We start from the raw sequence: 115,343 nt of genomic DNA, 5'->3' as shown, positions 1-115,343 counted from the left end.
ATTACTGAACTACAAGTAAAAATCGAATTGCTACCCGTAACGCAAGAATTGCAAAATGAGTGGCACGGGTTACTGGAACAAGCGAACGCACACGATTTAGAGGAAATCCGCAAGCTATATGTAAAGCATGCAAATGTCATTGGTACAACCTGCGTAGCATCTGCGAATAAAGCGTTTATGGACAACTATCCAACCTTTGATGTTGTGATTATTGATGAAGTTTCAAAGGCTACACCGCCAGAACTTTTACTACCGATGTTAAAAGGTGCGAAAATTATTTTAGTAGGGGATCATCATCAATTACCACCACTTGTTGGTGATGCGACATTTGAGGAAACACTTGAGCAAGTCGTAAAAGAAAGCACAACGTTCGAACAAAAACGTGAGCTTGAAAAGTTACTCGAAGAATCACTGTTTGAACGTCTCTATAAAAACTTACCGAAACAAAACAAAACAATGCTTGCCTTGCAATATCGCATGCATAAAAATATTATGTCAACTATCACACCGTTTTACGAAAATGAAACAGAAGGCTTACAATGTGGTCTAGAGGATTCAGATGCCGTACGAGATCACTATCTAGAAACATCTAAAATTTCGCGTAAGCATCATCTACTATGGCTTGATATTCCGAACAAAAAGCCTTTCTTTGAAGAACGCATGAAGGAAGGCTCAAGTTTATTTAATACAGCAGAGCTGGAACAAATTAAATCACAACTTATCGAATTAAATGAAGCTACCCTCCGCGCCAAAGAGCAAGGACTTATCCCACAAGATGCTTTAAAATCCGTTGGGGTAATCTCGTTTTATGCAGAGCAGGTTAAGCGTATTAACCGATTGATAGAACAAGAAATTTCAGTGCCACATTTGCATATTCGTACAGGTTCAGTCGATAAGTTCCAAGGGATGGAGATGGACGTTATTATCGTCAGCATGGTGCGTAATCATGATAATGAGCGCGGTGAAATTGGTTTTGCGAAAGATTATCGCCGTTTAAACGTAGCATTATCACGTGCGCGTGAATTATTAATCATGATAGGTAGTACTGACATGTTTACAAAACGACCAAAACAAGCTCAAACGAAAGCAATGTATGCGCATGTATTAAATACAGTTAAAGAACAAAACGGTTATTTTACAACTTAATGAAGGGAGCACATCATGGATTTACAAAGCCTTGAACAAAAATTAGTAAAAGAACTACAGCAAAATCCTAATATAGAAGTTAAGCAGCAAATGCATTATGCCATTCCAATCCATACGTTAGAAGTAAGCTATCATCCAGTGATGCGTAATGCGATGGACATCTTAATGAAAATGATGTTGCTATCCTTTCAAAAGGCTAAGCTAAAAAATGCTGAGTTATTGGCGGACATTTTACTTGTAGAACCGTTATTTATCCACGATTTAACGAGCAAAATGCTACGACTCGGGATGATTGCAAAAGATGATTATTATGCTTTAACTGCTAAAGGACAAGCTCAGCTACAATCGGGGATTTTTGAAGAAGAGCTTGAATTAACGTCAAGTTATATCCAATATAGCCCGATCCATCAATCGATTTTAGATGGGGATTTAGAAGCTTTTATGGATTTAGAGGAGTTTCCTGAAGTATTTCCTTATATTGAATCTGAAGAAATTGATGCCATTGAAGAAGCAATGCTTGTCGATTATTTGCAGCAAGATCTTTCAAAACAAGAAGTAGCTGAAGATGAAATACCTACATTTATTACGAATGTAACGTCTACAGAATCGATACAAATCAATGATATTCCTGTACTTTGCTTTGTCTTATATGATAAAAAGGATGAACGTTTTATTGCCCGTGTGTTTAACACATTAACTGGTGCATGGGATGAAACGATTGAAGCTTTACTATTTGCGAATGAAAAAGAAAAATGGCTAGCATAAACAATTATTTTTAGTGGACAAGTACGTATTCGTTTCAAGTAAGCTCTCATAAGAAAAGGCATGGTTACACGCTATTCTATAAAAGTTTGTTTATTAAGAATTATTGCAAAATTACCTGTGACATGTTACTATTAATAACAATTAAATATGACTTATCACGAGAAGCAGAGGGACGGGCCCTGTGAAGCTTCAGCAACCTCTAATCCAATTAGAAAGGTGCTAATTCCAGCAAGGACTCAGATTCCTTGAAAGATAAGAGCGAGCGTTAACCTCTCATTCTTTTGCTGGAATGGGAGGTTTTTTGTGGTTAAGACGATTATAGGGGGAACCGTGCTATGCCAATTAATATTCCGAAACAATTGCCAGCTGGTGAATTATTGAAAAAAGAAAAGATTTTCGTGATGGAAGAGGACCGAGCAAAAACACAACAAATTCGTCCATTAAATATTTTAGTATTCAACTTAATGCCTGAAAAAGAAAAAACAGAGCTCCAAATTTTACGACTTTTAGGGAATACGCCGTTGCAAGTAGATGTGACGTTTTTAAATACAGCAACCTATGAATCTAAAAATGTGTCCAAATCGCATTTAGATACGTTTTATCAAACCTTTGAAGAAATCAAGCATCGTCGTTATGATGGCATGATTTTTACCGGTGCACCAGTCGAGAAAATGGCTTTTGAAGAGGTTGGTTACTGGCAAGAAATCACGAAGGTTATGGATTGGGCGGATAAAAATGTAACGTCGATTATGTATATTTGTTGGGGCGCACAAGCTGCACTATATCATCATTTCGGCATAGGAAAGTTCGAATTACCAAAGAAATGCTCGGGTGTGTATTCACATGTTATTACTGATTTAACTACGGATTTAGTGCGCGGATTTAGTGATGAATACGTCGCGCCACATTCACGTCATACGTCGGTTTCTATTGACGAAGTGCGAGCAAACCCTAACTTACGTTTACTTAGCTATTCTGATGAAGCAGGTGTCTTTATCGTACAATCTAAAAACAATAAGCATATTATGATTACGGGCCATTTAGAGTACGATGCTACCACGCTTTCTGATGAATATTTCCGGGATATTGAAAAGGATCCTGAACATACAGAGATTCCGGTGAATTATTTTCCAAATAATGACCCACTACAAACACCGAAAAATAGCTGGCGTGCGCATTCACATTTATTGTTCTATAACTGGTTGAACTATTACGTATACCAAGAGACACCTTACGTTTGGCATTATGTCGACGAAAATTTGGACTATCATATTTAAAATGAAAACGCGAAGAAAACAGTCAATGTTTTCCTCGCGTTATTTTATTTTATTTCAATGCAACCCAAGCGCGGTCGCGTTCAATTTGTAAGCTTACCGATCGACCGAAAAATTCACCTAACGTTTCTTCAGTTACAATTAATTCCCGTTTCCCAGTTACCATGTTTTTCCCGTCTTTCATTAACAATACATGGGTGAAACAAGGTAGGATTTCTTCTACATGATGTGTCACATAAATGAGTGTTGGACCATCTTCATCTTCAGCAATTTGTTCAATTGTTCGTAGTAAATTTTCCCGTTCAATTAAATCTAAGCCACCACATGGTTCATCTAATATTAAAATTTCAGGCTCTGCCATTAATGCCCGAGCTATTTGTACTCGTTGCTTTTCACCTTGAGAAAGTTGTTCAAATGGCTTATTGGCTAAATGCTGACAGTTAAAATGTTTCATAATAGAGACTGCCTGTTCGATTTCTTCGTCTGTAACTTTTTCAAATAGACGAAGTGCACCAAATTTCCCACTTAATACAATTTCAATCGCAAAATCATGCCAGTTAAAGTTATCAATCATGGCATTACTTACCCAACCGATGCGTGTACGAAGCTTTGGAATATATGTTTGACCATACGTTTCACCAAGTACTTGCACCGTCCCGTCATTTGGCCAAATATAGCCGTTAATTACTTTTAATAATGTCGTTTTACCTGAGCCATTCAAACCAAGAATTGCCCAATGCTGACCTTTTTCAACATGCCAAGATAAATTATCTAAAATGACTTTTTCATTTCGATATAAATGGATATTTTCAATATGTATCATAAGAGACACCTCCACCTATAACTATGCACCTTTTCAAAAAATTCAGAAAGTTATTTTTGAACATAAGCTTAATTCTTTGTATAAAAAAAGAAAACGAACAAAATGCTCGCTTTCTAGCTAAACTGATTCTATTAAATTACCGCGCTTTCTACACCCGTTGCACGATAAAAAAGCTTTTCATTTAATTTGAGAGCCCATTGAACGATTGGTCCGAGTCCAAATGCCATAAATACTGTGCCAATACCAACGGGACCGCCTAATGCGAAACCGATAATTGCAACACTTACTTCCATTGTTGTACGTGCGCGTGTGACTGACCAGCCAACACGGTGTACAAGAAGTAACATTAATGTATCGCGAGGACCGATACCGATATTTGCTACCATATACATTCCGCAGCCTAAGCCTAATAGAATGACACCCATTATAAATGCAATACTTTGCTCTAGCCAGCCATGTGCATCAGGCAAGAATAACAGAAAAATATCCATGAAAATACCAGTTAAAAACATATCTAAGTATGTCCCTACTTTTGGTAAGCGTTTTGAAAACATCGCGTCAATCGCTAAAATAATTAACCCTAATATAATAGACCATGTCCCAACGGTTAAGCCCAATTTGTTGGATAGTCCAATGTGAAGCACATCCCATGAGCCCACACCGAGCATTTGTCCCTTAATAGTAAGCGCAATACCTAAAGATAATACAATGATCCCTGCTAAGAAAAAAGTACATCGCCAATATAATGCTTGATTCGATTTCAATTGTTATCCCTCATTGTTCAAAAAGTCTAAGTCGTCTTAAGACATTATAACGATTTCTTATAAAAAAAGGGGATAACAATCTATTCGAAAAATTTAAATTATTCTTCGTAAGAATAGCTTAATTCATCATTCACAGCATCGACATCGACAACTAAATGATGCTCGTTAAAAAACCATTCATCTGCCTTTTCAATATAGAAGTGAATGTCATTAATCACTGTTTCAATGCCAATTTCATGTGGCTGTTCGCGATTCATTCCTAAAGAAAAACCTTCGTGAAATGGGGAAGAACCTCCGTAACGTGCATAAAAACGAATCGTATCACCTTTTTCAACTTCCATTTCACGATGGAACCATTCAATTGCTTCTTTTGATAGTTTGATTTCCATATGCTCACCTCTAAAATCATTATGCCTTAAAAGCGTGAATCTTTCAAAAACAAAAAACTCTCTCGTAATGAGAGAGTTAGAAACCTTTAATTTTAGGTTCTGTACCGTTTTTAATACGCTTAATATTTTCACGATGACGATAGAAAATAAATCCAGCTAAAAAGGCTACTAATATAAGTAATGCTACTTCACCTTCAACAAACCAATAAACAATAACGTAGATAATCGCTGCTGAAGAAGCAGTCAATGATGCGAAACTAACCATCTTCGTTAATTTTAATGCAATTAAAAATACAACTAGTAGTATTAAAAATAGCGGTAATTGATAGCCTAAAATAATACCAGCGCTTGTTGCAACGGCTTTACCTCCGCGGAAACTAGCGAAAATCGGGAACATATGACCGACAGCGGCCACAATGCCTAAAATAAGAGGGTGAATTGTACTGTTATCAAATATAGGTAAGAGCGGAAGAAGAACTGCTGCTGTCCCTTTTAAAATATCCATCAACAGCACGGCAATGCCTGGTTTTTTTCCTAACACACGGAATGTGTTGGTCGTTCCTAAATTGCCGCTACCTTGTTGGCGAATATCTGTTTTGTAAAAGATTTTACCAATCCATAAAGCAGAAGGAATGGAACCTAATAAATAAGCACAAATGAAAATTACTGCATTGATCAAGAGTTGTGCTCCTTTCAATTTTAAGAATTACTACTTGGTACTAATAGTATGTAATGAATAGTTTACACCGTTTTTATATAGAAGGAAAGAGGTATTATTTAAATCCCGCGTTATCCAAAAAGTATGACATCTAGCTCAAGGCTTAAACAAATAGAAAGGATAGGAGGGAGGTTATGAGCCTGTAAAATCCCGATTGATTCATTCATCTAACAATACGTTAAGGAAGAGAAAAAAACGAATAATTAATGTTTCGTTTTATCAAAATATTTTGCATTTGCAGGAAAATAGTTACATTTAAGCGAAATGAGCTAGAGGATATGCTTTAAAAGCGTGGTTGTTGATGATACAATTAGTCTTTGCAAAGCCTAATTTGTTACGTCGATCATTGACACTTCTCATTTTTGGCAGTACGATTAGGATGATAACAGAACGTTTGTTTGTATTTTTGGAGGGGATTACAATTGGTAAAAAACCAGACCGGTATTTCTTATAATGAAGATGCCATTCAAGTATTAGAAGGTTTAGAAGCCGTACGAAAAAGACCGGGGATGTATATTGGTTCTACTGATAGCCGAGGTCTTCACCACTTAGTGTATGAGATTGTAGACAATGCAGTGGATGAAGCACTTGCTGGATTTGGGAATCATATCATCGTTAAAATTCATGGAGATAATAGTATAAGTGTTCGAGATTTTGGTCGTGGGATGCCTACAGGTATGCATAAAATGGGCAAGCCTACACCAGAAGTCATTTTCACTGTGCTCCATGCTGGTGGTAAATTTGGACAAGGTGGTTACAAAACAAGTGGCGGTTTACACGGTGTTGGTTCATCGGTTGTAAACGCTTTATCGGTATTTTTAGAAGTTACGATTCACCGCGAGGGTCAAATATATCGTCAACGCTTTGAAAATGGCGGAAAACCTGTAACCTCACTTGATACTTTAGGAAAATCAAAAGAAGTAGGTACACTAGTTCATTTCTTACCAGATCCATCGATTTTCTCTGTCACGAAATATAATTACGATACTTTGGCTGAACGTCTACGTGAGTCAGCATTTTTATTAAAAGGGCTAAAAATTGAGTTAATTGATGAACGTGGCGAAGGTCAACAGGATGTTTTCCATTATGAAAATGGTATTGAAGCGTTTGTTACATATTTAAATGAAGAAAAAGACGTACTACATCCAGTGAAATATGTGGAAGGTATACTACAGGAAATCGAAGTTGAATTTGCTTTCCAATTCAATGATGCATACTCAGAAACAATTCTTTCATTTGTAAACAATGTCCGTACGCGAGATGGTGGTACACATGAAACGGGTGCGAAATCTGCATTAACACGTGCGTTTAACGAATATGCCCGTAAAGTAGGCTTATTAAAAGAAAAAGATAAAAATTTAGATGGCTCGGATATTCGTGAAGGATTAACGGCTATTATTTCCGTTCGTATTCCAGAAAATATACTTCAATTTGAAGGGCAAACGAAGGGCAAATTAGGTACGTCTGAAGCACGTGCTGCTGTTGATACGGTTGTATCTGAACAACTAATGTACGTATTAGAAGAAAATGCTGAATTATCATCATCACTTGTTCGTAAAGCTATTCGTGCACAGCAAGTTCGTGAAGCTGCACGTAAAGCGCGTGATGATGCACGTAATGGCAAAAAGAAAAAGTCTAGCACACTTCTTTCAGGTAAACTAACGCCCGCACAATCAAAAAATGCGGCGCGTAATGAACTTTACTTAGTAGAGGGTGACTCTGCTGGTGGTTCAGCAAAGCAAGGGCGCGACCGTACGTTCCAAGCCATTTTGCCACTGCGTGGTAAAGTCATTAATACTGAAAAAGCAAAACTTCAAGATATTATGAAGAACGAAGAAATTTCTACGATTATTCATACAATTGGAGCAGGTGTTGGCGCGGACTTCACTGTAGCGGATGCTGCTTACGATAAAGTGGTTATTATGACCGATGCCGATACAGATGGTGCACATATCCAAGTGCTACTATTAACATTCTTCTATCGTTACATGCGACCACTAATTGAGGCGGGCAAAGTATACATCGCCTTGCCGCCACTTTATAAAGTGTCAAAAGGATCTGGGAAAAAGCAAATTCAAGAATATGCTTGGACAGAAAACGAACTAGCAGCAGCGATTAACAAAATCGGTAAAGGCTATATCCTACAGCGTTATAAAGGGCTTGGAGAAATGAATGCTGACCAATTATGGGATACGACAATGAATCCTGAAACACGTACGTTAATTCGCGTAAAAATCGAAGACGGTGCACGTGCAGAACGTCGTGTAACGACATTAATGGGCGATAAAGTAGAACCGCGCCGTAAATGGATTGAATCAAATGTCAACTTCGGCATGGAAGAGGATGCAAGCATTTTAGAAAATGAATTCATCCAGCATGAGGAGGTTAACGAATAATGAGCTTTGTTGAAAAATTTCAAGATTTACCTTTAGAAGAAGTCATGGGCGATCGTTTTGGTCGTTATTCAAAATATATTATACAAGACCGTGCATTACCAGATACACGAGACGGTCTAAAACCAGTACAACGTCGTATTTTATTTGCGATGTTCAATGAAGGCAATACAAATGAAAAGCCATTCCGTAAATCAGCTAAAACAGTTGGTAACGTAATCGGTAACTACCATCCACACGGTGATTCTTCTGTGTATGAAGCAATGGTCCGTATGAGTCAAGACTGGAAAAGCCGTCATATGTTAATCGAAATGCATGGTAACAATGGTTCAGTTGATGGGGATCCACCAGCTGCGATGCGTTACACAGAAGCAAGACTTTCTTCAATTGCTGCAGAAATGCTACGTGATTTAAATAAAAATACGGTTGAATTTGTTCCAAACTTTGATGATCAAGATATGGAACCGACCGTATTACCTTCACGTTTCCCAAATTTACTCGTTAACGGGGCTACAGGGATATCTGCAGGCTATGCAACGGATATTCCACCCCATAACCTGCAAGAGATCTTAGACGCGGTTTTAATGCGTTTAGACAACAAAGATTGTACGGTTGACGAACTAATGACCATCGTTAAAGGTCCTGATTTCCCAACTGGTGGGATTATACAAGGAATTGATGGTATTAAAAAAGCGTATGAGACTGGTAAAGGGAAAATAATCGTTCGTTCTCGTACAGAAATTGAAGCATTAAAAGGCAATAAAGAGCAAATCGTGATTTCAGAAATTCCATTCGAAGTAAATAAAGCGAATATGATTCGTAAAATGGATGAGCTACGTGTCAATGACCGCCGTTTAGATGGCATCTCTGAAATTCGTGATGAATCCGACCGTGATGGTCTACGTATAGTTATTGAGTTGAAGAAGGACGTTCCAGCCCAAGGTATTTTGCATTTCTTATTTAAATCTACAGATTTACAAGTGTCTTACAACTTTAATATGATTGCGATTCATAACCGTCGTCCAACGATGATGACATTGCCATTAATGCTTGACGCGTATATCGGTCACCAAAAGGAAATTATCCTTCGTCGTTCAAAATTCGATTTGAAACGTGCCCAGGACCGACTTCACATCGTTGAAGGTTTAATGAAAATGATATCGATTTTAGATGAAGTGATCGAAACGATTCGTGGATCTAAAGATAAACGTGATGCGAAAAATAATATTATCGAAAAGTTTAGCTTTACAGAAGTTCAAGCTGAAGCAATTGTCAGCTTACAACTGTATCGTTTAACTAATACCGATATTACAGAGCTTCAAAATGAACAAGCTGAATTAGATGAGCTTGTTGTGAAATTAACTGCTATTTTAGATGACGAAAAGAAATTGATTCGTGTCATTAAATCTGAGTTATTAGATATTAAAAAACGTTTTGCTTTACCACGTATGTCTACAATTGAAGCAGAAATTGAAGAGATTAAAATAAATCGTGACGTTTTAGTTCCAAGTGAGGAAGTTGTTGTTACTGTGACGAAGGATGGATATGTGAAACGTACAAGTCTTCGCTCACATAATGCATCGAACGGCAAAGACTTCGCGATGAAAGAATCAGACTTCTTATTATATGAAGCAAACTTAAACACGCAACATCATTTACTATTATTCACAAGTAAAGGAAATTATATTTATCAACCAGTCCATGAACTGCCTGACATTCGTTGGAAAGACTTAGGTCAGCATATTTCAAGTATTGTACCAATTGATACAGCAGAGGAAATTATTCAGGTTATCGGTATTGAAACGTTTGAACAGCCAGACAAGTATATATTCACTGCAACAAAAGAAGGCCAAATTAAGCGTTCTGCACTTGCTGATTATGTCGTAACACGTTATTCAAAACCAATTAAAACCATGAATGTTAAAGGCGAAGACGAAATGATTTTCGCTGCACTGGTAACAGAGCAAGAAGAAGTATTACTTTCAACAAATACAAGCTATACAATCCGTTTCCCAATGAATGATCTACCAGTTACGGGTGCAAAAACTGCTGGGGTTAAAGGAATTATTATAAAAGATGGCGAGCACTTAGCGGCCATTGCCATTTTAAATCCAAGTTCAGATGAGGAATTAATTATTGTGACACAGCGCGGTGCTGTCAAACGAATGCTTCTGAATGAAGTAGAGTTAGGAAACCGTGCAAAACGCGGGGTTGTCATATTAAAAGAGTTAAAATCAAATCCACACCGGATTTTTACCATTTTAGTTGTAAACTTTAGAAATTCAATCACAGTTGAAACTGAAAAAGGTGTACAAGAAACCATACAAGTAACAAACTTAACACGAGCGGATCGCTATTCTAACGGTTCCCTACGTATTGATACAGAGGGCGATGGTGCGTTAATTCGCGCTTATGTGGTGCATAAAGAATAAAAAGTATTAAAGCGATTGGTGCGATGCCCCAATCGCTTTTTTGCTTAAATATACATAGAAGCATGTTATAATAAGACAAAAATTTAAATTTGTAGATAGGTGGTTCCAATGAATATTCATCAGTTTGAAAAAAGTGTATCGAAAGTGATTTTATCAAGGGGTAAAAACTACTTTAAAGATGGTGCGATTCATTCATTTGAACAAATTGCTGTGAATGCATGGCGTGCAAAAGTAATCGGTACAGATGATTATTTTGTCTATGTGGAACTTAATGGGGATACTATTACTGAATCTGTTTGTACATGTCCTTTTAATGGAACATGCAAACATGAAATTGCGATGTATTTTACAATTCGTGGAGAAATAAATGCGTTAAAAGAGAATAATTTCACTCCGTTTTTTCAAGATAAAACAAAAGAAGAATTGCTCGTAATTATTTCAGATATTTTACATGAAAATCCCTTGCTTCTAAAGAAATGGCTCCCACAACAAAACAAACAATCTAAAATTTTAACAATTGATGAAGCGGAAATACGTATTTTAAGACGATTAAATCCATTTATTCGTAAACAATATTTAGATGAGTCTCAAGTTGGAACTGCCTTTGAAGGATTATATGAAGTGTTGGATGAAATAGAAACAATAGTGAATGAGAATCCACTTCACGCACTCGACCTCGTACTTCATTGTGTAGAAACATTATGGCCAATAGAAGACTATTGTGAAATGTGGATTTATGACATGATCACAGAAGCGATGTATGCAACATTTGACGTAGTAATCGAATCGATTGATACGAAAGAAGATGCAATCAAACTAACACAGCATTTACTATCAAAATTTAATCTGTATGCATTAATGAATAAACCAAATGTCTTTTTATTTGAAGGGGCCGTTGCAATTAGTAAATTAGCGGATTCAAAGGATTATTTGCTTGAAACATTACATAAGCGTTACGAGACATCGAATAACCCTGATTTACTCAAGTTACTCGAACTTCATGTTGTTAAGGAAGTAGGGACAGAAGAAGAGCTTGAGGCTTACTATACGATGAGTTCGCTACCTGAAGAAGTTCGTACAGAAGTTATCCAGGCTGCTGTGGAGCGAAATAAATTGGATGAAGCACTTTCCCTATGTGCAGATGGCATTGAAAGCGCGGAAACAAGCAAAGACTATAAAAATCAGTGGTTGTTCACGGCGTTTAACATTCACGGGATATTAGGAAATCCAATTGCCCAGCGTACAATCGCATTTGAATTGATGGCAAATGGTCGTATGGAAGAATATCAGATGATGAAGGACATTTATCAAAAGGATGTAACTGCATGGCAAGAAATTATGGATGAATTGTTTTTGGTATTTGAAGAACAAGAGGAAAGACCCTACCATTATGTATATATTTTAGAAGCGGAAGGGCGCTTTGAAAAATTATTAAGCTATTGTGAGGAAAACAAGCAACGGATTTTACGCTTTGGTCAAGCCTTACAACCTCATTTTCCAACTGAAGTGGAAACCCTTCATACGCTTTTGTTACTCGAAACGGCAGAAGTTGCGAATAATCGTGAAACGTATCGTACGTTAGCGGTTATTTTAAGTCGAATGCGTGATATAGGCTATGATGAACGCGCGGAAGAGTTAAAGGTATACTTAATAAAAAGCTATCCACGTAAAAAGGCAATGCATGAGGAATTGAATGGCTATATATTTTATTAAAGGTATAAATTGAGCAATCATAGCATATTATAAAATCAATTCATTGACATGGGAGAAATACTTTCATACAATGAAGTTAGTAAGATTCATGCGTGATGGATCTACAGTAGTACAAAGGCGATTGGGTGGCCCCCAGTCGCTTTTTATTTTTCACAAAAAACACCACTAAGATGGCTAGTCAAAGTGGTGAAACAAACTATGTTTTTTACAGCATCATTCGGAAAAGACGATAAATTGTATCGACAAGACGAAAAAAGTCTGTCACATAACGAAAAATGGCGAGTTTTTCGTTACGTTTCTTTTTCGAAACAGCCTTAGCCCTATGTTTGCGTGATGGATAAGACACAGTAGTACACCTCCTTTACATAAAGGAGTCAGCTGGATGCTGCGTCAATATTGTATCATGAATAGTCTACTAAAAATTACAGATTCTTATAAAACCATATAAAAATCAGCCTCTAACTAATGTTAGAAGCTGATTTTTTTGTCCCTTAATTGTGAATTAGGGGAAGTCCATATTAGTGAGAAGCGTCTTGTACAGAAATACCAGTTTGAGCTTTAACTTCAACTTCACGGTATTTCGCTTCGTCTTTTTCTTTAGATAATAATGTACCAACGAAACCACCGATGAAACCAAGTGGAACAGAGATAATCGCTGGGTTTGTTAGCATAATTAGTGGCTCACCAACAAAGATGGCTTTGCCTTCAACTGCGTTCCAAACGTTTGGAGACACGGCTACTAATACTAATGCTGAGATTAAACCTGTTAACATTGCTGAAACCGCACCAGTTGTGTTGAAACGTTTCCAGTAAATTGTGAAAATAATTACTGGTAAGTTAGATGAAGCGGCAATACAGAATGCTAATGATACTAAGAATGCTACGTTAAGTGTTTGAGCACCTAAAGCTAATAAAATAGAAACGATTGAGATAATGATTGAACCGATACGAGCAGCTTTCACTTGCTCTTTTTCAGTAACCTTACCTTTTTTAATAATTTGCCCATAAATATCATGTGATAGGGCAGATGCACCTGAAAGTACTAAACCTGCTACTACCGCTAAGATTGTTGCGAATGCTACTGCACATACGAATGAGAATAAAATGTCGCCACCTAGCGCTTTTGCTAATAGTGGAGCCGCCATGTTACCGGCTGGGTTTGCCGCTATGATTGCATCTTTACCTACGAATGCTGCTGCACCGAAGCCTAAGAAAATTGTTAATACATAGAATAAACCTACGATCCAAGTAGCCCAAATTACTGAAGAACGAGCTGTTTTTGCATCTTTTACAGTGAAGAAACGCATTAAGATGTGTGGAAGACCCGCTGTACCAAGTACTAAAGCGATTAACATCGAAATCGTATCAATACCATCTGTATAACGTAGACCTGGGTTTAAGTATGCTTCACCATGTTCAGTTACTGTTGCCATTTGTGAGAACATCGTCGCAATACTGAAGTCAAATTTAGCTAATACTAAGAATGAAATAATGACAGTACCTAACATTAATAAACAAGCTTTAATAATTTGAACCCAAGAAGTTGCTGTCATACCACCGAATAATACATAGACAGTCATCATGACACCTACTAGAAGTACGGCCATCCAGTAATCAATACCAAGTAGTAATTGAATTAAGGCACCAGCACCTACAAGTTGTGCGATCATGTAGAATAATACGATTGTAATCGTAGATAATGCAGCCGTACCACGAACTTTAGCTTTGTCGAAACGAGCAGTGATCATATCTGCTAATGTGAAACGACCTAAGTTACGTAATGGCTCTGCTACGATGTAAAGTACCACTAAGTATGCTACTAAGTATCCTAGAGAGAAGAAGAATCCGTCGAAGCCGAATAGGGCAATCGAACCGGCAATCCCTAAGAATGATGCAGCTGATAAATAGTCACCTGAGATGGCTAAACCATTTTGCCAACCAGTTAAACCACCACCTGCAGTATAGAAGTCACTTGCACTAGATGTACGTTTAGAAGCCCACCAAGTAATGACTAATGTTAAACCTACAATCGCTACGAAGAAGAATATCGCTGTGTAACTCATTTTGCTTGTCCTCCTTCATATTCAGCAATGATTGCTTTTGCCTCTTTATCGTATTTAGTTGCTTTTGATACATAGAAATGAGCTAAACTCCAAGTCATTACAAATAACCCAGCAGCGTATACCCATACCCATGTAATATCACCAAATGCTTTTTGGTGAAGAATATCTGTGTATGACGTTAAAATTGGTAATAACATATAAAGTCCTAAGAAGATTACCGTCATTGACCACAGAAATGAATTTTTTCGTTTTGCTAACTTTCTAAACGAATCTTGTGATGCGATTTTGTCATAATCAATTGTTGCTTTTTGATTATTCCCCATAAACATACCCCCTGTTTTGTTTATATTTACTGCTCTATGGTTGAAAAATACTACTTGAAGTATTTTACAATTTTTATTCTATTTTAGCGGTCACAAAATTGCAATACTTTTCGAAAAAATTATTCGAAAAAAATTTTAATAAAAATAAGTTTAATAGAGAGAAAAACGAACATTTCGTACAAAAAATAAGATATTCCAATATAACTTAACTACTTGAATCCTTGATATACCAACACTTTTGAAGCTAAATTCGATTTAGAAAAAATGATTAAACGAGAGAATAGCGGACATAAAATAGTATGAAATTATTATTGAAAATGAAATATTATTAAGATGAATTATTTTTATAATTTGTTGTTTACAGTAGAATAGGTAATAGAAGATACGCTAATTTCGAACGTATAAAAGGGAAGCATAAATAACAACAGAGGTGATTTTCTTGATAAAATAGAGGAAATCATATAAAGAGCTAAAATGATAAAAATTTGATATAAGTTTTGTAAAAACCCGTAATTTTTTACACACAACATCAAATTAATAATAAAAGGGTGGCGCATATGTTAAAACTATCAACGAAAAGATTACGATTTGAACGCTATGATATGAGTGATTTACAGAATGTCATTCAACTTGTAACTAATCCAGAAATAATGAAGTATATTGGAGACGGTAACGTGAAGGATGAGACTTATGCTGTTCAATTGATAGAAAGAATGCAACAACAGTATAAGAACTTTGATGACTATGGATTACATAAGCTAATCCATAAAGATACGGGAGCATTTATCGGCCATGCAGGGATTGTTGCACAAATTATAGATGATGCTTTTGAATTGGAACTGGGGTATTGGATTGAGCAAGAATTTTGGGGTAATGGCTATGCGTTTGAAGCGGCTCAGGCTTTAGCAAACTATGCAAATAAGGAGATGTGGCTAGAACGTTATGTATCTGCTATTCAAGTAGGAAATGAGGCATCTAAAGCAATTGCGTTGAAAAATGGTATGGCTATAGAGAAAATCATTAAGATGGAAGGTAAGCAAGTCGAAATTTATGTGAAGTTAAATGAATTTGAAGAAGATGAGTAAACAAATATACAATAATAGTGGATTGGTTACACATAAGGAGAAACTCGCATCATGAAAACCTATTTTCAAACATTAAAAGATTTTAAAGCGAGCGGGGGTTCAATTAAATCGTCAACGATTACACCGCAGCAAGTATTACCAGCTATCGTTACACATATGGAACGCATGGATAAACAATTTACATTACATGTGAATGGTCATTTGCAAAAATCAATCGATGAACTACTAACTGAAGCATTTGAGCAATCACATTTACAACAACCATTTTATACGCAGCATTGTGAGCATCGAAGTTATCAATATCGTAATCAATCAAAAAAACGTGTGAAAATCGACTTTACAATACGTTATCGAATGAATCGGGAGCAAGAAAAATGGATGCTTGAAGAAATTCATCAAACATTCGCAGAAATCATTCATCCGAAAATGGATACGCTCGAAAAAATTTTAGCTGTTCATGATTATATAATTCGTACGTATAACTATGATAAACATACAGAAGGATCGCCATATGCAGTTTATACCTTTATGAAAGAAAAACACGGTGTATGTATGGCGTATGCGTTGTTATTTGAAAAAATGATGAAGCAACTACAAATTCCTTGTTATTACGTTATAGGGAAGGCAGATGGGGAAGGAGATAGTGGACATGCTTGGAATATGGTCGAGCTAGATGGGCAGTGGTATCATATTGATGCGACATGGGATGATATCGGTTCGAAACATCATGCAAGACAAATTCGCTATCGTTATTTTTTACGTAATGATGAGGATATGAAAAAAGATCATCAGTGGAATTTTCATCATTATCCACCATGTACGAGTAATCGTTTCACTGCGTTACATGCATTGTATGATGTTGCAATTGCTGATAAAATGCTCTATTTTCCACATCCCACAAATGCGCGGCTATATGAGATAAATTTAGCAAAGGAACCCTTTAAACTAAAAAAACGACGAGAAGAGCGCATTCAATTTTGTACATATCAGGATGGTGCCTTGTATTTTAGTAATTATTCGCATGGAGGCTATTTGTATCGAATTGATTTAGAAACACAGGAGCTTTGTAAAATATGTGAAACTCAAGTATCTAAAATTAAGAAAATAGATTCTGGACTTGAAATTACGTATTTAAATCAAGATAAAGAAATTATTGAAAAAACTGATAATTATCAAAATAATGAAGAAACGAAGCTAAATAAAACGGTAGACTTAAAAGTTTTATTTGAAAATACGATAGACGTTCCATTCATTCGATTTGATCAAAGTTGGATGGCATCTTATGAGCAAACAAATGATTCAAAGCCTTTAAGATTCATATGCGCGGATGAACTTGAATTACTACTAGCGGATGAATTAAAACAGGTCACAATCGATATTTATATCGATAAAGGCTTACATGTACGAATTACAAGCAACCGAAAAACAGTCATATTAACAAAACCTGCACAATTAAAAATTGCTAAGAATCTGTTGCCGAATAATTTAGTTCAAGTATTAGAACGATTGCCATCTGGTGAATTAATTGCTGCAGATTGTTTAATTAATCAAGAAACTGTGATGATCAATTTAACTAAAAGTACGAGTTTTATTTTTTAATTTAATGAGTGTCTATAGATTATGGCAAACTTTATAAGACACTCATATATTTAATGAAATTAATAAGTTAAACAAAAAAATCCGTTTCGTCTCACTATTATAAGTATACTTTTGAAACGAGATGTAACTTCCTATAATATATATTATGACCGTGTCCCTAAAATGAAAAAAGAATAAAGGGCATTAATTATTCTTTACTGCCCTATTGAGTAAATATTTGCAGCAAATCGTGCTAGCACATCTGATTTTGGAGGAAAATATTGCATCTACACAAATCCTAGAAAAATCGCTCGAACAAGTTTTACTGAAGTAGTTTTCAACTTTAATATCGTTTGAAATATATCAGTCTGGAAAATTTATAACGGGTATTAGTAAAGCAACACTATATCGGTATTTAGAATCGATTGAATCCTAAGTAAAAGTATTGAGAACGCGTCTGTTCTTCAATGATGCGTTCTCTATTTGTATTAGAAATCCTTCCTTCTTTCTAGTAACATATTGTCTTTCCAAACCCCATCTAATTGTGCAATCTTTTCTCGAATCCCAACAACACGAAAACCATTGTTTAAATGTAAATTGAGACTAGCAACATTTTCTTTAAAAATTTTGGATTCCAGTGTCCAGAAAGCTTCCTTTTCAGAAGTTACGATTAATTGCTTTAATAATAAATCACCAATTCCCTTGCCTCTAGCATCTGAAGCTATATAAATACTGACTTCACCTACTCCTTTATACACACTTCGTTTGGAAACAGGTGTTAACTTGCACCAACCTAAAATTTGTTTGCCTTCATAGGCCACTAATGAACAATGAGGATTTGCTTCTCCAAACCATTCATCATAAGATTCTGGTGCCTTGGTTTCAAATGTAGCCATTTTTGTTTCTAATCCTTCTATATAAATTCGCTTTACATCTTGCCAATCTTCACATACTACAGAACGAACACTAATTGCCATAGATTAACCTCCGCATAAATTGATTGATTATTAAAATAATAAACTTAATAGTTGCATTTTACAAGTATTTTTGTTTTAATTTAATTTGAGGTGATTGAATGGAAAACAACCGCGAAATTTTTCACATACTAACACGAAGATTTGGCTTATTAAACAAAAATTGTTGCTCTGTTGGATCGTTTGAAATATCAACAATCCAAAGTCATATTCTTTATGAAATCGATAAACAACAAACACCTTCTATGCAACAAATCGCAGAAACACTTTCAATGGATATTACGACCTTCAGCCGACAAATTCAAACACTTATTAAATTGGAATTGGTGAAAAAAACACCTTCTCCACAAGATAAACGTGTATCGATTTTATCGTTAACAACGCAAGGGAAATTTGTCGCAACAACGATCGATGAATCCATGAATGCTTATTTAGAAGAAGTCTTTTCACATATGAATGATTTTGAAAGAGAAACGGTACTTCGGTCCATTCAATTACTAAATGAAGCCATGGCCAAATCAAAAGTATGTTGTACACCTATTTACTAAGCAGGAGCAATCTTGCTTTTCATTTTCAATGAATAGTTGCACTTTGCAAATAAATATATTTTATGGAGGATTTTCAAATGGAAATTAAACTAACGGTTAAATCACAAGCTTCAAATTGTTGTTCAACAACTTCTGAACCAGTTACAACATGCTGTGGACCTGCTGAGCAACCTAATAAAGAAACAACAAGTAATGAAACAGCATTTCGTTTAAATAAACAATACCCTGTGGCAATACTTGGTGCTGGACCAGTAGGATTAGCTGCAGCCGCGCATTTAGGATTAGCTGGTGAATCTTTTATTGTGTTAGAAAAAGGTGCTAACGTTGCTGAAAATATTAAGTCTTGGCAACACGTACGCCTATTCTCCCCATGGCAGTACAATGTCGACAAAGCTGCAAAAACGTTATTATTGAAATATGGATGGGAAATGCCGAAAGAAGATTCGCTTCCAACAGGAAAAGAAATTCGAGAACGTTATTTACAACCATTAGCAAATGTTCCTGAAATCAAGCCATACATTTCATTTAATACAACTGTGATCAACATAAGTAAAAAAAATCATGATAAAATGAAATCTCAAAACCGCGCCTCTTCCCCATTTGTTATCTATATCGAACAGAACGGCTGCACCAAGCGCCTATTAGCGAGTGCGGTAATAGATGCTACCGGTACTTGGAATCAACCAAATTCAGTCCAATCTGATGGTGTATGGACAAATACCGAAAAAGAATTAGCAGATGTGATTTTTTACGGTATTCCAAACATAGACGAATTAAAAAGTCGTTACGCAGGCAAACGTGTAGCTGTTATAGGTGGTGGACACTCTGCAATTAATACAATTTTAGAGTTAGAAAAACTTGAAGATGTTGAAATTACATGGGTTTTACGTAAAAAACATGTAGAAGATGCATATGGAGGTCAAGAAAAAGATGCACTTGCCGCTCGTGGCGAATTAGGAAGTCGAATTCACTCGTTAGTAGATGTAGGAAAAGTAACGGTATATACGCCTTTTTATATTCAAGAACTTGAACAAACAGAAAGTGGCCTAATCATTAAAGGTGAAGGTACAAATGGTGAACATCAACTTCCTGAAGTTGATGAAATCATTGCTAATACAGGTAGTCGTCCGGATTTCTCCTTCTTAAAAGAAGTTCGATTATCGATTGACGCTGCTGTTGAAAGCGTAGAGGCGCTTGCACCACTTATTGATCCAAACGAGCATAGCTGTGGTACCGTACGTCCACATGGCGAGCTAGAGTTACGTCAACCGGAAGTTGGCTTCTATATTGCTGGTATGAAGAGTTACGGACGCGCACCAACGTTTTTAATGGCAACAGGTTACGAGCAAGTTCGTTCAATTGTTGCTTATTTAACAGGTGATGTGGTAGCTGCGCGTAAAGTAGAGTTAGATTTACCTGAAACAGGTGTTTGTAGCTTGGATTTAAATTCATCTAGTACTACGACAAAATGTTGTTAATTCCAGAATTAATGAAACACACTAGATTTAAGTTTATCAAGACTATTAAATAAAAGGGCATAACATATTTTATATGACTAATATGATATGTCCTTTTATCTGGAATCTTGCCAGAAATAATAGTAAATGCAAGCTACCACAAACAAGGGCCGCGCAACATAACACGTTGCGCGGCCCGATTTATTTTCCTAGCGGCAATGTTACTTTAAACACACTGCCCTTACCTAATTCACTTTTCACTTCAATACGACCACCATGTAGCTCAATAATTTCCCGACAAATAGCAAGCCCTAGACCAGTACCGTCCTTTTTACGTGCTTGGTCAACACGGTAAAAACGTTCAAAAACTTGTTTAGCTTGCTCAGAGCTTAAACCAACACCCGTATCTCTACAAACAATGACAGCAGAATCTCCAACTCGTTTACAGTTTAAATGGATTTGACCACCAAGTGTTGTATATTTTAATGCATTCGATAAAATATTGTCCCACACGTTCATAAGTAGCTCTGGGTCTACAACTGCTGTTACTTCCTCTAGCTTATACGATAGGTCGATATCACAGTCGCTAATACGCCAGCGATATTTACGAATCATATCGCGTAATTGTTCATCGAGACGAACAAATTGTTTTTGTAATGGGTAAGAAGACTGATCGAGCGACGTAAGTATAAGAAGTTGCTTCGTCAAGTTCGATAGACGCTTTGATTCACGGTCGATAATGCCGCTATATTCAATGCGTTCTTCCTCTGATACACCATTTTGCAGCAATTCTGCGTATCCTTGAATATTCATAAGCGGTGATTGGAAATCATGTGACACGTTACTAATAAACGCTCGCGTCGCCTCGTGATTATGGCCAAGTTGCTGCTGCATCGTCCGGAAACTATCAGCGAGCTGTCCAATTTCATCGTTACGTGAAATATCAAGTGTGTAATTGTAGTTTTCACTGGCAATTGCTTTCGTCGCTTCTTTAAGTTGTGTAATCGGCTTAATAATTTTACGTGTCATGAAAAACACACCTGCCAAGCTAACAACAGCTGCTGTTATAATGAAACCGATTAAAATCGCATGCATGTCCGAAAATATGCTTTGGCGATTAGGACGTAAAAACAGGCCGTACTGCTCCTCATTCATTGTAAACGGCACACCGACTGTATTTTCAGCATCATTTGAAAAATGTCCCATCATTAAAAAGCTACCAGAAAAATTTCCCATTCCGTGATAAACATCGCCACTAAATACAACATCTAACGCTGATTCTGGCAATTGACTTTGAGAGAATGGCTTTCCATACGTCGTTTGCTTCCCATCTGTATCGACAATCATTAATTGATAGCCTATGTCTGCCATCGATTTCAATACATCATCATAATGATCATAAAACAGCATGTTGGCGATTCCTTTGGCTGTTTCTACGTTTTGCGCGTCAATTTTATCTTTAGCAATTGTAAAATAAATTAAATTTGCCAATGCAAAACCAATGCACATGCTTGCAAACAATATGAATAATGTCGCACCACTAAACTTTCGATACAAAGTGTTCATTGGCAAACCTCAAGTTTATAGCCAATGCCACGAATCGTCTGAATTTCGATATTAGCTTCGTATTTTTTTAATCGTTCGCGTACACGATTCATGTGAGTATTAAGTGTTAATTCGTTACCCATATAATCTGAACCCCACGTTTGTTCAAACAAAAGCGAGCGTAGGGTTACTTTTCCCGCGCGCGCCATTAACATACATAGTAGCTCGAATTCCTTTAACGGGAATACGAGCGTCTGCTGATTAATTGTTACTTCAAAGTTTTGACGGTCAATTTTAACGTTGCCTAGCTCCATTTGTGAATCCATCGAACGTTCATAACGTCTTAAAACAACAGCTACTCGAAACAGTAGCTCTTTTGGTTCGAATGGCTTAACAATATAATCTTCAGAGCCAGCTAAAAATCCTTTTTCCTTATCTGCTAGCAAGCTTTTTGCAGTGAGTATTATGACCGGTATGTCTAAATCCTTTGTTAAAACTTCTGTTAACTCGAAGCCGTTCATATTGGGCATCATGACGTCAACAATTGCAAGGTCGACGTCGATATGCTCCAGTAACGACAAGGCTTCGGCTGCACTGTTTGCTTGCTCAACTTTATAGCCCTCTCGTTTTAAATGAATGGACACAAGCTGTAAAATATCTAAATCGTCATCTACAACTAATATTCTCATATATTACACCTCACACTGTTGTATGGGCTTATTTTTTATCCTTTTCAAAGAATAAGATTAAAGCTGGTAACAGCATACCACGAACTAAGAACGTATCAATTAAAATACCTATAGCAACCATAAATCCGAATACGAATAAATCAGAAATTGGCATTGTTGTTAGGGCTGCAAATGTTGCGGCTAAAATAACACCTGCTGAAGAAATAACTCCGCCTGTATTGCGAATCGCAATTTCAAGCGCATCTTTTACTGTCGTACGTTTACGCTCTTCAAGGAAGCGTGACACTAATATGATGTTGTAATCGATACCAAGAGCCACTAAGAAGATAAACGCATAAACTGGTACACGTGTACTAATGGCATCATAGCCGAATAATACATCCACTAAGAAAATACCTAAGCCAAGTGCTGATAGATAGGATACTAATATCGTAGCCATCATGTAAATTGGCATTTTCCAAGAGCGTGTTAGTAATAGTAGTAATAATAAAATTAAAATTGTTTCTAGAATTACAATTTTCACGATGTCGCTGTTGTTCACATCTCGCTCGTCTACTAATTTTGCTGTTATACCTGCTACATGTGCTTCACCAGAAACATCAGCATCCGCTAAAATATTTTCTAAATCACCGCGTAATGAAGACATTAGGTCAAGTGCTTCTACCGAATATGGATTCAAGTTTAGTGCAACGCTATATTTTACCGCTAAAGAATTATCTGTTACACCTTGCATTCGCACATTTGCTACACCGTTTTGTGCTTCAATTGCTGATTTAATGTCTGCAATTTTTTGCTCTGTTAACGCTTCATCTGCTTCAACTAAAACAGTAGATGGCGCTAATTCACCTTTGTCGAAGTTGCTTTCTACGATTTCATAGCCGACACGTGATGGTAAATCTTCTGGGAACGATTTTACCGTATCGAACTCATAATTTAAGTTAAAAACATTTAAAGATGTAATGACCATTAGTAGTGCAACGATACCGCCAGAGACACCTGGACGATTCACAACGAATTTCGCAATTGGCCCCCAAATGCCATGTTTCACTTCTTTTGCTTCACCATATTTCGGTACTTTCGGCCAAAATGCCTTCCGCCCAAATAATGTGAATAATGCTGGCACTAATGTAATCGATGCTAACATGATAATGAATACAGCTAAACCGAATATTGGTGCAAAGTTTTGATAGTCACGGAAATCCGCGAAGAATAATACTAACATCGCTGCTAATACTGTACCAGCCGCGAAGAATACTGGTTCACCCGTTGCACGCATTGCATGTTTCATCGCCATGTACTTGTCTTCGTAATGGTTTAATTCTTCACGGTAGCGTGAGAATACGAATAATGAATAGTCAATAACTGCTGCAAATAGAAGGATACTCATAATCGATGTTGTAGAGTTATTAATTTCTAAGCCTGCTGCACCTAGTAAAGCAATCGATTGATTTGCTACTTGGTACACAATAATTGTCGCTAGTAGCGGAATGAATGCTAATAATGGCGAACGATATATTGCGATTAATAATACTAAAATAATTACGATTGTTACTAATAACAATTTGACGTCAGCGGATTCGAATAACTTCGTTGTATCACCCGCGATACCAGCTGGACCTGTTATATAAAACGCCATGTTTTCTTGCGTTTTGGCTACTTCTGTTCCAATTTTAGTCGCTTTGTCGTTAATGTGAGCGTAATCTTTACTACCAAGACCTGCTTCAAGATTCATTGGCACAATCATTGTCGAACCATTTTCAGATATAAAGCCTTGTAATGCTTGCGGTGGTAATTGATTAATATCAATTAATTGGTCGATGCCATCAATGTTTTCAGAACGGATTGTATCTAAAATTTCTTTGACGCCTTCTACGTCGACATTCCCGTTTTCATTATGGAATACAAGTATCCCGGGTGTTCCTTGATCATTCGGGAATAGTTCATCTACTTTTTGTTGGGCAATTATTGACTGTGCATCATCTGGTAGCGACTGGAAGTTCGTTACTTTATAGTCGCCAAGCTGGGGACCTGCACTTAAGCCGATCATGAGCACTAACCAAATGATGATCGTAATCCACATTCCCCGTTTAGTTGATACCCAATCGGTTATAGGGTTTAATATTTTGTTCACAAGTTTTCCTCCTTATACTTACTAAAAATCCTACTATAACCAATCAATGTAAACTCAATATAAACTAACAGAAAATAAAGCAGTTCAAATTTAACTTATCGTAAAATTTGAACTGCTTTATTTTGGGAGAGGGAAGGGTTTTGTCCCAACCTCTTTATATAATTTAAAATATTTTTTAAGTGTTCTATTGGCTTGTAAAAACTGCTTTGTTACCTCAGTAGACATTTGACAACTATTTATGGCAAGTGTGCCTAACTTAAGAAGTAACAGCAGTTAATGTACTCGAATGATGCAATCACAATTTAGCAGCTTGATTGTTCATAGCCAAGCAGTACTAAGCCTAGCTGACCATTTTCTTCCTCTGCATGAATCGTTACGTCTGTTAACTGCTCTGCAATTTGTGGGTCTACTGCAATTTCAATACCTTCAATGGTTTGCACCGAATCTTCTTCTTTAGCTTGAGCGATTTCTGCACCTAAATTCATACCGCAACATCCAGCTACACCATAAAAGCGTAGTGTTGCTCCTTCAACTTGTTCTATTACTTGCTCAACAAATTGTTTACCTTCTGGACTCATTTTCATTTTACTGTCTCTCCTTTTAATCTTTGTAACCCGTCTTTGCCGATAGGTGCTTCCTTTACCCAAGGAATCATGACAAAACGCCCCTTACTAATGTGACTTACTTCCTCTAACCATTTTATTTCAGCTTGTTGCTTTTGTAGAAGTAAGGGACTTGTTAGTTGCAGTTTAGCAAATGATTGATTGACAATCCACCAATCTACATGTAATCCTGCACGTTCTAAATCCTCTTGTAGTCGTGCTGCTTCATATACCGGTGTTGCTTCTGGTAACGTTACAATTGCAACACTTGTATATTCTTTATCACGTAAACGTGGTAATAAATTTGCAACAGCTACTGGCACTTCCCCTTCAGAACGGGAAATTTCCTTATGATAACTCTGCGTTGCATCAAGTAAAAGTAACGTATGCCCTGTTGGTGCTGTATCAATAATAATCACTTCATCTTGATAGGTTTCAACTAAGTTTGCAAATGCTCGAAAGACCGCGATTTCCTCTGTACAAGGAGAAGCTAAATCTTCTTTTACGAAAGCTAGCCCTTCTTCATTCATTGTCTCACTTGCCTTTGAAAGCACCTCTGCTTCATAGTTTGCAATTTCGACTTTTGGATCAATACGACTAACCGTTACACCGTCTTGCTTCTCTTGACCGAATGTCCAGTTTAGATGAGCAGCAGGATCAGTTGTTGTTAAATGAACACGCATTCCCTCTTCTGCTAATCGAAGTGCAATATACGATGCAACTGTTGTCTTCCCTACACCGCCTTTGCCCATAGTGAAAATAATTTTGGGCTTACGCTTCACATAATCTGAAACCATTTCTTCTAGTTCAGGTGTGTTCAACATATTAGTGCTTATTGAATTTGATTTAATCTCAGTGTCTGTCATCCAAGCTTCCATACGCACGATACTTGATAAAGAGTACGGAACAAACGGTAGATAATAGAGGTCAAATGTCTTTAAGGTTTCGGGCATCCTATCTAAAGCTTTGTTTTGTCGTTCGTGAAATGCCAATTCTACCGGATCGTTACTATTCGACCGCAAATAACCGTTGATAATTAATTTCTGATTCTGAATGCCGATCTCAAACAATTCCTCAGATGCACGAGCTGCTTCCTTTAGAGGATTGGTTTCTGGACGTGTCACCAGCATTAATGTTGTTTGACTAGGATTCGTTAACTGAGCAACTGCTTCTTTATAAATTTCACGCTGTGGTTCAAGCCCTTTTAATGGACCCAAGCAGGAAGTACCTGTTGTATTTTCATCTAAAAATGTTGACCATGCTGAAGGTAATTGTAGTAAACGTAGTGTATGTCCTGTTGGTGCTGTATCAAAAACAATCGTATCGTACTGCTTTGTATACGCTTCATTCGTTAACAGCATCGCAAATTCATTGAATGCTGCAATTTCAACTGTACATGCACCAGATAATTGCTCTTCCATATTTTGAATCACTACTTCTGGTAACTTTCCACGATATGGCCCCACCATTTGCTCTTTATAGCTCGCTGCTGCTTGCTCTGGATCAAGATTTAATGCAAACAAGTTGTTCATCCCATCGATTTTTGTTGGTTCATTTTTTAACGTTTGACCAAATATATCTTGTAAATTGGAAGCAGGGTCCGTGCTAATTAGCAGCACTTTTTTTCCTTCAGCTGCTAATGCAATTGAAAGACTACTTGCAACTGAAGTCTTCCCTACGCCACCTTTTCCTGTAAAGAATAGAAAAGGGGTTGTTGGAAAATGGTCACGTGTAAATCGTTCCATTACTTTTTCACTCCAATAGATAGACGTACTTTTGGTTTTTTCAAAAGTTCTTCTTCTGATAAACCAGTCCACTCAGCAAATTGAGCAGTTGTTGGATAGCTACCCTTTAATACTAATTCGTCTTCAATAAACGTTGCAGGTAAACACTCCATACCTTCAGCCATTAATAAATCATTCACCTGTTTATTTTCAACAAACACTTGTGGTTCATTTGTTAAATTGAAGCGTATTGCATCTACCTCTGCATTTTTTATATTATTCATAATAAAAGACAGACGTAATAGCTCTGGATCAATAGATGGTCCACAAAGACCTGTAGGACAACACATCGCAGGTTCATAAATAGAGATTTTTTTCATTTTGACCCCTCCAATAAATTAACTTCTTAATGTAGTTCTTCTTTAACAAACTTCCCAATACGCGCTCCAATTGCATCACGTACTTGTTGGAATGCGGTCCATTTCTCTTCATCTGTCCCGACAGCTTTTGCTGGATCTTCAAAGCCCCAATGCTCACGGCGTACTTCAGGTGGTGTCATTGGGCATTTATCTGCAGCATCCCCGCACAATGTCACAACCAAAGTCGCCTTATTTAAAATGTCTTGGTCTATTAAATCAGAAGTATGATGAGAAATATCAATTTCCACCTCATGCATTGCTTTAATTGCATTTGGGTTAACACCATGTGTTTCGATGCCAGCTGAATATACTTCCCAGTCTTCTGGAAGTAGTTTTTTCGCCCATCCATCTGCCATTTGTGAACGGCATGAATTACCTGTACATAAGAAGTAAAGAATGTTTTTCGTCATTTAAATTAACTCCCATAATCAAAAAATTAATAATGTAATGAATAATCCAATTAACGTAAATAAAAGGATTGGAATCGTTAGGACAATACCCGTTTTAAAGTAAGTTCCCCATGAAATTTTCACATCTTTTTGTGACAGTACATATAACCAAACTAACGTTGCCAATGAGCCGATTGGTGTAATCTTAGGTCCTAAATCTGAACCAATGACATTTGCATAAATTAAAGCCTCACGCACAATACCTGTTGTATGGGTTTCTTGAATGGCCAATGCATTGACCATGACGGTTGGCATATTGTTCATCACAGACGATAAGAATGCAGCGATAAAACCCATGCCGACTGTAGCGAAGAATAAACCTTGCTCTGCTGTCCATTCAATAACGGTAGCCAAGACTGGTGTCAGTCCTGCATTTCCAAGGCCATAAACGACAACATACATTCCAATTGAGAAAAATACGATATTCCAAGGAGCACCTTTTACCACGGCTTTTGTATCGACAACTGCACTATTTCGTGCCATCAATAAGAAGGAAATCGCTATAAGACCAGCTACGAGTGATACCGGTACACCGATAAACTCACTTAAAAAGTAACCAATGACTAAAATCGCTAGTACAAACCAAGACAACTTGAACATTTTCATATCCTTAATGGCTTGCTTTGGTACTTTCAACATCGATTCATCGTATTCTCTCGGAATCGACTTATTGAAGTAAATTAGCAGGACAACAATCGTCGCTGTTAACGAGAATAAATTTGGAATAATCATTCGCGAAGCATATTCCACAAAACCGATATTAAAGAAATCTGCGGATACGATGTTCACTAAGTTACTTACGATAAAAGGTAAGCTTGTTGTATCTGCAATAAAACCACTTGCCATAATAAACGGGAAAATCATTTTCTCGCTAAACTTCAAATTCCGAACCATTGCAAGTACGATAGGCGTTAAAATTAATGCTGCCCCGTCATTTGCGAATAATGCAGCAACAACTGCACCTAGTAAGCTAACATAAACAAACATTTTGATACCGCTACCCTTTGCAGCACGTGCCATATGTAAAGCTGCCCATTCAAACAATCCGATTTCATCTAACACAAGTGAAATTAAAATTATCGCAATAAACGATAACGTAGCATTCCACGTAATATCGATTACTGTACCGACATCTCCAAAATCTACAACACCTACTAATAGCGCTATCACAGCTCCTGCCATTGCAGACCAACCAATATTAAGACCCTTTGGTTGCCAAATAACAAAGATCAGTGTCACGATGAAAATGAGTGCCGCAATAACAAACATATTCAATTTTTAACCCTCCACACATTCACAGTCGTTTTTACAGTCACACGTCCATTCTTCCACGATGGAAGAGAGTATACTTTGCATTAACGTAGTCTGATTCTCATGAATACGATAATGCTTCCACGTCCCTACCTTACGCTCTGTAATAATGCCTGCCTCTTTTAATTTTCGTAAATGTTGACTTACTGCAGGCTGTGAAATATTTAAAACGTCCGTAAAATCACACACACATACTTCGCCTTTTTTTAGACAAGCTAAAATTCGCAAGCGATTCGCATCTGCAACAGCTTTCAACTGTTTTTCCATTAATTCTATTTCCATTATCAAACCTCCATAATTATATAACGATATACTTATATTATGTGTTGATAATAACTTTTGCAATATGTTCAAAATAAATATTTTGTTATCCATATTTCTTTGGGCAATTTCCATGATGGATGGAATTAGATATTTATAAAATAACATCCATCAGGAATTACCCCCTGTCCAGTTGTTGTACTACCCTATTCCTATGTTGTTCTTATAACTCTACCCGATAACGCCAACTCGCATTTTTTACTTCTTCGGCATTAATAAATGAAATACTCACTTCTATACAATCATTTAAATTTAAGTGATGCTGCTCTGCAAAATCCTTCATTGCTTGTAGCAATTCTTTATCACATGTCGTACGAAATTCAATACGGTCTTTTGGTCTCGTTTTTTTATTGTATGTAATTGTCGCATTTTGCAGTAATTTGCTATAGCCGTTTTCAAGTAAATAACCGATAAAGGTATCATTTTCAGCTGCAAGAACTTTTAATTGCTCTACCATTGCCGCGCTAATTCGTGTTTTATAACGAATTCGTGTATCGTCGGTCGTCTGGATGAGCTTTCCGTTAACTATCTTCCACATATTAAAACTCCAATCCATTTCATGATAAAAATAGTATAACAAGTTTTATGCAATTAAAAACACTCCTTATGGGATAAGGAGTGTATAGTGTAAAGTTACAGTCGGTAATTCATATTTAGTTGTGAAAAACTTGTACGATAGTTTAACGTCATATTACGTTTGAGCTTACTCTTTCAATGGATATACTATTTCGTGTATGCATTGGGCTCGCCAAATGGATGGCATCTTTCGAAAAGCTTCGTTAAAGCATTTTGTTCATCTATTACCTAATTGATGGTTAACACGTTTTCATATCATAAAAAAACGCATACAACGAAGATAGTTGAAATCACAATATTAACTACTTAAGACTAACGGATTACACTTTTGCTAACTAAAACTTACTGATAAAACTTTAATGACTGTAACTTTACTACTTATAACATACCACCATTTAAAAAAGCTTAAACATTTTTTGAAAAAATTTTTTCTTACGATGCGAGATTTCTGATAAAAGTTTATAATAAAGCTACTGGAGGTGTTTTGATGTTAAAAATTAAAAAAATTGAATTTATAAAAGTTCTTTATGACGATTCACTTACACAAAATATATTTTCAATCGCAAATATTACGTTTTCTAATTACGCTCCAGTCTATGGCGCTTTACTTTATTGGCAGAAAAACATGTCGGAAGAACCTTATACAAAAGAAGGCGATTACAAATTTTTCTACGATATGGCCAGCGCTCAGTACTTCGCTGCGGTGAAATTCCCGAAAGAATGCAAGTTAACGCGTGACCAACGTCAAGAGCTTGCTTATATCTTATTAGAAGAACGTGGTGCAATTGGTACGTATAGCTTTGTTACCAAAAAACCAAAGCACACATTTCATTTAAAAAATGAACTGAAAAAAATCGTGTTTCCCGAACACTTTGATGTGAATGACTTTAATCATTTTTCAGTTTTTCAACAATTTGACGCAATGGATGAAGAGCTATATAAAAAATTACCCTATGACCGCGCATTTGTAGATCAATATCTTGAATGGTGCCAATTCGCGGTAAAAGAACATCCAAGCAAGCTCATTCATTACTTTGATTACCTACCGTTTCGCTATATTTGCTATGCAAATCCCTTATTATCGGAACAATTTTTAATCGATCATTTAGAGCAATTAGATTTAGTGGCCCTGCAATACAATAAAACCGTGCTAGCGCGTCTGTCAGCATCCTTTAAACGTTATCTAGTAGAATCCTTGAAAGCTCAGGAAAAAACAATTCACAGCGATTTTGTTGACCAATTAGACGACTTTATTGAAAGCTATGCCTTTTATAGTTCATTTGATGTTACGTACTTACCTGAAAGTGATGAAATGGTTGAAATGTACTTACAATTTTATGAGTATGACCGCGGATCGAATAAATGGCCAGGAAGTGAGCATCTCGTAAAGGGAATTCCTTCGTTAATGAGTCAAAAATACGATCGATTCGGGGATAAGCGTCTAACCAATGCCGAAATGGATAAAAAATTCACGTCCTACTCTGATCAGCAAAAGCAATTATTTAGTGCGAATGCTGAGCAACATTGGATTAACCGCTATCGCAATGAACTCGATTGGTCTTATGTCTGTCGCTATAATGAGCAGTTAACAGAAGACTTTTTAACTGCTCATTTAAAATATTTAGATTTCTCAGCTCTTGGATTAAATACCTATATAGAACTGGATACAGACTTTTTAGTTAAGTATTTCAAGCGCTTTGATCATCGCCAAGCAGTTCCTCTTCTTATTTGCCATTTGACGGAGCAATTTTATTTGCAACATAAAGATGTAATGAAAGTGGATTTAGATGTTTTATATAAATATATGGATAATATCGATATAGATGAGTTTGAACGGATTGAACATTATTTAATAGACTAAAAAAAAGGTGTTTCGAAAGTTTTTATGCTTTCAAAACACCTTTTTATTATTTTTTATTCGCTATATACTTCACTAGTTCTTCAGCTTTTAATGGCTCATTTAAATAGAAGCCCTGCACATACTGACAATTTAACTCTTTTAAGATGGCTAGGTCTTCCCCATTTTCTACTTTTTCCGCAATAACCTGTAAATTTAGTGCATTTGCTAACGAAACGATTGCCGCAACCATTTTAGCATTTGCAGGTACTAAATTTAATTCTTTTGTAAAGGTATTGTCAATCTTAAGTGATGTAATGGGAATTTCACGTAAGTAGTTAAGTGATGAATACCCTACACCGAAATCATCAATTGAAATATTAATACCTAATTCATGAATTTGTTTAATTTTGTCGATAAGCTGAATATCTGTATCAAGCATTGATAGTTCTGAAATTTCAATTTCAATTTGACTAGGTGCCACATTAGTAGAATCTAAAATAGTCATTAAATCGACGATGAAATTCATTTCCTTAATATAATCAACAGACATATTTACGGCCATTTTAAAATCAGGGCTAACGATAGCTTGCATAGAAGCTAGTTGTTTTGTTGCATTTTCTAACACCCATTTATCAATATCCTTAATTAACCCACATTGTGAGGCAAATGGGATGAACTCTTCAGGCTGCATGACACCATATTCCTCATCTGACCAGCGAATCAATGCTTCCACGCCAACAACTTCACCTGTCTGTAAGTTGTATTTTGGTTGATAGTTTAGTTCTAAAATGTCTTCGCGAAGTGCTTTATGTAATTTAGTTTCTAATAACAAGAAACGATCATTCGTACCGCGCATTTCCTTTTTGTAAATACTGTAGCTATTCCCTTTTTTCGCTTTAGCGGCATACATTGCAACGTCTGCCGTTTTTAATAGTTTTGATACACTCTCCCCATGCTCTGGAAATAGACTGATACCAAGACTAATACTTGCATAAAATTCGTATTCATTAAATACAAAGCTATCTTTAAATACATCTAAAATACGATCTGCCATGTCTTCTACTAAGTTGACATCATCTAATATATAAACAAACTCATCACCATTTAAACGATAAAATGACTCCGTTTGAATATCTACCTGGCGTAAGCGATTAGCTAATTCTTTTAAGAATAAATCCCCAATTTTATGACCTAAACTATCATTAATATTTTTGAATCGATTCACATCAAAGAAAAATAAAGCAAATTCTTTTTTATTACGCAATCCAATTGAGATGTCATTTTCAATACGTTTCGATAAGCTTCGGCGATTTGGTAAGCCTGTTAAATCATCATGATAAGCAATATGCGCGATTTTCTTAATATTTTTTTGTGCTGTAATATCTGTACGAATTGAAATATACTGCTGTGGTTTATTGTTTTCATCTAAAAATGGTACTATTGTTGTTTTTACCCAATAAAGTGAGCCGTCTTTCGCACGGTTACATACTTCACCGTGCCATGTTTCCCCCGTACCGATTGTGCGCCACATTTCTTTAAAAAACGCTTTTGGGTGAAAACCTGAGTTTAAAATACGGTGATCTTGTCCAATTAATTCTTCTCTAGTATATTTAGAAATCTCACAAAATTGGTCATTTACTTTCAAGATTTTACCTGTTTTATCAGTGACAGCTACAATAGATGTTTTATCCAAAGCTGCTTTTAAGTCAATCAGTTGCTCAAACGTGAAATCCATAGTTTCTAGCACTTTTGATTCATTAATCCCCTGCATATCACTCTCTCCATTTCTTTGATTTATTACAATAAACTGAATCTTCTTTATCTATAAAATTATAAATCTAAAGTACTTAGATATCCAACAATTTATGGAGATTCCTATAACTAATTCATGGAATGACAAATAACTTTCACATTTCCATAATCTTTATGTAGGAGTATATACACTTTGGCAATAAAAAAACTATCTCAAAAGATACACTTTTAAGATAGTTAAAAAATTACTTACGAAAAAATATTAAAAAGAATTAAATTTATCAAATAATTAATGAGATTTACATGTGAGAGTTAGTATCTACTGTCAAGTTCATTTCATTTTGTCTGTTAATTGTTTCATATGTTGTGTGACGGTATTTAAATCAACGATAATTTGTTCCAAACCTTCTGTTGCAAGATGTTGTTGTTTTGCAGCATCTGTAATAATACTTACGGTACCAACAGATTGTTCATTCATTTCTGCAATAGCATTAAATAATGTGGCAGAACGATCGGTTTGTCTGACAACATCATGAGTTGCCTGTGCAATTTGGATGATATCATTTTCTAATATAGAAATATTGTTATATATCGTTTCAAACGAATGCTCGCTTTTTTCAATAACGGAATTCCCTTTGTAAATTTCGCTCATACCATCTTCCATTTTAGTCGCCACATTTTTTATTTGTGTTTGAATGCCATTTAATACGTTATCCATATTGGAAACAGATTGCTGTGTGCCTGTCGCTAAATTTCGTATTTCACTAGCAACAATAGAAAACCCTTTTCCAGCTTCTCCTGCACGTGCAGCTTCAATTGAAGCATTTAACGCAAGTAATTTTGTTTGTTCTGAAATCGTATGAACGACCGTTAGTGAACTTGAAATATCTTGAGAATGTGAATTTAATATTTCAACGAGCTGTTTAATTGATGAAATTGTTTCTGTTATAACGTTCATTTGATTGGAAACAACTTGAACTGTTTCTTTCCCATGTGCCGCTTCAAGTAGGCTCTGTTTCGCTTGTTGTGATACATTTTCAGTTCGATCGTGAATGAATGAAAGTTGCGCCATACTTTCCTTGTTTTCGAGAATACTCTCTTTTAACGATTGCGCCTCTTGTTCTGCATTTACTTGGAAGTTTGAAAGTGCATTTGTAATATTCAAGCTCGAGTTAGCGGATTCGTTAGAGCCTTGCGCAATTTGATTAGAAAGTTCACTTAAACGGATGCTTTCCTTATTGATTTGCATAAATAACTCATGTAGGTGATGTTCAGCAAGTTCGGTTTCTTTTTCAAGATTTGATTCGGTTTTACGATTGTATGCAATTAATATACTTGTAGAAACAGCTGTCATGACTAAGAAAATTGCATGAATCATTAATAATGAAAAGCTATAATCCTCAGTTCCACATAGTAATTGTGGGAATAAAAAGTAACCCGCTAAATGATGAATAGCAAAAATAATCGTACTGATGATAACGTATTTTACTTTTTGGAAGTTGGCAATCATTGCTACGACCATAAAAATGGAGAAATGATATTCTGTTAAGCCGTCGCCACCAGCAATAATGGAAATACTACCAAATGTTAAAGTGAGGGTCATCAATAGATCTTGAGCACGATGATTCTTTTTATAAAGCCAAATCGTAATAGCGAACAATACAATGGGTATATATGTAAGGATATTCATTATTACATACATACTACCTGTGACATTTGTTATCCCTCTTACGATTAAATAGCTATCCAGAAAGTGAAATTGCCGATGTAATATATGTACAATAACCGAAAGAACTACGACAAATGCCGTATTAAACAACATAATTGTGGATTTTCCAATAGATTTATTCAAACATTCCGCCTCTTTTTCATGATTTTTTGGAAATCTAACTATGTAATCCTTCATTTACCGAGGTTTTATAGTAATTATTACATAGATATTTCCATCTTAATCAACTTTTAGAGAAAAGTAAACTAATATTACTGGGTAATATTGTTTATTTACGTGAAATAAAAAAATCCCCCTTTAAATATAGGAAGATTGTTTCATAATAATAGATTTGATTGAGCTTTCATGTCGACCTCTTTTCATTTTCATTTGGTCGTAAAATACATTTAGTGCGTCTTTTTGTTTCCTATCGTATTCAATAATCCATACACTCTTGTGCAGCATGCGTGTTGTATGCGTCTAATTGTGCTTTTGATAATTGAATAATATAATAGCGAAAATTAATTGGCTCTAATCCAAACTGTTCACACTTTTTAACATAAACTTCATAACCTTGGCGATAATTCGTCATATTGCAACCCCCTTTGTACTATAACAGAATTTATTTATTGAAATTAATATACAACAGTTACGATTTGCTGTCAATAAATTATGTGAATTTAATATTTAAAAACCGCGCATCGAATTGAGTGCGCGGTTAGGAAAGAAATTTAGTTTACATAATACTATTATGCGAGATTGTTGAATGGATTGTTTTTTAGTACTTCTTGAATTTGTTCATCTTCAATATGCGTATAAATTTGTGTTGTTGCTACGCTTGAATGCCCCAGTATATGTTGCAGGCTTCGAATATCCGCACCCGCTTTATACATCATGGTCGCTGACGTATGACGCAACTTATGTGGTGTCAGTTTATCTTTTGGAATTGAACTATTTAAATTAATTTGCTTGACGATTTTTGCAATCGTTTGTCGAGCAAATCGTGTTCCTTTTTGAGAAACGAACAACGGCTGTGGACCTTCCCCTTTATATATGTTTCGTTCCAACAAATAACTTTCCATTGCTTTCATACATGAATCATTCAAATACACTTGTCGCTCTTTATTCCCTTTCCCAATAACGGTCATTTTCCGATCGTGAATCGAGGCCAAATCTAACGAACAAAGTTCTGAGACGCGGATACCTAAATTCAAGAAGAATACCATCATACAATAATCACGGTGGCTATAATGTTGTGATTCCACTGCATGAATAAATATCTTTGCTTCTTCCATATTTAAATAAACTGGCTGCCGCTTCCCGATTTTCGGAGTTTCTAATGCTTCTGCTGGATTTTCATCTATTAAACGGCGCTTCGCTTTTAAGTATTTAAAAAAAGCTTTTAACGTCGCAACTTTTCTGGCACGCGAAGTCGCAGAATTACCGCGCTGTACTTCACAATATTCCATAAATAAATATAGGTCTTCTAAAGTCATTTCTTTAATGTTCTCAATCGTTACATCTGAAATGTCGATTGTATGTAAATTGGTTAAAGGCATATCCTGCTCCATAGCTTTTGTGAATCGCAAAAATAATAATAAATCATATTCATATTCTTTACGCGTTCGAGGAGATTTCCCAGTAATAGTTGTTAAGTATATTAAAAAATCACGCAAAAATTTTGGTAGCTTAACTTGTGACATTTGATCAACTCCTAGGGCCAATTATAGCATAAAAAACGTTCCCAAATTTATATTTGGGAACGTTTTTCTGATTTTGGGTGTTTTTAACCGAAAAATCGAAGAAAAATGGCCAATAAAGGAACGTATGTTCTCGTTATTTAATTTCGCTCTCAGACGAAGTGAAAATTACTTTTATGGGTAGTTACCCATCTCAATTCGTTTGAGAGCTGTTTCTAAAATGCTTATTTTTAAGTTAGAGATTTCCTATTTAAGGGAATAATTGTGCAGGAGGTGTATGCAATGAATCCACAAGCGACGCATTTGATTTTTTATTATCCTTTCAGTTTTCGTCAGTATCATTTCGAAAAGTTACAGCGAACATTAAAGCAACATCAATACTTTCATTTTCAAATTGAACAAAGTGAATTTCATGAATCATTGTATGGATCTGATGTTGTCATTTCACATGATTTACTAACGCAATTTTTTTATCCATTTATTGAGGAAAAATTATTAAATGCCGAAACATCACTCGTACACTTTAATCGGTATTCAAAAAGTTTTTCACTTTTAGGCGAAATGAAAACGAAGATCGAAACAATCCCCTTTACCATTCATAGTGCGGATATTAACCTTTGTCCATTTGGTATTGGAATAGTAGCAATACGAGTTCAGCTACATGAACTAACCGATATAACAAGTGCCCTCTCTTTTGCTCATTATTTTCGAGTGCTTCAACCGAAAATCGATGAAGAGCTTGGGGCAACCTATACTGTCGATGGAATCCCGTTTGAAAATTCAGAGCAAATTTTAATGAAGAAACTAGCACCATTTTTAGATAAGTTTTTTGTCGATTATTCATATTTAGAGAAAACCATTGATAAAATGCCGTTTTTTGAAGATGAACGCATGTATGTGAGTGCCTTTATGCAAGTGGACCAACAAGTTGAAATTGATGAGGAATTGTTATACCGCGCAGGTCAATTAAATGGTCGTGATGAAGATGGAAAACCATATATATCTAGCACAAATGAACAATTTATTAAAGACTTTGTAACAGAACATTGTTATGATCGGTGGGCAGACCAATTTTATATGATGACCACGCTACAGGGTCATATTCATTTAACGAATTATAAAGAAAAAAAATTGGCGAAGTGTATCTCGAACTTTCATTCAACTACTTACTATACGGTGCTCATCCATTACTTTTACAAGCTAATGCTTTTAAAATTGGCGTTTGAACATAGTGAACTGAAATTTAGCAAAGATAAAGATATTGTGGAAGAATTAATCGAACAAATCACGAAATTCGCTTCACGTTATTACTTTTCAGAAGTGTCTGTACGGTCAGAGGGTAAAGAGATAACTCAGTTTTTCCGGAAGGTATTTCAGTTAGACGAAAAATACAAAGAAATCAAAGAGACATTGGATGAGTTATACCGAGTACAAGAGGATCGGTCGGCGGATCGCTTAAACCAATTACTCTTTATCTTAACGGTATTTAGTATGATTTCAGGAATTTATGGCATGAATTTAGTCATTGAAAAGCTTGGGGAACCAATCAGTTTGTCGAGTATACAAGGTTTTACCTTATTTGAATGGATTGCATTTATCTTAATGGTAGGTGGATTAACTATTTCGATATTCCTTATATTCAATCAAATGTATAACTTATTGAGCAGCTATTTTAATAGGAGACGACGAAAACAACAGCAATGATAGAAAAAAGGATGTGAGCCATTTATCTCACATCCTTTTTCTATACACCGGTAAAATATTTATAAAGTACAAATAATATAACGATAATAACGGTAAACTTTATTAACTTGCTAACAACTTTAATCGCAATCGGAACTAAAATCACTAACAATACTATAAATAATAGGATGTTCATCGTTTACCTCTATACATAAAACGTAACGAATTCACCATTACGCTTTACTTTCCAGTTATTTGATAAAATCGTGCTAATAGCTCGTTCTGTCTGTTCGTCAATCGCAAGTTTTTCAATGCCATTCCCTTGTGCGAGTAGTTCATATTGATCTTCAATAAGCTTAAAACGCATACGTAAAATGTTTTTAAACCCATTTAAAGTCATAAATTTTACTTTATAATCCCCTTCATAAATGCACTTGAACTGTTCTGGTGATTGATCATATAAATGCTTTAACGGGGTTAGATCCATATCTGCTACTTTCGACAAATCGTGATACTGATTTTGATGTAAGCATAATTGTACATCGTCATATGTATAGCGATGTGTTTTTAATACTTCGATCATATATGCTTCCATTAATGAAATTTCCAACTGAAATTCCCCCTATACTTTTGAATTTTCATTTAAATCTTTGTTGCCGTTCTGTTAACACGCCTTTACGTGCATAGCCGAATTGCTCGTATAATTCATTGGTTTCATCTGTGTCATTCAATTCACGATGTATCGCGTAATAACGTATATTCGTTGCCGTTACTTTAAACTCAAGTTGCATAGACATCGCTTTAAAAATTCGCTCGATTGTTTTTACTGTAATTGGCTCGCCTTTTTTGTTACCAACACCAAGCCATATGTGTGATGCTTCTAAAACGAGTGGCATAAATTTTTGTGTACCTTCTTTATAACGTTTAAGTAATTCAATTAGTTTCGTAGACACCTTTAATATTCGGAAGGTTTTTGTCGAAACTATGGTTACCTCGTTCTCATCTATATGTAAATGTCTCCATTCCATACGTACAAGCTCTGCTGGTTTTATGCCAAGTTCTGCAATAACAAAGACAATTGTTGTATTACGAAGTGCTAGCCATTCGTCTTCTTCATTCAGTGCAGTTTCATATTTCTTTGGCCAAAATGAAATGGTTTGGAACAATTGTTTTTCTGTAAGTACGGGGAGCTTTTTTTCTTCTTTTGGAAGGGGCTGTAATATTTCGGTATGATACGTGTGAATGACTCCTCGTAATTGCAAGAAACCCAAAAAATGTCGAACTGAGGCGAATTTCCGATTGATAGAGTTTGAAGGAGTATACGTTTCTTTTATTATTTTTACATAATGTTGCAATGCCACATCAAGAGTCTGTTGTTCTTCGATAATGCTGGCAAATTGTTTCGCATCCAAAGTATATTGTTTGATTGTATAATGTGATTTATTCAATGATTGCAAATAAGTTCCAAATGCTTTTACATAGTTGTTTAACGGATCCATATTCCCACGCTCCTTCTCGTATAATTGTACCATGTTCATTCCATTAAAATAATAAATGTGTCGTGTAAAATGCTCACCATTGCGAAATTTTACTCACTAATTCTTAATTGCATGCCATTTCTAGGATTATGGGCTATAATAGGCGCAAGTATAGGATTAGTTGAGGGGGAAATAATACATGCAAGTACGTACAACAAGGTTAGAGGCGGAAGAAGCAAAAATTATTTATCAAGAAACTGCTGGTTTGGCAATTATTACGATTCATCGTCCACAATTAAAAAATGCACTAACAGCAAATATGTGGGATCAATTAGCAAAAATCGCGCTACGTACATTAGAAAATCCAAAAAATAAGGTGTTATTATTACGTGGTTCAGGTGAAAATTTCACAGCGGGCTCTGATATTAAAGAGTTTAATGCGATTTCTCTTGAAAAGGCAGAAGAAGCATTCGTACATATGGAAAAAACAATTTCAACAATCGAAAACTTACCAATTCCTGTGATCGGCGTTATTAATGGTCCGGCAATGGGTGCTGGTTTAGAATTAGCGCTAGCATGTGATATTCGAATTGGGTCTGAAAAAGCTAAAATGGGTATTCCAGTTGGTAAATTAGGAATTACTTTAAACAATAAGTTTGCTAAACGCTTAGTCGATTTAGTTGGACCCTCTGCTACAAAAGATTTCGTCTTTACAGGTCGCATGTATAAAGCAGAGGAAGCATTTAAAGCAGGTATGTTGAACTATTTAGTTGCTGAAAAAGACTTAAATCGTTTTGCAATTCGAATGGGGAAACTTGTAGCTGGTATGTCACCTGATTCTTTAATTGCGGTAAAACGTTCTGTGAAAGAATGCCTCGATTCTACACCTACACTATGGGAAGGTACAACACCTTTTGTATCTCAAACGGACTTTTCTGAAGGTGTCCGCGCTTTTGTTGAAAAGCGTCAACCGCAATTTACACGTCAATTAAATAAATAAAAAAAACTGCCCAAAAGTTTATCGCATGAAACTTCTTGGGCAGTTTTTTATATGGATAATTCTGATAATTCTTGACGAATCGTGCGTATGTGATTTTCCATTAAAATCTTTGCTTGCTCACTTTCTCCACGACTAATCACAATATAAATCTCCTTATGCTCTTCAAATGTACGGGTAATATTATTTTTCTTTGCAAGGCGATGTTTGCGCGTCGCCTCAATTGTATTCCACATATGTGGTTCGAGTGATGCAATTAATTGTACGAGCACATGATTATGTGTCGCCTCTGCAATGGCTATATGAAAAGCAAGATCTGCTTGTAAGCCTAATTCTTCATCATCATATGCGTCTTTCATAATATCAAGTGCGCGTGCCATTTTTTCAAGATCTGATGCAGTTGCACGTGATGCTGCAAGATAGGCACATTGAGATTCTAATATGAAACGTAATTCCAGCATTTCATATAAAACCGTCTTATCTGTTTTTAACAAAACATTGGCCAATTTATCTTGTGCTTGATGCAATGTAATACTTTTAATGAATGTTCCGTCTCCATGCTTTATTTCAACGAGATTTCCTAATTCGAGTAGACGTATCGCTTCTCGTATAGAATTTCGACTCACTTGATACTGCGCTGCTAATTCACGTTCAGACGGTAGTTTATCTCCAACATTATATTGACCTGCTAAAATTGCATTTTGAATTTTTTGAAAAACAATTTCATACACTTTTTGTTTCACCGATGTAGCCATCGCACTCCCACCTTTTTATTTAACTAAAAATAAGCTAAGTGATGGAACGAATGAAATGATGAGGACGCAGACAATCATTACGAAAACGGCTAATTCAAACGGATGATCTGCCGCGAGCGAGTGCCCAGCGTATAAGACATATTCTGCTTTTTCATTTGAACTTGTACAGGCTGTTAGCAGCATGATGCTAAAAATGAGCCCGATAATGCGAACAATTCTATTCATCACCATTTCCCCTAATCAATAAAAATTTTTCCTGGATTTAAAATATTGTTCGGATCAAGCGCCTTTTTAATTTCTTTCATCCACTTATACGCTAAGCCATGCTCGAGACGCTGATATTTTGCTTTCCCAACGCCAACCCCATGCTCCCCTGTACACGTACCTCCGTGTGATAAGGCATATTCAACGACATGTTCATTTAATTCTTTAGCCCGTGCAATTTCATCTTGATTACTCATATCTACCATCAGTAAAATATGATAATTTCCATCCCCAACATGTCCAACGATCCCTGCATTAATATTCATACTTTCAATTTTTGCACGTGAATTTTCAATCGCATCTGGTAGCGAATTAATCGGCACAACTACATCCGTCGTCATTAATCGTTTTTTAGGTGCTGCGTGAATGTATGTGTAGGCTAAATTGTGACGAAGTTCCCAAAGCTTATTGCGGTCACGTTCATCCTTTTCGAACTTAATTTCAAGACAACTATTATCGTTTAATAACTCCGTTGCAAATTCAATATCTGCCGTAAGACCTGCTTCATTGCCATGAAATTCTAAAAATAATGTTGGTGCTTCCGCAAAGGTAGTTCCGCTTGCAGAATTTACTTGCTCAATACTATGTTGATCGACAAGTTCGATGCGTGCCATTGGAATGCCCGCTTGCTTTAATGCAACGACTGAATCAACGGCTAGTTGAACGGAATTAAATGTTGCACGGCCCGCTACAATTTTTTCTGGAATACCATAAACGCGTAATGTTAACTCTGTAATAACACCTAATGTGCCTTCAGAACCGACAAGTAGACTATTGAGATGATAACCAGAAGATGATTTCGCTGCTAAACCTCCTGTATGTATAATGTCTCCATTTGCTAAAACAACTTCTAAATCACGAACTTGATCGCGCATGATACCATATCGAACGGAAGTTGTTCCGCTAGCATTTGTTGCTGCCATTCCACCAAGCGTTGCATCTGCACCAGGATCTACTGAGAAAAACAAACCGTATTTCTTTAATTCTTTATTGAGTTGACTTCGTGTTAAACCTGGTTGGACCTTTACTAAAAAATCATCTGGACGTACTTCAAGAACAGCATTCATAAGTGATAGATCGAGTGAAATCCCCCCATTATAAGGAATGACATGCCCTTCTAAACTTGTACCAAGTCCAAATGGTACGACTGGTATTTGATGTTCATTTGCAAATGCAACAACTTGACTTACTTCCTCTGTCGATTTTGGAAAAATAACTACATCAGGTAAATGTGATTCGTGGTAAGATTCATCTTTACTATGTTGTTCAAGTAGTACATCGTTTGTCGTGACTTGTTCCGATGACAGCATTTTCTGTAATTGTTCGATATAATTCATGTTCATCCCCCATATTTCTATTGGTTGGACCTCTAACGTTATTGGTTCAACCACCAATTGATATATAGAATATAATTATTTTTCATAAAATACAATTCATTTTTTGAAAATTTTAAAAATTCCTTTTATTTAAATGTAGAAAGAATACAAATAATAAGAAGAAGTGCCAATATAATTTTAACCAAACAAAAAACACCATTTTTCATCACAGAAAGATGGTGTTTTATCTCAAATTTTACCTCTGTTATTTTATTCCTCTCACTTGTAAATGAATAAATTCTGGTTCAATGCCAAAGTGAAGTAAAAATTGATGAGAAATTTCTTTTTGCAATAGCGTTAGATGCATGATTACATCATATGAAATTGGTGCGTGCAAATAAACAGCAATTTGCATTTGGGGAATGGCTTCAGTAGCTAAATGCATGATTTCAAATTTCGCTACAATATCACTTTCCGATAAAATTTGATGTAATACAGCGACATAAACTGCGCGTGCAATTTCGATGCGCTCTTTATGAAAGTCAGGTTGCACAATCGTCGTCTCGCCTATTTTTTTCTTATTTAAAAAGATATCTCGTCCTTTTTGAATAATACGTTTAAAAAAATTTTGCTCTACTTGGGCATGTGGAATGGGCATGACATGTTTTCCTTGGGTTTGGCGAATAAACTGTGCCTGGCGAATCTCTTTTTGTGTTCTTACGTCCTCTACATAGATAAATGTATCAATCGTACCAACATCTAATCTAGCTGCAATTTTTTTTGTCATTTTGTCGCTCGTACCGATGATTAGTAATGAATGAATATTACTTTGTTCGATTGCACTTTTCACTTCATTCCGATGTGCATCTTCTAGAAATATGGCACGACGTACAGCAGTGAACGCATTTTTTTCGAATTTCGCACTTGTCCCTGCACATTTTTCGCCATGAATGATTAATATGCCATCATCGATTATTCCTTCGATGTTATGTAAATACGCTAATTCAAGTGCCGACGTACTTTTACCGGTCCCACTTGCACCACTTAATGAATAAATTTTCATAGGAATCCCCTTTGCTTGCGTAGAAATTTGCTCTTACATTTCATTATCCCGCTTTAATAGAATGAATTAACTCTATTTTCTGATATCCTCCCCATTATACGTGATGAGTATGATAAAATGGGGCTACATTTGAAAAGTATTAAGGAGTGTTACAAATTGAATATCCAACCATCAAAAAAAATGTCGTTATTTACTCCATCTATTTTTGGAGATTTAAAACAACACGCAATAAACCAACAACAAAAAGGGATGGAATTAATCGATCTTAGCTTAGGTAGCCCGGATATTCCACCTGCTGAAAATTTACGAAGTGAAATGTCAGAATTAACTGCACTTTCTTCTTCATATGGTTATACATTAACGGGTATTCAAACATTTAACGACGCAGTATGTCGCTATTATAAACGTGTCAATGGCGTAGAATTAGATCCATCTTGTGAAGTAGTTCAAACAATCGGCTCTCAAGAAGGATTAGTTCATCTTCCTGTCGCCTTTTGTGACCCTGGTGATGTTGTATTAACAACAAACCCAGCCTATGTCGCTTATGATGCAGGGATTCACTTAGCTGGCGCGGTACCATACTACATGCCACTTACAAAAGAAAATAATTATTTGCCCGATTTAAAAGCAGTTCCAGAAGAAGTTTTACAAAAGGCGAAATTGCTGATTTTAAACTTACCAGGAAATCCAGTACCAGCAATGCCTTCATTAGAATACTTTGAAGAAGTGGTTGCTTTTGCTAAACAATACAATATTATTGTTTTACATGATGCTGCTTACTCAGAGTTTTACTTTAAAGGAGATGCCCCAATTAGCTTCCTAGCTACTCCTGGTGCGAAAGAAGTTGGTTTAGAAATAAACTCGCTATCAAAAAGCTTCAGCTTAGCAGGAACTCGTATTGCTTATATCGTAGGGAATGCGGAATTGATCGGTATTATGAAACAATTAAAATCAAACCTAGATTTCGGTATTTTCGAACCGATTCAACTAGTAGCTGCTATGGCACTTGATAATGCAGAAGTTGTAACTGCTGAACTTCGTAAAACATTCTCTGTTCGTCATAAAACATTAATGGATGGGTTAACGTCAATAGGATGGGAAGTTGCACCAAGTGATGGTGGCATGTTCGTTTGGGCGAAATACCCTTCAACAATGAACTGTATAGACTTTGCGTTTAAAGCCATTGAAGAAACGGGCGTTGTTATGGTACCGGGTACAACATTTGGTACCGCGGGTGAAGGCTATTTGCGTTTAGCTTTAGTACAACCAGTTGAAACATTAATAAAAGCAGTAGAACGATTAAAAACATTAGCATAAACAATTAAAAAAGGAGCATTCGAATTCAATCGAATGCTCTTTTTACATAGTTAGATTACTCCATATAATATGAAATAATTCCAACCTCTTCAATTTCAGTTCCGTCTAAAAACAATACGGATGTTTTAAAAATCAGCTGATTGTCATCTGTATCATTATTCCAGCGGTCATCAGGTATCAATTCAAACGGTACCATTTCGGCTTCTTTCGAATGAATACTTCCTACAAGTTGGAATGAATGTTTGGCAATCAAGTGCAATTCACCTGTTGGTTCATTACTTAGTACCTTCAATGAGATACAATCTATTTTTTCTTCTTCATTTTCTGACGTAATATACACAGTACCATTTAGTGAATCCCCTTCAACTAACTCTGTCTTTTCAATGACAGTTTCAACTTTAACCCCATTTTTTTCGACTATTGTTAACCATTTACTCATCATGTTAAATCCCCCGCTTTTTTGTAACTACCTTAATATGATTTTAAAAAAAATCGGCAGCGATTGCTACCGATTTAAATTACTTACTTTTGGTATCTTCATATAAATTACTATTATCTGGTTGAAAACGATTATACCGCTCTTTGAATAAACGATATACATGGGTTACTATGACTTTAATTAAAGCATAACCTGGAAGTCCTAATACAACTCCAGCAACACCAAATAACGAACCAGCTGTTAATAAGACAAATATAATAGAGATTGGGTGAATACTCAATGATTTACCCATAATTTGAGGGGAAATAAACTTCCCTTCTATTAATTGAACGATTGTCCAGACAATAATCAGTTTTACAAGGAGCCATGGTGAATGTACGATGGCAATAATAGCAGCTGGTGTTGCAGCAATTACAGGTCCTAAATACGGAACAACACTTGTAATCATTGCTAAAAAGCCAATTAATAACGCATAGGGCATACGTATAATTAAAAAACCGATTGTCATCATAATTCCGATACAAAACGATACTAAAATTTGCCCTTGTACGTAAGAACTAATTTGTTTGTCCATATCGTGTAAAACAGCGCCAATTTCTTTACGCATACGTGGAGGAAATAAGCGTAGAATAAAGCCCGGCATTTTATGACCTTCATACAATAAATAAAATGTGATGAAAGGTACAATAACTAATGATAATAGGATTCCTGTTAATGCAGAAACAAAGCCTGTAATCCCCGAAGCAACACTTGATGCAACACTGGACATTGTATCTTTAACTGTATTCACTAAATCATCGGTAAAGTCTGTTAAAACTCGATTGTAATCGACATTAACCGTTTGGAGAAACTCATCAAATTGTGAATTATTTATAAAACTTAAAACTTGATCCGCAAAGGACATAAAAACAACAGGAAATTCCTGTGCTAAATTTGTTAACTGGTCTCGTAAAAACGGATAGACTAGTAATACAACTAATGTAATAAGCGCAACGACAATAATGTACAAAATCAGTATGCCTAATGGTCTAGGCACTTTCCATTTTACAAGTAAATTTAAAGGTGGTCGTAGTAAGTAGTATAATATGACGCCCAGAACCCCAGGTAAAATGATGACCTCAAATAACACACTAAGTGGTTCAAATATAAATGCAATCTTGTCGTACACAAAAATGGTACAACCAAGCATTAAAATAATAATTAATAGGAATAAAATATTTTTACCACCTAAAAATTGAATGAAGCGCGAAGAAAAAACACTGGTTTTTACTCCTTCTTCAGGTAAAGGCTTGTTTTTGTTTATTCCTTTTTCTTTTTCCAAAAAACCACCCCGACAAATCGACAAATTTTTATATACACTCTATTTTATCATTGTTTTTTCATATTGATATAATGCTTACTCTGTTAATTGTAAAAAATCATGTAAAATTTGTTTATTTTTTTCTTTATCGATTTGAAGTACCGAGCCCGCGTGTCTGTATTCTTTAAATTCGTACGTTCCTTCTGCAGGAATGGTCAATTTTTCAACACCCATGCCTCCACCTGTAACGGCTTTAAGGACCGTAGCAAGTTGATCTCTACTTGAAATATCAGTTGTAATGTATCCTTGTGCTGCCCCGATAAATTTCGGGATATTTTTCATGTTTTTAGGAGAAACAAGTTCATCTTTCAATGCTTCAATTACTTTCTGCTGACGTGCCACACGTCCGAAGTCCCCTTCTGAATCTGAACGGAACCTTGCATAGCCTAATAATTCTTTACCATCTAATTTTTGTAGACCTTTTGTTAATTCAACTTTAATATCACCACTCATGTTCTTTTCAACATCCATTTCAATCCCATTTGGTGCCAGTATATCAATTAATGTCTCAAAGCTTTTAAAATCAATAAGCGCATAGTGATCAACTGTAATATCAAACATATTATTTAATGTTGTTTGTAACAGCGATACACCACCTAAGTAATAGGCAGTATTTAATTTATATGATTGATACTCAGGAATATCTGCATATATGTCACGCATAAAGGACACGAGTTTCATTTTGTTTGTATCTTGGTTCCAAGACAAGAGCATCATTGTATCTGAACGAGACTGTTCTTCACCGCGGCTATCTACACCGATAATTAATATATTCTCAATAATTTCATCATCGTCGTCAGGTGTAAAATCCTCTGCCGGCATATTGGTTTCATCAGCAAGTTTTAATCCATTTTGATATTGCATATAGCTAAAAATTAGTAACCCAGCAATGATTAGAAAAAGAATGGCAAACAGTGTTCGTCCTTTTCTTAACTTCTTCTTTTTTTTAAAGCGTACTGGACGTGAATTTTCTTCCATTTTAAAACTTCCCTTCTATACGTGAAAGTAAGACGTCTAAAGTGTATATGAAGTTGCAATATATACCTACTACTATACCATTTTCCATAATTTATCGATCTTACACATTTATTTTACCATTGAAGAACAAATATTTACGTGTTAGAATACAGCATATTTAAATTGGCAATTTGAGGAGTGAAACAACATGGAAAAAGCAACATTTGCTGGCGGCTGTTTTTGGTGCATGGTAAAGCCATTTGATCAATGGGATGGTATTAAAAAGGTAACAAGTGGTTATATGGGCGGGCATATTGATAATCCTACATATGAAGATGTAAAGCGCGGCGATTCCGGACACGTAGAAGTCGTACAAATTGAATTTGATCCAACCATTTTTAGTTATGAACGCTTATTAGAAATTTACTGGATGCAAATCGACCCAACAGATGCAGGTGGACAGTTCCACGATCGTGGTGAATCTTATAAAACGGTAATATTTACACATAACGAACAACAAAAATTAGTAGCTGAACAATCAAAAGTACAACTTGCTCATAGTGGTCGCTTTAAAAAGCCTATTGTAACGGAAATTGCTGATGCACAAATATTTTGGCCTGCAGAAGATTATCATCAAGATTATTATAAAAAAGAACAGGGTCACTATAAAGAAGATCGCGCAAAGTCAGGCAGAGATGAATTTATTAATACGCATTGGGATAAATAACAAAAGGGTTTAGGCGTTAGCCTAAACCCTTTTTAAGTGTAAGAACACAAGAAAGACAACCATTCGTGCTGTTTTATACGAATGATATTTTTCTAATCAAAAAATATTACGTTATATGCATCTAAAACAAATTGCTTATAAATTGTATTTGAGAAATCTTCTACCCCATTTTTAGCATAAATGATGTCTCGCTTTGCTGCGTCAAAATCTTTCATATGGTAATAAGCCATTGCACGAACTGCAAAGTAGCGATAATATCGAGCTAAATCAATCGGATGGTGAATAAAATTTGGAATGGATAAGTTCTGCCCATACTCAATGGTACGCTCATAATTTTTTAACATAAATTGTGCATACATTTGTTCACAAATAAATTTGGGATTTTGTGAAAAATATTGTGAATCTCTATACTCTCCCATTAATAGGTCGACTTTTTCGTATTGATGCTCTACATTATTTATATAATGTAAATTACAAAATGCTGAAGCCATCTTAATGGAGTTATCATCTGCAAAATCTGAAAGTAATAATAATTTGTTTATATACACTTCACTTTTATCATGCTCTTTATTTGCAATGGAAAGCACAAATAATAGTTCATAAAAACTATCCATTCGATAAAAAATCTGCTTTCTCTTCGCAAATTCCATCGCCTTCTGTAAATAATATTCTGCCATTTCCACATTATCTACCGCTGAATAGGCTACTGTTAAATTATAGTAAAAGTCTAACTTAGCGATTGGGTCAATTAACAATTCATAAGGGGCGATTCGTTGTTCCCCTTTTTTCAAAATATCTAAAGTACCTTCGTAATTACGTTGTTCCATTGCCGCAAACGCTAAATAGAAGTAACATCGCAACATGCGGCTATACGCATGGATTGCTTCATATTGGTTAATGAATTTCCAATACTCATCCAAAGATTTCGCTTTATTGATAGTACGATTCATTAAAAAATAGACTTCACGTATACGAATTTGTTCATAGTTAATTCCTTGAATTTGGGCTAAATAAGGCTCTATTTTTTCGATGATTTTTATTGTTAACGATAATACTTCTTCTGGATCAATCATTAAACTTCTTTTTTCAATGTCTTCTTCAATATTCGTATATAAATTTCGTAGTTGAGCCAGGGTCCCATCGTCCAATAATTCACTGACTTCAACATCTAATTGCTTCGCTAAAAAACGCAAACTTTCCATTGATGGCTGTGCTTTTCCGTTCTCAATTAAACTAAGCATACCCTTTGTCAGACGGTTTCCAGCAAGTTCAGTTTGTGTATACTTTTTTGCTTTGCGCAGCTTTTTAATACGCTCGCCTAAAGAATCCATTCTTTCACCTACAATTCCAAATTAGATAGTTTAATTAAACTATGGATGTAACTTTTTTACAATAACTTAACAAAAAGTTTAGTGAATTTAAACTTCAAAGGGAAAAATAATGGCGTTAATATACAGAAAAAAGGAAAGCCCATTATTGTTAACGGGTTCGGTTGACAGGGAGAAAAATAGTAAAATCGGTGCAATTAACAACACTATTAGCATATATTTAAACAGAAAATCAACAATATAATTGACAAGTAAAAACGCTCAGCATTTTAAACTGAGCGTTTTTCGCATGAATTATTTTCTATAATTATAATTCTTTTCTTAAATGAAGTTTAGTCATTCGAAAAACTGTTCTATTGATTTTAATATAGAATCATCCTCTAATAAATAATCTTTATTGTTTTTGCTATTTCCATTGTAGTCATATGGTGAAAAAGCAAGGGTGTTATCAATTCTAATTCCTAAAGCTCTTTTTTCATTATCTCTAATGATTATATAGAATGATTCAGTGAATTCCCCATCTACATTTTCTACTTTACTTAATTTTGTATTTAGAAATTGATTAAACAGCTCTTTTGCTTGCCCATCATAGAGATTTATCTTTTTTTCATCAGAACCACTAACTCTACTTATCTCTATTTCGCTTACTTTTTCAATTCCCCCTCCAAAACCTTCCTCTTTCAATGTTGTTTCTTTATTAAAAAGTAAAAGGAATACTACAATTAATAAAACAATCAAAGCCAAAATTGAACTAACTATTTTTTTCATTAAAATGTTCCCCCTAAGTCATTGCTGTTACCCAGAAAATCTGAATCTTGTACAAATAAACCAAAATAGAAAAATGCTCGATGTTCTTCGTTGAACGAAGCGTCTTTCACTTTTATTTGTAAAAAAGGTAAAAATGCAGGAAAGTACATGCTTAAAAACTTTATAGCGATTTCTTCACATTGCGCAAATGTTAACATAAGATTGCCTGTACGCTCTTTAAACCAAACGAAGCCCGCAGTTCGCCCGGCTGTTTATACGCTTGATCTCGCCACACAATGCCGATATAACCCTCTTCCATTTCAGATTGACGAATACGCTCCATAGAGGGCGTGATGCCAATAATGTCTTCAATTGGTTTGGGGACATTCTTTCTACATTTATTATATTTTCATAGAAACCATTTAAACCTTTGGAAACAACAACTTCATTGTAAAACCATGCATATATTCTGACTCAACGTCCATTTCAATTTGCAAATCGTCACATAGTTTTTTCACTAAAAATAAGCCCATTCCTGTAGACTGCTTTTGATTGTTAGTGTCTCCAGTAAAGCCTTTATCAAATATAAATGGTAAGTCTGATTGCAAGACACCTAGCCCATTGTCAGCTACTTTTATATAATAGCTGTCTTTTGCATGTTCAAAGCCTGTTTCTATCCTAATGAAGCTCTCACTATCTACGTTTCGATATTTAATGGCATTCACAAGTAACTGGATCAAAATAAAATGAAGCGCTCTTTCATCAGATACAACAGGGATGTCCTTGATTTCCGTATGAACACCTACCTGCTGCTCTTCCAATAATGATTGAAGCTCTAGTAAGACATCTTCAAAGCATTCAAAAATTGATACTTTTTTCAAGCTATAATCTACATGCACTGCTTGGAGCTTGGCAAAAAATAATATACGTTCTACATAATCATGAATTGTTATATTTGCATGATCTAGCCTTTGATAAACTAACGAAGACATTTCGTCTTTTCGATTTTGTAACACAAAATGAAGCAGTGAAAGTGGTGTTTTAATTTCATGCACCCAGCTTTCAATAAACGTCTTGTACTCTAATGATTGATGCTTTGCCTCTTGTGCTTCATCTTGTAAGCGACGTAATTCATTTGCTAAAGCGTGTACTACTTCTATATATGCGTTTCCTAAAGTTTGTGATAATTGTGCTTCCTTCTCAAGAGAGGGGTCCTTTAAAAATTGATAAAAAATATGTTGGTTTTTTCGCTGTTTTTTCCATGTAACAACTACCCCAATCAATATCGTAACTATTGTAAAAATGAGCATCGCTAGTACTAATGCTTTAAATTCTTTTGGATAAGCAACCCACGCTAAAAATATAAATAAAGCGCTATTCACACAAAGCAGTATAATCCAGTAATAGGCGTGCTGAGGGAGATGTAGCCAATTTACTTTTTTCATGAAGTTTCGCCCCCTACTAATTGATAGCCAACACCTCTGACCGTTTTAATTGACTGCGACATGCCCACTTTTTCTAACGTTTTTCGGAGTCTCGTCATATTCACCTGTAAAATGTTCTCGTCTACAAATTCACTGCTTCCCCATAGCGCCGTAAAAAGTTGCTCCTTTGTTACAATTGCTGGTGCATTGTTTATAAATAGTTTCATCATAATCGCTTCATTTTCTGAGAGTGCAACAGACTGCTGAGCAGCATATAAAATATTGGCTCTTTCATCTAATGTAAGTTCCGCCCATTTCAATAGTGCAGGCATTGTAGCGTACAGTTGCTGTAACTTTTCGATTCGGGCGATTAGTCGTTTCGGGTGACACGGTTTATTTAAAAAATCATCCGCCCCAAGCTCTAATGCATGCAACTCGTCCCGTAACTGGTTGCGTGCTGTTAACACTAATATTGGCCCAACACCCTTCGCCTTTAACGTTCGGCAAATTTGAAAGCCGGACATATTCGGTAAGTTTAAATCGAGTAGTACGAGTGACGGATCGGCTTGTATTACCGCCTCTACCGGTGTATCAAAAGTAGAGATACTCACAACTGAGTACCCCCCTTTTGTAAAATATGTTGTAATTCTTCGCGTAGGAATGGATCATCCTCTACGATGACAATATTCGCCATCCAAACACCTCTAGTCTATATCGTTTAGCTTTTGAATTTCTGCGTCGCTTTTTCGTTGAATCATACGAATGTACAACACTTCGATTACTATAAATAGTAGCACAACAAGTCCCATAACGACGATATTGCGCACATTAAACTCCGTCGCTGGTAGTGCCGTGACTAAAGTCCAAATCCCAAAAACGCCGCTAACTAATGCCACTGAGATCGCTAAAATGAAATATAACCAAATTTGTTTACGTGCAGACTGACAAATCGACAATACACTCGCACCGAGCATCATTAGCGTTTCGTAACGACTACGCGTGCTTCGTTGTTGCATTAAAAAGTTTAAGCCTAAGACCGTATTGGCGATTAGTAAAAACATCACCCCTAAGTAAAACGTTGTGTACGTTGCTGCTACTGTATAAAACAACTGTCTGCCCATACTTGCAAGGTAGCTTTCAAACGGCACGCCCTTTGTCTGAAGTACTTGATCGACTTCAAGCATTGCCTGCATAAGTCCTTTTTCCTGAATGAAATCATCTTTTAACGTCATGTTCCATAGCCACGTATCAGCATCAGCAAAATATTCATCAAACAGCGTATCCGGTACGATTAGTGCATACATTAACGTTATTTCTCTGTCCGCTACAATATTATCTGCATATAAATTCGGTGCTAACGAATAATCTCGATCAGCAATTTCAATCGTCGGTTTATTTTTTAATAGCTCTTTTAACAAATCATAAGAAGTCCCGGAAACATCACTTGAGTACATCGCCACTTCACCATCAGCAAACGCAATTGGCTTCTTCCCTGCTGCTTGTAGCATTTCGTTATAGCTCGATAATGAAATGAAATACATGCTGCTTGCCTGTGAGAAATTATTCATTAAAATATCTTTTGACTCAGAAGGTGCTGCCTTTGAGATTTCATCCATTAATCCTGTCCAAGCAAAATGATAGTTTAATGTCGATGTCTCATCCGCTTCATAAAAGCTATGTAACGCCATACCGTAAAACTCATCAACATATGGTGCCACTTCCTCTGATTGCACAACTGCTTCAACGTCTTTCTTGTCACCATTAAATGTATAGTCTATAGTACGCGTTGCTGCTTTATCCTGCGTTAAAGCATTCGAGGTTCCGAACGCAAAGCATACTACTGCCATTAAAATAAGCAACGACGAAATTGCTAGTGAGCTCCATTGATGCAGCACATTTTCCTGAAGCTGTCTTGCTGTAAACATCGACAAGCCCGTTGCCGACTTCCCTTTTTTCTTCACATAAACGCCAATTAAACTACCTAGACCGCGGAATAAAATAAACGTTCCTAGTAGACCCACTAGTATAATTAGTGCAAATATGCGGTAATCAAAATCTCTAAAATATAAAATCGCTAACGCGTAGGCGGTACTTAAAAAGATTGTCCCGAACAGTAACGCCGTACCGGATATAAGGCTCACTGCACCCCATTTCGGTGTCATCGTAGCCTGTGATTTTTCCTTATTCTCATGAAGTAATTCAAGCGGCTCTTTTCTGCTCATCGTAAAGCTTAACTTCAGCATCGCTACAAGCTGTACGAGGAAGAAGCCACAAACCGTTAAAATTAGCCCCGTCCATGAAATACGAAAGGCATGACCGATAATGCCCATTCCGACTAATCGAGAAGTCGTTAAATTAATAAGCTCTGTTAAAAACAAGGCAATCGGTAAGCCGATACAAAGCGCCACCAGACTATTCCAAACGACCTCACCCATCATCATAAAAAATAGCTTACTTTGTTTCATGCCCATCATCATATATAAGCCCAGCTCATGACTACGCTGCTTTAACTGATAGCGATTCGCAAAATAGACGAGAAAGAACACAAATATAAGTGACACGCCGTACAATACTGGAATTAGTAGCATTAACCGCGACACAGCATTGCTTTCAATCGTCTGTAAATATTGCATCACATCTTGCTCACCTAACGATAAAATCACGTAAAATGCGATAATCGATACAACGAGCGAGGCAAAATAAACGCCATTTTCTTTTCGCGTTTTACGACTATTGCGACGAATGAAATTAAAGAACATTACTACTACCTCCAGCAAGCTGCGCCATCACCATCACGATACGCTCGTAAAATTGCGCTTGCGATTCAGTCGGTATATTTCGTCGTAATTCATGGAATATCACACCATCTTGAATGAATAAAATACGTGAGCAGTAGCTAGCTGCATTGGCATCATGCGTCACCATTAAAATCGTCGAGCCTTGCTGTTGATTATGCTCCGACAATTTTTCCATTAGCACCTTTGCATTTTTCGTATCTAACGCACCCGTTGGCTCATCTGCTAGTACGATACTTGGATTTGAAATGAGCGCCCTTGCTGCAGCAACGCGTTGTTTTTGCCCACCAGACAGTTGGGATGGAAATTTCGTTAATAACTGTTCAATATCAAAGATTTCCGCTAGCTGTTGTAGCTCTTGCTCCTGCGTTTGTAAATGCACACCGTGAATCGCTAGCGGTAGCATAATATTTTCTCTTGCCGTTAAATTATCAATCAGTTCAAATTGCTGAAATAAATAGCCAATTTGATCCCCTCTGTAAGCAGCTAGCTGTGAACCTTTAAAGGATGAAATATTTTCACCTTCTAATAAAATTTCACCAGCTGTTGGCTTTAACATCGTAGCGATTACATTTAGTAAAGTTGTTTTTCCTGAACCACTCGCCCCCATAATGCCAAGAAACTCCTCTGGTAAAACGTCAAAAGTTACGCCTTTTAATGCCATTGTTTCATTTTGCCCTTCACCAAAAACTTTACACACGTCTTTCACTTCGAGTAATTTATTTGATACATTCATATGTGCAACCTCCTGTTTTGTTTGCTTAGCAATACCTTACTACAAAAAATAGTAAAATTACTCTTACAGTTGGTGTAAGGTTTAAATCAGAAGAAACTAATTTACAATACAAACCCGTTCTCTTATTCATTCAAATTACAATTTCAATACACTCCACCAATTGAAATGATTTAAGTTGCACAAATGTTACCAAACACTGGTTTGGGAATGTTTTTAGAGGGGATAACTATGTTTTTATAGAATATTGAATACAACAACTACCTTACAGGAGGTACATAGTGAAAATTATAAAAATATCTTTTCTTTTAATATTCATTGGTTTAATTTTAGGTTCTCACGCTACACCTGAAATGGCAATTCGCACGCATGTATTTTTGATGGGCTATCCAATTTCGGCGATTAAAGCTGAAATTGTGGAATATGAATATCTTAGTAGTACTCATTCTAAAATTGAAAATTCGCAAGGCTTTAAAATTATTAATCCACCAGTCGAACGAGCAACTCAAGGTGAATTAGATACTTATCTCGTTTCGAAAAAATGGATATTTTACTTTGCCAAATTTGAACACGATGTTTAAATTAAGCGATTTTTAAATACACCTCTATACAAATAACGTTCCCAAATGAAACTTAGGGAATGAATGTCTTATAAACGTCTATATATAGTACCGTATCGTTAAAAGTTTTATTCAATCAAAAGGCAGTTAAAGTGAGGTTGAGGTAATGAGAAGATATTTAAGTCTGATTTCATTGGTATTGTTGGTTATGTTTATTGTTTTAGGTTTTATTTTCCCGCAAGTTTTGAACCCCTTACCTGACTCATGGGATATAGTGTTAATAATCATATTATTACTTGGTTCATTTTTTACGGCACTATTTAGCATGAAAGGGCCTTTAAAAGTAATCACTTTAGTTGCCTCATCAGTCGGTATTTTAGGATTAGGAGTCGTTATTATATTCAGTATTGCTATGATGATATTTGGTAACTTTGGGTCATAACCAACAGAATTTTTATTAGGGTCTCTATTTTCATTAAATTCAAGATTACCTTATATCATTAAAGATTTATAAAGTATACAAAATAAACCTAATAAACGTTCCCAAATGACACTTAGGGAGCGTTCAGCCCAGCAGCTAGTACATTTCGTTGTATTAGCTGTTTTTGATTCTCAAACAGCTCTTTGCAAGTGTTTCGTTATTCTAAAAATGCTATCAAGGTTTCAAATTCAGAAAATTGAAACTTTTTACATTATTTTCCGTATAACTAATAAGCTCTATAAAATTGATTAATTAATTTTATAAATAGGGAGGGGAATTTATGAAAAAAATTCTTTCGTTAGCAATGCTTATTGCCTGTGCTTTAATGCTATTTGGATGCGACCAACTATTCTCTCCAAAAGAACCTGAAAAAGTTGCCAAAGTTGAAGATTTTAAAACTTATTATTATGTAAGTGACCGATATACTGTGTACTTGCACGAAGACAAACTTCTAGTTTATGGAATATATTTAAGGGATACTAAGAGCAGCTTAGACGAGTTTGTTTTAACTAAAGAAATGGATGGACCGTTTGTTAATACAGAATTCACCAATGCCAAAGTTAAAGTAAAAGATGATAAATATTTCATTACAGCTGATGATGATCTATCATTAGAATTCACTATATTTATGGACCATATCATCATTGATTCTTTTGGAACGGAATACATTCGCAATAAAAAATAAAAATTAACGTTCCCAAACAAAAATTTGGGAAACCACGAAAAAAGCACAAAACGTTATTAAATCACCGTTTCGTGCTTTTTCTTTTGAGCATTGTTTATGCAGTATTTTATGCAGAGAGGTCAAATCGCTGATGTAGCGGTGATTGTGGCTGCTCCGTGTATTCTCCATATTGTATAAAATCGTGTATATTTCACGTCTCTTACCGTAACAATTAAAGATTAATCCTGTACGTTATAAATTTTCTTTATTCGTAAATTCTTTGATCACATCAATAAATGTTTTCCCGTATTTTTCAAGCTTGCTTTCCCCTACACCACTTACTTCTAAGAATTGTGCGCTATTTTTTGGACGTCTTGTACACATATCTTTTAAAGATTTATCCGAGAATACAACGAATGGCGGTACTTTTTCACGGTCAGCAATTCCCTTACGAATTCTACGTAACTCCTCGAATAACGGGTCATTTGGCTCAACAGTAGACTGAATAATACGTGCTTCTTTTCGGTAAATCGTATGTTTGCCTAGTAAAACTTCTTTTCCTAAATCAGAAATCGCTAATATAGGAAATTGGCCATTCCCCACGACAATGAGCTTTTCTGCAATTAAAAATTCGATAAAGTTGGCAATTTCTTTTGCATTCATGGTACGTAAAATACCGTATGTCGGTAATTTATGAAAGTTAAAATCTAATACCTTTTTACTACGAGAACCTGCTAAAACAGATGCAGTTAATTGTTTCCCAAATTTTTGACCCATACGCACGATGCAAGACAATACTTTCTGAGCATCAGTGGTCACGTCTTGCTGTGGACGTTCATCTGTACAGTTCGCACATTTTCCACAATCCGTGCTTTCTAAATCCCCGAAATACTCGACGATATAGCTCTGTAAGCAGCGTTCTGTATGGCAATAATCAATCATCGTATGAAGCTTCGTTAGTTCAAGAGGAATACGCGAGCGGTCTTGTGCTTGATCGATTAAAAAACGTTGTGTTTGCTCATCGGAAGAACTATAAAGTAAAATACATTCACTTTCTAACCCATCTCGTCCCGCACGCCCCGCTTCTTGATAATAGCTCTCCATATTGCGAGGCATATTGTAATGGATAACGAAATGCACATTTGTTTTATTAATGCCCATCCCAAATGCATTGGTTGCGACCATGATTTGAACTTCATCGTTTAAAAAGCGGTTTTGCTCGTATGTACGGTCTTCCTCATACATCCCCCCATGATACTTCGCCACAGCAACGCCTGCTTTTTGTAGCATATCATGTACAGCTTCAACCGATTTACGCGTTGAAGCATAAATAATGCCTGCTTCATTGGCTTTGGCTTTAACATATTTTTTTAGATAAGCTTCTTTATTTTCCCCGAGTAAGACAGAAAATGTTAGATTTTCTCGTGCGAAACCAGTTACAAACGTATCGTCTTTATCGATTGATAGTAATCCTTGAATATCCGCGCTTACTTCTTCAGTTGCCGTTGCTGTTAACGCGATGACGGTAGGCTTCACTTCCCATAAATGGACCAATTGCTGAATCGAACGGTAACTTGGACGGAAATCATGGCCCCACTGGGAAATACAGTGTGCTTCGTCAATCGCAAGAAGCGGCACATGAATTTGCGCGAGCTCCATACAAAAACGTTCATTTTCTAAACGCTCTGGAGCGATATATAATAATTTAATTTGTCCACTACGAACGCGATACATCACGTCTTGTACTTCTTCAAAGCTTAACGAACTGTTAATATAAGCAGCCTGTATCCCACTTGAAACGAGCATATCAACTTGATCTTTCATCAATGAAATAAGAGGTGAAATGACAAGTGTCGTTCCTTCCAGACAAAGCGCCGGGATTTGATAACACAGTGACTTACCTCCACCTGTAGGCATAATAACGAGTGTATCTTTATGTTGTAGGACATTTTCAATGACTTGTGATTGGCCAGTTCGAAATGTATCGTAGCCAAAATAGTTTTTTAAATGTTGTAATGCGGTGTTTAACATAGTACCTCCAGAAAAATTCAATAGTTTTATTATACTATGGCAAATAATAAATGGGTGCATAAAAATTATAATAGTAATTTTAGTTTACATAACATAATTATGTAAACTACCTTTAATAAGTTTCTTTTAAAAGAAATTTCATTTGAATCCTAATAGTAACCGCTTTTGGTTATTTCAGCGACCGATTCCAATCCATATAAACTAAGTATTTTAAGTCATTTTCATGATCAAAGTGTTTTTTTAATGTAACTTTATTAAATAAAATTAATTTTCCCTTCTAAATAGTTGGCAATTTTTTAGCCTGTATGTTATTTGCTTAGTAGCCTTTCTTTTAATTCAAATCTACAATATAGTGTCGTATAATATGTAATTGATTCTAATAAAAAACATGTACGAGGAATTCTCGCACATGTTTTTTATTTTATATAACCCATTGTAACTGCTTTTTCGCTTTCTTTTGAACAGCCAATTAACTGAACTGCATTCTTGGCACTGTTCTTCTCAATTTCGATAGCGTCACAACTATATTTCATTTTTTCCTTACCTTTTTTTTCAAATTGCACATTCACTTTTTTATCTACTATTTCAAGCTTCCATATCTCATTTTCTTTTGAAGTAATGTCTATTTGTTTTATCTTCCGAAGAATAAACATTTGAAGTGCTGGAACTTCTGATAATTCTGGTTCATTGATTAAATTTACTTGCGCTATTTTTTGTTCCTTTAATTCTTCAGAATCGATTAAACTCGTGCCAATTACTTTATAATGACCCTTTTCATTAATCAATGTTAAGCGCACTTCATTTTTCTCATCATCTATTCCATTTACAAAATAAAAAACGCCATCTTTTCGAGCTTCACGAACTGAATAGCCTTTTACATCTTTGTTCACATACTGCAATTCTTCCATCATCTCATCAGAACCTACATCATTTTCTAGCAGTTGCCAATCTGCATCTTTTACACTTTTATTGAACTGTTCAATAAATTGCGTAGCAAAATGCTTTAAGTTGTCTGGATTATATGTAAAAATATTTTTTTCATAATGATTTGTGAAATTCGTAGCTTCGTTCAGTGCGGTTTCTTGTAACAAAATAGCGTTTTTTTCGTAGCGTGTCTCCCAAGTTAATGGATTTTTTATTGTTTCATCGAGCAAATTTTGAATCTGTTTGGCATTTGCTTGAACTGATCGCCCATTGATAAAGGATTCATAATAACTTATTTTTTTTGTTTCTTTATCAATGCCATTCACTATTTCTTCTTCAGAAAGTTGGAATATATTGAAGTCAAAACTATTTCTTATAAGAATTATCGCTATATTATGATCTATATCAATTCCCTGTACCTCCCCAAGTGTTTGCAATTCATCTTGCACAAGTACATTTGGATGACCTGATACTTCTGTAGCATTGACTAAAATCCATTTGTCACGATCATCTTGTTTTATTACCAAACCTGTCGTTGTTATAAAAGGTGTATGTATACTTACTTCAGCTTCATATACAGGTGCTGGCTGCTTCTCTTCTTTCGGTATAACTTGTGCTACCCAATTACTTTCTGCCTTATCTGAGCAACCTGCTAATAGCATAACTGCTACAAGCATTATTAATTTTTTCATTTCTTTCTCCTTTACGATAATATGATTATGTCAACTGGATTGGACTCAAAATAAAAAGTAGTCAGTTTATCCGACTACTTTTTATTATACTTGTTTCTTTAGTTTTTGCATTACAAAAATGGATAATGACATCAATATGAATAATAGTACAAAAATTATCTTGGTCATGAAGTGTGTAGTTGTCCTATCAAATACAACCCCAATTACTAATGGAACAATCGCACTCATCATAAAACCACCTGAAAGAACCATTGAGCTCCATTCATTGGCTTCTTGATTATTTTTAGCTTCGTCTAGGGGTAGCATTAAGCCAATTGGGAATAATCCGCTAAGGACAATACCGAAAATAACCGCGCATGCCCAAATCACCCAACTTGCGTCTACAAAGAATAAAATAGATCCAGCAATGCCAATAATGATTAAACTATGTAACCAAATGATACGATTGGGATAACGGTTAATCAGCGAAGGAATTAAAATATTCCCTACTAACTGAACAATTGTCATTAACGTTAATACCGAACCTGCCGTTAATAAAGACAACCCCTGTTCCAATGCAATAGATACTAACCAAGTTGTTAAACTGAAAAAAAGTGATGTTTGTAAGCCAAAATAGATCATAATGATCCACGCTAATTTATTTTTCCATGGATTACGTGTTTGTTGTGTAGCATGCTTTTGTTGTTCTACTTTTGATGGATCCACAGTCAAAATCCAACAAACCATAGCTACTACAGCTAAAATTCCCCATACCCCGAGTGCCAACGACCAGTTTCCATCAAAGCTTTCGTAAAAAATGCCAGTAAATCCAGAACTAATCGTTGCACCAAAACCAATAGCAAATGAATAAACACCAATTACAGGTTCCAATTTTGTCGGGAACTTTTCTTTTATATACGCATTGATGATTGGACTTACTATGGCAATTGCAAAACCAGCAAAAAAGCTCGTTACTACAAGTGCGATATAACTTGAAAAGCTAATTCTTGCTGCTATTGCAATCCCAATCAGTAATGTAAGTGTAGCAATCGACCATTTGTAACCAAAATATTTTTGAATGGGAACGGCAAGCGGCGCAAATAATCCCATACAAAAAACTGGTACGGACGTTAGTAAGCTCATCTGTGTACTAGTAACACCGAGTGCATCACTAATTGTCGATAAAATCGGTCCAACTGACGTTACAGCTGGTCGTAGATTAATCGATACTAGAAAAATAGACAAAATAATAAATGCTATTTTTAATCCTTTATTCTGTTTCAAATTTTTTCCTCGTTTCAAACATTCATTAACTATATTAGTAAAACATATTCTGAGTAGTCTGACAACTTTAGGTTCAATTTAAACAAAGAAGTTTAATCCTCCTTTCACACCTACTTTTATTTAATTTAAGAAGGAGTCATGCTATAATAGAAACATTGTGTGCAAAAGAGAAATCCTCTTTCTAAAGCAATCTAAAAAAAACGTAAAAAATACAAGGAGGTACTTACATGATTCAAGTATCAGGTGTAGGTCTTCGCTATGGCGACCGTAAATTATTTGACGATGTAAATATTAAATTTAACCCAGGTAACTGTTACGGCCTAATCGGTGCAAACGGTGCTGGTAAATCAACATTTTTAAAAATTTTATCTGGTGATATCGAGGCACAAGAAGGCCACGTATCAATGGGTAAAGATGAACGTCTTTCAGTATTAAAACAAAACCACTTCGAGTACGATGAATTCAACGTACTGGATACCGTTGTAATGGGTAACAAACGTCTTTGGGAAGTAAAAGCAGAAAAAGACGCGATCTATATGAAACCAGAAATGACAGATGAAGATGGAATGCGTGCTGCTGAACTTGAAGGCGAATTCGCTGACATGAACGGTTGGGAAGCAGAATCTGATGCGGCTAGTTTACTGAACGGTTTAGGTATTGGTGATGAGCTTCACTATATGATGATGGCGGACTTAGAAGGTTCTGACAAAGTCAAAGTGTTACTTGCTCAAGCATTATTCGGCAAACCAGATGTTTTACTACTGGATGAGCCTACCAACCACTTAGATTTACAAGCAATTAACTGGTTAGAGGAATTTTTAATTAACTTCGAAAACACTGTAATCGTTGTTTCCCATGACCGTCACTTCTTAAACAAAGTATGTACGCACATTGCGGATTTGGACTTTGGTAAAATCCAACTTTACGTGGGTAACTATGATTTCTGGTATGAGTCTAGCCAATTAGCACAAAAAATGATGGCTGATCAAAACTCGAAAAAAGAAGAAAAAATTAAAGAATTAAAAGAGTTCATTGCTCGTTTCTCTGCAAACGCATCGAAATCTTCTCAAGCGACATCTCGTAAAAAAATGTTAGACAAAATCGAATTAGATGACATTCGTCCATCAAGCCGTAAATACCCATTCATCAACTTCCAAACTAGTCGTGAAATTGGGAATGACGTTTTAACAGTAGATGGTTTATCTGCTTCTCAAGAAGGCGAAACATTATTTAAAGACATTCGCTTCTCTATGAACAAAGAAGATAAAATTATTCTTTTAGGTTCGCCAATTGCTAAATCTGCATTAATGGATATTTTAATGGATCGTAAAAAACCAGATGCTGGTACGTTTAAATGGGGTGTTACAACATCTCAAAGTTACTTTGAAATGGATCATGACCAATACTTCGGTGGATCTGAAAAATCATTAGTTGAATGGTTACGTCCTTATTCTCCAGAAGATGAAACAGAATCGTTCTTACGTGGCTTCTTAGGTCGTATGTTATTCTCTGGTGAAGAAGTTAAGAAATCTCCTGGCGTTCTTTCAGGTGGCGAAAAAGTACGTTGTATGTTATCAAAAATGATGCTAAACAATGCGAACGTCTTATTATTAGATGAGCCTACGAACCATTTAGACCTTGAATCTATTCAAGCATTAAATGAAGGCTTAACTCGCTTCAAAGGTGCAATGATTTTCACATCTCATGACCACCAATTCATTCAAACAATTGCAAACCGTGTCATCGAAATCCGTGAAGATGGTTCAATTTTAGACAAACCATTAACATATGATGCGTTCTTAGAATGGAAAAATAAAGAAGGCATTAAATAATTTTTTCTAAATTCAAAACCTCTTAGTCCCCTAGTTGGGATTAAGAGGTTTTTTTATTGCTGTTTGATTAGAACAACATTTGATGGTTGGACAATTGAAGCAAATGGTCAATATACTACCCCCTTTGACAAATTCAAGTAATCGTCGTCTAGAAAGAGGAAATGCATTAACGACAAAAAAGACACGTAAGTTTTAAAAACTTACGTGTCTCTGAATTAGTATGGATTAAAGTTTAGTTACGTTAGTAGCTTGTGGTCCACGGTTACCATCTTCAACTTCAAATTCAACTTTTTGACCTTCGTCTAAAGTTTTGAAACCGTCACCTTGGATAGCTGAGAAGTGAACGAATACATCGTTACCGCCTTCAACTTCGATAAAACCGAAACCTTTTTCTGAGTTAAACCATTTTACTGTACCTTGTTTCATTTAAGAAAACCTCCAAAAAATAAAAGTGAACAATTAATCATTACTTAATGTAAACATTGTTTTACGGTAATGCAATATAATTGTTAAATATAAGTATATATAGGAAATTTAAAGCTGTCAATTTATATTTCGAAAATTGTTAAAATTTCCTATCAAATCATTTTGAAACCATATCTGGTGTCTGTAAGATAATGCCATGATAAATTTGGGCATCTTCATCGCAAGCTTCACAAAATTCACACTCATCCTCTGACCAAAAAGCATAATAATATTCGTTTTTACATGCCTCATTGGCATATGATTGACGAAAATCATTCATAATTTCAGTGAGTGCTAGTTGAAATTGCTTTTCTTCTTCAAATTCGTGTACGGAAACAATATGATCTTCCCAACCGTCAAATTTCCACCACGGCTCATAATCTGCCTTCATGTAGATGATTTTAAACATAATCATTATCCTTTCTATACCCTTATTTTAATCATCTATAGGTAAAATGTCTATTATTGCTACCTTTCATATGTTAAAATAGTGGTAAATCTAGAAATTATCAGGGGGAAATTTCATGTTTTCAAAATTAAAACCAAAAGCAGAATTACAAGACCTATTTGAACGCGGAACAGATTTGACTGCTTCTCCAAGATTTTTAAACACATTAAAGTTCAATAATTTCAACAATCAAGATCAAACTCATTTACATACAATTTATGAACGTGTTGCTACATTAACACCGACAATGAATGTTATTTTCAATAAATACTTAAACGAAATTTCTCCATCTGGAAAAAGTAATATTTCTGACGCTCAAATCGAACGCTATTTAAAGCAATTCTTCTTGGCTGATCGTAATGATGAATATGTAGATCAGACAATTAAGTTTTTCAACACATTACGTGAGGAACGATTTGAGCCTGGCAAATTAATCGTTGTATTCAACCAATTTTCTTTTTATATTACAACGCTAATTTTACATCATTTCGGCATGAAGCCTAATTTAGCCTTTTCTTATATGAAATCAGTTTCAGCAGCGGTAAATATTGAACAAGAACTTCTTGTTGAAGTTATGACAGAACGCTTAATTGAAAATGTTATTGAAGAGCTTACCTCTTTAACAGATGCCAACGCAAACATCATGTATATGAAAGACTTAATTCAGCGACTAGATACACAGTCAGATGATATTGCTGGCTCTACCGCTGCTTCTCAAGAACTAGCTGCATCTATTGCTGAAATCGCTCGTTCTTCTACAAATATTGCGGAAAAGACGAACGAATCTGTGGAAAATGCAGTTCGTGGTAAACAAGCCGTCGAACATGCCCTACAAGAAATCTTTACTACAGAAGAAACCTTCACAGAGATCGTTGCTGGTTTCACAGAACTTCAAAAACATGTTAACGATATCGAAAATGTTGTTACATTAATTAATCAAATCGCTGATCAAACGAATTTACTTGCATTAAATGCATCGATTGAAGCTGCACGTGCTGGTGAGCATGGTAAAGGCTTTGCAGTCGTAGCGCAAGAAGTACGTAAGCTTGCAGAAAATACTGTTTCTGCACTTGGTGAAGTATCTACAAATGTGCAATCCTTAAAAAGCTACTCAAACAATGTAGCAGCTTCAATTACAGGTACGACAACAATTATTCGTGATGCAACTGTTGAAGCAAAAGAATCCTTACCTTTACTCAACTCAATTGTTGAAATTATCGAAAGTATTAATATGGACATTACCACAACAGCAGCTGCGTCTGAACAACAGGCAGCATCGATTGACGAGATTTCAGTACGTATGGTTCAAATTTCTAATTTACAAGAAGATATCCGTGCATACGGAAATGATACATCTCGTGATATTCATAAACTGGGTCAAGAAATTACTCGCTTCCGTAACGAAGTGACAACAAATAACAATGTCCAGCTTTCAAGTATTTCTCTTTTACTATTATCGAAATCAGACCATATTTTATGGAAATGGCGTGTTTATAACATGTTCCTTGGTTTAGAAAAATTATCACCAGCAGATGTTTCTTCTCACCGTGACTGCCGCCTCGGCAAATGGTATACATCACCAAAAACGGTGGAACGTTTCGGAAACCATGCTTCTTATGCTGAGCTTGATCGTCATCATGAACAAGTACATATTTCAGCAAAAGCAGCTGTTGAAGCATTTAATGATGGTAATTTAGCAACAGCTGAACAGCATTTACAAGAAATTGAAAAAGCTTCGAAACAAGTTATTTATTACATTAATGATTTAATTTCTATTATTCAAAAAGAGCGTCTTATGCATTAATAAATTTTCAGAAGCAAAATAATTTATTATTTTGCTTCTTTTTCATTGAAAGGAGTCTTAAATGATTAAAAATCTATTAGTTCATTTATATTCAGAGGATACTACCTCTAATCATTATATTTATACAAAGGCACTTGAACTTGGATTAAAAGGATGGATTGAGAAACGTAACAATCAACTCCACATTTCACTAGAAGGCACGGAAAAGGGATTATATGAAATGATAAAAATCATACACGCACTCCCCTCTTTTGAAAACATAACATATTCAATGGAGGAAAAGCTGCTACATTTCTCACAATTAACTACAAATATTGTCTAACAAAAGTGACTTCACTTTGTGTTGAAATGAAAACATTGTACAATACTAGTAAAAATGCTTGAAACTTTTTTTCATTTCAAACGTAAAAATAGTATCGAGTAAAGGAGGAACGAAAATGCTTGGTCCTATCAATTTTATAACACGTCATTTAATTAACTTATTAGCTGGTTTTACTGCATTGGTCGTATCAGTTTTAAATCTACCTGGTCTGGCAGCGATTTTATCGTTACCTCTTGCAGTAATAGCCTATTATGTATGTAACAAAATTACATTTGCTATTCAAAAATCAACGCAATGTAAAAAAATAGGGGTATCTAAAAGCGAATACGATTTAATCGAATCGCAGCTAAAACAAGCGAAAGGCTACGTAAACTCTTTAAACCAACAATATATACGTGTCCGTTCGATTAAATCGTTTAAACAAATAAATGAAATGTCGAAGTTATCTAAGCGCATTATCAATATTGTTCAATCGACGCCACAAAAATTTTATGCTGTCGAAGATTTCTTCTATGCGCATCTCCCTACTGCTGTCGAACTTTCAGATAAATATACATTATTAACGAAAGAACAAGTGACAGGGACAGAAATTCATTTGGCACTAGAAGATACACGTAAAACGTTAAAAGAGCTTCATGTTACAATGGAAGAAGACTTAAAAAATGCATTATCATCTGATATCGAAAATTTAAAGATCGAACTTGATTTTGCGAAAATGTCGAATGAAAAACGCAAGGAACGATTAAAAATCGGCGGTGAATAAGTCATGGGAAACAAAATCAATCCATTTGATGCTTTTACGTCAAATGAAAGTGTCGACATCCAAGTTTCAAAAGAACAATTCGCGGTGAACGTTGCAAATCGTGTAACGGCACCGCTTTTCGCGTCATTAAGTTCACAGAGCAAGCAACAATCGATGAAGCTTGCCAGTGAATTACAAAGTTCAAAATATGAACAAGTACTCGCTTTTGGTTTACCTGCTCAAGAAGCCTTGAAAAAATTCACGGCACAAATGCTCAACTATATTCAACGTAAGGATGTTCGAAAAGTTGGTGAAGTGCTATCCGATTTGATGCAGCACTTAGAAAAAATTGATCCTGATGCATTAGTGGAACAAGAAAAAGGCTTTTTTAGTAAGCTATTCAATCGTCCTAAACAGTCTATCCAAGAAGTAATGACCCACTACAATAAATTGAGTAAGCGTATTGACCGTTTAAGCATCCAATTAGCACATACTCAAAATGGATTGCTTTCCGATTATCAGTTTTTAAATGAATTGTATGAGCTAAATGAGGAGTATTTTCACAATATAAATATTTATATTGCTTCTCTTGAAATTAAAAAGCAGCATATGGAAGAGGTTATTTTACCTGCTATTTCACAGGCAGTTATCGAGCAGGAAGACCCTTTTAAACGTCATGAATTACAGGATGTTAAAATGCAAATAGAATGGCTCGATCGCCGAATGTATGACTTAGAAGTGTCGCGTGAAGTCGCAATTCAATATGCTCCACAAATTCGCATGATTCAGCAAACGAATCAAATGTTAATCGAAAAAATTCAAAGTTCTATTATGAATACCATTCCATTATGGCAATCACAAATCTCAATGTTGCTAAGTATGAATAACCAGCGCCGCGCTATGGCCTCACAGCAACGTTTAATGGACGCTTCCGAGGAATTGCTAAGAAAGAACGGAAAAATGATTGAAGCCTCAGCTAAAGGTCCAAAACAAAAAGCATTGAATCATACAGAAATAGACCAATTTAAACAAACACAATTAAAGTTACTTCAAGATATTGAAGATACACTACGAGTTCAAGTATCCTCTAATGAAAGACGTCATGAAATTGAATATATCATTAAAGAACAATAATTAGTTATCGCATATAAACCTTCAGTGTTTCGGATTATCGAAACGTTGAAGGTTTTTTAATGGATAATTTAAGGGAGTCCACAAAAAAACACCCTTTCTCATAGTGCAATCGGGAAAAGGTGGTGTTAAATTACTTATAGCATTTCTTTAACAAAAGTTGATAATTTGATTGAAACTTCGTCTAATGATTCAATAATTGATGTAACATCTTGTGCTAATTTTGCTTCTTCGTTAGAAGCTTCCGAAATTTGATTCATATTTTCAAGAAGCGCACTTAAGTTCTTATTAACATTATTCAACGATGTTTCGATTTTATGTGTCGAATCACTTGTTTGCTGTGACAGCTTACGTACCTCTTGTGCAACAATATTAAAGCCAGCCCCGTGTTGACCTGCTCTAGCCGCTTCAATGGAAGCATTAAGCCCTAGTAGATTGGTTTGACTAGAAATATTTTTAATTAGCGATGTAATTTCATTTGTTTTTCTAGAATCTTCTAAAGCTTTTTCAGATTGCATACGGATTTCCGTACTCGTAGCAGCTAATTCTTCAGAATGTGAGGCGATAGTATGTGATTTATCTTGTAATTTTAGAACAATTTCACGTACTGTACTAATATATTCTTCAAGCTTTTGTTCTTTATCTAACGGTTTACCAAAGCCTAGTGCACCAACAACACGACCATTTTCTTTAATTGGGAATGCATAGGCGTTTATCGCCATACCATAGACACTTGCATCTAAATAGATATCTGAATTACGACCATTTAAAGCTGCCTGTAAGTTTGCATCATTTGCTTTTATTTTGTCCCCTTCTACATAACCGATTTCAAGATTTTCACCGGGTAAATATTTAGTTACAATTCCGTTTTCTTTATCTACAATTACAACTACCGCTTCTTTTTTTAACGCTAGATGGATATATTCTGCCATTACGCCTATTGATTCTATGAAATTCAAAGTAAATTCTCCCTACCCTTTTTATATATGTTATTTTATTGATGACTCTAGAACTAACTTTACCATTATTTTTCTATATTAGTTGATTTTTCTACTACGCAATTTTAATGAATTATCACATATATTTCTTATTATAAATTAAATTAAAAATAGCACCGCCTATATTGAACAACAATGTTCAAAGGCTGTGCTATTTCAAATTATGCGAAGTACTCTTTGTAGTATCCGCCAACATTACCAGTATTATCGATTACAAAGATGAACTCTTCCGTTTCATTTTTTACTTCGTATTCTTTACCGACAGTTAAAACATTAGAGACTAAATATTTTGATGCATTCGTATGTACACATTTCACTGTGCGAATCGTTGGTGCATCTTTCCATTTTAAATGTAACATCTGTTTACCTCACTTTTAATATAACTAATATGAACTCTTTCTTATTTTATACGATTTTGTCGTGATATGAAAGACTCTGTTATGAAAAAGACATCCCGTACAACTAATCTTATGCAATTCTTATTATGAAATTGCCTAGTATGCTCTCATCGAACTCCATTTGAAACGATGATTCGAGCATGTTAAACTCAATTGAAGAGGTGGAATCTATGACATTAAATATGAGCGGTGTTCCAATGTGGTTTTTTGCTATTGCCATTGCTTTTGCTATTATTTTTATCTTAATAAGTGAATGGAACTCAAGAAAATAAGCTCGCGCATGACGCACGAGCTTATTTTTGTTTTCTAGTACGTTTCATTTTACTTTAATGTACGTTTTAAAAATGCTTTTGTACGTTCATGTTTTGGATGGACTAGTACTTCATCTGGATGGCCTTCTTCGACGATTACGCCTTTATCCATGAAGACGATGCGATCTGACACTTCTTTTGCAAATTCCATTTCATGCGTTACGATTAACATTGTGTTCCCTTGGTCTGCTAATTGACGCATTACTTTTAATACTTCCCCTACCATTTCTGGGTCTAATGCTGATGTAGGTTCATCAAATAACATAACGTCTGGATCCATTGCTAACGCACGTGCGATAGCTACACGTTGTTTTTGACCACCTGATAAATGTCGAGGTTTGGCATTTTTATATTGTGCCATGCCAACCAGTTCCAAATATTTCATCGCATTTTGTTCGGCAGCTTCTTTGGAACGTTTTAGCACTTTTTGTTGGCCTACTGTACAGTTACCAAGCACGTTTAAATTGTTGAATAAGTTAAACTGTTGGAATACCATACCCAAATGAGTTCGATAGTTTTCGATATCGTGCGCGTCATTTAAAATGTTTTCCCCGTTGTAAATAATTTCTCCAGCAGTTGGCGTTTCTAATAAATTAATGCATCGTAATAGCGTTGATTTACCGGAACCTGAAGATCCGATTAATGTCACTACTTCCCCTTTTTTCACTTGGAAGTTCACATCTTTTAAAACCTCATGATCCCCAAATTTTTTGTTTAAATGTTGAATATCAATTACGATTGACATTACTATTCACCGTCCTTTTCTAACTTGTTTCCTGTAATGAGTTCGACCTTAAAACTTTCAGGCCCATCCATTTTCTTCTCAAATAGAAGTAGGAAACGAGTTACAGCGAATGTCATAATGAAGTACAGCACTGTTGCGATAAAGAAGGCCTCAATGTATTTATAGTTACTTCCTGCAATGGAGTTTGAAGTGAAGAATAACTCTACGACTGAAATGACACTTAATACAGAAGAGTCTTTAATATTCATGACAAATTGGTTCCCCGTAGCTGGCAAAATATTACGAGCTACTTGTGGGATCACGACATAAATCATTGTTTGCAAGTGATTCATACCAATTGCTTGAGCTGCTTCGAACTGTCCCTTATCAATTGAAACAATCCCACCACGTACATATTCCGCCATATAAGCACCTGTATTTAAACTAATAACTAGTGATGCTGCTACGAAACGGTCAATATCAATGCCTAAGTATACTAATCCGTAGAATACCACCATCGCTTGAACCATCATCGGTGTGCCTCTGAAAATTTCCACATATGCCGTTAAAAGGAAATTAAATACTTTTAACACAACCGTTTTAAATGATTTTTTGCGTTTCGGAACCGTATGCATAATTCCGATGAAAAATCCGATTAATGTACCACAAATTGTTCCGATAATCGCTAGAAGAAGTGCAGTCCAAGCTCCTCGCAGGAACACTTCCCAGTTGTTCGTAAACAAGTTCCATGTTGATTCTAAAAATGCCATTGTCTTGTCCTCCAAATCTTTGTTCCTATAATCTATTACTCTTAAATCGTTATTATTAATAATAAAAGGTTGTCTCCCGTTTGCCGGCATGACAACCTTTCATCATTAAATATTATTGTGCAGCCGGTTGGTTAGCGATTGCATCTTCCATTAATTTAAGACGATCATCTTCCGAAATTTCAGCTAATACTTTGTTGATGCCTTCTGCTAAATCCGAACCTTTTTTTAGGCCAACTGCAACTGCTGTAGCTGAAGGGTCTGCTTCAAAGTTTGGTTCTGGAACAATGTATTTAAAGTTCTCTAATGCCATTTCAGCCGAGATTCCTTCAGGACGCTCTGAAACGTAGCCATCAATTGCACCTGATTGAAGTTGTACACGCATAGCGCCGAAATCCGTTGCAGCTACTTGTTTTTTAACTCCTTTGATTTGATCGATTACATCATAGTGAGTTGTTGCTTGTTGTCCAGTAATTTTAGCGCCAGAGAAATCGCTTAATGTTTTAGCACCTGCATAAGGGCCATCTTTTTTAACAACGATTACATAGTCACTTGTATAGTAGTTTTCAGTGAAGTCTATTGTCTCTTTACGATCTTCTGTTGGGGACATACCCGCAATCACTAAATCAATCGCACCTGATTGAAGTGAAGGTACTAAACCATCCCAGTCTGTTTTAACAATTTGTAATTCCATATCTAATCCGTCTGCAATTTTCTTTGCAATTTCAACATCATAGCCTGCCGCAAATTCTTTTGAACCTTTGATTCCTACACCGCCGTTTGAATCATCTTTTTGTGTCCAGTTAAATGGAGCATAAGCTGCTTCCATCCCAACTTTTAATACTTTTTTGTCAGAACCCGTAGACCCTTCGTCATCTGAACCACATGCCGCCAAAACTAACATAGTCATCATTGCTGCAAATAGCACTAATAATTTCTTTTTCATCCCAAATCTCTCCTTAAAATTAAATTTTTGGTTATTTTTGAATGCAAAAAGCGACCTAAAGAAGAACTTCAGGTCGCGTACACTAAAATTAGCCCAAATCCTCAGTCAATTCCCATTATTGAGATAGCTCAACTCAACCATCAGGGATAGATGATTGAGACAGTTCTGTAATTATTCATTACAGACCCAGCATTGTTAACAAGGGCATTAACAACACTTCGGCGATAGTTCCTTCTTCTCCATCTCAATGCCAGCTCCATGACTAAATGAAAAACTAATAAATACCGCGCCTCTACCTCACGAGATTGTGAGGTTTTGTTATTAAATTAATAAGATAATAGTACAATATTGCGACATTTCCGTCAACAATCATTTTTCAGAAATATTTTGATAGATAGCATTTCTTGATAAAGTTAATTAAAAATGTGCTATTTTCTCGACATTTACTTTAACTTCAAGTGTATGCATGCCACCTTGATAAACGCCTTCAATTGGTGAAACATCGCGAAAATCACGGCCTACACAAAGGTTAATATGATTTTCAAGCACTTCCACATTATTTGTCGGATCTAAACCAATCCAACCAACTCCTGGTACCATTACTTCTACCCAAGCATGTGTCGCCGTATCACCAATTAAATCATCGTTTTCTCCAACATACAAATACCCACTAATATAACGTGCAGGTATATTCATATGTCGAAGAACACCAAGCATAATATGCGAATAATCTTGGCAGACGCCTTGCTTTATATACCATGATTCACTTGCAGTTGTATCGATCGTTGTTGCATACGGATTATATGCGATTGAATTGTATAAATAGGTCATTAAATTAAGGGCAAATTTCATAGGGTTGTCTGTTTGCCCTACAGCTTGCACGATTTCTTCTAATTGATATGGTAGAAGTGAGGTATACCGAGATGTTGTTAAATAGGCTAAATAATGTTCTCTAAAAATTTGTGAGTGAAAAATATTTTTCATTTCATCCGAATAATGAATTTGGTAAATATACGGCGCACGTTGCACACTTACATGGGCATGCGACGTTACTTCAAGTTCGTGATGTTTCTCTGCTATAAAAAACGAACTGATTGGATTTAGCCAAATGTCAATATTATCGCGTGTTAAAGATTCTGGCTTAATTTTCACATCATAGGAAATTAAGCGCTGGCATTCATTGTTACGCGGCTTTAAACGTATCGTATTCAGCGATTGTTCAACTTCTGTGTCATAACGAAATATATTTGTATGTGTAATGCGATATTTCATTGTCATTTCCCCTTAGAAAGTAAGTTTCATATTGATCTTATAATATGGGGCTTATTTCACTAAAATCGGCTCCGTTAAGTAATAGGTTTCAGAAAAAATCGGCCCTAATTTTATACATTGGTTGTGAATTTGTATCACCCATTGCTTACGTTCTTGTTTTGTCATATCCGATGCATTTTGTTGAATTAAAACTTCTATTGCTTCTATTGCCTCAAATAACTGTTGAGCATATAGCGGAACTTCATGATTTTCAATTTCAAAAATTGTATTTTTTATTTTCCCAATGCCATAACCAACAGAACGTGAACAATTCTTATCGCCTACAAGAAAATTCAACACTTTCTCCGCATCACGCATACGCGAACGACGTGTATACTCATCCAACGTATTCGTTAATTGAAGGGCCAACGTTACGGCAAAATCCTGCTTTAATATTTCTTCATTTTCCATCAAATTCAATATAATTAACGCCGTTTTTTCTGATCGTTCTAACCATTTACCGATCTTCATAAATAAGAAAGATTCATCACGAGACATGAGTGAATCAATAATACCTGTTGCCGTTAATGATGTTTTGCGTACCTTTACTAAATACTCCGTCGTAGCTAATACGGTATACGGTGCTTGTAGAGGGGATTCATTGTTTGCTAAGTACAAACTATTCCATTCTTCAAATAATGCATTTGGAATACAGTCACGCGTGTTTTTCGCGTTGTTACGAATACCTGTGAGCAAACTATCGATAGAGTTGTAATTTTGGAGATCTGAGATGAGATAGTTAAGCATTTGAGAAATTGGATAACCTTCATAACGACTTTCATAGCTTTCAATATACCCACAAATACTTAAAATTGTATGCCATTGCTGTTCGTACTGCTTTTCTGTACGACTAAGTTCAAGCATTTGATCTATTTGTACATTTATAATATATGCATTTGTATAAGCACGCTCACTGTAACGACCTAACCAATATAAAGAATCTGCGACACGACTAAGCATGTTGTCCGTCCTCCTTAAGAACCCACGTATCCTTCCCACCGCCCCCTTGTGAGGAATTGACCACAAGTGAACCTTCCTTCAATGCAACACGAGATAAGCCTCCAGGGACAATATGCATTTGCTCTCCTTGAATCGCATAAATACGTAGATCAATGTGGCAAGGATAAAATCGTCCATCCTGATAAGCAGGCGCGCGCGACAACTTAATTGTTGGTTGTGCAATATATTGATGAGGTGCTTCTAGTATCTTTTTATGGAAAATGTCTCGTAATTCCTGCGTTGAATGCGGGCCAATGAGCATGTCATAGCCTCCTGAAGCTCCCACATTTTTGACAACAAGCTTATCTAAATTTTTCAGTACCCAGTTACGCTGTTGTTCATCATTTAGTAAATATGTCTCCACATTATCAATAATAGGTTCCTCATTTAAATAAAATCGAATCATATCTGGGACATACGCATACATGGCCTTGTCATCAGCTACACCATTCCCTACGGCATTTAAGATAGCTACATTACCTTCTTTGTAAGCTTGCACCATTCCCGGAACCCCAAGCATGGAATCTTCGCGGAAAACTTCTGGATCTAAAAATTCATCATCAATACGGCGATAAATAATATCTACTCGTTTTAATCCGTGAATTGTTTTTAAGTAGACGCTATTATCTTGTACGATTAAATCTCTACCTTCTACAAGGGGGATATTCATTTCCTTCGCTAAAAATACATGATCGTAATAAGCAGAGTTGTAAACACCAGCAGTTAACAGGACGGCATTTACTTCTTCATCTGTAGCTAAATTTGGCGGTCGATGTGATAAAAGGGCTTTTTCCATCGCTTCCATTTGCTCTTCTAAAGATAGAATGGCATAATCGCTGAAAAACTCAGGATATGTTTTACGCATGACTAAGCGGTTTTGAAACACATAGCTAAGACCTGATGGATTCCGTAAATTATCTTCTAATACACGATATTTTCCACATTCATCACGAATGAGGTCAATACCAGCCATAAAAATATGATTTTCTAATGCTAAATTTATGCCAATTACTTGCTTATAATAATAAGGATTTTCATCGACTAAATGAGCGGGAATAATACCTGCATTAAGTATATTTCGCTCATTATAAACATCTTGTAAAAAATAATTGAGTGCTTTAACCCTTTGCTTAATACCAAGCTCAATTTCACTCCATGTTTCACCTGGAATAATAATAGGCACAAAATCAAATGGCATTGTACGCTCTATTCCACCTTGAGCACCATACACAGTAAAAGTTATTCCTTGTCGTAAGAAACTAGATTGTGCTTCCATATGTTTGTTTTGTAATTGCTCATTCGAAAATTTTTGAAGCTGTTCATAAAATGGAATATAATGCTTTTTCGGTAAATCATCTTTTAGCATTTCATCAAAAAATGTTGCTGAATCATACGCTTTAAACATTGAGTGAACCCTCCCCCATTATGTACCATCTATTAATAAATACACTATTACTGAAGAAATCCCTTTTATTAATTAGATAATTTTTACAATTATCATGTATCTTTTCTACATTTCCCTATACCGAAAACATTTTAATACTAAAAACACCACTTTCTGTCAAAATCAAACAGAAAACGGCGTAAAAAAAGATGCCAACGCATTATTGCGTTGGCATCTTTATAAGAAGTTATTCTTAAGAGTTTAATAATAAATCTTCTGGGTTTTCGATCATTTCTTTAACTGTTTTTAAGAAGCCTACAGAATCTTTACCATCGATGATACGGTGGTCATAAGATAATGCTACGTACATCATTGGACGGATTTGAACTTCATCACCTACAGCGATTGGGCGTTTAAGGATTGAGTGCATACCTAAAATACCAGCTTGTGTACCGTTCATGATTGGTGTAGACATTAATGAACCGAATACACCACCGTTAGTGATTGTGAAAGAACCACCAGCCATGTCGTTTAAGCCTAATTTTTTATCGCGAGCTTTTTTAGCTAAACCAGCGATATCTTTTTCGATTTCAGCAAAGTTTTTAGCGTTTGCATCACGAACAACTGGTACTACTAAACCGTCTTCAGTTGATACTGCGATACCGATATCGAAGAAGTTGTTTAAGTGAATTTCATCACCATTAATTTGAGCGTTAACGTATGGATATTTTTTAAGAGCAGCAACTACTGCTTTAGTGAAGAATGACATGAAGCCTAATTTAATATCGTTAGCTTTTACGAATTCTTCTTGTTTACGTTTACGTAATGCCATGATGTTTGTCATGTCGATTTCGTTGAATGTAGTTAACATTGCAGTTGATTGTTTAACTTCTAATAAACGTTTTGCAATTGTTTGACGACGACGAGACATTTTTTCAACTGTTACGCGATTTGTTTCGCCAGCTGGTGTGAAGATCATTGGACCATTTGCTACTGGAGCCGCTGCAACTGGTGCTGCTACAGGTGCTGTACCGTGAGCTGCTACGTCTTGTACACGTACGCGACCTTGTGGATCTACTGGTGAAATTGCCGCTAAGTCGATACCTTTTTCACGTGCTAATTTACGAGCTGCTGGTGAAGCCACAACGCGTTCGTTAGAAGTTTCTACTACAGGAGCTGCTGCAACTGGAGCTTTTGGTGCTTCAGCTACTGGAGCTGGCGCTTCTTCTTTTGCTGGTGCAGCCGGTGCTGGTGCAGCGCCTTCGCCTGCTTCAACGATTGCGATAACTTGACCTACTAATACAGTGTCGCCTTCTTCAGCTGTAATTTGAGTTAAGATACCTGCTTCTTCAGAGATGATCTCAGCGTTAACTTTATCTGTTTCTAATTCTACGATGAATTCGCCTTTTTCTACGCGATCTCCAACTTTTTTAACCCACTGAGCAATTGTACCTTCAGTGATTGATTCTGCTAATTCAGGAACTTTAATTTCTGCCACGTTAATATCCTCCTTTAATAACGCTATACATTTCGTATAGCAGGCTACTTCTCTTATAAGAAGTAGCCCTCATTTATTCCCTATTGGAATTATTTTTCAAGTGCTTCGTTAACTAACTTAGCTTGAGCTGCTTTATGTGAATCGCCATCGCCCTCAGAAGTTGAGCTCATTGCAGGACGACCTACATAGCGAACTTTTTTACCTTCAGCGATACCATATAATGTTTCAAGAACATAAGTCCAAGCGCCTTGATTTTTAGGCTCTTCTTGTACCCAAACGATTTCTTTAACATTCGGGAAGCGAGCAATGATTTCTTTCACTTGCTCTGTTGGGAATGGATAGATTTGCTCAACACGAACGATGTGTAAGTGGTCGAAACCTTCGCCATCTTTTACGCGTTCTGCTAAATCGATCATTACTTTACCCGTACCAAGAATTACTTTTTCTACTGCTTTCACATTTTTACCTAAGCCTTCTTGCTCGATTACTTCTTGGAAGCGACCAGTTGCAAGTTGTTCAGCAGATGCTGCTGCTAATGGGTGACGTAAAAGTGATTTTGGTGAAACAACTACTAATGGACGTACGCCTTCAGTACCTAAAAGTGCAGCTTGACGACGTAATAAGTGGTAGTAGTTACCTGCATTTGAACAGTTTGCTACGAACCAGTTGTTTTCAGCTGATAATTGTAAGTAACGTTCCATACGGCTAGATGAGTGTTCTGGGCCTTGACCTTCATAACCATGTGGTAAAAGGATTACGAAACCAGATTTTTGACCCCATTTAGAGCGAGCACTAGCGATGAAGTTATCAAACATTACTTGAGCCATGTTCGCAAAGTCACCAAATTGTGCTTCCCATACAGATAATACGTTACCGTTTTCTAAGTTATAACCATATTCATATCCTACAACACCTGCTTCAGTAAGTGGTGAGTTGTAAACTGTGAATGAAGCGTTAACGCCTTCAACATGGTGTAATGGAGTAAATTCAGAACCATTATTTTTATCATGTAACACTAAGTGACGTTGAGAGAACGTACCACGTTGTGCATCTTGACCAGTGAAACGAACTGGTGTGCCGTCTTGTGTAATTGTAGCGTATGCTAAAGTTTCAGCATGACCCCAGTCAATTTTCGCAGTAGCGAATGCATCACGACGTTTTTCTAAAATTTTACCTAATTTTTTCTGTGGTTCGAAGCCATCAGCAAATACTAATAAATCTTCGTTCACTTTTGCTAAGCGGTCTGTATCAACAGTAGTGTCAATTTCAGGGAACTCAACTTTTAATTCTTCTGGCATATCAATTGTATTGTGCTCGTCTTTTTCTGCCATTGCTTTTACGTGATCGTAAGCAGCTTGCATTTCTGCATAGATTTTTGTATCTAACGCTTTTACTTCGTCAGCAGATAAAACATTTGCTGCAGCTAATTCTGCACCGTATAAAGCACGGATTGGCTCATGTTTAGCTACTAATTTGTATGTTTCAGGGTTTGTAACTGTTGGGTCATCTGTTTCGTTGTGACCATAACGACGGTAACCAATTAAATCGATTACGATGTCTTTATTGAATTTTTCACGGTATTCCGCTACGAAACGACCAACAGCTGCCACTGTTTCTGGGCTATCTGCATTTACGTGAATTACTGGAACATCATAACCTTTTGCAGGGTCAGATGCGTAATTTGATGAACGAGAATCTGTTAATTCAGTTGTGAATCCGATCATGTTGTTTGCGATAATTTGAACTGTACCACCTGTTGAGAAACCTTTTGTTTTTGCAAAGTTGAAGCCTTCTGTAACAATACCTTGACCAGCAAATGCTGCGTCACCGTGTAATAAAATACCGAATGCTTTAGAAGTATCATTTTTTGCAACACCAGGAGCAGATGTATCGTCTTGAGCTGCACGAGCTGCACCTAATACGATTGGGTTCCCAACTTCTAAGTGAGATGGGTTGTAAGCTAATTTTACGTTTAAACCAGATTCACGAGTATAAGCAGCACCCATGTGGTATTTAACGTCGCCAGTCCAACCTTTTGTAATTTCTAAACGACCATCTTCAGGGAAGAATAAATCGTTAGAAACGTGTGCAAAGTCAGAGAACATCATGTCATAAGGTTTGTTTAAAACATGTGTTAATACGTTTAAACGACCACGGTGGGCCATACCAATACGCACGTTTTTAACGCCTTTTGCTTCAGATGCATTAATAATTTCATCAAGTAAGATTACTTGTGTATCTAAACCTTCACCAGAGAAGCGTTTTTGACCAACAAATGTTTTGTGGATGAATTTCTCGAAGTTTTCAATGCGAGTTAAGCGTTCTAAAACAGCTTTTTTCGCTTCAACTGATAATGCTTGTTTGAAAGCACCTGCTTCCACTTGTGCTTCAATCCAAGCACGTTCTTCAGCATTTTGTAAGTGACTAACTTCAACACCTACTTTGTCTGTATAAATCGATTTTAAGTAATCGATTGCTTCTTTACCGTTTGTTACGCCAGCTGGCACATTTTTAAAGAATACAGATGCAGGAATTACTGCTAAATCACTTGCAGTTAAATTGAATACGCTTTCTTCAATGCGTGAGTTATCAAGCTTACGATTTTTCAATGGGTATAAATCCGCAGCTAAATGACCATATTCACGAATGGCATCTGCTAATTTTACCGCTGCTAATACTTTTTTGTAGTCTCCAGATCCAGCAACTGCTGTATTTGATTGCGCTGGTGCTTGACCATCTACAAATACAGGACCTCCGTATGCTTGGAATAATTCTACTAATTCAGGTTCTACTTCTTCAGGAGATTGCAGGAATAAGTCATATTGCTCTAATACATAACCTAAGTTAGGACCAGAGAATGCTGACCATGGGGAACCTGCAGGTAATACATTGTTCGACATGAAAATAACCTCCAAATTTTGCCTTATGGCTGTTCCAATAAGTTTTTCTAAATAAATCAGATAATAGTTTATCGCTCTTCCGACTAGGACAAGAAGTACTTGATCGTCTAGTGTAGAAGAACATTTTTTCCATCTCAATCTTACTACTCTTCGTAAAAAATACAACTCTTTTATGCAAAATAAGCATATTTTTTCTTGAACAATTAAAATTTAATTGAGATTAACTAGAAATGTTCTTTTTTTACAGGGAATTTAAGTATAAATAGCGTTCCTTTGTTCAGTTCACTTTCTACATTCATCTCTATTTTATATTTTTCGGTTAGCATTCTTGTGATACTTAACCCAAGGCCTGTTCCAGATACTTCTTTTGTACGTGATTCTTCCACTCGATAAAAACGTTCAAAAATTAATGGTAATTGTTTTTCTGATATACCAATACCATGATCTTGTATTGCGACAGAAATTGTTTGTTCCGAATAGTAAATTTGTAAATGAATAAACAATTCATCTCTTGTATATCGTAACCCATTATTCATAATATTTCTAAAGATATGTTCTAGCGCATGTTCTGTAATCGCTGCATTTACTCTCTGCCCTTTAACAGTCATTTCTATTTTCGCGCTCGGATAAAGTTGTATTAGCTCTTGTTTAACATTTTCATATACTACTTCAATATTCGCTGAAGCATCTTTATCAACTTCCTCATTGCGCGCAAGCTGTAACAATTCCTCAATCATTTTTTTCATTCTCATAATTTCTTCTAGCGACGTATCAAGCGATTCAGCTAATACTGCAGGATCATCCTTTCCCCATCGTTTTAATAAAGATAAATGACCTTCAATAACTTGAATTGGCGTTCGTAATTCATGGGATGCATCAGCTACAAATTGTTGCTGCTTCGTAAATGAAATCTCAAGTTCTTTCATTAATGAGTGATACATTTTAAATAAATCACCGACTTCATCATCTGCCTCATAATTAAACTGAGGCTGTGCCTTAAAGCCCTGATCACGTACAATATCCATCGCATCACGTAACTGTTTTAGAGGATTCATTAATAAGTTTGCCAAATAATAACTAATTGAAACCGAAAAAAGCAAAGCACCCATTCCAACAATAAAAAGTGTTGTCAAAATATAGTTCATCATTGACTGAAATGTTGATAAAGGATGAATTAATTGTAAGACACCTTGAAACCGTCCAATTTGAACGAATTGATGCAAAACAAAAGCATCATCACCATTTATTTGTTCCTTTGTAATAATAGTAGAAGAATCATTATCCATCGTTTCAGGAAATGATGCGGCACCATTTACATCATTTATTTGCATCACTTCGATTCCATCAAAATTGAAAATACGAACTGTTTGTTCCTGCGTCAAAATTGCTTTCATCAGTGCGCTGTTATTTTGCAAATTCTGTATTGTCACAGTATTACCCTGCGCTTCAAAAAAGCTCGTTAAGTCATCTACTGTTCGTTCTGCATTCTTTTCTTCATTATGAATAAGCCATGTTTGAAGCGCTATATAAAGAATAATCGAAATTATTGCATAGCTAACAAAAATTGTAATGCCGACTGTCATCGTCCATTTCGTTTTGAGTGCGCGTTTTTTTAAAGCTAGACGAAGTTTTTTCATCCTCTCACCACATATCCAACGCCGCGTACTGTTTCAATATATGGTTGATCTTCTGTTTGTAATTTCGTACGCAAATGACGAATATACACATCTACTACATTGGTCTCTACTTCGCTTTCAAAGCCCCAGACACTTTCTAATATGAGTTCGCGAGTACATACGCGATTGGAATTCTCGACTAGAAGCTTCAGTAAATCGTATTCTTTTCGCGTAAATTCTAGCTTTTCTCCATTAAAATATACTTCATAAGCTTGCGGATCAATTACCAAGTCTCTTACTTGCAATTGTTGGACTTTCGTTTGGAAAGGTTGAATTCTTCGTAAAATCGAGCGAATTCTTGCTAGTAATTCCTCAATAGCAAAAGGCTTCACAATATAGTCATCTGCGCCTGCATCTAGTCCAGCGACTCGGTCCATTACCGCATCACGAGCTGTTAATAAAATGATGGGCACATCACTTACTTTTCGAATACGACGACATACTTCAATACCATTCAGTTCAGGGAGCATGACATCTAAAAGAATACAATCAAAATTATGTGATGTGGCTAACTCAAGACCCAATCGACCATCATAAGCAACCATTGTCTCAAATTGTTCATGCTTTAGTTCAAGTTCTAAAAATCTCGAAATATTCTTTTCATCTTCAACGATTAATATTTTTTGTTCCATAAATTTTCCCTCTTTGTGCCAGAATTTATTGCATTTGTTTTTAGTTTAACATGCAAATGATTACGTGACACATGTTTGCACTATTTCAAACTTATGCAAAAAAAGAGGGTATCCATTCTTTGGATACCCTCTTTTTTTGACTAGATGACGCTATTCGTATCACAAATGCGATAATTGTTTTTAGAACTCTGTTTTGATTGGTAGAGTGCACGGTCTGCTAAGTCAACTAGTTCCTCTAATGATTCACTATGCTGAGGATAGACCGAAATACCAATGGAAGTCGTTGGTGAAAAATGCAAATCACGAATCATCCACCCTTCTTTTAATTGATGGCGAATACGCTCAATAATATGTTCAATTTGACTTAGTCGTGCATCTTCTATACTTGAAAGCCCCGTGACAACAATCAAAAACTCATCGCCACCAAGACGAATGACCATATCTCTACCGCGTACACTTTTAAATAACGCTTGACCAAACTCTTTTAAAAATTCATCACCCACATCATGGCCATAAACATCATTCACTTGTTTGAAATTATCACCATCTATATAAAATAGCGCAATGGCTTCATTTCTTTCTTGTGCTTTTTCAATAATTCTCGGAAATTCTTTAATAAGCATTCTGCGGTTTCCAAGATGTGTCAAGCTATCGTGATACGCTAAATAAGTTAATTTGTCTTCTAATTGTTTACGCTCTGTAATTTCACGTGATACCATAACAATTTCAGAAATTCCCTTTTGATCCATATCTAACGTAATTGTATAATTTCCTTCTGTCCAAATCCAATCGTTATTTTTCGTAACCAATTGCAACTCAATTGTATTTTCTAACATCCCATTCAGGCTGATTTCAGACATTTCCTTTTTCCAAGCAGCTAAACTTTCCGACGTTAACAACCGTTCGTATGTTCGACCTAATAATTCATCTTCACTATAGCCTAATTTTCGAATATAAGATGGTGAAGCATACTTTATTTCGCCGAAACGGTTCGCAACTATAATAAAATCATTTGTATTTTCCGTAATCGCTCTAAATGTGCTTTCAATTTTATAGAGCTCGGACATTAGTTGTTTCTTCGACGAAATATTATATTGTAACGTCAAAAATTGTTCTATAGCGCCTTGTTCATCAATAATCGGAATGACTGTCGAATCCACCCAATATAATTCCCCATTTTTTTTGCGATTGCATACTTCTTCGCGCCAAATTTTTCCTGATTTCGCAGTTTTCCAAAGTTTCCTGAAGAACTCTGGTGAATGGTAACCTGAATTAAATAAATTATGCGTCTTGCCTATTATTTCATCTCGTGAAAAACCTGTATTATTCGCAACGCGTTCATTAACGTCTGTAATGATGCCCTCTGTATTAGTAAAAATAACATCTGCTGCCGTACTAATCGCATTTTTTAAAGTCTCTAAACCATGCGATGCAGTACGCAAAGCTTCCCCTTGCTTAATAAAGGCTGTTATTTCTTGTAAAATAATAAATACCGCAATTGTTTCTTCATTACTCGTTAAGGAAGAAAATGTTGCCGTATAACAGCGCCTTTTATTATCTTTATCAATCAGGTACAACATTTTAGAAGTTACATTTTCACCATTTTGAGCAAGGATTAAATACTCTTTTAACTTTCTAACACTTTTTTGATCAATAAATGGTAAGTCAAAGAAATTTTTACCTTGAATAGCATCTAAATCAATATTAAAATCGTCCACAAATTTTGGATTTGCCTCTAAAAGCTGTAAATCCGTAGAAACTAATATGGTTGATAAAAATGTTTTGAAAAAAACAGAGCGCATAAATAAATATTTATCTTCCATTTCACGACCGACCTGAACTTCTCTTGTAATGGCCAAAATATAATCACCATCTACATGTTTCACTGGAATGACTGAGGTATTTTGTTTACGAACAACGAATTTCGCATACGTAAAATCTTCAAATTCAACTTGTTCATGTCGTTCAATCGCTACATTATAGTATTGAAGTATATTTTTTGCCAAATGAGGAGGGATTACTTGTAAAACATTTTTCCCAATCGGATTCATTTCAATCAGTTTAATAGCCGCTTCATTTAAATATTCATATTGATAATCACCATTAAGCTTTTTCATTAAAAATACTGCATCTCGGCTATTGGCAAATAAAAGGTTGAGCTGCTCCACTGAATAAACTAAATCCATCAACTATTCCCTCCAAAATACTTATTTACTAAATAAGATTACCTAATTTTTCTTTTATAAATATACTACATTTTTCATATTGTACATGCTCCTCTGATAGAATACAATCCAAAAGGGTAAAATTACCATTAAAAGCTTGCAATTTCCATTTACTAATTTCTGTCGCATTACCTATTAATGAAAGATGATACGTATTATTTTGCATAGCTACTTTGCATTGTACAAAGCCACCTGGATTATAGACAGTCACTTTTTCTTCTTTTATATAGTGATTTTTTTGGGCAATCAACGCAGAAGCTGTCATTGCCGTACCACAAGCATTTGTAAATCCTACACCTCGTTCATACGTTCGCACAAATATTTCATCGTCTGAGATAGGATACACATAACTCACATTAACGCCATCAGGAAAATAATCGTTTTTTTCGTTTAAGTAGGAAGCTAATTTTTGCTGATGTGAAGTATCTTGAATATAGGCCTTCTCGACAATTCCAATTAAATGCGGATTCGGTACAGACACTGCAGTAAATCGAATATCAGAAGAAAAAACAGGAAGAATTTCATTTTGAATGGTCGTTTTATTTTCAAAATGCATGGGTAAACTTTGTAAATCAAACGAAACTGGTGAAATTTGAACAGCATATGTAGGAAGTTGTTCGAAAATGGCTTGCTCTTTTTTTACATGTAAGTTTGCATACATGGTTTCAATAATGGCTTCGTTTAAATTTTTCTTCTCACAAACATAACGAGCCATACAACGTAATCCATTACCACACATAGATGCTTCAGAACCATCTGCATTAATAACTCGCATTTTTGCATCAGCATTTTCTGATGGTAATACGAGAAGCAATCCATCCGCACCGTTTTCGTTCTCTTTATTGCATAGCCATTTTGTTAATTGAACCCAATCAAGCTCTTTTTCATATACTGTGTCGTATAAATAAAACGTATTTCCTGAACCATGGACTTTTAGTAATTGATAGTGCATTAAAGTACCTCCCACTTTCATATATTTCTCTATTATAAGCTTTTCAAAACATACGGTTCAACTATACAATGAACATTTTAAATATTCAGAATAAACTGATATATTTTTAGAAAAAAAATGTTTTTTCGAGCTTGAAAGTTGCGCAAAGAGAATATATTATAATAAAATGTAGATATTAATCTTATTTCGATATTGTATTTCAATGTCTAGATTAGAGCGAGACTCAAGACTTATGTACAATAGTTTAACGTCAAATTCTTTTAGGTTGGATCAAGTTCGAAATGACTACTGCCTTGCGATATAGAGATGAATCATCTTATGTAATCTACACAATCCATTTATTCTTTATAGTAGGCTATACCATTTTTCTTCTTAAAAGGAGGCGTTTCCCATGTTAAAACAAAGAGAATTACATGAGACTGCAGATTTATATGAATTATTACGTCACCCATCTGTATTTCCATATGTACGCCATAAAGCTACTTCAGCTGAAGAGTATTTATTTATGACAAAACAATTAATTGAAGAAGAATTAAACGGTATAACGATTTCCCGCACAATTGTTGATGAATGGGGTGCCCCAATCGGAACGATTAGCATTTTCGATATTCAAGATGGTGCTGGATTTTTAGGTACATGGCTTGGTAAACCATTTCAAGGTTTCGGATATAATCAAAAAGCAAAATTAGCGTTTTTAAACGAGTTATTTTTCGAACATGATTTCAATACTGTTTTTTTACGTATTCGTCAGGAAAATGCCCGTTCACAAGCCGCTGCATTAAAGCTACCTTATGTAGTAGATGCTCAATATTCAAATCCTGGTTTATATGATCAAATTAATCAAGGTGAGACGAAATTCCACCTATTCAAAATTCCAAAAGATCTATTCTACTTAACAACAGCTAACACGCAAAATGAAGAAGAAGAACAAGCAATGTAATCGAGTAACCACCCTACTTTTTTAAAGTATGGGTGGTTTTTTTCACAAAAAAAGAAGGCTTCCTAAAAAGCAATAAACTTTTTAAGTAACCTTCCTTGCTGAACTTATTTTTCATATTGTGTAATTAATGACACCATTTCTGCTGGCGTTTTTGGTTGTTCAACGTCAAACATACGGTCAATCATATCCTCGGCATTAACTGCTAATTGTCCAATGGCTTGTAAGAAAGCATCCTTTGTCATCGTATCTTCGTCAAGAACATGTGCGAAGCCTTGATTTTTAAATAAACGAGCATTTAATATTTGATCTCCACGACTTTTTGCAGCTGATAGCGGAATTAATAACATTGGTTTATGCAATGCTAAAAATTCAAAAATTGAATTTGAACCCGCGCGTGAAACGATTAAATCTGCCGCATATAATAAATCTGGCAATTCGGATGTAACATATTCAAATTGCTTATATCCATCTAAATCCGTTAATTTAGCATCGGCATTGCCTTTACCACATAAATGAATAATTTGATATTCTTTAAGTAATGCTGGTAAATTTTCACGTAATGCATCATTAACAACTACTGAACCTAAACTACCACCCATTACTAATAGCACTTTCTTTTCATCAGTAAATCCACAGTATGCTAATCCACGTTCTTTATTTCCTTCGAATAGCTGTTGACGAATGATAGATCCTGTATTTGTTGATTTGTCACTTGGTAAATGCTTAAGTGTTTCCTTAAATACAGTGAAAATATGGGATGCAAACGGCAAGGCAATTTTATTTGCTAAACCTGGTGTTACATCTGATTCATGGACAACGACTGGGATGTTCGCTAATTTTGCTGCCACTACAACAGGCACGGATACGAACCCACCTTTTGAAAAAATAACAGTAGGTTTTACTTTTTTAATAATCGATAGTGCCTGCCCAACTCCCGCTAACACTTTGAATGGATCCGAAAAGTTTTTCATAGAGAAATAGCGACGTAATTTTCCACTTGAAATCGTATGGTACGGTAAATCAGGAAAAGCATTTCCTATTAACTCTTTTTCAATTCCGTCTTTAGAACCGATATAATGTACAGTGTATCCTGCTTCGATTAATGATGGGATGATTGCTTCATTTAACGAAACGTGACCAGCCGTACCCCCACCTGTTAAAATAATTGATTTATTATTCATATCTTTCTCCTAACACAGACATTTTTCCTTACTCCATTTTATGCTTATTAATAATCATTCATGAAATGTTTCTAAGTATTGCACAAACTATGCATAAGTTCGGATGAAAATTCTATTTTATCAATATAATTTTATAAGAATGAAGTTGTTACTTTGTTGTAATGTTCAAACTGGTTACTGAGACAAAAAGCACAGTTCTCAATCAATCAGTAATAATTATCGAACTTAATTGTAGCATATTTCCATGCGTTTAAAAATTCTTTTCCTTATAAAAGTATGAATTAGTTCGTTTTTCGTATTTTTATCTCCAATGAATATTTATCAGAAAATTATTATATAAATAAAATTATTACTACCAAACGAAATAAAAAACACTACCTATGACGAATAGTAGGTAGTGTCCAATTCCATTATTTTTTTATAAATTGTTGTGTCCAAATATGACCATCTTTAACGTATCCTACACCAATATGTGTATAGTTTGCATCTAAAATATTGGCACGGTGCCCTTCAGAGTTCATCCAAGCTTCAACGACTTGTTCTGGTGTTTGTTGACCTTTGGCAATGTTTTCACCTGCTGATTTATAAGCTATCCCAAGCGCTTTCATGCGATCAAACGGACTACCGAATGTTGGAGAAGTATGTGAGAAATAATTATTATTCTTCATATCTTGTGATTTTTCTCTTGCGGCTGCCATTAAAGGCTGATCCATCACTAATGCTTTTAATCCGTTTTTTGCACGCTCTGCATTTGTTAACTCAACCACTTTCGCTTCAATAACATCAATATCACTTGAAGTGGTTGTTTTATTTGTTTTTACTTCTTCTTTTGGTTGTTCCACAACTGGTGCCTCTTGTTTTGGTGTTTCTGTAACTTGTGTTTCTACTTTTGGTTGCTCTTCTGTTTTTGTTGTTACTTCTGGTGTTGTTGCTTTATTTTCAACGGGCTTAGCCTCGTTTTGTTCTGTTTTAACTTCTTGTTTTTTTACTTGTTGTTGAACAGTTTCTTTTTTTGAAATTTCCTCGTTACTTACTTTCACGGAATCATTTTTATTTGTCCATTTAAACGAATCCACATTTACATTTTTAATCATTTCATTCCAATTTAAAAATGAATTATTGTAGATTACGGATTGCTCAATTCCTTTATCATTAGTTGCCGCCTCTGCCTTAGCAAATGGTGTTAATGTTACCAAAAGTACACCTGCACAAAATGTTGTAAAGATTTTTTTCATTTTGTACGCCTCCTTTCGTGCATTAATCGTAAATTACTTTTTCACAAAAAAATGGCCTATAAATTGGTAAGTTGTCCAACTACCAATCTATAAGCCTAGTTTTCCGCATTTATGAGCGTCAATTTTACGTAAATATATCCAATTGACGAAGGTATTACATTTCAAAAGCTATTGACGAGTTACTGGTCTTCTCCGATAACATGAACTTCGCTAATATTTTCACCAATGATCACTAAGTTTGGTGGCATTTTCACAAATTCCGGTAGCCATTGCACCATTCCATATGCATATTGGAATAGCATTGGATTCTTTACACCTTCAATTGGCACATAGCCCTTCATACGATAGACTGTTTCTGGTAGTTCGCGTACCCAATCTTCAAACTGATCTTGAGTGAAGCTTGTGCTGAACTCAATTAAGCGTGAACCTAAGTTAAAGCTTTTGCCGATACGAGCTGAAACGATATCCTCTTTTGCAATGCGTGCTGTCGATTGCATGTTTTGTAATAGCTGCAGCGGTACACGACCATTTGTAGTTTGCAAAATAAACGCATTGGCATTAAAGCCCTGTAACTCATACACGACTTGTGCTTGTTCCGACTCCGTTAAAAGATCCATTTTATTAGCAAGTAGTAAATGAGCATGACGAATTTGTTCCATAAAGAGTGAACGTACTTGCGGTGTTAATGTTGCACGGTCAAGCCAGAGCTTACTATCAGCCACAGTGACAATCCCTTTAATGTTTAACTTGTCCGCGAAAATTGGCGAATACACGGCATCTAATGCTTCTACAGGGTGTGCCGCGCCAGTAGTTTCAATAATCAGCACATCAAACTCTTGATCAAATAATAATGACTGAATTTGGGCTTCTGTTTTTTCTGCACCACTACAGCAAATGCAACCTTCTAGCATTTCTTTTAATGGCACATCATCTTCTACTGCTTGGGAGTCAAATGGTAATTTGCCTAGTTCGTTCATGATGACGGCTGGTTTGATACCTTGTTCCTTTAATTGGCGAATAACATCTGTTAGCATAGATGTTTTACCACTACCTAAAAATCCACTAAATAAATATACATCTTTCATTTCTTCACGTCCTATAATAATGGGCTGGTAACAATGTATGAAGCACATGTTACCAGCCCATTTTATTTTATTTTATTTTTTTACTAGGTATTTATTTTGCAACACCTAATAATTCTTTTGCTTTTACAATTTGTGGATCATCTGTTTTAAGCTTTTCATTTACTTTTTCAAGTAATGCATAAGTTGTATCACCTTTTAAAATACCGTTTGCTTCTAATTTATTATCCGCTTGGAATTGTTTTAACGCAGCCACTGATTGTTCATCCAATGTTTGATCGATTTCGCCAGGCGTATAGCCTAAAACTTCTAAAATACGCTCTGCTGACTCGATTACGACATTGGTATCACCAGATTTATATTCCTGAGTTGGATCAATATAAGGTAATGACGCATAATCAGGGTACGCGACCTCTACATCTGGCTTAATCCCTTTTTCATTAATCCAATTTCCATCAGGTGTTAACCATTTACCTGTTGTGAATTTTAAGTTTGCACCGTCTTCCATGTACATCACTTCTTGCATAGTACCTTTACCAAATGAAGTTAAACCAATTAATTTAGCGCCAACTGATTCTTTTAATGCTCCAGCTAAAATTTCAGAGGCAGAAGCACTACCCTCATCGATTAATACTGTAATTGGTAAGTTATATTTTTTGCCGCCTTGTGCAACGACTAACTGTGGATCTTGGTCACGCTCTTGAATTTGAACAATGGTTTTACCTTCTGCAACGAATAAATTTGAAATATCAATCGCTGCTTTTAAGAAGCCACCTGGGTTTTGACGTACATCAAGTACAATACCCTTCATTCCTTGTTTTTCGTATTCAGCTAATTGCGTTTCAAGCTCTTTTGCTGTATCTTCACTAAATGAAGTAATTTGGAAATGTACAATTCCAAATTCATCGATATCACCGTAAACCGTTTCAACTGGAATATCATCGCGAACAAGTGTCACTTCCATAGGTTCTGCTTCACCGCGTTGAATCGTTAACGTTACTTTTTTACCTTTTTCACCGCGGATTAATAGAACTGCTTCTGATGAACTCATGCCTTTAACACTTTTGCCATCTACTGCAAGTACCATATCTTTTGGTTGTAAACCTGCTTTTTCGGCAGGAGTGTTTTTAATTGGTGAAACAATCATAATATAACCGTTACGTTCTTGAATTTCTGCACCAATGCCTTGGAAACTTGATGAAAGGCTATCATTGAATGAAGTTGCTTCTTCTTTATTCATGTAATCTGAATAAGGATCGCCTAACGCATCAAACATACCATTAATGGCACCGTATACAATTTCTTCTTCATTGACATCTTCATAGTACTTAGTTTCAAGTGCATCATATGCTTCATATAGCTTTTTAAATTCTGCACGTTCAACGGGTACTTTAACTTCAACTGCTTTTTGGTCACCAAATGTTAACGCAAAAATCGTTAATCCAGCTGTTACTAAAACTGTGAAGAAAAATAACATGATTAACGCAAATGGTTTAATACGTAAATACTTTCCGGCCGGTTTTACTTGTTGCTCTGTTACTTCTTTTTGTTCCCCATCTTTTTTCTGTTCATCCATTAATTTTCACCACTCTCATATTTACACTAACTGATTTCACACTATACCAATAATATCAGTTTAGGAAGCGATAGAAAAGGACAGACGCCATTTTTTTTATTAGGTTTCCTGAACAAAAGAAAAAAGCAGAGATTGTGAGAAAAAAACCTTACAATCCCTGCCTCTCAAAAATGGCCCGCTGTTAACTAGCTTGTTTGTTCTTATCAAAAATACTTCTTTTTATTACTCTCCATACATAAACAAAAAGGACACCAAAAAAGCGTCCCCGTACTTATCGCTATTTATGCACATTCAATAAAAGAAAAGAGTTATCTAAAAGTGAATAATTCACTATCTAAAAGTAATATATTTTATCAACTTCAAGTCTTTTTATCGATTAATTAGACCGTTTTTCTCTATTGTTTAACGGGTATAATAACCTTAAAAAATCAAATTGGAAGCGATATTTTATGAAACGGAAATTAGAAGAAGTTCAGTTTGCACGTGCATTTGCCATGTTTGCGGTGCTATTCGTCCATTTTAGTTCAACAGGTCTTGTAGCAATGCCAGCTGGTTCTGACATGTTTTACGTTTATTCATCATTTAACACCATCGGAAAACTCGGTGTACCCGCATTCTTTTTCCTAAGTGGTCTTGTTCTGCTATACAGCTATCGCAACAAAGAATTTAATTCAGAATCGATTAAAGCCTTTTATGTGAAACGATTAAAGTATATTATTTTACCGTATATTTCAATTTCAATTTTCTATTTCGTAGCAAAATGGTTTCTTAACCATGATTACACTTTAGTCGTAGCGATTAAAACTTTTGTACATCAGTTATTTACAGGTAAAGTTTATATGCACCTTTACTTTATGTTTGTTCTGATCCAATTTTATCTTGTATTTCCCTTCATTTTATATGTGTTCAAAAAATTCAATTTGAAAGTCTTACCTGCGTTAATCGGTTCTATTCTCATCCAATTTACTTGGTATTACTTAAATAGAGTATATTTTGGCGTTGAATCACGTGGCTCCTACTTTTTATCGTATTTTTCATTCTTTGTCACAGGGGCTGCAATCGGCTTCCATTATGCACGCTTAGATGAAATTTGGCATAATTCAAAGAAACTACTATCGGTATTGATTGTTGTTACCTTTTTAGTTTCAGCAATTCTGCTCATTTATTCAGACATTTCGATTAAAATGAATACATTAAGCAACTGGTTACCACCTTCAGATTACCGAACGCTTATTTTAGACGGATTCTATACTGCCCTTGGTTTAACAGGTGGCTTAATGATGATTTGGCTCGGTAAAATGGTTATGGCCGTCAATAATCCTGCGTTAAGTCATTTCTTAAATCGATTGGCGATTATGTCATTTGGAATTTATTTATTCCACCCATTTTTCTTATTCTTTGCTCGAGAGCTATTACCAGGTACAACCCCGTTATTATTCCATTCATGGCAAATTATTACGGCGATTATCGTAACAGCAATTAGTTGGATTTTTACGCATTTTGTTAGTAAAAATAAATACGGTTGGTTATTAATCGGCAAATAAAAAAAGCACAGATTCCATTTAATCATTGGAATCTGTGCTTTTTGTTTTGGTAAATACCACACTACAAAGATTAACCCATTTGCCAGTAAAGCAAGTAAGGGTAGTCGGTTGAACCCTTCGACATCACAGGAGGACATACAAGGAGCCTTATGTATCAACATTTCATGTACACTTCGGATTTCAAATGATAAATACGTACACTGATATTAACACGATAATCGCAAAGAATATCGGTAAGTAATACCACAGTTTTTCTCTCTGCTCAAACTCATTTTGTTCTTCAGCTGTACCAAACAAAAATTCATCAATCCATTTTAAAATGTTCATATATAAGTCCCCTTTAGGCTAAAGTTAATTTCTCACCTGGCACATCAACAAAGTTTCCGTTAGAAAATTTCACTTTGTAAAAACCGTGTTGCTTTTCGATGATAATTCCTTCTTCTAATAACTGTGGATGGCAATTGTAGATGAAATCAAATTCATCTGTATAAAATCGAATCTTCACATAGTCGCCTTCCTCAAAGCCGTTATTACGTTTGCTATTTGGTCCAATTAGAATGTATTCAAATATACTCGTCTGCCTTTTCTGCGCCATTATTTCAAAATGTGTCATGTTAACCTCTCCTTTAACAAGTACTCAAGTTGTCTTGGCTCAAATCTAGTTGCAAGTTGTAATCATTGCATTATATGTTTGTCCCGCTTTTTCATTCCATTCAACCCAATTAATATTTTGGCCTACCCAATGAAACAAACCCTCCACATAACAAAATGCGGAAGGCTATTTATACTATAGTAGTTGAGAATTACACATCATAATTTATTAACTTACACCACTTATTTGATTAAGAACAGATTTAAAATCCTGGTTTTCTCCGACCTCTCTGAAGTTTCTTAACAGGTCACCAAAATTATTAATTCTATCTATTACTTTCGGGATGGTAAACTTATCCGGACTTAGTTGTTCGTTAACTTCATCCCAGTGTAATGGAGTGGCTATTAACCCTTTTGCATTTCCCCTTGCTGAATATGGTGCAACAATCGTTTTACCTTCTTTATGTTGTACATAATCCAAATACAATCTGTTCCCTCTATTCTTCTTGAACCGTTCAGTTGTAAACCAATCGGGATACTGCTGAACTAAAAATTTACATACAAACTCCGTAAAAACACCTGTTTCTTCATAAGTAAATGTATTAAATGGTAATGGAATATAAACCTGCATCCCTTTTCCGCCTGATGTTTTAACGAATGATTGAAGCCCAAAATGATCTAAAATGGTTTTTAAATTTAACGCAGCACTCACGGCTAAATGAAACGCTTCAACAGATGGAGGATCTAAGTCAAACACGATTTCAGTCGGTTTGTCTGTTTGAATTGGTTGAAACGGAATGTGAAATTCTATCGCAAGTTGATTTCCTAGCCACAACAGTGTTTCAAGGTTATTACATAATACGTAGTTGTTATCATCAGCCATATGAGTAGTCACAAAGCTTGGAATATTGTCTTGGTAATTTTTTTGGTAAAAATTTTCACCTGGTGCACCATGTGGATACCGAATAACGGTTAATCGCCGCTTCTGTAAAAACGGCAACATATAAGGAGCTACTATTTGAAGGTACAATAAATAATCATCTTTCTTAATCCCGATAGTTGGAAAGACAGGTTTATCAGGATGTGTAACAAAAACACATTCAGGTATTGGATTTAATTGCCGTTGCATTTGTTGCCAGTTGCATTCGCTAGGTTTAACGTTAAACTTGAACGCATGAAATTTTGGTTCTCTTAACTTACTTCCATCAAAATCAATACAGGCTACCGATACGCATATTGAAGCAGGAATTTCCCACACTCCATCATTTCTTAAAGTGCCATATTGTTCAAACATCTTAATGAGCGTTTTCTTTTCTTCTTCTTTTAAGCCATGTTTAAACGTTACTACCTCTATTTGTACGTCACCTTTATAAACTACTGCATCAAAAAATCCATTGGATAGATCCAATCTTATTAAAATCACATCAACGTATTTCCAATTTTTTATCTTCAACCAATTTTTTGACCTCGTACCATCCAGCCATTGACTTGTGCGCTTCTTTGCAATTATACCCTCACCGTTGTAAGTTTTTATTTTTTGCCAGAGTAACGCGCTATCTTCAAAAACATCGATGGCTTGTAATCGTTTTGAATCCTTGTAATTCACACCTTTTGGAAGGCTTAGTGCTCCAAAAAGTTCAGTTAATACTTGCTTACGGGTAACCAAATGGCTATCAGTTTTTGTCAAACCTTTAATTTTTAAAATATCAAAAACAATATAATGGCACGGAAAAGATTCAGCATGAGATTCTATGTTTTGGCTATTCTGCATTCTCCCCCGCTTCTGCACGATTGAAAAGTTCCCTTGAAAATCATTTGTTAAATAAACCAATTCCCCATCCAACACTAGTGGTAAATAGGGTTCTATGTCATTGTAGATACCTTCACAAAATCGAATTATTTCGGGAAACTTTTGGTCAAGTAAATTATCATTTCGGCTTTTCAGAATAGGTGTTTTTTCACCCTTTTCCCAAGTTAAAATACAACGAAAACCATCATACTTTGTTTCGTATAACCATCCATTCCCAGCTGGAACTTCAGATGAATCCGTCAATAACATCGGTTTCAAATTGCACTGCCTACTTTCATTTTTTTATAGCTTTTGTTTATTTGTCATTACGATACATAAAAAAATTTATTTAACACCATAGTAAAGAAAAATGAGGTGACAAAATGCATACTGTTTGGAAAGGAAGCATTAGTTTTGGTTTAGTTAACATTCCTGTAAAGCTTCATGCTGCTACTGAAAACAAAGATGTTAAACTAAGGCAACTTCATAAAGAATGTCATACACCGATTAGCTACAAAAAAGTATGTGAAGGTTGTCAAAGAGAAGTGAAAGAGGAGGACATTGTCAAAGCCTTTGAATACAGCAAAAATAAATTTGTAGTATTAGATGAGGAGGATTTAGAAAATTTACGGAAAGAAGCGGAAGATAAAGCCGTTGAAATTATTGATTTTGTGAAGTTAGAAGAAATTGATCCCATTTATTTTGAAAAGACATACTATTTATCCCCTGATGCTACAGGTGCAAAAGCATATGTATTACTACGTAAAACTTTAGAGGAATCAGGTAAAATTGGCGTTGCGAAAATAACTATAAGAGCTAAAGAACAATTAGCTGTTATCCGTGTTTATAAGAATACTTTGGTAATGGAGGTTATTCATTTTCCTGATGAGGTAAGAAGTGTTGGTGATGTGCCAAACATTCCGAGTATTGAAACTGTTGTCCAAAGAGAACTTGAAACAGCTTTAATGTTAGTTGAACAATTAACGACTGCGTTCGATCCTACAAAATATACGGACGAGTATCGTACAGCTCTTATGCAATTAATTGAGGATAAAAAAGCAGAAGGTACTATAACAGCAAACGAAAAACAACCACTCCCTGACAATGTAACCGACCTCATGTCTGCCCTTCAAGCATCGTTGGAGAAAACGAAGAAGAAACCAACTGCAAGAAAGCGCACATCCAGAACAAAGAAAAACGCCTAAAGTTACGTCTTTACGATTAATAAATCAAATAGCATACTTTTAATTAGTCACCCATCATTTGATAAGAGGTGGCTAATTTTCATTTTAGCTATTTAAATTTACAGTGACATTTTCTAATATTTATCGTTGTGTTATCTTCTATTAGTCCAGTAGTGCAACTAGACAAGAGCATTCACGAATTACCTTGTAGTCATTCTCGTCTCAAGTAACGGTCATTTCTACCATGACACATTTCTCATTCTGCTACCATTAGTAATATCATATAATTAATTACAAGAATAAGTTTCAGTCAATTTAAAGGTGGTGTTTTATAGATGCTATTTTTGGTTTTTCCTCTATTAATTTGGCTAATTCCAATCATTTTTATAATTTGGTTTGTTATCACTACAATTACACAATTAAAAAAGCAATCCACATTATTGGAGCAAATTAGCAAAAAACTAGAGCGCTAATAGATACAATTACATATCAAATTAGTAACTCTAACAAATCAACCTAGGACCGTGTTACCAAACGACTGATCGTCACGACTTGCCTTAAAATGGTTACTGAATATTTTTAATTGGCCATAAGAACAGAAAAACGATTGCAATGTAAGCAACCGTTTCCTAAGTTTATTTATTTTTGATTCGATACAAATGATTCATATCTTTGAATAAACGCAGAGATTTGAGAACGAGTTAAAATTTGATTAGGGTTATAAGCAGCGACTGATGTTGCTGTAGTAATCCCATTATCCACGAAAAATTGAATAGCTTCATTCTCGCTTACTATATGTCCTTTGTAGTAAGATGCCATCAGTTGCGCTAATTTACCTCGTCTAATACCTTTATCCGCTAGACCTTTAGAAGTTGTAGATGCTTCACTTGCTAGTACAGGCATATTGTATTTATTAGCCATGTTGTATAAACCACTTTTATTCCAAGATGATGTGTTTTTTACACTTGCTAATTCATCTTTTTGAGCGAAACGGAAGAAGATTGTTAGGAAGTGAGCTTCTGTTAATTGTGTGTTCGGTTGTAACTGTGTTTCGTATTTCTTTGTTTTTGCGTTCCATACGTTACCGTAACCACTAATTAAACCTCGGTCGATCGCCCAAATCATATCATCTTTCCACCAATCTGTAGTGCTGAAGTCTGCAAACTTTTTAGTGTAAGCAGAGTAGTCCGGTGAAGGGGCAACTGAAGTTGTTGGTGTTGGTGTTGAAGCTGAGTAGTTTAAATAACTAGATGCTACATACCCCTCTGTCCCGTCATCTCTTTTCACAGGATACCAAACAAAGTGGTTTTTCTTCGTTGATACCTCGTCATATTTAAAAGGACCCGTAATGGTAACAATTTCACCTTCACGTAAAGTACCCATAGGCACACCACCCGTAGTAGGTCTTGCCCTAAAATTTTTAGTTGTTACACTAACTTTTTGATTTGTTTCAAAAAAATACTTTGATTTTGTTAATGGTAAACTAAAATCATAGTTCATTTCTGAAAATTTAATATTTTCCCTGCTGTTAGAGTCATATTGAAAATCTTCGCTTGAAAAAGTCAGCTCTTTTACGTCTAATAATTCTAATTTCTTAATGATTCCGAGGATTTTCTCTTGATAGGCTTTACTATTTTTTTCACCCGTTGCTTGGACAATTGGGCTATTTAAAGGCTTAGTTCCATTATAAGCCATAATAGCGAAGTACCAATGTTCCAATACATCTCTTTCCCCACCGTTGATGCTAGGCAAATCCTTCCGCTTAAACATATCATCTAGAGTCTCTACTCCAGCTTGAATATTATAGACAATATCGCTTTTTAGTCTATCTTGATCGTAGCTAGCTTGATTTGTAATCTGCATAATCCCAATTCCATTATCAGCTGTCACAATCGCTTCACCATTCTCATCGAAATGGCGCCAATTTCCACTTTCCCCCTCCGCTATTGCCTTCACAATTTCAGGAGGAACATCATAACTCAGTGCTGTTTCGGTTAACAAACAGTTCATTGTGGAATAATCAGGGTTTACCTTCGATACCGAATCATACTCACATGTATTTGCAATATCATTAGCTAATACATTTTTATCTAAATTTATAGATAGAGAGAGGGCACTAATGGCAATAACACTAATCAATGGTTTCAATTTCTTTTTCATATCTGATTATTACACTTCCTTTTGTATTTTCTAAAGTTAAAATATTCAGATATATTTTATCATAAAACCCAGTATTTGAGATATGGGTAATAATGGCCCATTGCATCTTCGGACATCAATTTCAGCTTTAGTTTTATCGACATTAAGCTGCATCTTCTCCAGCTTCAAGCGACGTTCATCTTTCTGGTCGTCCAAAAACTTGGTGACAAGTTCAATCCGTTTCTTGATATAAGACGACATGCCCCTTCCTGCTGTTACGTTTCATGGCTTACCTCAAAACATAGCCATTTGCCTTTATCATTTTATGTTTGCGAAATTTTGTGTAGTATTCACCGAGTAATTTTCCATTATGTTACAATCAGAGAAATTAAATGATAGTGAATGGAGGAAATGGGATTGGACAAATCAAATGGCTTCGCGCTCATTTTATGCAGCATTATTTTAGGTGGCTCTGTCCTATATGGCGCAACAAAAATAAGTTCGAGTATCGAGTATGCGGGTTCCAATGTTACGAATGCTCAATTCGAACTTTCTAACTCAATTCATTCAGCAAATAATAGTAATGGTGATTTTGAAGTATTTTTAAGTGATGGCTGGCTGTATTTGTATAATACAGTGAACGGTGAAATTTGGAAAAAGCCAGACAATGAAGAAGGCGTTTGGGAAAGAGTGATGCAAATTGGAGAATAACACGCATCAATAAGTTCAATGAGACGTATCGAAATGATAAGGCACGGATAACTCGCTGAACGCCAAATTAAAACGAAGGAGATGCTGCAAATGCCACTTACATTCGCCCATCCAGCTGTAGTATTACCCTTTTCTCGAAACAGTAGCTATATCAATTTTTCAGCATTAGTGCTTGGAAGTATGGCGCCTGATTTCGAATATTTTTTGAAAGGCAAGCCCTCTGCAGAAATTGGCCATACGTATATAGGCTTTATTACATTTAATTTACCCATCGTTATCATCGTATATTTTTTATATAAATGGTTTATCCATGAAGTATTAAATGCTAATTTGCCTACGATTTTACAAATACCAGCTGTACATAAAAAGCATTCTCCGAAGTTTGTAAGCTGGTTCGTGTTTTTATATAGTGCTTTATTTGGCATGTTCACGCATGTTGCCTGGGATTCGTTTACGCATGCCGGTGGAAGGATAGTCCGTAGCTTTTCTTTATTTACGTACCAATTTTCTATTTTTGGAGTTACGATACCACTGTATAAGCTGTTCCAGCATGGAAGTACCTTAGTTGGAATTTGTACGATTTTTTTGTACATGTTCTTTAATGCTAGAAAAAACAAACGAAAAAATAGTGTGTATCCCTTGAAAAAATGGCGCTATTGGATGCAAATTGCGGTTTTGTCGTTCATATTGTTTAGCTTGTGGATTGTGCTTGATAGGGTTTCGATTCATGCTTACGGTATACTTGTCGTGCGGATGATTGATAGTGCTCTTATTAGTTTGTTGATTGTTTCACTATTTGAAACGTATAAACAAGTTCCTAATGTCGTTCGTAAAAGTAGTCATTAAACGGTGTCTATATGCTTTTAATAGTATTCTTTTAGACATAAATTACGTGTAAGATTTGAATTTTGTAGCAATAACTAGATATGTACTAAACTAAAAGAAAAGCGAGTACCCTATTAAAAGGATACTCGCTTAAATTAATTGTCTTACTCTTGAATCGCAGCTTCTAACGCGATTACCATCATGTCATTAAAAGTAGTTTGACGTTCTTCTGATGTTGTTACTTCACCTGTTAAGATGTGGTCAGAAACTGTTAATACTGTAAGAGCTTGACGACCAAATTTTGCAGCTAATGTATAAAGTGCAGAAGTTTCCATTTCTACTGCTAATACACCGTATTGAGCTAATTTTTCGTTTTGAGCTTCGTCAGAATAGAACATATCCGCTGTGAAGATGTTACCAACACGTACGTTTAAGTTAGCTTCTTTTGCAGCGTTGTATGCTTTTAATAATAGATCAAAGTCAGCTGTTGGTGCGTAATCAATAGTACCACCAAAGATTACACGGTTTAAGTTAGAGTCTGTTGAAGACGTTTGTGCGATAATTACGTCACGAACTTTTACGTCTTTTTGAATAGCACCGCAAGTACCCACACGGATTAATTTTTGAACTCCGTATTCTTGCATTAATTCAGTTGCGTAAATCGAAATTGATGGAACACCCATTCCTGTACCTTGTACCGAAACGCGTTTACCTTTGTACGTACCTGTATAACCGAAAATGTTACGTACTTCATTATATTGCACTACATCTTCTAAAAATGTTTCTGCAATGTATTTAGCGCGTAATGGATCTCCTGGTAATAATACGATTTCTGCGATTTCGCCTTGTTTAGCATTAATGTGAACGCTCATAAATAAAACCTCTTTTCATCTTGATTCTTTTAGATTGTAAACGTTTTCGTATAAATATTCAATCGTTAGACGTCCTTCAATAGCAAAAATTATGCAATTTTATGAATTTATTACCTTAATAGACAAATATATTTGAAGCGTTTTTAGCACTCCTTCAACTTACCCTAATAAATAATTAGAAATTCTATTAATTTTAATTTTAATTTTTATACTTTACTTCATATAAAGCCCACAACTCATCAAATGTTGTTGCTGTTAAATACTCATTTGATTGCAATTCAATATAGTTTGAAAGCTCATAAAAGTCATCCGATGTTTTAGGAAATGCATGATCAATCAACATACTTTCCGCAAATTGTACTTTGTTATCAGACCATTCTCCTCCTCTGAATGTTTGAACATAATGATAAAATGATTTTTTCAATACAAATCCTCCAATTTATTTATTTTACAATTTTTGGTGTAAAATATACTATTTATGTAGTAAAATAATAAAATACTGATTTTTCAGAAAGTGGTGATTTATTTGTTTAAAAGAGCTAAAAACAAACGCATAGCAAATAAAGACAGAAATAAATCTAAAAACGCAAAGGTTTCTTTTAAATTTCTCCATTTAATTCGGGGAAGAATCATCTTAAGCTTCTCAGTATTAATGGCTATCATTTTATGTATGCAAATTCTATCTTATATTAACATAACGAATTTGCAAAAGAGCCTACGAGATTTTGCTGATGAGAACTTAAAGGAACAAATGCTCATCAACAATTTAGCAAGTGATATTGCCAAACTATCTAGTCACGAGCAAACGTATTTGATTACTGGAGAAAAAAAATATTTACAGATGTATAATGACACAAAAGAACTAATCGATGGTAATTTATCAACAGTCGAAGCATCTCTTAAGAATCGTGAAGAAGAATCCAACACTTTAGCACTGATTCAGCAATTTTACGTGAATTATGTGTCTTATTCTAGTAAAACGATTGATGTTCGTCAAAATTATGGCTATGAAGATGCGGCAAGGTACTTCAAATCAAGTGGCGGTCAAAATATCAAAAATCATATTGACGAAAATACGAACAAACTAATTCAACTTTTGGAGTCAAATAATGAAGAATCCATTAAAGAACTAGAAGCGTTTGCCTTAGCATCAAAAGTGTCCTTCTTTGTTCTAGCAGGAATCGCAATGATTCTCACGATTTCACTTGGTTACAACTTATCTAAATCGATTCGACGTAACACACGTGCGATTAATCACTCCATTTTAGATATTGCACAAGCTGGTGGTGATTTAACGCGTCGTGTCCATATTAAAACAAAAGATGAGTTTGCTCAAATTGCCGATTCCACAAACGTGTTAATCGATTCGATTTCATCATTAGTAAAACGCGTTTCAAATTTGGCTGAAAATGTTTCAGGGAGCTCACGAGAACTCATGACATTAGCGGATGAAAATGCACGAACAATCGACTCTATTGCAAACTCTACTCAGGATATTGCGCAGGATAGTACACAAATTATATCAAGCATCGAATACGCTGCCAACGAAATGCAAAAATTAGACCAATCGATGCATGATTTAAATGAAAAAGCGTTAGAGGTTCAACAAGCAGCTGGTGAAATGCAACATGCGGCGCAAATTGGCAGTAACTCTGTAACACAATCATCTAATGTTATGTTAGATATTGAGGAAACAATGGCAAGTACGTCAGCAACCGTTGAAAAGCTTGGTCGCAAATCAGCAAATATTACATCGATTATTAATACGATTACAGCAATTGCTGATCAAACTAATTTACTGGCATTAAATGCATCGATTGAAGCTGCGCGTGCTGGCGAACATGGAAAAGGGTTTGCCGTTGTAGCTGATGAAGTTCGTAAGCTAGCAGAGCAATCACAAACTGCTGCAAAAGAAGTTTCTAGCATAGTAGGCTCCATTCAAAATGAAGTCCAGTCGATTATCATGCAAAATTCAACAGGCGTTCAAAAGGTTATACGTGGCGTTGAAGTTACAAATGAAACGACAGCTTCTTTACAAAATATTTTAGCTCAAACTCAAAAAACATCAGATATCTTAACGCATATGGTTGGACAAATTGAACAAACCTTAACGAATAGTCATGACGTAACCGTATCGTTCATTGAAGTATCCACGATTGCGAATAATACAGCTGAAAATACGGAACGTAGTGCAGCTGCAGCTTCTCAAGGTTCTGCTTCAATGGAAGAAATTAATGCATCCGCAGTAGAACTTGCAGCACAAGCGGATGATTTACGCAGTGTCGTTAATGAATTTAAAATTTAGCCACAATTTTATGAACAAATAATTTCCTATAAAAAAACACAACTTGCACATTTATACGCAAGTTGTGTTTTTAATTATTTAAATAAAGCCAAATAGTCTCCGTAACCCTCTTCTTCTAATTTATCTACTGGTACGAAACGTAATGCTGCCGAGTTAATGCAGTAACGCATTCCACCTAGTTCACGAGGACCATCTGGAAAAACATGGCCTAAATGAGAATCCGCTGATGAACTACGCACTTCAACACGACGCATGCCATGAGACGTGTCAAAAATCTCCGTTACCTCTTGTTTTTCCACTGGCTTTGTAAAAGCCGGCCAACCGCATCCTGAATTATACTTATCTTTTGAGCTAAAAAGTGGTTTACCTGATACGATATCTACATAGATTCCCTCTTCAAAATGATCATCAAATTCGTTACGGAATGGTTGTTCAGTCCCCTTTTCTTGAGTCACATAATATTGCAGTTCAGTTAACTGTTTTAAACGTTCTTCTTTATTCATTTTTTACTCCCCCAATTCTGTTCGATAAAACCCGCGCGTCCTGATCCAATTGAGTAGCGCTCATAATGGGCTGGATTTTTTTTATAGTAATGTTGGTGATAGTCTTCTGCAGGATAAAAAGGTTTTGCTGGTAAGATTTTTACAGCAATTGGTGCATGGAATTTCCCACTTGTTTCAAGATGAGCCTTTGAATCTTCTGCAATTTGCTTCTGAACCTCATCATGATAAAAAATAGCGGTTGTATACGATTCACCACGATCAAAAAATTGACCACCTGCATCCGTTGGGTCGATTAGCGTAAAGTAAAGCTCGACTAATTTCTCGTATGAATAAATTTCTGAATCGAATGTGATTTGAACAGCTTCTAAATGACCAGTCATTTCACTACAAACTTGCTCATACGTTGGATTTTCTACATGGCCCCCTGTATAACCTGATACGACGTCGATAATGCCTGGCTGTGTATCAAATGGTTTTACCATACACCAAAAGCAGCCGCCTGCAAATGTCGCTTTTTGTAATGACATAGACAATTCCCCCTTAGTTTAATTCATTTGGAATGACAACTTCTAATACAATTTTGTCATTTGCTAAATCAATTTCCTTCGCACGTACTCGTGAGCCACTGGCAATATTTATACGTGATAGATCAACGTAAATCTCTTCCTCGTTCGGTTGGACGATTATCCATGATGGGAAATCTACTGAATCTTTCATTATCTTCAATACGGCTTTTGGTTGAATATTTATTTTTCCAACGTGTACCGCTTCTTGTTCTAAAATAATATTACCATCACTTACAATTGGTTGAAAATCCATTTGAATCGGTACTTCTACATTAAATACTGTTAATGTACTGTACAAATAAATTTTATCTTCAACAGCAAGCTCCACGGGTAATGCAGAATTATTTAAAGCCGCACTTAAATATTGTTTTGCTATTGATTCAAATTCCTTTGCGGTTGTCTCAACTGACAACACATTTCCTTCAAGTGGTATCGGGTCACTTATAATTGCTTGTTTTGTATTTGATGTTGCAAGATAAAAAACAGCAACAATTGCAATAAGAAGCGCCCCTGCCAATACTAAAAAGGCTACTTTCCACTTATTCATGTTCCCACTCCTCAATTCCGATTAAACCATCTGACATCTGCTCGATATTACATGACTGCATCGTTTCTATTATGCGGTTTGTCATGCGCTCATAACCTGTGCTATTCGGATGAAAGAAGTCTACATGATATACCATATCCTCATTCGATGTAAATAAATCCTCCACTGGCACAAAGCATGCATTTCCATCCGTCTCAGCTAATTTTTCAATTTCCGCATTCCATTCGGAAATAATTGGTTCAAATGGTGTTACTTCATCGACAATGATTGAAAATGGATTATAAAAACCAATGACAATAATCGGTGCATCTGGATTTTTTATTCGAATTTCTTTTAAAATTTCATCATAACGCGCCATAAATTTCGGTAATTCTTTATCGAAGAGTTTTTTATCTAGTGAAAATAAATTTTTCTTCACGATTTTCATTACATCATTACCGCCAAGTGTCATTGTAATGAGGTTGGCCTTTTCAACTTCCTCATCATAATGTCCTTTTTGCAATAGCGCTAATAGTTGATCACTTCGACGGCCATTTTTGCCACGATTATCTAGTTCTATAGACTTAATCATTGGCCATTTTTCCAATTGTTCTTGCAAACGAATTGTATAGCCGTAATTTTTTAATTCATCACCAACACCGCGTGTTAACGAGTCACCAAGTGCTAAATAGTAGATATCCTGGGCATTCGTATCTTTTCGAGAAGTCCAATTAAGCCTAAACACATCACTTAAAATATCTAAGAGACCTTCGGATGATTTTTCCTCAGATTTACTTTCTATTTCTTGACTTACTTCAGGTTGCGCATTGTTTTCTTCGTTTGCGTTATTTTCTTCTTTCACATCTTTTTGCGGGTCAATTGTAACTGAACACCCTGCTAAAATTATTACTAAAACAATGCTTAGTAAGTATCGCCACCACATACAATATCCCCTTCATTTCTTTATTATTCTATTATAAGATATTTAAGGGCAATTGCGATATAGAACGACTTCAATTTCAATAACTTTTGATACATTTAAACAAAAAAGAAACCACGCAACGAATGTTTGATTCGTCCCATGGTTTTCGATTGAAAATTATTCTGTGTAATACATAAAGCCAATGGCACCTTCACCTGTATGTGTACTAATAACGGGTGATGTAAATGCAATTTCAACTTCACCATTATATCCAGCAGCTTTTAATTGCTCGATTAACGGGTTTACTAATGTATCCATTGCGTTAGCATGGGAAATACCAACAGATTTTACTGTTTTACCAGCAGTATCTTTTAAAAACTCGCCCATTAAAAATTTAATGATTTGTTTGTAACTACGTGGTTTAGCACAAATTGTTACTTCACCAATGTCTAAGTGTCCAATAGGTTTAATGTTTAGTAAAGAACTAACTACTGCCTTCCCTTTACCGATACGTCCACCCTTGACCATGTTTTCTAATGTATCTAAAACAACAAATAGGCGCGTATTTTCACGTACTTTGTTAACCCCTGCTACGATTTCCTCAACTGTAGCCCCAGCATCACGTAAACGAATGGCTTCACGTAATTGGAATGCTAATCCAAAGGCAATATAACGTGAGTCAATAACTGTCACATCAGAATCTGACATTTCCGCCGCTTGAGCTGCAGATTGAGATGTTCCACTCATACTACCCGTCATATGTATTGAAATTACTTGAGAACCGTCTTTACCTAACTCATCAAATACTTCTTTAAAGACACCTGGCGCAGGTTGCGAACTTTTTGGAAGTTCTGCTGCACCCTTCATTAATTCAATAAATTGATCTGGTTGTAAATTAACGCGATCGGTATAGAGCTCTCCGTTAATTTGTACTGTTAATGGAACGACATGAATATTATGCTTTTTAATTTCTTCATCTGTTAAATCACAAGTTGAATCTGTAACGATATGAATTTGAACCAATGCCTACACATCCTTTTTATATCTTACTTTCTATTATAATGAAAGATCAATTTTTTACCAATATGACATTTGTCATTGTCAGAAGAATGTATTTATCATGTAACAAACATGACATATTCTAGAATAACATTATGACATAATGCAATCGTGTTAATCCCCTCTATAAACTATACTAAAATAAATAAAGGAGCGTGAAACAATTTGCAAACATCACAAGCTTTTGATTATAAAAACAAACATGAAGAACATTGGAATGCCCTAACACACGGATTAGGATTACTTATAAGTATTCCGATTAGTTGTTATTTAATTGTTTATGCTGCTTTAAATGGTTCGGCAGCACAAATCACTTCATTTTCCATTTTTAGTACTTCACTTATACTATTATTTTTAATGTCAACACTTTTACATAGTGTTCCCGAGAAATATAAACGGTTTTTTTCTATTTTAGATCATTCATCGATATATATTTTAATCGCTGGTACATATACTCCCTTTTTACTTATTGCTATCGGAGGGACGCTTGGCATTGTTATGCTATGTATTATTTGGAGCATTGCTATTTTTGGTGTCATATTTAAATGCTTGTTTATCCACCGATTCGAAAAGTTCTCATTACTTTTATATATCATCATGGGTTGGTTAATTATTATTATGATTAGACCGTTAATCACCTACTTAACAATGGACGGTTTTATGCTTTTACTAGCAGGTGGCTTATTATTTACATTTGGTGCGATTTTTTATGCTTGGACACGTTTGCCATACAATCATGCAATTTGGCACTTATTTGTCATTGCAGGTTGTGGATGTATTGTCGGTTGTGTATATTTCTATTTATAATCAAAATAGAGTTCGCAAATTTTTATAATAGTTTAATTAAAAACATCTTTCCTCAAGGATTACTTAAAGGAGAGATGTTTTTGTTTGAGGAATTCTATTAATTATCCCACAATTGGTTCTGTTGTCGGTTTTTGTTGCTTCCAGATGAAATTTCGCAGCAATATACCAGTGGTACCAATAATAATAAGTCCGAGACCGATTGTTTTAAATGCGATCAGTACCCCTAATTGTGTTATAAATAATCCTCCGAGAAGGGGTCCATGAAAAGTAAATTAGTTTAACTGTTTTAAAATTTCGGTTACGACTTCTTCCATTGTCGAACTTCCACCAATATCACCTGTTTTAATACCTTTCTCAAGTGTCGCTTCAATCGCATCCATCATTTTTTGACCTGCTTCATGATGACCTAAGAAATCAAGCATCATTTTCCCGGTCCAAATTTGACCAATTGGGTTGGCAATGCCTTTTCCTGCAATGTCAGGTGCTGAGCCGTGTACCGGTTCAAACATGGATGGATATTCGCGTTCAATATTTAAATTCGCAGCTGGTGCAATCCCAATACTGCCCATGATAGCGCCACCTAAATCTGTTAAAATATCGCCAAATAAATTCGAAGCAACAATAACGTCAAATACATGTGGCTTCATCACAAAGAACGCGGCCAATGCATCGATATGATTTACCGCTGTATCAATGTCTAGGTAATCTTGTTTCACTTCAGCAAAAACTTCATCCCAAAACGGCATTGAATACGTTAAGCCATTTGATTTTGTTGCACTCGTTACGTGACCACGGGAATTCTTGGCTAACTCAAAAGCATAGCGCATCGCACGCTCAGTAGCTTTACGCGTAAAAATAGCATTTTGTATAGCAATTTCATCTTGGCCTTGATGAATACGTCCGCCACTTTCAGAATACTCCCCTTCTGAGTTTTCTCTTACAACTGTAATATTAAAATTATTGGGGTTTTTTAACGGCGAATCAAGTCCTTTTAATAATTTCGCTGGTCGTACATTAATTGCTTGTTTCATTTCACGACGGATTTTGATGAGTAATCCCCATAAAGAAATATGATCAGGAACTTGTTCTGGCATACCCACTGCACCCAAAAATATTTGGTCGAACTTTTTAAGTGTTTCAATTCCGTCCTTTGGCATCATCTCACCGTTTTCTAAATAATAATCACAGCCCCACGGAAAGTAAGTCCATTCAAATTGAAATGATCCATCGTTTTTAGCAACTTGTTCTAATACTTGAATCGCAGCTGGGACAACTTCCTTCCCAATTCCGTCTCCTGGGATAACCGCTATTTTATATGTTTTCATTTTTTCACCTTCATATGTATGACTTAATATTTTGTCATTTACTATAATCTTTTTTCTACAAAATTCAAAGTATTTTTTAAAATATTCAGTAAAAATACCAATGGAATAGCGGTAGATTGTTAAATATAAACAAAAAGCCTCGCTCACAAATTTCACTTTGTAACAAGGCTTTCATTTATTCTTTTTCAAATATACAGTATTGAAACGTATATCCTTCTGCTGCTTCAATTGGTTCGAGGCAAGACGTTCTGTGCCAGTCTTCGTATTGAGGGAAGTATGTATCCCCTTTGAATTCATGATTAATCAATGTAATGTACAATCTGTCAGCAAGTGACATCGCTTGCTCGAAGATTTGCGCTCCGCCAATAATCATAATTTCAGGCGCGTCTTTTGCCATTTCTAAAGCTATGTCCAAGCTCCCTACCACTTCTGCACCTTCTGCTTCATATGCTGTGTTCCGTGTAATAACAATATTTCGACGACCTGGTAATGGACGTCCAATTGACTCAAATGTTTTTCTGCCCATTATGATTGGCTTGCCCATCGTCATCTCTTTGAAATATTTTAAATCCCCTGGTAAATGCCAAGGCATACCGTTTTCATAGCCCATGACGTGATTTTTATCATGTGCCACAATTAGTGAAATCATTGTTATCACTCCATTTCAACAAGTTAAGTGCTTTCTTAGTTATCATTTATGGATTAGCGTAAACGTTATTTACTTATGAGTAGAAATAATGTGGATTTTAGCGATTTTTAATTAATAATTGCTCTTTTTTTTCACGCTTATTTTCATACATTCGTGCATCTGCTTCAGCAAATAAGTGCTCCATTTGCCCAATTGAACTTTCACTAAACGCAAAACCAATTGATAACTTCATTTGAAATTCATCTTGAGTTTGATTGTATTGATCAATTTTCGCGAATAAATTTTGGCATATTTCCTCAATATAGGCTTTGTCTTGATTGACGATGATAATCGCAAATTCATCGCCTCCCACTCTTGAAACGACCTCTGCCTCAACAAAATAATCACTTAAAAGTTTTGCAGCTTCTTTAATTAAAGTATCGCCCATTTTATGTCCAAAATGATCATTCAAACATTTTAATTCGTCTAAATCACATAAAATCATACCTACAGTAGTGTTAATCAATTCATTGTATTTATTCATTTCTTGATCAAAGTAATGTCGATTATGAATATCCGTTAATCCATCATGGGAAATTCTGTATTGTAAATCTTGTTGCAATGCCATCTTTTCATCAATATTTCTCATAATTCCTTGAACTGCAATTATTTGCCCATTCTCATAAATAGGTGTTGCATATTCCTCGAAATATTTGTAATTACCATCCATATCTTGAAGACGTTGAATGATTGGTTTACTATAATCAATTTTGCCTGTTGCCTTTTTCCTCATAATCTCTAAATCGTCGGGGTGAATGATTTCAAAAGGTGTATTTGAATCGTTATAAAGTCTATCAAGCATTCCTTTTCCTAAGAAATATTCAACTGAAGGGCTCGTATAGTGATAGGTAAAGGCCGATTCATAATAATAAATTATGTCTTTTGAGCTTTCTACCAACTGGAAAATACTACTTTCTTTCATAGTTTTTAGTTTCCATTTTTGTTTCTCTCGCTTAATGTATAGAAACAACAAAGCACCTGAAGAAATAAATCCAACCGAAAAAGACATCATACCCATAATCAAATTTCCACCTTATTTTAAAGTGATTCTATTTCGTAATTATTATATAAAATCACTCACTTTAATTTAATATATCAACATAATACATTATATACCAAATTACCCATAAAGCAAAAAATAGTTAAAAAGTTTTTTACACTGCAATTGGTGCTTTAATTGATGGATGTGGGTCATACCCTTCGATTGATAAATCTTCTAATTCCATATCGAAAATGGAACCTTTTTCTTCGTTAATTTTTAAAGTAGGTAACGGTTTTGGCTCACGCGAAAGCTGCTCTTTTACTTGATCAAAGTGATTAGAATAAATATGTGCATCGCCAATACTATGTACAAACTCTCCTACTTCGAGTCCACATTCACGTGCGACTAAGTGTGTTAAAAGCGCATAGCTAGCGATGTTAAACGGGATTCCAAGGAAAGTATCTCCACTTCGTTGTGTCAACATACAGCTCAGTTTTCCGTCTATCACATAAAATTGGAACATCGCATGACAAGGCGGTAATGCAGCTTTAGATCCCTTTGCACCCGCATTAATAACATCTTCTGGATTCCATGCATTAACGATGATACGGCGAGAATCTGGATTGTTTTTAATTTGGTTAATGGCATCTTGTAATTGGTCTAACGATTCACCCTCTGAAGTTGTCCAATTGCGCCATTGTTTGCCGTAAACATTACCCAAATCGCCATATTTATTGGCAAAGTCATCATCAGATAAAACCCGCTCGCAAAATGAATTCAATTCTTTTACGTATAGAGCGTTGAATTCCTCGTCAACTAGCGCACGTCGTCCAAAATCCGACATATCAGGTCCTTTGTAATCATTAGATTCTATCCACTTTTTAAATGCCCATTCGTCCCATATGTGGTTTTTATTTTGAAGTAAGTAGCGAATATTTGTATCTCCTTTAATGAACCAGAGTAACTCGCTTGCTACAAGTTTGAAAGGGACACGTTTTGTAGTTAATAGTGGAAAGCCTTCCTGTAAATCAAATCGCATTTGGTAGCCAAAAACGCTTCTTGTCCCTGTACCTGTTCGGTCTGATTTATCTGTTCCGTTATCTAAAATATGCTGTAAAAGATTTAAATACGTTTTATCTGCGTGTGTCATGCCTATCACTCCTTGAAACATTCTGTGTTTTATTATAAAGGGTATTACGTAAAATGCCCATTAATTTCGGTGGAGCAGCATCGTTCACTAAAAAAGGCAACATAAAAGGCGCTACTCGTATTGCATTCGCTGAGTAGCGCCTTTAATCAAATGTGTCTAAATCATCATAAAGTTCGATTGTTTTTTCCAACTTTTAAGTAGCCTCCTTGAGGATTATTTTGTTATTTCCAATAAGTTGAATCATTTGTTGTAAAATTTTTTCTTCAGTAATTGGTGAACAGTTTACTTCTTTTGCAATGATCTTGTTTAATTCTAAAATTGTACTTACGTCGAGCTTATATTTTTCCGCTAATTGGAATGCTCGCTCTAACTGACCGGTTATCATCGGCAGTCCCCCTTTATAATAGTCTATTACTAGTTTAACCTTTTTCCTGTTGAAATTCACCATTTAAAATTATTTTTTGAAAATTTAAAAATTTTAAATTTTGGGATTTTTTTCTACTGCGAATAGAATATTATACCGAGGCTGAATTCGCAGCAGTTGCTTGATCCGCCTTCACACAATCAATGGCTACAACAATGGCGATGATAATGGCTTCCATATCTTCATTCAATACTTGCACTTCATAGCTATCACCCCAAGAAAGCCATTTTTTGCTCACTTGACCTATAACCTCCCCATTTTGATAAACTTCAAAATTCATATCCCACCAGTTGCCTCTTACATCTATTCCAGCAGCATCAATCGAATAGCTTGCTTTAAAAAATGTAAAATCTTTTTTGATTGTTAGCACTTCACGACCATCAACTTCTACAAAAAACTTTGGTAGCCAGCTAAATACCTTTTTTGAAATAACAGCAACCTCATCACGTTTCGTATTAAAAATGGTATAAGATTTTGGAATTTGCATAAAGCTACCTTCAATGGTATACACATCATTTTGTTGTTCATCCATTACCATAAATTTCCCACGTAAGCTCATGATTTTTTGTTTCATATACAGTTTCTTCATCCTGCTACCTTCTTTCGTTTCTAAAATTTTTATTAGAAAACTTCCTAAAAACCAGAGAGGTTAAATTAAATGAAATTATGACATCCATTTTGGTGGTGTTATTGTCCATCATAACCCCTGTCACAACAAGATTTAAGTGTAGAGATTCAATAA

The 115,343-nt window shown here is 35.5% G+C and carries 108 protein-coding genes and 2 riboswitches (1 of these 110 running past the window's edge); of the genes, 30 read left to right on the top strand and 78 right to left on the bottom strand.

All coding sequences use genetic code 11. The features are described 5' to 3' along the window. The 3 genes from DCE79_RS09125 to metA all read left to right on the top strand — a co-directional run. On the top strand, positions 1-1,146 hold the 3' end of the coding sequence (locus tag DCE79_RS09125; RefSeq protein ID WP_108712752.1) for an AAA domain-containing protein. Its footprint begins 2,601 nt before the window's first position; only the last 1,146 of its 3,747 coding nucleotides appear in the window; its start codon lies off the left edge, out of view; its stop codon occupies positions 1,144-1,146. Between the two features lie 15 nt (positions 1,147-1,161). After that, positions 1,162-1,911 (top strand): nucleoside-diphosphate sugar epimerase, encoded by a 750-nt coding sequence (locus tag DCE79_RS09120; protein ID WP_108712751.1) that lies wholly within the window; start codon positions 1,162-1,164, stop codon positions 1,909-1,911. Positions 1,912-2,060: 149 nt separating this feature from the next. Further along, positions 2,061-2,170, top strand: a riboswitch (SAM riboswitch). Positions 2,171-2,246: 76 nt separating this feature from the next. Then, positions 2,247-3,188: a homoserine O-acetyltransferase MetA gene (gene metA / locus DCE79_RS09115; protein ID WP_108712750.1), complete on the top strand. Its 942-nt coding sequence runs from the start codon at positions 2,247-2,249 to the stop codon at positions 3,186-3,188. 49 nt (positions 3,189-3,237) lie between these two features. Here the strand turns inward: metA and DCE79_RS09110 are convergent, their stop codons facing one another. The 4 genes from DCE79_RS09110 to plsY form a co-directional block, all read right to left on the bottom strand. Continuing rightward, positions 3,238-4,008, bottom strand: a complete 771-nt coding sequence (locus tag DCE79_RS09110) for an ABC transporter ATP-binding protein (RefSeq protein WP_108712749.1) — start codon at positions 4,006-4,008, stop codon at positions 3,238-3,240. Positions 4,009-4,139: 131 nt separating this feature from the next. Beyond that, positions 4,140-4,772 (bottom strand): YczE/YyaS/YitT family protein, encoded by a 633-nt coding sequence (locus DCE79_RS09105; protein ID WP_108712748.1) that lies wholly within the window; start codon positions 4,770-4,772, stop codon positions 4,140-4,142. Between the two features lie 98 nt (positions 4,773-4,870). Further along, complete coding sequence (locus DCE79_RS09100) at positions 4,871-5,161, bottom strand: HesB/YadR/YfhF family protein (protein ID WP_108712747.1); 291 nt, start codon at positions 5,159-5,161, stop codon at positions 4,871-4,873. 76 nt (positions 5,162-5,237) lie between these two features. After that, positions 5,238-5,840 carry a glycerol-3-phosphate 1-O-acyltransferase PlsY gene (gene plsY / locus DCE79_RS09095; protein ID WP_108712746.1) on the bottom strand — a complete coding sequence of 201 codons (603 nt, stop codon included), beginning with the start codon at positions 5,838-5,840 and terminating at the stop codon, positions 5,238-5,240. A gap of 461 nt (positions 5,841-6,301) precedes the next feature. Between plsY and parE the strand changes: the two genes are divergently transcribed. The 3 genes from parE (at position 6,302) to DCE79_RS09080 (ending at position 12,417) form a co-directional block, all read left to right on the top strand. Then, the gene (gene parE, locus DCE79_RS09090; RefSeq protein WP_108712745.1) at positions 6,302-8,275 is read left to right on the top strand and encodes a DNA topoisomerase IV subunit B; all 1,974 of its coding nucleotides are present in this window, start codon (positions 6,302-6,304) and stop codon (positions 8,273-8,275) included. Continuing rightward, the gene (gene parC / locus DCE79_RS09085; RefSeq protein WP_108712744.1) at positions 8,275-10,704 is read left to right on the top strand and encodes a DNA topoisomerase IV subunit A; all 2,430 of its coding nucleotides are present in this window, start codon (positions 8,275-8,277) and stop codon (positions 10,702-10,704) included. The genes parE and parC overlap by 1 nt, the downstream gene beginning before the upstream one ends. Before the next feature lie 108 nt (positions 10,705-10,812). Then, positions 10,813-12,417, top strand: a complete 1,605-nt coding sequence (locus DCE79_RS09080; protein WP_108712743.1) for an SWIM zinc finger family protein — start codon at positions 10,813-10,815, stop codon at positions 12,415-12,417. Positions 12,418-12,622: 205 nt separating this feature from the next. Here the strand turns inward: DCE79_RS09080 and DCE79_RS18500 are convergent, their stop codons facing one another. The 3 genes from DCE79_RS18500 to DCE79_RS09070 form a co-directional block, all read right to left on the bottom strand. Further along, positions 12,623-12,763 carry a hypothetical protein gene (locus DCE79_RS18500; RefSeq protein ID WP_159083080.1) on the bottom strand — a complete coding sequence of 47 codons (141 nt, stop codon included), beginning with the start codon at positions 12,761-12,763 and terminating at the stop codon, positions 12,623-12,625. A gap of 172 nt (positions 12,764-12,935) precedes the next feature. After that, the gene (locus DCE79_RS09075; RefSeq protein ID WP_108712742.1) at positions 12,936-14,480 is read right to left on the bottom strand and encodes a solute symporter family protein; all 1,545 of its coding nucleotides are present in this window, start codon (positions 14,478-14,480) and stop codon (positions 12,936-12,938) included. Beyond that, a complete protein-coding gene (locus DCE79_RS09070; RefSeq protein WP_108712741.1) occupies positions 14,477-14,803 on the bottom strand; it encodes a DUF485 domain-containing protein in 327 nt (108 codons plus the stop codon). The genes DCE79_RS09075 and DCE79_RS09070 overlap by 4 nt, the downstream gene beginning before the upstream one ends. Before the next feature lie 557 nt (positions 14,804-15,360). Between DCE79_RS09070 and DCE79_RS09065 the strand changes: the two genes are divergently transcribed. Both DCE79_RS09065 and DCE79_RS09060 read left to right on the top strand, forming a co-directional pair. Next, the gene (locus tag DCE79_RS09065) at positions 15,361-15,888 is read left to right on the top strand and encodes a GNAT family N-acetyltransferase (protein WP_108712740.1); all 528 of its coding nucleotides are present in this window, start codon (positions 15,361-15,363) and stop codon (positions 15,886-15,888) included. Positions 15,889-15,939: 51 nt separating this feature from the next. Then, complete coding sequence (locus DCE79_RS09060) at positions 15,940-17,487, top strand: transglutaminase domain-containing protein (RefSeq protein ID WP_108712739.1); 1,548 nt, start codon at positions 15,940-15,942, stop codon at positions 17,485-17,487. 467 nt (positions 17,488-17,954) lie between these two features. Here the strand turns inward: DCE79_RS09060 and DCE79_RS09055 are convergent, their stop codons facing one another. Continuing rightward, a complete protein-coding gene (locus DCE79_RS09055; protein WP_108712738.1) occupies positions 17,955-18,443 on the bottom strand; it encodes a GNAT family N-acetyltransferase in 489 nt (162 codons plus the stop codon). Between the two features lie 98 nt (positions 18,444-18,541). Here DCE79_RS09055 and DCE79_RS09050 point away from each other — a divergent pair, with 98 nt between their 5' ends. Both DCE79_RS09050 and DCE79_RS09045 read left to right on the top strand, forming a co-directional pair. After that, positions 18,542-18,988, top strand: a complete 447-nt coding sequence (locus DCE79_RS09050; RefSeq protein WP_108712737.1) for a MarR family winged helix-turn-helix transcriptional regulator — start codon at positions 18,542-18,544, stop codon at positions 18,986-18,988. Positions 18,989-19,065: 77 nt separating this feature from the next. Continuing rightward, the gene (locus tag DCE79_RS09045) at positions 19,066-20,466 is read left to right on the top strand and encodes an NAD(P)-binding domain-containing protein (protein WP_108712736.1); all 1,401 of its coding nucleotides are present in this window, start codon (positions 19,066-19,068) and stop codon (positions 20,464-20,466) included. Positions 20,467-20,646: 180 nt separating this feature from the next. Here the strand turns inward: DCE79_RS09045 and DCE79_RS09040 are convergent, their stop codons facing one another. The 10 genes from DCE79_RS09040 to DCE79_RS08995 form a co-directional block, all read right to left on the bottom strand. Next, positions 20,647-22,011, bottom strand: a complete 1,365-nt coding sequence (locus DCE79_RS09040) for a sensor histidine kinase (RefSeq protein WP_108712735.1) — start codon at positions 22,009-22,011, stop codon at positions 20,647-20,649. After that, positions 22,008-22,679, bottom strand: a complete 672-nt coding sequence (locus DCE79_RS09035; protein ID WP_108712734.1) for a response regulator transcription factor — start codon at positions 22,677-22,679, stop codon at positions 22,008-22,010. The genes DCE79_RS09040 and DCE79_RS09035 overlap by 4 nt, the downstream gene beginning before the upstream one ends. A gap of 28 nt (positions 22,680-22,707) precedes the next feature. Next, positions 22,708-24,810: an MMPL family transporter gene (locus tag DCE79_RS09030; protein ID WP_108712733.1), complete on the bottom strand. Its 2,103-nt coding sequence runs from the start codon at positions 24,808-24,810 to the stop codon at positions 22,708-22,710. A gap of 302 nt (positions 24,811-25,112) precedes the next feature. Further along, positions 25,113-25,394, bottom strand: coding sequence for an iron-sulfur cluster assembly accessory protein (locus DCE79_RS09025; RefSeq protein WP_108712732.1), 282 nt, complete (start codon positions 25,392-25,394; stop codon positions 25,113-25,115). After that, positions 25,391-27,157, bottom strand: a complete 1,767-nt coding sequence (gene arsA, locus DCE79_RS09020; protein WP_108712731.1) for an arsenical pump-driving ATPase — start codon at positions 27,155-27,157, stop codon at positions 25,391-25,393. Before arsA ends, DCE79_RS09025 begins: the two co-directional genes overlap by 4 nt. After that, a complete protein-coding gene (gene arsD / locus DCE79_RS09015) occupies positions 27,157-27,516 on the bottom strand; it encodes an arsenite efflux transporter metallochaperone ArsD (RefSeq protein ID WP_108712730.1) in 360 nt (119 codons plus the stop codon). Before arsD ends, arsA begins: the two co-directional genes overlap by 1 nt. Before the next feature lie 26 nt (positions 27,517-27,542). Further along, positions 27,543-27,965, bottom strand: a complete 423-nt coding sequence (arsC, locus tag DCE79_RS09010) for an arsenate reductase (thioredoxin) (RefSeq protein ID WP_108712729.1) — start codon at positions 27,963-27,965, stop codon at positions 27,543-27,545. An 18-nt stretch (positions 27,966-27,983) separates the two neighbouring features. Further along, positions 27,984-29,273, bottom strand: a complete 1,290-nt coding sequence (locus DCE79_RS09005; protein WP_199912319.1) for an arsenic transporter — start codon at positions 29,271-29,273, stop codon at positions 27,984-27,986. A 9-nt stretch (positions 29,274-29,282) separates the two neighbouring features. Next, positions 29,283-29,597, bottom strand: coding sequence for an ArsR/SmtB family transcription factor (locus tag DCE79_RS09000; protein WP_108712727.1), 315 nt, complete (start codon positions 29,595-29,597; stop codon positions 29,283-29,285). Between the two features lie 202 nt (positions 29,598-29,799). Further along, complete coding sequence (locus DCE79_RS08995; RefSeq protein WP_108712726.1) at positions 29,800-30,174, bottom strand: rRNA methyltransferase; 375 nt, start codon at positions 30,172-30,174, stop codon at positions 29,800-29,802. A gap of 525 nt (positions 30,175-30,699) precedes the next feature. Here DCE79_RS08995 and DCE79_RS08990 point away from each other — a divergent pair. Beyond that, complete coding sequence (locus DCE79_RS08990; protein WP_108712725.1) at positions 30,700-32,073, top strand: nucleoside-diphosphate sugar epimerase; 1,374 nt, start codon at positions 30,700-30,702, stop codon at positions 32,071-32,073. 46 nt (positions 32,074-32,119) lie between these two features. Here DCE79_RS08990 and DCE79_RS08985 read toward each other — a convergent pair whose 3' ends face one another. From DCE79_RS08985 to DCE79_RS08970, 4 genes are all read right to left on the bottom strand, one after another. Continuing rightward, positions 32,120-33,823, bottom strand: coding sequence for a bifunctional diguanylate cyclase/phosphodiesterase (locus DCE79_RS08985; RefSeq protein ID WP_108712724.1), 1,704 nt, complete (start codon positions 33,821-33,823; stop codon positions 32,120-32,122). A 312-nt stretch (positions 33,824-34,135) separates the two neighbouring features. Then, positions 34,136-35,656, bottom strand: a complete 1,521-nt coding sequence (locus DCE79_RS08980; RefSeq protein ID WP_159083079.1) for a methyl-accepting chemotaxis protein — start codon at positions 35,654-35,656, stop codon at positions 34,136-34,138. Positions 35,657-35,948: 292 nt separating this feature from the next. Further along, complete coding sequence (locus DCE79_RS08975; RefSeq protein WP_108712722.1) at positions 35,949-36,104, bottom strand: transcriptional regulator; 156 nt, start codon at positions 36,102-36,104, stop codon at positions 35,949-35,951. Between the two features lie 157 nt (positions 36,105-36,261). Next, positions 36,262-37,215, bottom strand: coding sequence for a tyrosine recombinase XerC (locus tag DCE79_RS08970; protein ID WP_108712721.1), 954 nt, complete (start codon positions 37,213-37,215; stop codon positions 36,262-36,264). Between the two features lie 279 nt (positions 37,216-37,494). Between DCE79_RS08970 and DCE79_RS08965 the strand changes: the two genes are divergently transcribed. Next, positions 37,495-38,916 carry a sugar phosphate isomerase gene (locus tag DCE79_RS08965; RefSeq protein ID WP_108712720.1) on the top strand — a complete coding sequence of 474 codons (1,422 nt, stop codon included), beginning with the start codon at positions 37,495-37,497 and terminating at the stop codon, positions 38,914-38,916. Positions 38,917-39,100: 184 nt separating this feature from the next. On the opposite strand, the gene DCE79_RS08960 is transcribed toward DCE79_RS08965, so the two are convergent. Further along, positions 39,101-39,505 carry a hypothetical protein gene (locus DCE79_RS08960; RefSeq protein ID WP_108712719.1) on the bottom strand — a complete coding sequence of 135 codons (405 nt, stop codon included), beginning with the start codon at positions 39,503-39,505 and terminating at the stop codon, positions 39,101-39,103. 28 nt (positions 39,506-39,533) lie between these two features. After that, a complete protein-coding gene (locus tag DCE79_RS08955; RefSeq protein ID WP_234417380.1) occupies positions 39,534-40,433 on the bottom strand; it encodes a tyrosine-type recombinase/integrase in 900 nt (299 codons plus the stop codon). A gap of 139 nt (positions 40,434-40,572) precedes the next feature. Here DCE79_RS08955 and DCE79_RS08950 point away from each other — a divergent pair, with 139 nt between their 5' ends. Beyond that, on the top strand, positions 40,573-41,373 hold the full coding sequence (locus DCE79_RS08950; protein ID WP_108712717.1) for an enoyl-CoA hydratase/isomerase family protein: 801 nt from the start codon (positions 40,573-40,575) through the stop codon (positions 41,371-41,373). 47 nt (positions 41,374-41,420) lie between these two features. Here DCE79_RS08950 and DCE79_RS08945 read toward each other — a convergent pair whose 3' ends face one another. The 4 genes from DCE79_RS08945 to DCE79_RS08930 form a co-directional block, all read right to left on the bottom strand. After that, positions 41,421-42,125, bottom strand: a complete 705-nt coding sequence (locus DCE79_RS08945; RefSeq protein WP_108712716.1) for a FadR/GntR family transcriptional regulator — start codon at positions 42,123-42,125, stop codon at positions 41,421-41,423. Between the two features lie 15 nt (positions 42,126-42,140). Further along, complete coding sequence (locus DCE79_RS08940; RefSeq protein WP_234417379.1) at positions 42,141-42,350, bottom strand: hypothetical protein; 210 nt, start codon at positions 42,348-42,350, stop codon at positions 42,141-42,143. 11 nt (positions 42,351-42,361) lie between these two features. Continuing rightward, positions 42,362-43,726, bottom strand: a complete 1,365-nt coding sequence (locus DCE79_RS08935; protein WP_108712715.1) for an FAD-binding oxidoreductase — start codon at positions 43,724-43,726, stop codon at positions 42,362-42,364. A gap of 244 nt (positions 43,727-43,970) precedes the next feature. Further along, positions 43,971-44,768, bottom strand: coding sequence for a hypothetical protein (locus tag DCE79_RS08930; protein ID WP_108712714.1), 798 nt, complete (start codon positions 44,766-44,768; stop codon positions 43,971-43,973). A gap of 156 nt (positions 44,769-44,924) precedes the next feature. On the opposite strand from DCE79_RS08930, the gene DCE79_RS08925 reads away from it, so the two are divergent. Then, complete coding sequence (locus DCE79_RS08925; RefSeq protein WP_108712713.1) at positions 44,925-46,085, top strand: aminotransferase class I/II-fold pyridoxal phosphate-dependent enzyme; 1,161 nt, start codon at positions 44,925-44,927, stop codon at positions 46,083-46,085. A 55-nt stretch (positions 46,086-46,140) separates the two neighbouring features. Here the strand turns inward: DCE79_RS08925 and DCE79_RS08920 are convergent, their stop codons facing one another. From DCE79_RS08920 to DCE79_RS08910, 3 genes are all read right to left on the bottom strand, one after another. Further along, positions 46,141-46,527 (bottom strand): sporulation protein, encoded by a 387-nt coding sequence (locus DCE79_RS08920; RefSeq protein ID WP_108712712.1) that lies wholly within the window; start codon positions 46,525-46,527, stop codon positions 46,141-46,143. A gap of 76 nt (positions 46,528-46,603) precedes the next feature. Then, positions 46,604-47,845, bottom strand: a complete 1,242-nt coding sequence (locus DCE79_RS08915; RefSeq protein ID WP_108712711.1) for an AI-2E family transporter — start codon at positions 47,843-47,845, stop codon at positions 46,604-46,606. A gap of 75 nt (positions 47,846-47,920) precedes the next feature. Continuing rightward, a complete protein-coding gene (locus tag DCE79_RS08910) occupies positions 47,921-48,862 on the bottom strand; it encodes an LCP family protein (RefSeq protein WP_108712710.1) in 942 nt (313 codons plus the stop codon). 187 nt (positions 48,863-49,049) lie between these two features. On the opposite strand from DCE79_RS08910, the gene msrA (DCE79_RS08905) reads away from it, so the two are divergent. Continuing rightward, positions 49,050-49,568 (top strand): peptide-methionine (S)-S-oxide reductase MsrA, encoded by a 519-nt coding sequence (gene msrA / locus DCE79_RS08905; RefSeq protein WP_108712709.1) that lies wholly within the window; start codon positions 49,050-49,052, stop codon positions 49,566-49,568. A gap of 92 nt (positions 49,569-49,660) precedes the next feature. Here msrA (DCE79_RS08905) and DCE79_RS08900 read toward each other — a convergent pair whose 3' ends face one another. From DCE79_RS08900 to DCE79_RS08870, 7 genes are all read right to left on the bottom strand, one after another. After that, positions 49,661-50,899, bottom strand: coding sequence for a helix-turn-helix domain-containing protein (locus DCE79_RS08900; protein ID WP_108712708.1), 1,239 nt, complete (start codon positions 50,897-50,899; stop codon positions 49,661-49,663). Positions 50,900-51,232: 333 nt separating this feature from the next. Further along, a complete protein-coding gene (locus DCE79_RS08895) occupies positions 51,233-51,664 on the bottom strand; it encodes a hypothetical protein (protein ID WP_108712707.1) in 432 nt (143 codons plus the stop codon). Beyond that, entirely contained in the window at positions 51,664-51,861 is a 198-nt protein-coding gene (locus tag DCE79_RS08890; RefSeq protein ID WP_108712706.1) for a hypothetical protein, read from the bottom strand. The genes DCE79_RS08895 and DCE79_RS08890 overlap by 1 nt, the downstream gene beginning before the upstream one ends. 204 nt (positions 51,862-52,065) lie before the next feature. Then, positions 52,066-53,088, bottom strand: coding sequence for a sensor histidine kinase (locus DCE79_RS08885; RefSeq protein ID WP_108712705.1), 1,023 nt, complete (start codon positions 53,086-53,088; stop codon positions 52,066-52,068). Continuing rightward, the gene (locus tag DCE79_RS08880; protein ID WP_199912310.1) at positions 53,085-53,678 is read right to left on the bottom strand and encodes a response regulator transcription factor; all 594 of its coding nucleotides are present in this window, start codon (positions 53,676-53,678) and stop codon (positions 53,085-53,087) included. Before DCE79_RS08880 ends, DCE79_RS08885 begins: the two co-directional genes overlap by 4 nt. 93 nt (positions 53,679-53,771) lie before the next feature. After that, complete coding sequence (locus DCE79_RS08875; protein WP_108712704.1) at positions 53,772-55,826, bottom strand: ABC transporter permease; 2,055 nt, start codon at positions 55,824-55,826, stop codon at positions 53,772-53,774. Beyond that, positions 55,816-56,598: an ABC transporter ATP-binding protein gene (locus DCE79_RS08870; protein ID WP_108712703.1), complete on the bottom strand. Its 783-nt coding sequence runs from the start codon at positions 56,596-56,598 to the stop codon at positions 55,816-55,818. The genes DCE79_RS08875 and DCE79_RS08870 overlap by 11 nt, the downstream gene beginning before the upstream one ends. A 278-nt stretch (positions 56,599-56,876) precedes the next feature. Here DCE79_RS08870 and DCE79_RS08865 point away from each other — a divergent pair, with 278 nt between their 5' ends. From DCE79_RS08865 to DCE79_RS08855, 3 genes are all read left to right on the top strand, one after another. Further along, the gene (locus DCE79_RS08865; protein WP_108712702.1) at positions 56,877-57,176 is read left to right on the top strand and encodes a hypothetical protein; all 300 of its coding nucleotides are present in this window, start codon (positions 56,877-56,879) and stop codon (positions 57,174-57,176) included. Positions 57,177-57,321: 145 nt separating this feature from the next. Next, positions 57,322-57,597 (top strand): histidine kinase, encoded by a 276-nt coding sequence (locus DCE79_RS08860; RefSeq protein ID WP_108712701.1) that lies wholly within the window; start codon positions 57,322-57,324, stop codon positions 57,595-57,597. Positions 57,598-57,916: 319 nt separating this feature from the next. Further along, complete coding sequence (locus DCE79_RS08855; protein ID WP_108712700.1) at positions 57,917-58,321, top strand: protein-disulfide isomerase; 405 nt, start codon at positions 57,917-57,919, stop codon at positions 58,319-58,321. A 231-nt stretch (positions 58,322-58,552) separates the two neighbouring features. On the opposite strand, the gene recQ is transcribed toward DCE79_RS08855, so the two are convergent. The 3 genes from recQ to DCE79_RS08840 all read right to left on the bottom strand — a co-directional run bounded on the left by recQ (position 58,553) and on the right by DCE79_RS08840 (position 63,210). Beyond that, a complete protein-coding gene (gene recQ, locus DCE79_RS08850; RefSeq protein ID WP_108712699.1) occupies positions 58,553-60,331 on the bottom strand; it encodes a DNA helicase RecQ in 1,779 nt (592 codons plus the stop codon). A 416-nt stretch (positions 60,332-60,747) separates the two neighbouring features. Further along, entirely contained in the window at positions 60,748-61,947 is a 1,200-nt protein-coding gene (locus DCE79_RS08845) for a hypothetical protein (protein ID WP_108712698.1), read from the bottom strand. An 84-nt stretch (positions 61,948-62,031) separates the two neighbouring features. Then, positions 62,032-63,210, bottom strand: a complete 1,179-nt coding sequence (locus tag DCE79_RS08840) for an MFS transporter (RefSeq protein WP_159083078.1) — start codon at positions 63,208-63,210, stop codon at positions 62,032-62,034. A 227-nt stretch (positions 63,211-63,437) separates the two neighbouring features. On the opposite strand from DCE79_RS08840, the gene DCE79_RS08835 reads away from it, so the two are divergent. Further along, positions 63,438-65,042, top strand: a complete 1,605-nt coding sequence (locus DCE79_RS08835) for an ABC-F family ATP-binding cassette domain-containing protein (RefSeq protein WP_108712696.1) — start codon at positions 63,438-63,440, stop codon at positions 65,040-65,042. Between the two features lie 225 nt (positions 65,043-65,267). On the opposite strand, the gene DCE79_RS08830 is transcribed toward DCE79_RS08835, so the two are convergent. Both DCE79_RS08830 and DCE79_RS08825 read right to left on the bottom strand, forming a co-directional pair. Then, the gene (locus tag DCE79_RS08830; RefSeq protein ID WP_108712695.1) at positions 65,268-65,468 is read right to left on the bottom strand and encodes a cold-shock protein; all 201 of its coding nucleotides are present in this window, start codon (positions 65,466-65,468) and stop codon (positions 65,268-65,270) included. A gap of 157 nt (positions 65,469-65,625) precedes the next feature. Continuing rightward, positions 65,626-65,916 carry a DUF1033 family protein gene (locus DCE79_RS08825; RefSeq protein ID WP_108712694.1) on the bottom strand — a complete coding sequence of 97 codons (291 nt, stop codon included), beginning with the start codon at positions 65,914-65,916 and terminating at the stop codon, positions 65,626-65,628. Positions 65,917-66,031: 115 nt separating this feature from the next. Here DCE79_RS08825 and DCE79_RS08820 point away from each other — a divergent pair, with 115 nt between their 5' ends. The 4 genes from DCE79_RS08820 (at position 66,032) to DCE79_RS08805 (ending at position 69,957) form a co-directional block, all read left to right on the top strand. Next, a complete protein-coding gene (locus tag DCE79_RS08820) occupies positions 66,032-67,759 on the top strand; it encodes a methyl-accepting chemotaxis protein (protein WP_108712693.1) in 1,728 nt (575 codons plus the stop codon). Positions 67,760-67,820: 61 nt separating this feature from the next. Then, positions 67,821-68,081: an acylphosphatase gene (locus tag DCE79_RS08815; RefSeq protein WP_108712692.1), complete on the top strand. Its 261-nt coding sequence runs from the start codon at positions 67,821-67,823 to the stop codon at positions 68,079-68,081. A gap of 115 nt (positions 68,082-68,196) precedes the next feature. Then, positions 68,197-68,844, top strand: a complete 648-nt coding sequence (locus tag DCE79_RS08810) for a 5-bromo-4-chloroindolyl phosphate hydrolysis family protein (protein WP_108712691.1) — start codon at positions 68,197-68,199, stop codon at positions 68,842-68,844. A 3-nt stretch (positions 68,845-68,847) separates the two neighbouring features. After that, a complete protein-coding gene (locus DCE79_RS08805; protein WP_108712690.1) occupies positions 68,848-69,957 on the top strand; it encodes a toxic anion resistance protein in 1,110 nt (369 codons plus the stop codon). Between the two features lie 134 nt (positions 69,958-70,091). On the opposite strand, the gene DCE79_RS08800 is transcribed toward DCE79_RS08805, so the two are convergent. The 14 genes from DCE79_RS08800 to dapF form a co-directional block, all read right to left on the bottom strand. After that, positions 70,092-70,913: a methyl-accepting chemotaxis protein gene (locus DCE79_RS08800; RefSeq protein ID WP_108712689.1), complete on the bottom strand. Its 822-nt coding sequence runs from the start codon at positions 70,911-70,913 to the stop codon at positions 70,092-70,094. Positions 70,914-71,113: 200 nt separating this feature from the next. Further along, positions 71,114-71,311 carry a DUF6501 family protein gene (locus DCE79_RS08795; RefSeq protein ID WP_108712688.1) on the bottom strand — a complete coding sequence of 66 codons (198 nt, stop codon included), beginning with the start codon at positions 71,309-71,311 and terminating at the stop codon, positions 71,114-71,116. 360 nt (positions 71,312-71,671) lie between these two features. Further along, the gene (locus tag DCE79_RS08790; RefSeq protein WP_108712687.1) at positions 71,672-72,406 is read right to left on the bottom strand and encodes an amino acid ABC transporter ATP-binding protein; all 735 of its coding nucleotides are present in this window, start codon (positions 72,404-72,406) and stop codon (positions 71,672-71,674) included. 2 nt (positions 72,407-72,408) lie between these two features. Continuing rightward, positions 72,409-73,155 carry an amino acid ABC transporter permease gene (locus DCE79_RS08785; RefSeq protein WP_108712686.1) on the bottom strand — a complete coding sequence of 249 codons (747 nt, stop codon included), beginning with the start codon at positions 73,153-73,155 and terminating at the stop codon, positions 72,409-72,411. Between the two features lie 112 nt (positions 73,156-73,267). Further along, positions 73,268-74,098 (bottom strand): transporter substrate-binding domain-containing protein, encoded by an 831-nt coding sequence (locus tag DCE79_RS08780; protein ID WP_108712685.1) that lies wholly within the window; start codon positions 74,096-74,098, stop codon positions 73,268-73,270. A gap of 116 nt (positions 74,099-74,214) precedes the next feature. Further along, a riboswitch (Lysine riboswitch) is annotated at positions 74,215-74,401 on the bottom strand. 114 nt (positions 74,402-74,515) lie between these two features. Beyond that, positions 74,516-75,370: a transglutaminase family protein gene (locus DCE79_RS08775; protein WP_108712684.1), complete on the bottom strand. Its 855-nt coding sequence runs from the start codon at positions 75,368-75,370 to the stop codon at positions 74,516-74,518. A gap of 51 nt (positions 75,371-75,421) precedes the next feature. Then, positions 75,422-76,369 carry an alpha-E domain-containing protein gene (locus tag DCE79_RS08770; protein ID WP_108712683.1) on the bottom strand — a complete coding sequence of 316 codons (948 nt, stop codon included), beginning with the start codon at positions 76,367-76,369 and terminating at the stop codon, positions 75,422-75,424. Then, positions 76,362-77,813 carry a circularly permuted type 2 ATP-grasp protein gene (locus DCE79_RS08765; RefSeq protein ID WP_108712682.1) on the bottom strand — a complete coding sequence of 484 codons (1,452 nt, stop codon included), beginning with the start codon at positions 77,811-77,813 and terminating at the stop codon, positions 76,362-76,364. The genes DCE79_RS08770 and DCE79_RS08765 overlap by 8 nt, the downstream gene beginning before the upstream one ends. 232 nt (positions 77,814-78,045) lie before the next feature. Beyond that, a complete protein-coding gene (gene odhB, locus DCE79_RS08760) occupies positions 78,046-79,290 on the bottom strand; it encodes a 2-oxoglutarate dehydrogenase complex dihydrolipoyllysine-residue succinyltransferase (RefSeq protein ID WP_108712681.1) in 1,245 nt (414 codons plus the stop codon). Between the two features lie 89 nt (positions 79,291-79,379). Next, positions 79,380-82,190, bottom strand: coding sequence for a 2-oxoglutarate dehydrogenase E1 component (locus DCE79_RS08755; protein ID WP_108712680.1), 2,811 nt, complete (start codon positions 82,188-82,190; stop codon positions 79,380-79,382). A gap of 224 nt (positions 82,191-82,414) precedes the next feature. Beyond that, the gene (locus tag DCE79_RS08750; protein ID WP_108712679.1) at positions 82,415-83,827 is read right to left on the bottom strand and encodes a HAMP domain-containing sensor histidine kinase; all 1,413 of its coding nucleotides are present in this window, start codon (positions 83,825-83,827) and stop codon (positions 82,415-82,417) included. Beyond that, the gene (locus DCE79_RS08745; RefSeq protein ID WP_108712678.1) at positions 83,824-84,498 is read right to left on the bottom strand and encodes a response regulator transcription factor; all 675 of its coding nucleotides are present in this window, start codon (positions 84,496-84,498) and stop codon (positions 83,824-83,826) included. The genes DCE79_RS08750 and DCE79_RS08745 overlap by 4 nt, the downstream gene beginning before the upstream one ends. A 140-nt stretch (positions 84,499-84,638) precedes the next feature. After that, positions 84,639-86,684 carry a diguanylate cyclase domain-containing protein gene (locus DCE79_RS08740; RefSeq protein WP_234417378.1) on the bottom strand — a complete coding sequence of 682 codons (2,046 nt, stop codon included), beginning with the start codon at positions 86,682-86,684 and terminating at the stop codon, positions 84,639-84,641. A 28-nt stretch (positions 86,685-86,712) separates the two neighbouring features. After that, entirely contained in the window at positions 86,713-87,675 is a 963-nt protein-coding gene (dapF, locus tag DCE79_RS08735) for a diaminopimelate epimerase (protein ID WP_108712676.1), read from the bottom strand. A 391-nt stretch (positions 87,676-88,066) separates the two neighbouring features. Between dapF and DCE79_RS08730 the strand changes: the two genes are divergently transcribed. Beyond that, a complete protein-coding gene (locus DCE79_RS08730) occupies positions 88,067-88,615 on the top strand; it encodes a GNAT family N-acetyltransferase (RefSeq protein WP_108712675.1) in 549 nt (182 codons plus the stop codon). 104 nt (positions 88,616-88,719) lie between these two features. On the opposite strand, the gene DCE79_RS08725 is transcribed toward DCE79_RS08730, so the two are convergent. The 4 genes from DCE79_RS08725 to DCE79_RS08710 form a co-directional block, all read right to left on the bottom strand. Then, positions 88,720-89,796, bottom strand: coding sequence for an undecaprenyldiphospho-muramoylpentapeptide beta-N-acetylglucosaminyltransferase (locus tag DCE79_RS08725; RefSeq protein WP_108712674.1), 1,077 nt, complete (start codon positions 89,794-89,796; stop codon positions 88,720-88,722). A 410-nt stretch (positions 89,797-90,206) separates the two neighbouring features. Next, positions 90,207-91,031 (bottom strand): CAP domain-containing protein, encoded by an 825-nt coding sequence (locus tag DCE79_RS08720; RefSeq protein WP_108712673.1) that lies wholly within the window; start codon positions 91,029-91,031, stop codon positions 90,207-90,209. A gap of 179 nt (positions 91,032-91,210) precedes the next feature. After that, the gene (locus DCE79_RS08715; RefSeq protein ID WP_108712672.1) at positions 91,211-92,116 is read right to left on the bottom strand and encodes a CobW family GTP-binding protein; all 906 of its coding nucleotides are present in this window, start codon (positions 92,114-92,116) and stop codon (positions 91,211-91,213) included. Between the two features lie 91 nt (positions 92,117-92,207). Next, the gene (locus DCE79_RS08710) at positions 92,208-93,689 is read right to left on the bottom strand and encodes a lmo1851 family serine protease (RefSeq protein ID WP_108712671.1); all 1,482 of its coding nucleotides are present in this window, start codon (positions 93,687-93,689) and stop codon (positions 92,208-92,210) included. 449 nt (positions 93,690-94,138) lie between these two features. Between DCE79_RS08710 and DCE79_RS08705 the strand changes: the two genes are divergently transcribed. Beyond that, positions 94,139-95,233 (top strand): acyltransferase, encoded by a 1,095-nt coding sequence (locus DCE79_RS08705; RefSeq protein ID WP_108712670.1) that lies wholly within the window; start codon positions 94,139-94,141, stop codon positions 95,231-95,233. A 180-nt stretch (positions 95,234-95,413) separates the two neighbouring features. Here DCE79_RS08705 and DCE79_RS18495 read toward each other — a convergent pair whose 3' ends face one another. The 3 genes from DCE79_RS18495 to DCE79_RS08695 form a co-directional block, all read right to left on the bottom strand. Continuing rightward, positions 95,414-95,560 (bottom strand): hypothetical protein, encoded by a 147-nt coding sequence (locus DCE79_RS18495; RefSeq protein ID WP_159083077.1) that lies wholly within the window; start codon positions 95,558-95,560, stop codon positions 95,414-95,416. A 13-nt stretch (positions 95,561-95,573) separates the two neighbouring features. Further along, complete coding sequence (locus tag DCE79_RS08700) at positions 95,574-95,846, bottom strand: hypothetical protein (RefSeq protein ID WP_108712669.1); 273 nt, start codon at positions 95,844-95,846, stop codon at positions 95,574-95,576. Between the two features lie 207 nt (positions 95,847-96,053). Continuing rightward, entirely contained in the window at positions 96,054-97,892 is a 1,839-nt protein-coding gene (locus DCE79_RS08695; protein WP_108712668.1) for a DNA ligase D, read from the bottom strand. A 104-nt stretch (positions 97,893-97,996) separates the two neighbouring features. On the opposite strand from DCE79_RS08695, the gene DCE79_RS08690 reads away from it, so the two are divergent. Next, positions 97,997-98,818, top strand: a complete 822-nt coding sequence (locus DCE79_RS08690) for a non-homologous end joining protein Ku (RefSeq protein WP_108712667.1) — start codon at positions 97,997-97,999, stop codon at positions 98,816-98,818. Between the two features lie 618 nt (positions 98,819-99,436). On the opposite strand, the gene DCE79_RS08685 is transcribed toward DCE79_RS08690, so the two are convergent. Beyond that, entirely contained in the window at positions 99,437-100,945 is a 1,509-nt protein-coding gene (locus tag DCE79_RS08685) for an SH3 domain-containing protein (protein WP_234417377.1), read from the bottom strand. Between the two features lie 408 nt (positions 100,946-101,353). Here DCE79_RS08685 and DCE79_RS08675 point away from each other — a divergent pair, with 408 nt between their 5' ends. Both DCE79_RS08675 and DCE79_RS08670 read left to right on the top strand, forming a co-directional pair. Then, a complete protein-coding gene (locus tag DCE79_RS08675; protein ID WP_108712664.1) occupies positions 101,354-101,647 on the top strand; it encodes a hypothetical protein in 294 nt (97 codons plus the stop codon). A 90-nt stretch (positions 101,648-101,737) separates the two neighbouring features. Further along, complete coding sequence (locus tag DCE79_RS08670; protein WP_108712663.1) at positions 101,738-102,493, top strand: DUF4184 family protein; 756 nt, start codon at positions 101,738-101,740, stop codon at positions 102,491-102,493. 143 nt (positions 102,494-102,636) lie between these two features. Here the strand turns inward: DCE79_RS08670 and deoD are convergent, their stop codons facing one another. Beyond that, positions 102,637-103,344: a purine-nucleoside phosphorylase gene (gene deoD / locus DCE79_RS08665; RefSeq protein ID WP_108712662.1), complete on the bottom strand. Its 708-nt coding sequence runs from the start codon at positions 103,342-103,344 to the stop codon at positions 102,637-102,639. 199 nt (positions 103,345-103,543) lie between these two features. After that, complete coding sequence (locus tag DCE79_RS08660; RefSeq protein ID WP_108712661.1) at positions 103,544-103,768, bottom strand: YozE family protein; 225 nt, start codon at positions 103,766-103,768, stop codon at positions 103,544-103,546. Positions 103,769-103,858: 90 nt separating this feature from the next. Here DCE79_RS08660 and DCE79_RS08655 point away from each other — a divergent pair, with 90 nt between their 5' ends. Then, positions 103,859-105,649, top strand: a complete 1,791-nt coding sequence (locus tag DCE79_RS08655; RefSeq protein WP_369916805.1) for a methyl-accepting chemotaxis protein — start codon at positions 103,859-103,861, stop codon at positions 105,647-105,649. Positions 105,650-105,723: 74 nt separating this feature from the next. On the opposite strand, the gene msrB is transcribed toward DCE79_RS08655, so the two are convergent. The 5 genes from msrB to DCE79_RS08630 all read right to left on the bottom strand — a co-directional run bounded on the left by msrB (position 105,724) and on the right by DCE79_RS08630 (position 109,189). Further along, positions 105,724-106,152: a peptide-methionine (R)-S-oxide reductase MsrB gene (gene msrB / locus DCE79_RS08650; protein ID WP_108712659.1), complete on the bottom strand. Its 429-nt coding sequence runs from the start codon at positions 106,150-106,152 to the stop codon at positions 105,724-105,726. Next, the gene (gene msrA, locus DCE79_RS08645) at positions 106,149-106,679 is read right to left on the bottom strand and encodes a peptide-methionine (S)-S-oxide reductase MsrA (protein WP_108712658.1); all 531 of its coding nucleotides are present in this window, start codon (positions 106,677-106,679) and stop codon (positions 106,149-106,151) included. The genes msrB and msrA (DCE79_RS08645) overlap by 4 nt, the downstream gene beginning before the upstream one ends. Before the next feature lie 13 nt (positions 106,680-106,692). Beyond that, positions 106,693-107,265: a YpmS family protein gene (locus DCE79_RS08640; protein WP_108712657.1), complete on the bottom strand. Its 573-nt coding sequence runs from the start codon at positions 107,263-107,265 to the stop codon at positions 106,693-106,695. Beyond that, complete coding sequence (locus DCE79_RS08635; RefSeq protein ID WP_108712656.1) at positions 107,258-108,187, bottom strand: GDSL-type esterase/lipase family protein; 930 nt, start codon at positions 108,185-108,187, stop codon at positions 107,258-107,260. Before DCE79_RS08635 ends, DCE79_RS08640 begins: the two co-directional genes overlap by 8 nt. Positions 108,188-108,343: 156 nt before the next feature. Next, positions 108,344-109,189 carry a DegV family protein gene (locus DCE79_RS08630; RefSeq protein WP_108712655.1) on the bottom strand — a complete coding sequence of 282 codons (846 nt, stop codon included), beginning with the start codon at positions 109,187-109,189 and terminating at the stop codon, positions 108,344-108,346. A gap of 201 nt (positions 109,190-109,390) precedes the next feature. On the opposite strand from DCE79_RS08630, the gene DCE79_RS08625 reads away from it, so the two are divergent. Beyond that, positions 109,391-110,032, top strand: coding sequence for a PAQR family membrane homeostasis protein TrhA (locus DCE79_RS08625; RefSeq protein WP_108712654.1), 642 nt, complete (start codon positions 109,391-109,393; stop codon positions 110,030-110,032). A 272-nt stretch (positions 110,033-110,304) separates the two neighbouring features. On the opposite strand, the gene DCE79_RS08620 is transcribed toward DCE79_RS08625, so the two are convergent. The 6 genes from DCE79_RS08620 to DCE79_RS08595 form a co-directional block, all read right to left on the bottom strand. Then, positions 110,305-111,357, bottom strand: a complete 1,053-nt coding sequence (locus DCE79_RS08620; protein ID WP_108714469.1) for a tartrate dehydrogenase — start codon at positions 111,355-111,357, stop codon at positions 110,305-110,307. 175 nt (positions 111,358-111,532) lie between these two features. Beyond that, positions 111,533-112,006, bottom strand: coding sequence for a dihydrofolate reductase (locus DCE79_RS08615; RefSeq protein ID WP_108712653.1), 474 nt, complete (start codon positions 112,004-112,006; stop codon positions 111,533-111,535). Between the two features lie 97 nt (positions 112,007-112,103). Further along, entirely contained in the window at positions 112,104-113,063 is a 960-nt protein-coding gene (locus tag DCE79_RS08610) for a sensor domain-containing diguanylate cyclase (RefSeq protein WP_108712652.1), read from the bottom strand. 136 nt (positions 113,064-113,199) lie between these two features. Then, positions 113,200-114,177 (bottom strand): thymidylate synthase, encoded by a 978-nt coding sequence (locus DCE79_RS08605; RefSeq protein WP_108712651.1) that lies wholly within the window; start codon positions 114,175-114,177, stop codon positions 113,200-113,202. Between the two features lie 193 nt (positions 114,178-114,370). After that, positions 114,371-114,562, bottom strand: a complete 192-nt coding sequence (locus tag DCE79_RS08600; protein ID WP_108712650.1) for an ABC transporter permease — start codon at positions 114,560-114,562, stop codon at positions 114,371-114,373. A gap of 130 nt (positions 114,563-114,692) precedes the next feature. Beyond that, positions 114,693-115,190: an LURP-one-related/scramblase family protein gene (locus DCE79_RS08595; RefSeq protein ID WP_108712649.1), complete on the bottom strand. Its 498-nt coding sequence runs from the start codon at positions 115,188-115,190 to the stop codon at positions 114,693-114,695. Positions 115,191-115,343: the final 153 nt, after the last annotated feature.

This window comes from Lysinibacillus sp. 2017, from assembly GCF_003073375.1.
Classification (GTDB): Bacteria; Bacillota; Bacilli; order Bacillales_A; family Planococcaceae; genus Solibacillus.
Note: the sequence above shows the minus strand (reverse complement) of the source record. Positions and strands in the feature narration are given on the sequence as shown.

What these genes read in the sequence shown, in the direction of transcription:
- DCE79_RS09055 (WP_108712738.1), bottom strand. Translation starts at nt 18,443, where the DNA reads ATGGCAATTAGTGTTCGTTCTGTAGTATGTGAAGATTGGCAAGATGTA.
- DCE79_RS08900 (WP_108712708.1), bottom strand. Translation starts at nt 50,899, where the DNA reads ATGGATTCTTTAGGCGAGCGTATTAAAAAGCTGCGCAAAGCAAAAAAG.
- DCE79_RS09005 (WP_199912319.1), bottom strand. Translation starts at nt 29,273, where the DNA reads ATGTTTGTTATTGCGGCACTCATTTTCATCGTGACACTGATCTTTGTT.
- DCE79_RS09080 (WP_108712743.1), top strand. Translation starts at nt 10,813, where the DNA reads ATGAATATTCATCAGTTTGAAAAAAGTGTATCGAAAGTGATTTTATCA.
- DCE79_RS08635 (WP_108712656.1), bottom strand. Translation starts at nt 108,187, where the DNA reads ATGTGGTGGCGATACTTACTAAGCATTGTTTTAGTAATAATTTTAGCA.
- DCE79_RS18495 (WP_159083077.1), bottom strand. Translation starts at nt 95,560, where the DNA reads ATGAACATTTTAAAATGGATTGATGAATTTTTGTTTGGTACAGCTGAA.
- DCE79_RS08885 (WP_108712705.1), bottom strand. Translation starts at nt 53,088, where the DNA reads ATGAAAAAAGTAAATTGGCTACATCTCCCTCAGCACGCCTATTACTGG.
- DCE79_RS09075 (WP_108712742.1), bottom strand. Translation starts at nt 14,480, where the DNA reads ATGAGTTACACAGCGATATTCTTCTTCGTAGCGATTGTAGGTTTAACA.
- DCE79_RS08820 (WP_108712693.1), top strand. Translation starts at nt 66,032, where the DNA reads ATGTTTTCAAAATTAAAACCAAAAGCAGAATTACAAGACCTATTTGAA.
- DCE79_RS08815 (WP_108712692.1), top strand. Translation starts at nt 67,821, where the DNA reads ATGATTAAAAATCTATTAGTTCATTTATATTCAGAGGATACTACCTCT.
- DCE79_RS09070 (WP_108712741.1), bottom strand. Translation starts at nt 14,803, where the DNA reads ATGGGGAATAATCAAAAAGCAACAATTGATTATGACAAAATCGCATCA.
- parC (WP_108712744.1), top strand. Translation starts at nt 8,275, where the DNA reads ATGAGCTTTGTTGAAAAATTTCAAGATTTACCTTTAGAAGAAGTCATG.
- DCE79_RS09040 (WP_108712735.1), bottom strand. Translation starts at nt 22,011, where the DNA reads ATGAACACTTTGTATCGAAAGTTTAGTGGTGCGACATTATTCATATTG.
- DCE79_RS08710 (WP_108712671.1), bottom strand. Translation starts at nt 93,689, where the DNA reads ATGGATGAACAGAAAAAAGATGGGGAACAAAAAGAAGTAACAGAGCAA.
- DCE79_RS09120 (WP_108712751.1), top strand. Translation starts at nt 1,162, where the DNA reads ATGGATTTACAAAGCCTTGAACAAAAATTAGTAAAAGAACTACAGCAA.
- DCE79_RS08805 (WP_108712690.1), top strand. Translation starts at nt 68,848, where the DNA reads ATGGGAAACAAAATCAATCCATTTGATGCTTTTACGTCAAATGAAAGT.
- DCE79_RS08955 (WP_234417380.1), bottom strand. Translation starts at nt 40,433, where the DNA reads ATGAACATGGTACAATTATACGAGAAGGAGCGTGGGAATATGGATCCG.
- DCE79_RS08620 (WP_108714469.1), bottom strand. Translation starts at nt 111,357, where the DNA reads ATGAAAACATATAAAATAGCGGTTATCCCAGGAGACGGAATTGGGAAG.
- DCE79_RS08715 (WP_108712672.1), bottom strand. Translation starts at nt 92,116, where the DNA reads ATGAAAGATGTATATTTATTTAGTGGATTTTTAGGTAGTGGTAAAACA.
- DCE79_RS08930 (WP_108712714.1), bottom strand. Translation starts at nt 44,768, where the DNA reads ATGAAAATTTATTCATTAAGTGGTGCAAGTGGGACCGGTAAAAGTACG.
- DCE79_RS08860 (WP_108712701.1), top strand. Translation starts at nt 57,322, where the DNA reads ATGAGAAGATATTTAAGTCTGATTTCATTGGTATTGTTGGTTATGTTT.
- DCE79_RS08995 (WP_108712726.1), bottom strand. Translation starts at nt 30,174, where the DNA reads ATGTGGAAGATAGTTAACGGAAAGCTCATCCAGACGACCGACGATACA.
- DCE79_RS09045 (WP_108712736.1), top strand. Translation starts at nt 19,066, where the DNA reads ATGGAAATTAAACTAACGGTTAAATCACAAGCTTCAAATTGTTGTTCA.
- DCE79_RS08875 (WP_108712704.1), bottom strand. Translation starts at nt 55,826, where the DNA reads ATGTTCTTTAATTTCATTCGTCGCAATAGTCGTAAAACGCGAAAAGAA.
- DCE79_RS08750 (WP_108712679.1), bottom strand. Translation starts at nt 83,827, where the DNA reads ATGAAAAAACTTCGTCTAGCTTTAAAAAAACGCGCACTCAAAACGAAA.
- DCE79_RS09060 (WP_108712739.1), top strand. Translation starts at nt 15,940, where the DNA reads ATGAAAACCTATTTTCAAACATTAAAAGATTTTAAAGCGAGCGGGGGT.
- DCE79_RS08910 (WP_108712710.1), bottom strand. Translation starts at nt 48,862, where the DNA reads ATGGAAGAAAATTCACGTCCAGTACGCTTTAAAAAAAAGAAGAAGTTA.
- DCE79_RS08945 (WP_108712716.1), bottom strand. Translation starts at nt 42,125, where the DNA reads ATGGCTACATCGGTGAAACAAAAAGTGTATGAAATTGTTTTTCAAAAA.
- DCE79_RS08965 (WP_108712720.1), top strand. Translation starts at nt 37,495, where the DNA reads ATGAATCCACAAGCGACGCATTTGATTTTTTATTATCCTTTCAGTTTT.
- deoD (WP_108712662.1), bottom strand. Translation starts at nt 103,344, where the DNA reads ATGAGCGTTCACATTAATGCTAAACAAGGCGAAATCGCAGAAATCGTA.
- DCE79_RS08940 (WP_234417379.1), bottom strand. Translation starts at nt 42,350, where the DNA reads ATGAATAGAATTGTTCGCATTATCGGGCTCATTTTTAGCATCATGCTG.
- DCE79_RS08765 (WP_108712682.1), bottom strand. Translation starts at nt 77,813, where the DNA reads ATGTTTAAAGCGTATGATTCAGCAACATTTTTTGATGAAATGCTAAAA.
- msrB (WP_108712659.1), bottom strand. Translation starts at nt 106,152, where the DNA reads ATGAATAAAGAAGAACGTTTAAAACAGTTAACTGAACTGCAATATTAT.
- DCE79_RS08600 (WP_108712650.1), bottom strand. Translation starts at nt 114,562, where the DNA reads ATGATAACCGGTCAGTTAGAGCGAGCATTCCAATTAGCGGAAAAATAT.
- DCE79_RS08610 (WP_108712652.1), bottom strand. Translation starts at nt 113,063, where the DNA reads ATGGGTATGATGTCTTTTTCGGTTGGATTTATTTCTTCAGGTGCTTTG.
- DCE79_RS08990 (WP_108712725.1), top strand. Translation starts at nt 30,700, where the DNA reads ATGTTAAAAATTAAAAAAATTGAATTTATAAAAGTTCTTTATGACGAT.
- DCE79_RS08935 (WP_108712715.1), bottom strand. Translation starts at nt 43,726, where the DNA reads ATGAATTATATCGAACAATTACAGAAAATGCTGTCATCGGAACAAGTC.
- DCE79_RS08870 (WP_108712703.1), bottom strand. Translation starts at nt 56,598, where the DNA reads ATGAATGTATCAAATAAATTACTCGAAGTGAAAGACGTGTGTAAAGTT.
- DCE79_RS08970 (WP_108712721.1), bottom strand. Translation starts at nt 37,215, where the DNA reads ATGTCACAAGTTAAGCTACCAAAATTTTTGCGTGATTTTTTAATATAC.
- DCE79_RS08975 (WP_108712722.1), bottom strand. Translation starts at nt 36,104, where the DNA reads ATGACGAATTATCGCCAAGGTTATGAAGTTTATGTTAAAAAGTGTGAA.
- DCE79_RS08950 (WP_108712717.1), top strand. Translation starts at nt 40,573, where the DNA reads ATGCAAGTACGTACAACAAGGTTAGAGGCGGAAGAAGCAAAAATTATT.
- DCE79_RS09050 (WP_108712737.1), top strand. Translation starts at nt 18,542, where the DNA reads ATGGAAAACAACCGCGAAATTTTTCACATACTAACACGAAGATTTGGC.
- DCE79_RS08690 (WP_108712667.1), top strand. Translation starts at nt 97,997, where the DNA reads ATGCATACTGTTTGGAAAGGAAGCATTAGTTTTGGTTTAGTTAACATT.
- DCE79_RS09110 (WP_108712749.1), bottom strand. Translation starts at nt 4,008, where the DNA reads ATGATACATATTGAAAATATCCATTTATATCGAAATGAAAAAGTCATT.
- recQ (WP_108712699.1), bottom strand. Translation starts at nt 60,331, where the DNA reads ATGTTAAACACCGCATTACAACATTTAAAAAACTATTTTGGCTACGAT.
- arsD (WP_108712730.1), bottom strand. Translation starts at nt 27,516, where the DNA reads ATGAAAAAAATCTCTATTTATGAACCTGCGATGTGTTGTCCTACAGGT.
- arsC (WP_108712729.1), bottom strand. Translation starts at nt 27,965, where the DNA reads ATGACGAAAAACATTCTTTACTTCTTATGTACAGGTAATTCATGCCGT.
- DCE79_RS08740 (WP_234417378.1), bottom strand. Translation starts at nt 86,684, where the DNA reads ATGGATTTAGTTTATTCAGTGGAGCAGCTCAACCTTTTATTTGCCAAT.
- DCE79_RS08810 (WP_108712691.1), top strand. Translation starts at nt 68,197, where the DNA reads ATGCTTGGTCCTATCAATTTTATAACACGTCATTTAATTAACTTATTA.
- DCE79_RS08670 (WP_108712663.1), top strand. Translation starts at nt 101,738, where the DNA reads ATGCCACTTACATTCGCCCATCCAGCTGTAGTATTACCCTTTTCTCGA.
- DCE79_RS08825 (WP_108712694.1), bottom strand. Translation starts at nt 65,916, where the DNA reads ATGTTTAAAATCATCTACATGAAGGCAGATTATGAGCCGTGGTGGAAA.
- DCE79_RS08855 (WP_108712700.1), top strand. Translation starts at nt 57,917, where the DNA reads ATGAAAAAAATTCTTTCGTTAGCAATGCTTATTGCCTGTGCTTTAATG.
- DCE79_RS08595 (WP_108712649.1), bottom strand. Translation starts at nt 115,190, where the DNA reads ATGAAGAAACTGTATATGAAACAAAAAATCATGAGCTTACGTGGGAAA.
- DCE79_RS08890 (WP_108712706.1), bottom strand. Translation starts at nt 51,861, where the DNA reads ATGTTAACATTTGCGCAATGTGAAGAAATCGCTATAAAGTTTTTAAGC.
- DCE79_RS09100 (WP_108712747.1), bottom strand. Translation starts at nt 5,161, where the DNA reads ATGGAAATCAAACTATCAAAAGAAGCAATTGAATGGTTCCATCGTGAA.
- DCE79_RS08920 (WP_108712712.1), bottom strand. Translation starts at nt 46,527, where the DNA reads ATGATGAGTAAATGGTTAACAATAGTCGAAAAAAATGGGGTTAAAGTT.
- DCE79_RS08705 (WP_108712670.1), top strand. Translation starts at nt 94,139, where the DNA reads ATGAAACGGAAATTAGAAGAAGTTCAGTTTGCACGTGCATTTGCCATG.
- DCE79_RS08835 (WP_108712696.1), top strand. Translation starts at nt 63,438, where the DNA reads ATGATTCAAGTATCAGGTGTAGGTCTTCGCTATGGCGACCGTAAATTA.
- DCE79_RS08985 (WP_108712724.1), bottom strand. Translation starts at nt 33,823, where the DNA reads ATGCAGGGGATTAATGAATCAAAAGTGCTAGAAACTATGGATTTCACG.
- DCE79_RS08725 (WP_108712674.1), bottom strand. Translation starts at nt 89,796, where the DNA reads ATGAATAATAAATCAATTATTTTAACAGGTGGGGGTACGGCTGGTCAC.
- DCE79_RS09025 (WP_108712732.1), bottom strand. Translation starts at nt 25,394, where the DNA reads ATGAAAATGAGTCCAGAAGGTAAACAATTTGTTGAGCAAGTAATAGAA.
- DCE79_RS08785 (WP_108712686.1), bottom strand. Translation starts at nt 73,155, where the DNA reads ATGGCATTTTTAGAATCAACATGGAACTTGTTTACGAACAACTGGGAA.
- DCE79_RS09035 (WP_108712734.1), bottom strand. Translation starts at nt 22,679, where the DNA reads ATGAGAATATTAGTTGTAGATGACGATTTAGATATTTTACAGCTTGTG.
- DCE79_RS08775 (WP_108712684.1), bottom strand. Translation starts at nt 75,370, where the DNA reads ATGAAATATCGCATTACACATACAAATATATTTCGTTATGACACAGAA.
- DCE79_RS08700 (WP_108712669.1), bottom strand. Translation starts at nt 95,846, where the DNA reads ATGACACATTTTGAAATAATGGCGCAGAAAAGGCAGACGAGTATATTT.
- DCE79_RS08605 (WP_108712651.1), bottom strand. Translation starts at nt 114,177, where the DNA reads ATGACACACGCAGATAAAACGTATTTAAATCTTTTACAGCATATTTTA.
- DCE79_RS08720 (WP_108712673.1), bottom strand. Translation starts at nt 91,031, where the DNA reads ATGAAAAAAATCTTTACAACATTTTGTGCAGGTGTACTTTTGGTAACA.
- DCE79_RS08640 (WP_108712657.1), bottom strand. Translation starts at nt 107,265, where the DNA reads ATGAATAAGTGGAAAGTAGCCTTTTTAGTATTGGCAGGGGCGCTTCTT.
- DCE79_RS08770 (WP_108712683.1), bottom strand. Translation starts at nt 76,369, where the DNA reads ATGCTTAGTCGTGTCGCAGATTCTTTATATTGGTTAGGTCGTTACAGT.
- DCE79_RS08895 (WP_108712707.1), bottom strand. Translation starts at nt 51,664, where the DNA reads ATGAAAAAAATAGTTAGTTCAATTTTGGCTTTGATTGTTTTATTAATT.
- arsA (WP_108712731.1), bottom strand. Translation starts at nt 27,157, where the DNA reads ATGGAACGATTTACACGTGACCATTTTCCAACAACCCCTTTTCTATTC.
- DCE79_RS08730 (WP_108712675.1), top strand. Translation starts at nt 88,067, where the DNA reads ATGTTAAAACAAAGAGAATTACATGAGACTGCAGATTTATATGAATTA.
- DCE79_RS08745 (WP_108712678.1), bottom strand. Translation starts at nt 84,498, where the DNA reads ATGGAACAAAAAATATTAATCGTTGAAGATGAAAAGAATATTTCGAGA.
- msrA (WP_108712658.1), bottom strand. Translation starts at nt 106,679, where the DNA reads ATGTCATTACAAAAAGCGACATTTGCAGGCGGCTGCTTTTGGTGTATG.
- msrA (WP_108712709.1), top strand. Translation starts at nt 49,050, where the DNA reads ATGGAAAAAGCAACATTTGCTGGCGGCTGTTTTTGGTGCATGGTAAAG.
- DCE79_RS08780 (WP_108712685.1), bottom strand. Translation starts at nt 74,098, where the DNA reads ATGAAAAAGAAATTATTAGTGCTATTTGCAGCAATGATGACTATGTTA.
- DCE79_RS09065 (WP_108712740.1), top strand. Translation starts at nt 15,361, where the DNA reads ATGTTAAAACTATCAACGAAAAGATTACGATTTGAACGCTATGATATG.
- DCE79_RS08755 (WP_108712680.1), bottom strand. Translation starts at nt 82,190, where the DNA reads ATGTCGAACAATGTATTACCTGCAGGTTCCCCATGGTCAGCATTCTCT.
- DCE79_RS09000 (WP_108712727.1), bottom strand. Translation starts at nt 29,597, where the DNA reads ATGGAAATAGAATTAATGGAAAAACAGTTGAAAGCTGTTGCAGATGCG.
- metA (WP_108712750.1), top strand. Translation starts at nt 2,247, where the DNA reads ATGCCAATTAATATTCCGAAACAATTGCCAGCTGGTGAATTATTGAAA.
- DCE79_RS08790 (WP_108712687.1), bottom strand. Translation starts at nt 72,406, where the DNA reads ATGTCAATCGTAATTGATATTCAACATTTAAACAAAAAATTTGGGGAT.
- DCE79_RS08830 (WP_108712695.1), bottom strand. Translation starts at nt 65,468, where the DNA reads ATGAAACAAGGTACAGTAAAATGGTTTAACTCAGAAAAAGGTTTCGGT.
- dapF (WP_108712676.1), bottom strand. Translation starts at nt 87,675, where the DNA reads ATGCACTATCAATTACTAAAAGTCCATGGTTCAGGAAATACGTTTTAT.
- DCE79_RS08795 (WP_108712688.1), bottom strand. Translation starts at nt 71,311, where the DNA reads ATGTTACATTTAAAATGGAAAGATGCACCAACGATTCGCACAGTGAAA.
- DCE79_RS08845 (WP_108712698.1), bottom strand. Translation starts at nt 61,947, where the DNA reads ATGAAAAAATTAATAATGCTTGTAGCAGTTATGCTATTAGCAGGTTGC.
- DCE79_RS08615 (WP_108712653.1), bottom strand. Translation starts at nt 112,006, where the DNA reads ATGATTTCACTAATTGTGGCACATGATAAAAATCACGTCATGGGCTAT.